Below are 115,343 nucleotides of genomic sequence, written 5' to 3' on the forward strand. Positions count from 1 at the left end.
TTTGAGACGCGCAACCCAGCCAGCCGGTCACTCCTGCCCGTCATCATCGATCGTCGTCCGACCCGTTTCAGCCTGCCGATGTAACGCGCGTGGCTTGCGCGAGTGTGCCGTTACCAGCGACCGCTCCGGGCCGCCCGCCACATCCACCATTGGCGCCGCCATTGCGGCGGAACGATCGACCTCTCGAACACATCCGCGCCGGCCTTTTCGGCCCGCGTGAAGACGGCCTCCGCCAGGGCGACGGTTGCGAAAGCGGGGCGGTTCCCCCGGGAAACAGTCTTGGAGACCGCGCGCGCCTTGCCGAGATGCTCGCGACCGAGCCCGGTCAGTGCCTGGACCGCGCGCGCGGTGGCGGCGCGATCCGCGCCGTTCAGGAAGGATGTCCGGTCGAGGCCGATGGCGCCGAGGAGATCCGCGGGAAAGTAGACCTGACCCCGCTGGCGGTGGATCGGCGCAAGCATCAGCAGACCGGCGATCGTCTGGGCCACGCCCGCATGCCCGGCCGCCTCGGCCGAACCGCGTGCGGTTTCCGGGTCGAGGATGAGGCAGGCAAGCTGGATGAGGGCTGAGGCGGTTTCGCCGGCATAGCCTTCGAGGGCACTCCGGCTCTCCATCGGGTCGTCGTAGAGATCGAAGACGCGCGCGTCGATCATGTCGAGCAGCACACCGATCGGCAGATGCGCCTCCCGCACCGTGTGCAGCAGCGCTTCGGCCAAGGGGTTTCCGTCGGCCTTTGCGCCGGAGGTATCCTCCAGCGCATCGCGCCACCATTGAAGGCGGATTTCGCCCGGGAGAGGATCGCGGACGACGTCGCGGACACGGGCGATCTCGGCATGAAAGGCGTAAAGCGCAGCCAGCGGTCCCTGGCTTTCCGGCGGCGCCAGCAGGCAGGCGAGATAGCGGTCGCGATCACTTTCGCGGAGCGCTGCGAGACTGGGCGAGACGACGGGCTTGCCGGGCGCGGTATCGGGCGGGTTGGTATCGGACATCGGGTCGATCACGTCACACGGCAATGAGCGCTGCGGCGACATTGCGCTCTTCGGCCAGCATGATGTTGTAGGTCCGCACCGCCGCACCGGTGCTCATCGGATCGGACGAGATCGAGCGGCTTCGAAAAGCCGTCTTCACATCCGCCGACAGGGGTCGGATGTTGATGCCGGTTCCCACGAGAATGACCTCGATATCACCGGCTTCCGCGATGACGCGGTCGAAATCGGCCGATGTCAGAGGCACGCCTTCCTCCTTTTCCCAGCCATAGATGCCGGAAGGAAGCAGGAGCAGCGAGCCGCGATGCGACATGCCGGCAAAGCGGAATCCGCCATTGCCATAGGCATCGATGGGCGCGCGGCCGGGGAAATGAGCATTGCGAACTTCGATCGGTCGGCGCATCACGCTGCTCCATGCATGTCGCGCGCCCGGGCGCGGGCGCGCTTCAGCCGGAACAGGATGAGCACCGGCCCAGCCACATAGATGGAGGAGAACGTGGCCACGGCCACCCCGAACATCAGGACGACCGCAAAAGGCCGTATGGTATCGCTGCCGAAAAGGCTGAGCGCCGCCAGAGCCAGGAGCGTCGTCGCACCGGTGAGAACCGTGCGCGACAGGGTTTGGTTGATGGCGGTGTCGATCAGGATCGGCAGAGGCATGCGCGGGAACCGGTTCAGATTTTCTCGAATCCGGTCATAGACGATGACCGTGTCGTTCAACGAGTAACCGACGATGGTCAAAAGCGCGGCCACGCTCGTTAGGTTGAACTCCATGCCGGTGACGACGAAGAGGCCCATCGTCAGGATGACATCGTGCAGCGTCGCCACGATCGCGCCGGCGGCGAACTGCCACTCGTAGCGCGCCCAGATGTAGAGGAGGATGCCGAGCAGCGAGATGGCGACGCCGATGGAGGCGGACCGCGTCAGCGTCTCGGACACCGTGGGACCGACCACTTCGACGCGCCGCAGATCATAGGCGCTGTCCAGTTCGTCGCGAATGAGAATGACGGCCGTCTGCTCGGCATTTTCCCCGCCGTCGCGCGACTGCACCCGAATAACGGCATCGCGCGACGAACCATAGGGTTCGACGGAGACGTCGCCGAGATTGAGCTGGTCGAGACGCGCACGGATATCCCCGATATTGGCGTTGCCCTCCCGCGCCTGGACCTCGATGACGGAGCCTCCGGAGAAGTCGATGCCGAGATTGATGCCGAACAGACCGAAGAGCACGACGGTGAGGATCGACAGGGCGGCGGTGATCGAGAAGACGAAACGGCGTGCCGCCATGAAGCGAAACGACAGGTGATCGAACATGGCGGTCTTGATGCCGCGCGGCAGGCGCTTGCGCGGGCGCCGCCGCTGCCAGGCCTCCAGCATCACGCGGGTCAGCGTGAAGGCGGTGAACAGCGTGGTGACGATGCCGATGGCCAGCGTGACGGCGAAGCCGCGAATGGCGCCACTGCCGAGATAAAGGAGGATGATCGCCGCGATCAGCGTGGTGATATTGGCATCCACGATGGCGCCGAAGGCGCGGGCGAAGCCGAGCTGAATGGCTTGGCGGAAGTCGCGGCCCGCGGCCGCCTCCTCACGAAAACGCTCGAAGATCAGCACGTTGGAATCGACAGCCACCCCGATCGTGAGCACGATGCCGGCGAGCCCTGGAAGCGTCAAAGGCAAGCCGGTGGCCGTGAGAACGGCGACGATCATCACGACGTTGAGAACGACCGCAATGCTGGCGACGACACCGAATCGCCCGTAAAAGCCGACCATGAAGGCGATGATGACGACTGTGCCGACGGCGCCGGCGACCAGCATGGACTCAATACTGTCGGAGCCGCGACCGGCGCCGACGGTGCGCTCCTCGGCAACGGTAATCGCGGCCGGCAGGGCGCCGGCACGCAACACGAGGGCCAGATCCTGCGCACCCTCCGGCGTCATGTCCGCCACGAGCCGCATTCGCCCATCCGTGATCGCCTGGCGAATGAGGGGTGTGGCGATAACCGAGCCGTCGAGCACGACAGCCATGGTGGTTCCGGCAGCCGCCTTGGTGGCCTCCGCGAAGCGACGTGCACCATCATCGGTAAATGCCAGATCGACAACCGGCGCGCCGTTCTGCCCGTCCGTCGTTGCCGTGGCGTCGGAAATATCGGCGGTCGTCACGACCGGCTGGCGCTTGACCAGCGTCGCGACCGGCGGATCTTCTGCGGAATAAAGAACTTCGGAGCCGGCGGGCGGCGCATTGCCGACGGCCTCTTCGACGGTCGTGGACATATCGACCAGACGGAACGAAAACTCGCCGCCCTGCGCAAGCACCGTCTTCAGCTGTTCGGAATCATAAAGTCCGGGGACCTGGACCACAATCCGGTCGGCACCCTGCCGTCCGAGACGCGGCGCGACGACGCCCAATTCCACGAGACGTCGTTCCAGAACGGCGATGCTGTCGGCGAGCGCGTCACTCAGACGTGCATCGATGCCTTCGGGCGTCATGGCCAAGCTGGACTGGCCGTCCGTGGTGCCGACGAAACGCAATTCGCTGACGGCCTTGCCACCGCGGCCGCGATCGACAGCGCCGACCAGCGGCGCCAACACCTGCGGCAAGGTCGAGGCCTTGGCCTGGTCCTGCAAGGAGAAGGTGATGTCCGTGCCGCTGCCCGAAAGATCGGAATAGGCAAGATTGGCGTTGCGCAGCTGGGCCGCAACGGCATCCGTCGCGGCCTGCAGCCGGGTGCGCGCCACATCGTCCCGTTCGACCTTGAGCACGATGCGCGAACCGCCGGACAAATCCAGCCCAAGGACGACCTGATGGGCTGGAACCCAGTCCGTCAGACGGTCGAGAAGCGAACGTGGCAGGACGTTCGGCAGGGCCACGACGAGGCTCGCGAGAACGACGAGCCAGACGAGAACAGTTCCCCAGCGTGAGGTTTGCGGCATGACGCTCCCGGCGCTTCGCAGTGGATCGATCGGATCGTCGTCTTAGCCGCAGGCGGCCCGTTATTCCTTGACGGGTTCGCCCTTGACGCGGACTTCGGTCACACCACTGCGTACCACACGAATCTTGATGCCGTCAGCAATTTCCACTTCGAGCTCACCGTCGTCGATGACCTTCGTAACCTTGCCGACGATGCCGCCGCCCGTGACGACCTGATCGCCGCGACGGATGTTCTTCAGCAATTCCTCGCGGCGCTTCAGCGCGCTGCGCTGCGGACGGATGATCAGGAAGTACATCACGACGAAGATCAGCAGGAACGGCAGGATGGACATGAGAATGTCCGCGCTGCCGGCGCCGGTTGCACCTGGCGTCTGCGCGAAAGCTTCCGTAATGAACATCGATCACTCCTCAAAAAACAACAATAGCGGCCGGAAGGGCGGAACGCCCTTTCGCGGAATGGCCGCACTATAAGAATGGCCGCTGCGATTGCAACGCGCCGAACCATGCCTCTCGCATAGTTTATCCCGACGCAGAAGGACTTTTCACCGAAGCGGTGACCTTTCCCCAGGCTAGGACGCGTGTTAGCGCAGCCTTGAGACCAAGCGAACGCGCCGTCCGCGATCGCAGGCAAGAGGAGACCGGCATGAGCGAAGCGACACTCGAACGGCTGATGGAGGAGGTTCGCAGGCTGTCTGCGGCGGTGGAACGCATCGCGGGGCCCGCACCCGCGGTCAACGACCTCGATGTGGCGGAGTGTTTCGTCTGGGCACCGTCGCGGGCGCATCTGCAGCCCGTCGCCCGCCCGAACCGGATCGAGCTGTCCCTGATCCAGAGCGTCGATCATGTGCGCGACATCCTGCTCGATAACACATTGCGGTTTGCGGAGGGATTTCCGGCAAACAACGTCCTTCTCTGGGGTGCCCGCGGCATGGGCAAATCCTCGCTGGTCAAATCCGTCCACGCCGCGGTGATCCAGCGCACGGGCGTGCCGCTGAAGCTCGTGGAGGTGCATCGCGAGGACATCGCCACCCTTCCCCACCTCATGGACATCCTGAAGGCGGCTGCGGTTCCCTTCATCGTCTTCTGCGACGATCTCTCGTTCGACCATGACGACACATCGTACAAATCGCTGAAGGCCGTGCTCGACGGGGGCATCGAAGGGCGACCTGGCAATGTGCTGCTCTATGCCACCTCCAACCGCCGCCACCTGCTGCCGCGCGACATGATGGAGAACGAGCGCTCGACAGCGATCAATCCCTCCGAAGCCGTCGAGGAGAAGGTGTCGCTGTCGGATCGCTTCGGCCTCTGGCTCGGCTTCTACAAGTGCAGCCAGGACGACTATCTCGCGATGATCGACGCCTATGCGGAGCATTTCGCGCTCCCGCTGGCCAGAGAGGCGCTGCACGCGCAGGCGCTTGAGTGGAGCACGACGCGCGGCGGCCGATCCGGGCGGGTGGCGTGGCAATTCATTCAGGATCTGGCGGGCCGGACGCGAACGCGAATCCTGGACACGGATAGCCGTTCCTGAGGACCGTGAAGCGCCCTGCCCGCAAATCCAAGCAAAATCCCCGGACGTGCCGGGGATTTGTCTGTCGTCTCGGAAGATCGGATGCTGGTGTCGTGACCGACGCCTATTCGAGGTAGGTTGCCGGGTTCACCGCAGTCGCATTCTTGCGGACTTCGAAGTGGACCTGCGGCTGCGTTGCCGTGCCGCTCATGCCGGAGGCTGCGAGCGTCTGGCCGCGCTGGATCTTCTGGCCGCGCTGGACCTTCAGCTCCGAGGCGTTGCCGTAAACCGTGACGGTGCCGTCGTCATGGCGGACCAGGACGGCGTTTCCGAGTTCCTTCAGGCTGCTGCCGGAATAGATGACCACGCCGTTTTCGGCTGCCTTGATCGGGGTGCCCTCGGGGACCGAGATGTTGATCCCGTCATTGCGGTTGCCTTCGACATTGGCGCCGTAACCGGCGACGACCGCGCCGCGCACCGGCCAGCGATACTTGCTAATGCCGGTTGCCTTCGGGGCATCTGAGCCATCGTCCTTGGCCGCGACCTCGTTGACCGACTGCTTGGCGACGGCCGGCGTGTACTCGGTCGGCTTGGAGGCATCGGCCTTTGCCTGCTCCACCTTGGCCGATTTCGGCTCGAGCTTCGGCGCGGAAGCTTTCGGGGCGACCGATGCCGTGGTGACCTCGTCCGTCCCGGGCTGGGCCGCGTTTCGGGCAACCGACGACGTCTTCGGCAGCTTCAGAGCCTGGCCTACGCGGATCGAGCCGTTCGTCAGGCCGTTCTCGGCGCGCAACTGATCGACCGAAACACCGTTGGCCTTGGCGATACGGTTGAGCGAATCGCCGGCCTTGACCGTGTAGGTGCCCGCCGTGTCGCCTTCGCCCGTCAGCGGCTGCTTGCCGGTGGTCGCACCATTGGCAAGCGAACCCTTTTCGCGGCTCTGCGTCTGCGTCGGCAGGATGGCAACGTCGCGGTTCTCGGGGAGAACCGGCTTGTTCTTCTGCTTGTCGACATCGAGGGCGGTGGCGGCCTGCGATGCGGAGGCCTTGGCCGCACTTCCGGCTGCGCCGTATGTGGGGATCAGGATGCGCTGACCCGGCTCAGCGTCGGAGCCGCGCTTCAGGCCGTTCGCCTTCAGGATTTCCTTTTCCGGCACGCCAAATCGGGTGGCCAGCGAGGCCGTCGTATCGCCCTGACGCATCAGGACAGCCGGGGCGTTGACGGTGGACCAGCCGCTGGTCGGCCGAACGGTCGCGGTCGTGACCGGATCGGGCGCGGCCAGCGCCGGCACACGACCCTGCGAGGCGGAAGCGGTCGAGGGGAAAGGCTGCGCGCTCGGCCGACGCGTCGGCTCTGCCGTGGGATCGGCGAGCGTCGTCCGCTGAACGTTCATCGGCGTGGAGGCCACCCGCGTCCGGGAGACGGGCGCGGCACCGGCCGGATCCGGGTACGCCTGATTGACGGCGGCCTGACGCGTGTTGGACATGGGCGGCATGTTGCCGCCGCCGTCGACATCCCCGCCCGGAACGCTTGCGCTCGGAATGGAATTGGTCGTCGTCAGGTCGGACGAGCGTGAAAACAGCCCTCCGAAGCGGGACGAGTCCGAACTGCAGCCACTCGCCGCGCTCGCCAGGAGAACGGCCACTCCCAGACGGACGACCGATTTATGAACAGATGACGATACACTTAAACGCATGACGCTTACCTACTTGGAACATAGCCCCGATGTAGGTTTATTAAAGCGTATTAGAGTTACCGGCGGGTTAAGACCCCGTCACGCTTTCCGGTTTTCCGTGTGCGTAATTCGGTTGTAACGGAGAAAATCCACAAGCAGATCAAAAGCTTTCGCGATAAAAGCGCTCGATCTCGGAATGCTCGGCGCGGCTCTCGGTCACGTCCTCGTAGGACACCGAGCCGGTATCCCAGCCGAACTTGTCGCCGGTGATCATGACGGCCGGCGCATCGCTTCCCTGCTCGGAGGAAACAGGCTTTTCGCCATCCAGAAGGACGTCGACCAGGGTCTGGAACCCACCTGCCGCATCGAGACCCGACTCGTCGTCGTATTCCACGGAGCGCAGGCCGGCGACGGCCGCATCGCGGGTTCCGAAATAGCGAAGGCTGTCCTGATCGTCCGGACGCAGATTGTCGTAATAGTCGATGAAGCCGCGGTAATAGGCCTTGTAGTCGCCGGTTTCGCCATACTTGCCGAAGGCCTGGTATTCGCGTGCGGCGAGATGCGGCGAGAGCTTGTTGTTCCATTCCTCGCGCGTCAGAGGCGGGTACTTCTCCTGCGCACGCTTGGTGCGCGACAGGAAGAGAAGCGTTTCGGCGGAGAGGGAGACGCGGGAAGAGGGATCGTAGCTGCCGCCGATGGAAACCACGGGCGTCGAGGCCTCGCGATTTTCGACATCGGGCCGGACCGGAGATCGCGGCGTCCGCTGGCCCGCGTCGTTCGTCGCGATGATCGTTTTGCCTGCAATCTGCATGGACATGCTCCTTGCGCCTTCACGCCCCGGGAGCTTGCACCTCTGCTAAGCTCTTTGAGGTCTTCCTTGGGGTAGATCCCAAGGCTTGCGCCAGGCTGGAGTCGGTTAACGCGCTGTTAACCCTCTTGATTTGCCTGCGTTCCCCGCGACTAACCGGTAAGGCAGTGCTTCAGTCTGCTTACCAACGAGCGGAGCGGATCCTGATTCTCACAGGAAGGCTGCCATCTTCGGCACGATCGGAAGGTAAGGCGCTTCGAAGAGATCCTCGCGGTCGAAGCGGCTTCCGGTCCGGGTCAGACGCACCATGCGGCACTCCGTCTCGCTCACCATGATGGGGACAAGAAGCACGCCGCCGGAGACGAGGTGATCGGAGAACACGCGCGGCAGGCTGTCGAAAGCCGTGGTGACGAGAATGCGGTCGAAGGTCCCCTCGCCGACCAGGCCCGCACTGCCATCCGCCTGCCGGACGATGACGTTGCGAAGTCCGAGCTTATCGAGGTTTGCCTGGGCGTTGGTCACCAGCGTCTTGTAACGCTCGTAGCTGAGCACACGCTCGGCGATCCGTCCCATCACGGCAGCGGTAAAGCCGCTGCCGGTGCCAATCTCGAGAATGCGCTGTCCCGGCTTGACGCCGAGGGCGTGGAGGGTGCGCACCGCAAAGTCGAAGCCTTCCATGAAGGACCCGCAGTCCAGCGGTACGATGCGGGGAGACAGAGCCTCCTTCTGGTACGGCGCCGGGGCGAACAGGGTGCGAGGCGTCTCCTCGACGGCGTTCAGCAAGCCCTTGTTGGTGATGCCTTCCGCACGCAGACGCAGGACAAGCGCTGCAAACCCTTCCTGCTCCAGAAATCGTGTCGCCATCCGCCTGCCTCCCCTCCCGTTCGCCACGCAGCCCGATTTCGCGGGCCGCGCCATGCGCGCTATCCGCGTGCGGCTTCGATCCGCGTCAGTCCGCCCATATAGGGCTGAAGAACGTCCGGGACGGTGACGGAGCCATCCTCGTTCAGATAATTCTCCATAACCGCGATCAGGGCGCGACCGACGGCTGTGCCGGAACCATTCAGCGTGTGAACGAACTTCAGCGCCTTGTCGTCCTTCGAGCGGTAGCGCGCGTTCATGCGCCGGCCCTGGAAGTCACCGCAGACGGAGCAGGAGGACACTTCGCGGAAGGTGTTCTGGCCCGGCAGCCAGACTTCGAGGTCGTAGGTCTTGCGAGCGCCGAAGCCCATATCGCCCGTGCAGAGCGTCAGGACGCGATAATGAAGCCCTAGGCGCTTCAGAACCTCCTCCGCACAAGCGGTCATGCGTTCGTGCTCGTCGATCGCCGTCTCGGCATTGGTGATGGAGACGAGCTCGCACTTCCAGAACTGGTGCTGCCGCAGCATGCCGCGGGTGTCGCGCCCTGCGGACCCGGCTTCGGAGCGGAAGGACGGTGTCAGCGCCGTGTAGCGCAGTGGCAGCTTTTCGGCCTCGACGATCTCTTCCCGCACGAGATTGGTCAGCGTCACCTCGGCCGTCGGGATCAGCCAGCGGCCATCGGTCGTCCGAAACAGGTCCTCGGCGAATTTGGGAAGCTGCCCCGTCCCGAACATGGCGTCGTCGCGCACCATCAACGGAGAGGATACCTCGGTATAGCCATGCTCGCTCGTGTGGAGATCGATCATGAACTGCCCGAGCGCGCGTTCCATGCGGGCAAGAGGACCGGTCAGCACCGTGAAGCGGGAGCCCGAAAGCTTGGCGGCGCGCTCGAAATCCATATAGCCGAGCGCTTCGCCGATTTCGAAGTGCTCCAGCGCCTTGTGGTTCCAGCCGGGACGCGTGCCGATCGTGCGGGTGACGATATTCGCATGCTCGTCGGCGCCGACCGGGACATCGTCGAGGGGGATGTTGGGAAGACGGGAGAGAACGTCGAGAAGCTCGGCATCGATCGCGCGCGTCTGATCCTCAAGCGCCGGCATCGCCGTCTTGAGTTCGGTCACGTCGGCTTTCAGGCGGTCGGCCAGCTCGGCGTTTTTCTGCGCCATCGCGGCCCCGATCTCCTTGGAGGCGGCGTTGCGACGGGATTGCATGTCCTGAAGTGCCTGGACGAGGCCGCGGCGCTTTTCGTCCAGTGCGATGAGGCTTGCGGCCTGGGCGGGGGCACTGCGCTTTGCCAGTGCCGCGTCGAGCGCTTCGGGATTGTCCCGCACCCATTTGATATCGAGCATCGATCAGTCTCCGGACGTGAGAGACCCGACACTCCGCAGGAAACACGGACGACGCCGCCAGGGCCTGCCGGGCCGCGTCAAGGCCGTCTCACTCCGTTTCAGAAGATCAATCGGTCTTGTCGTCGGCTTCCGCAAGCTCCCGCGACGCCGCATCCTTGGCGCGCTGGCGCTCGATGAGTCGGGCCGTATAGATGGAAATCTCGTAGAGAAGGATCGCCGGGATCGCAAGGCCGATCTGGGAGACCGGGTCCGGCGGGGTCAGGATGGCCGCTGCGATGAACGAGATGACGATCGCATATTTGCGCTTCGCAGCCAGCGTCGCGGCCGTCACGAAGCCGACGCGTGCGAGCAGCGTCGTGATGACGGGAAGCTGGAACACCAGGCCGAAGGCGAAGATCAGCGACATGATCAGGCTCAGATATTCCGAGACCTTCGGCAGAAGCTGGATCGAGACTTCGCCCTGCCCGCCCTCCTGCTGCATGTTGAGGAAGAACCACATCACCATGGGCGTGAAGAAGAAGTAGACGAGGGCCGCACCGAGAAGGAACAGCAACGGCGATGCGATCAGGAAGGGCAGAAACGCGGCACGCTCGTTCTTGTAGAGACCGGGCGCCACGAACTTATAGAGCTGCGTCGCGATCATCGGAAAGGCAATGACCAGAGCGCCGAACATGGCGACCTTGATCTGCGTGAAGAAGAATTCCTGAGGTGCGGTATAGATCAGACCGGCCGCACGATGATCGAGCCCTGCCCAGGACACAGCCCACTTATAGGGCTGGACGAGCACGTTGAAGATCTGCTTTGCGAAGAAGAAACAGACCAGAAACGCCACGAAAAATGCGCCGACGGCCCAGATCAGTCGGGCGCGCAACTCGATCAGATGATCGAGAAGCGGCTGGGGCTTGTCTTCGATATCGGCGCTCATGCCTCGTCTCCGCTCTTCGGCGTGATCGGTGTCTCCAGCGGTGCATCGGCTTTAACCGCCTTCTTGCGCCGGCTGATCTTCGCGCCGATCTCGGCGACCTCGGCGTCGCCGGCAAGGGCCGCTGCACGCTTGCGGGGCTTCGCCGGTGCCGTGTCCGGTTCGGCTGTGACCGGCTTCTTGCGGGACGAGACGACCGGCTGTCCCTCACCCGCCGCAGCCACAGACTTTGCAACCCGCTTTCGCGGTTTCGGGCCGACGCTCGTGCCGTCTGCAAGCGGTGCTGCAGCCGCCACAGGGGCAACGGCCGCAAACGGCGTGACCGTGGCGAGCGGTGCGGCAATTACGGGAACAACGGGCGCAGAGACGACAGGTGCGGGAGCGATCTGATGTGCAGCGTTCGTGTCCGGCGCGGGCCCCTCGGCCACGGCAACCGGCTGCTCGGCCGGCGTTGCGACAGAGGCCGCGATCTCCGGCGCGGGGGGAATATCCGACATGACGGCCGCAGGTCTTTCGTCGGGCCGCGTCGCTTTCTGCAGATCCGCCTTGATGTCGTTGCCCATCTGCCGGAGCGGATTCATCGCCTCGCGCAAGCTGTGTGCCGGGTTCAGTTTCTGCGCGTCGCTCAGCGTCTTGCGCACGTCGTCGAGATCCGCCTCGCGCAGCGCCTCATCGAACTGATGGCGGAAATCGGTGGCCATACCACGCATCTTCGACATCATCTTGCCGAAGGTCCGGAGCATCGGCGGCAGGTCTTTCGGGCCAACGACGATGATCAGGACGATGGCGATGACAACAAGCTCGGTCCAGCCGACGTCAAGCATTCTCAGGAACTCCGCACATCATGAGGGATCGCGCAGCAGATGCTGCGCGCCCGTACTGCCTGATCAGCGTACTTCGTCGGATTTATGTTCGACGGTGCGCGGATCGATCGGAGCGGCCTTGTCGTACGGACCCTTCTCGTAGCCCGGCTTGTCGTAACCGGGTTTGTCGGCGGCATCCGTCTCGTCGTCGGTCATGCCCTTCTTGAAGCTCTTGATGCCCTTGGCGACATCGCCCATCAATTCGGGGATCTTGCCGCGACCGAAAAGCAGCAGGACGACCACGAGCACGATGAGCCAGTGCCAGATGCTGAATGAACCCATTCTCTTAAAACTCCCTGCAAATCCGACAAACCCATCCTGGATGGCCCTGCCTGCCCTGTTCCGTTTTTTTCAAAGCGTTGGCCGGCGTTACCACCCTGCCCGCAGCCCTTGGTCTTTGTCGGCAGACGCGATTCTCAAGATGGAAACGCGGCCCTGCTTTTCGGACAAAGATCTAAAGGAAACGGCGATGGCGCGCAATGCTCACGCTGTTCAATCCAGCGCGAGCACCGGCCCTCTCCTCAGCCTGCATTTTTCAAGCCGGTTCTTCGCCACTTGGCGGGAGAAGGCCGAGCTCCTCGAGGTCGAGGGCGGTGATCGGGTCCTCGTCATCCGAGAGGTCGTCGTCGCCTGACGGCAGCGGGACATGAAAGTCGGGCGGGATGCGACCGGCGAGCAGGCCGGCGCCCTTCAGCTCCTCCAGTCCGGGCAGATCCCGGAGATCCTCGAGGCCGAAATGATCGAGGAAATCGCGGGTCGTCGCGAAGGTCACCGGGCGCCCGGGCGTGCGCCGGCGACCGCGAAAACGCACCCAGCCCGCTTCCATCAACACGTCGAGCGTGCCCTTGGAGGTCTGGACGCCGCGGATATCCTCGATCTCGGCGCGGGTGACCGGCTGATGGTAGGCGATGACGGAGAGGATTTCGAGCGCCGCCCGAGACAACTTGCGCACCTCCTGCGCGTCCGACGACAGAGCGAAGCTGAGATCCGCCGCCGTTCGGAACGCCCAGTGGTCTTCGACCTGCACGAGATTGACGCCGCGCGTCGCGTAGAATGCCTTCAGGCGCAGCATGATGCTGCCAACATCCGTCCCGAGCGGCAGGCGTTGCGCCAGATAGGTCTCCGACACGGGTTGTGCCGCGGCGAAGACCAGCGCTTCGGCTACTCTTTCGAGCTCGTCGGCGCGATGAACGTCGTCTCTGTCCCGGACGAGGACGTCGTCCTCCTGGATCTCAGCCATTTCGCGCTTCCAGTTCTGCGATCTCGCCCTCGGTCATCGGGTTTTCGCCCAGCCGGACATAGATCGGGGCGAAGGCTTCTTCCTGGCGAATTTCCAGCCGGCCCTCGCGAACCATTTCGAGCGAAGCGGCAAAGGCGCTGGCGATGGCACTGACGCGCTGGCCGGGATCGCCGACATAGCGCAGCAAGAAATGATCGAGCGCGGTCCATTCGGATAGGCCGCCCATCAGCCGCGCGAGAATAAGCCGCGCATCCGCCAGCGACCAGACCTGCCGCCGCTCGATCGTCACCTGCATCACCGCTTCGCGCTGGCGCAGGCTCGCATAGGCCTGCAGCAGGTCGTAGAGCGAGGCCTCATAGGCTGAACTGCGCTCTACCGGGATATGCTCGGGTGCGCCGCGCGCGAACACGTCGCGGCCGAGCCGATTGCGGTTGACGAGCCGGGTAGCGGCATCGCGCATCGCCTCCAGCCGCTTCAACCGAAACGCCAGAGCCGAGGCCATCTCCTCGCCCGACGGGCCGTCATCCTTGTGCGGTTGGGGAATGAGGAGGCGCGATTTCAGGAAAGCGAGCCAGGCCGCCATCACGAGGTAGTCGGCGGCCAGCTCCAGCCGGATCGAACGCGCGCTTTCGATGAAGGCGATATATTGTTCGGCAAGCGCCAGCACCGAGATCCGCGACAGATCCACCTTCTGGTTTCGCGCCAGATGCAGCAGAAGGTCGAGCGGACCTTCGAAGCCGGCGAGATCGACCACCAGTTCCGCCTCGTGTAGCGCCCGCTCGTCGGCCTGCCACTGGGCGTCCATGGGGACAGTGCCGCGCGCGCGGTCGCGGCCGTCGCCGGGGGTCATCTGGCGCGGACCCGGTATCGTATCTCCGACAAAGAGACGTCAGACACTCGGGAACATCTCCAGGAACTCCGCCCGCAGGGTTGCCTCGTCCGAATCATCCGGTTCGCGGAAGCTCGACGCCGCGATGTCGGCGCGCCGGAGCGACGCACCGGAAAGTTCCGGCACGACGCGCGACACAGCCTGCATCTCCTCCATGATCCCGTGGCAGTGAAGAACGAGATCGAGCCCGGCCTCGACAATGCCTCTCGCCCGCGTCTCCATGTCGCCCGCGAGCGCATTCATCGAGACGTCGTCGGACATCAGAAGGCCGTCGAAGCCGATATGCCCGCGGATGATCTCGTCCACGACCTTCCGCGACGTCGTCGCGGGGCGCTCGGGGTCGATGGCGGTGAAGACGATATGGGCCGACATGGCCATGACCTCCGACTTCAACGCGACGAAGGGCACGAAATCGCTGACGGCCAGTTCCTCGAAACTCCGATCGACCACGGGCAGCTTGTGATGCGAATCGACGAGCGCGCGACCATGGCCGGGCATGTGCTTCATGACGGGCAGCATTCCGCCGGCCTTCAGGCCTTCCGCCCCAGCGGCGCCGAGGGCGGCGACCGCCTGCGGGTCGCGCGAATAGGCACGATTGCCGATCGCCTCGCTCATACCATCCGCCGCCACGTCGAGAACCGGCAGGCAATCCACGTTGATGCCATAGCGCATGAGGTCGAAGGCGTGAAGCCGCGACATGAGCCACGCAGCCCGAAGCCCCCGCGCGGAATCGGCGTGAAACTGTGCGCCGATGGCGGCGGCATTCGGATAGGCCCCGGCCAGCGGGGGACGGATGCGCTGGACACGTCCACCCTCCTGGTCGATCAGAACGAGCGCGTTCGGATTGCCGATGCTGTCGCGCAGGCTCGCGACCAGATCCGAAATCTGCGTGGCATCGCCGATATTCCGTCCGAACAGGATGAAGCCCCAGGGGCGCTCGTCCGCGAAGAAGGCCTTTTCATCGGACGTCAGCGACAGACCCTTGCAGCCAGAGATGAATGCTTTCGATCCGCTCATCGCGTTCCCTCATGCTTTTTCATTCGACATCTATCATGTGGTTTAAGGACGGATCGCGTCGGAGAGCAAGGCTATTGCGCGCATGCCGGCGTCTCCCCGCCTTCAAACGACGAAGGGCGCGGCCGAAGCCGCGCCCTGTGAGACCGTTCGGTCTGAGTCTTAACGCGTGACCAGGCAGCTGCCGCCAGCGCTCTTCAGGCGGGAGCAGAGAGAATTCGCCTCGTCGCGGCTGCCGGCCGGGATGCGGACGCGGTAGTAGGTACCCTTGCCGGCGATTTCAGCCTTCTTGATGTCGACGCCACGGCCGGCGATGACGCTGCCGAACTTGCCGGACAGGCTCTTGTAGGACTTCTGCGCTTCGGCTTCCGACGGCAGGGAGGCAACCTGAACCACATAGCTGCCGGGTGCGATCGATGCGGTCTGGACCGGCGACGGTTCGGCGGGCACGCTTGCGGGCGTGGTGGCCGTGGTCGTCGCGAACGTATCGACAGGCTTGCGTGTCGTCGCCTTGGCGGTCTCGACCGGCTTCGTCTGCGGGCGCGCCTCGGGAAGCGGCTGGGCCTTCGCGGTTTCCGCCGAAGCGTTCGACACCGTCGCATCGGCAGCCGCAGCAAGCGCTGCGACCTCGTCCTGTGCAGGGGTCGCCAAAGCCGGCGTATTCGGCGTGCTGGCCTTCAACGTCTTGGCGGCAGGCGCGACCGCGGCAACGACCGGCGCTTCTTCCGGTGCCAGGTCTTCGCGGGCGACCAGCGTGCCGTCCGGGCGGACGATCATGGTGCGGACCTTGCGTGGTGCAACGGCGGGGGCTGCATCCTCGGCTGCGGCACTGGCCTGCGCGTCGCCATCGTCCGGCATCAGGCGGTCGGCACCTTCGTCGTCGGCCGGCAGGCCGTCGAGGCCGTTTGCACCTTCGAGCGGCAGGCTTTCCGGCGTCAGCGTCCGCTGGACGACATCCATCGGCTCCTCGGTCGAGGAAACCAGCGTGCCCTGCTGCGGTGCTTCTTCCTGCGCACCCGCGACCCGGTCGTAAACGGCCTTGTCCTGATTCGGCACGGTCTTGCCGCCCTTCTCGAGAGGAACCATCTTGGTCGGGGCCTTGTCGGCAAGAATGATCTGCGGCTCGCCGCCGGCAAAAGAGGATCCGACATTGCCCATCATGGTATAGGCACCGACACCGCCGGCGATCAGCACGATGGCCGCCGCGCCTGCGAGAAGGAACAGCTTGCCGCGCGGACGGGCATCGTTGTCGTTCCCATAGGCCGGCTCTGCGGAACGGTCGCCCTGCCCGATCACTTCCTGGCGCTGACTCATCGAACGGCGGAAGTCTTCTTCCATCGCCCGCTCGAAATCGGCAAATTCTTCGTGGGACGACCGGGCCGGCGCAGCGGCTCCGGCAATGCCGACCGCAGCAGCGGCGGCGACACCGCTATGTCCGCGTTCGGATTCCTGACGTCCCGCACTGAAGATCTGCGCCATTTCGGCGTCGATATCGAGATCGTAGTCACCGGAATCAAGCTGCAGATTCTGCTCCTCGATCACGGGAAGCTGGGGCACGTCGATTTCGCCGGTGGCCGCAACGCCGTAATCCGCCTCGGCAATCATCGAGGGATCGAAGGGCAGCTCGGCCTCCGTAAAGGCCTCGACCGGCTCCTCGATCGCCGCAACCTCGTCGGCTGCCATATCGAGTTCGATGTCGATGTCGGAAAGATCGATCTCGAAATCGTCGAAGTTGAAATCAGGCTCGGGCTCTGCGGCGGCTACCGGCACGGGCTGCACGGCGGCGGCGGCGGCGATCGGAGGCGCGACGAAGGCGGCGGCCACTGCAGCCGGAGCCTGCACGCTTGGCGCCCGGGGCGCTGCTGCACTTAGAGCCTGCGCACGCTGAACCGGCGCACTGGAAGCCGGCGCACTGGGAGCCCGCGCAACAGGAGCCTTCATGACGGGGGCAGCCACCACAGGTGCGGCAGCAACCGGCGCCGGCATGACCGGAGCGGCGGGGGCCGGAGGCAGAGGCGTTGCAAAGGTGCGGTTTGCCCCGGTGCTGAGCGCCACAGGCGTTGCGCGGCTGAAGTTCGGCGTGAAGGGAAAATTGTTCTTCCGTGCCGCTTCAGTGGCAACAGCCGGACGGACCGGCGGATTGGGAACAGCGAACGATTCGACAGTGTCCAGCAACGGATCGACGTGAGCGCGAACAGCGGGGACGGGCGCGACCGGCATCTGCGGCACATGGACCGGCTCGGCCGCAGACCCGAGAGACATTTCGAGTTCGTCGCCGAGATCGAGCGCCGGTTCGGGATGGCGAACGTCGGCAGGACGGGGCTCGGAACGAACCGGCTCCGAAAAAGCGTGGACGGCAGGCTCCGGCTGAGCATCGAATGTCGGCTCGACATGACGCGGCGCCTGCTGCAGGGGCTGCGGCGCGAACACCGGCTGAGCATGCGACTGTGCGGCAACAGGAACGGGTTCGACGATCGCCTGCAACGGGGCGACGGGCTCGGGTGCCGCGGGCGTGTCGTACGCCTCGAACTCGCGCATCAGCTCCTCTTCCAGATCGACGATCGGGTCGTAGCGAACCGATTCCCGATGACGTTCCAGCTCTTGGAGCTGCTGCAAGGCGGGGCGATTGTCGTAGCCGACAATGCGGGCCAGTTCGCTCAACGGATCTTCATCCGGGAACGCGTTCGGGTCCACATCTGCGCTTCGTGCCAACTGTTTGTCTGCCATTCGCTCCACTCACAAATACTGGGCCGGTCGTGCCAGTCCAATATGGGGAAATGGTGACATGCTATCGCATCTCGTTCGGGGCGTCCGTCCCTGTGATATCAAGGCCGGACCTCAAAACAGAGGCAACCGCATGCACCAGTCCTAGTCTGGCAAGGCTCAATTCTCTACTTTTATCGTTAATAAAGCGTAAGCCCGGAAAATCTTTGCCCTTGTTCCAATGCCCATGGAACGAACTGGCCAGATCGTACAGATAAAATGCGATGCGATGCGGTTCCTGCGCCAGTGCAGCCGATTCGACGATACGCGGAAATTCTGCCAGTTTCGCGATCAACTGCAACTCGCTCGGATCGGCGATATGGGTTCCCAAAGCCGCGGGGTAATCGATGGCATCGAGGTCGAGATCCGGAAAGGCTTCGGCCGCCTGCCGGAAGATCGAGCGGCAGCGCGCATGCGCGTACTGGACATAGAAGACCGGATTGTCCTTCGACTGCTCGGTGACCTTGGCGAAGTCGAAATCGAGCGGCTCGGAATTCTTCCGGTAGATCATCATGAAACGCACGGAATCGCGCCCGACCTCGTCCACGACATCGCGCAGCGTGACGAAGTCGCCGGAGCGCTTCGACATCTTCACCGGCTCGCCGTTGCGGTAGAGCTTGACGAGCTGGCAGAGGAGCACAGTGAGCTTGACGGAGCCGCCGGACACGGCGCGCGCCAGCGCTTCCAGCCGCTTGACGTAGCCGCCGTGATCGGCGCCCAGCACATAGATCATCTCATCGAAAGCGCGATCGAACTTGTCCTTGAAATAGGCGACGTCGGCGGCAAAGTAGGTGTAAGACCCATCCGACTTGATCAGCGGACGATCGATATCGTCTCCGACGTCGGTCGAGCGGAACAGCGTCTGCTCGCGATCCTCCCAGTCTTCCGGCACCTGTCCCTTCGGCGGCGGCAGGCTTCCCTTATAGACATGGCCCTTGAACGTCAGGTCGTTGATGGCAGCGCGAATACGCTGCGCTCCATCGGCATGGAGCGTGCGTTCCGAGAAGAAGACATCGTGATGCACGTTGAGCGCGGCCAGATCCTCCCGGATCATCGCCATCATCGCGGCAATGGTGCGCTCCTTGACGAGCGGCATCCAGCCGTCCTCGGGCATGCCGAGCAGGCTCGCGCCGAATTCCTGCGCCAGCGCCTCACCGACCGGGACAAGGTAATCACCGGGATAGAGACCGGCTGGAATCTCGCCGATCGTTTCGCCGAGGGCCTCGCGATAGCGCAGCATGGCGGACTTGGCGAGCACGTCGATCTGCGACCCCGCATCGTTGATGTAGTATTCCTTGGTCACGTTCCAGCCGGCAAAGCCGAGGAGGTTCGCCAGGGTATCGCCCACAACGGCGCCCCGGCAGTGGCCGACATGCATGGGACCGGTCGGATTGGCCGAGACATATTCCACATTAATCTTGCGCCCGGCGCCGACCGTGCTGCGGCCATAGTCGTTTCCGGCCGTGACGATGGCGGCGAGAAGACGCTGCCAGTAGCCGACCGACAGGCGCAGGTTGATGAAGCCGGGACCGGCGACCGAGACTTCGGCGATATCGGCATCCTGCCGGAGGGCGGCCGCGATCGTCTCGGCCAGGGCGCGCGGATTGGTGCCGAGCGGCTTGGCCAGCACCATGGCGGCATTGGTGGCGACATCGCCATGGCTCGGATCGCGCGGGGTCTCGACCGCCACGCGAGCGAAATCGACCTCTGAGCGATTTTCCTTCACCAGATCAATGGCTTCAAGGACGTTCTTCACTCTGGCTTCGAGATCGGTGTAAATGTTCATGATATCCATCGTCCGGGAGGGCGCGCCTCATCAGGCCGCGGTCCGCATCAAGGTGGCCCGGCTCTCGACGGACCGAAATCCTCAACCGGGCGGGTGGCTGGCGCTCTAGCGCAAATCCGGGGTGTGGTCAAACAAGCGGCGGTGCGTCGCGATCGCATAGGTATCGGTCATTCCGGCGATGTAATCCGCGACGTGGCGGGCCTTTGCAGGCTCGGCAAGGCCGGCGATCTGGTCAATCCAGTAGTGCGTCTGCATCTCGCGCGGCTCGGCCATGAACGCGTGATAGAGATCGACCACGATCCGGGCGGCGTTTTCGCGGACCCGCATGACGTCGGTGTGCCGGTAGATGCGGGTCATCAGCATGCGCTTGATCTGCCGGTCGGTCTCGGCCATTGCGGGCGAGAAGGTCGCAACGACGCGACCGGCGTTCCGGACATCCGTCGCGCTCTCGGGGCGCAGATCGCGGAGGTTCTCCTGCGCAACGCCGATGACGTCCTCGACCATGGCGGTGATCTGCCGCCGCATGATCTCATGGGTGAAGCGGGCTGCCTCCAGGCCGGGATACTTGGCGCGAACCTCCTGCATGAGACCGGCAAGGAACGGGATTTCCTCCAGCATATCGAAGGTCAGATAGCCCGAGCGCAGGCCATCGTCGATGTCGTGCGTGTTGTAGGCGATATCGTCGGCGATGGCGGCCACCTGCGCCTCGAGGCTTGCAAACGTGCCGAGCTCGAGATCGTACAGGGCGCAGTAGTCGAGGATCGGCTGGGGCACGACGGGATGGCGGGGATCGGCGGACGGGCCCGTGAGAGGTCCGTTGTGCTTGACCAGGCCCTCGAGGCTCTCCCATGTCAGGTTCAGGCCGTCGAACTCGGCATAGCGCCTCTCCAGCTTGGTGACGATGCGAAGCGACTGGGCGTTGTGATCGAACCCGCCATAAGCCGCGAGCACCTCCTGAAGCGCGTCTTCGCCCGTGTGGCCGAACGGCGTGTGGCCGAAGTCATGGACAAGCGCCACGCCCTCCGCCAGATCCTCATCGAGGCGCATGGCGCGCGCCAGCGCACGCGCGATCTGCGCGACCTCGATCGTGTGCGTCAGCCGGGTCCGGTAATGATCGCCATCGGCCGCGATGAAAACCTGGGTCTTGTGCTTCAGCCGGCGAAACGCCGTGGTGTGGACGATGCGGTCGCGGTCGCGCTGGAAATCCGAGCGGGTCGTGCTGGTGCCCTCCGGGTACAGCCTTCCCCTGCTCGTCCAGGGATCGGACGCGAAAATCGCCCGCTGGCCCGTGCCGAAACCCAGTGCATCCTTATCCAAAGCCATTTGCATGCAGCATCCCATTGACGCGGTTTTAAAGCCTTCATACCTATAGTGTCGGCCGCATGAAAGCATGGACTGCGATCCTACGCGACGATCCGTTCAGAATCATGACGTTGGCGGCCGCAACGCAGACCATGGATACGGATTTCTTCGTAACCGACGACAAACTCTCCGGATCTTGACCCCGGCAGGAGACAGTAAATGACCGACACCACCGTAACGCTCTCCGATTCCGCCGCAAAGCGCATCGCCACGATCCTCAGGGCGGATAGCGACAAGCACGCCATGCGCGTCTCCGTCGAAGGTGGCGGCTGCTCAGGCTTCTCCTACAAGTTCGATCTGGTCGATGACGGCTCGGCGGACGATCTCGTTCTGGAAAAAGGAGAGGCCAAGGTTCTGATCGACAGCCTGTCGCTCGTCTATATGGAAGGGTCCGAGATCGACTTCGTCGACAACCTCCTCGGCCAGTCCTTCCAGATCCGCAACCCGAATGCCGTCGCGAGCTGCGGCTGCGGGACAAGCTTCTCGATCTGACGCCTCCGGCGGATCCGACTGAAGGTGTCGGATCCGAAAAAGACCGCAAGTCTTTGTAATTATTTAATTACATATGCGGCTTCAGAGATAGGGCGAGCCCAGCCAGAAGAGCCGATCGAGCAGACGTGTGAAAAACGGTCGCGCGCGGAGCGCCGCAAGGGTCACCTCGCGCGACGCGCTGCGGACATCTTCGAAACGGCGATCGAGGTCGGCGGCGAAGGTCGGATCGAGCACTTCGAGGTCGATCTCGAAGTTCAGACGCAGCGATCGGGGATCGATGTTCGATGAGCCGATATAAGACCAGCGTCCATCGATCGTCAGCAGCTTGGAATGGTTGAAGGCGCCTTGCGCCCGCCACACACGGCAGCCGCCCTTCAGCACCTGATCGAACTGCGCCGTCATAGCGCGATCGACGAGCGTGAGGTTGTTGACGGCGGGTACGACGATATCGACGTGGACGCCCCTCAGCGCCGCCGTGACCAGCGCGCTCACCAGTTCCCGGTCCGGCAGGAAGTACGGCGACATGATCCGGATGCTCTTTCGGGCGACCGAGATCGCTCCCATGATCATCTTGTGATTGGCTTCGTTCGCCCGATCCGGACCTGTAGGTATGACCCGCATGATCATCGGCGATTTTCGCTCGCTGTCCGGCGGCGGCGTGACGCCCCAGACGTCGCCTTCCAGCACTTCGGCATTGGCGAATTGCCAATCCTCGCAGGCGACGTGCAGAAGATCGGCGACCACGGGTCCCCGAACCTCGAAATGCGTGTCGTGGGCTTCCTCGCCCGTCGCGAACTCCGAGGTGAAGCCCGCCCGGATGTTCATGCCCCCGGTAAAGGCCACGCCGCCATCGACCACGAGGATCTTGCGGTGCGTCCGCAGATTGGCATAGGGCAGCCGCAGGCCCATGACGATATTGCCGTTGAAGGTTCGTGTGGTGACGCCGCCCTTGCGCAGGTAGCCGACGATGCTGGGCACGGAATAGCGGGCGCCGACCGCGTCGATCAGCACGCGCACCGCGACACCCCGCTCTGCGGCAGCGATCAGCGCGTCGGCAAAGCGCAGGCCGACCGGGTCCCGGTCGAAGATATAGGTTTCCAGCAGGATCGAGCGGTGCGCGCCTGCGATCGCCTCCAGCATGCGCGCATAGGCGATGTCGCCGCCTTCCAGCATGACGATCTGGTTGCCGGCCGACATGTGGTGCCGGCTGACCTTGTCGCCGAGCACTTTCATGGAGCAGAAGCGTTGACCGAAACGTTCGGCAACGAGGGCATCGGTGACGTCGAACCGCCGCAGCGCGTCAGCCGTCCTGTCTTTCAGGAGCGACCGCTGCAGGCCGATGGAGCTGCGCCGGATGCGATTGATCCCCGCGACGGCATAGATGATGGCGCCGAGGACGGGCGACAGGACAATCACGCCGACCCAGCCCAGCGCCGCCCGCACCTCATCTTTCGTCATGGTGGCGTGGATGGCGGCGGGAACGCCGAGAAGCACCGAGAGAACGGCAAGAATATGCGGCCAGTAGGTGGCAAGCGTCTGGATCATGCTCCCCGACTTATCCCTTCTCATCGACAATGGCGTGACGTGCCGTGCTGACTTAGCGCAGACAGGCGCAAAGGTGTATCGCAGAGCGGCGATTCTTGCCCGCCGGCTCTCACCCTGCGACGCGCGCAAGCGCACGGCAACGCCGAATTTCCTCCGGCTGCGTTTGTCAATTCGGCCGGTGCGCTTTAAGACGACGGGGCAGCCACGGGAGACAGAGACCATGAAGATCGCGACCTGGAACATCAACGGCGTCAGGGCCCGTATCGACGCTCTCCTCGCCTGGCTGCAGGAGTCGCGGCCCGACATCGCCTGCCTGCAAGAGATCAAGACAGTGGACGAGGGCTTTCCCAAAGCCGAGATCGAAGCGCTCGGCTACCACGTCTTCACCCACGGTCAGAAAGGTTTCAACGGCGTCGCCCTGCTGACCCGGATCAAACCGGACGAAATCACCAATGGGCTTGCCGGCGATGACGAGGACGCCCAGTCGCGTTTCATCGAGGGCGTCTTCTCGATCGAGGGCGGCGTGATCCGGGTCTGCTCGCTCTATCTGCCGAACGGCAACCCGCCAGAAACCGAAAAATACACCTACAAGCTGGCCTGGATGGAGCGGCTCCAGTCCTTTGCCGCGGCGCGGCTGATGCTCGAGGAACCGCTGATCCTTGCCGGCGACTATAACGTGATTGCGGAGCCGCATGACTGCTGGGATCCGCGCGTCTGGGAGAACGACGCGCTCTTCCTGCCGCGCACGCGGGCGGCGTTCCGCCGGCTTGAGCAGCTTGGCCTGACCGATGCGGTGCGTGCCACGACCGACGCGGCCTCGCATTACTCCTTCTGGGATTACCAGGCCGGCGCCTGGCCCAAGAACCATGGCATTCGCATCGACCACCTGATGCTGTCACCCGAAGCGACCGATCGCCTGATATCGACCGATATCGAGAAGCACGTCCGCGCCTGGGAAAAGCCGTCCGACCATGTTCCGGTCATTGCGCATTTCGACTTCAAGCCGAAAGAGGTCGTGGCGGCGTAAAAGACAGCGCCAGCCATCGTCTGAGAGACTACGCGGCGGCCCGCGCGTCGCGAAAGCGAAGGCCAGTTTTAGTCGGCTTCGCCGGACCGGATCGTGTGGGACATGTTGATCGCCACGCGGCGGTCGGATTCGGTGGCCAGAGAGAACGCCTGTTCCTGCATCGGCTGCAGCCACTGCCGATCCTTCGACGAGCACTGGTCGAGCGCGGCCGTCATATAGGCAAGACCACGGACAGTCTGGCCTTCCTGGAAGATGACGTTTCCAAAGACGCCCATCGCACCGGCGTGGCCCTTCTTGCGGGCGCGGTTGAGCCACTTCTTCGCCTGCTGAACGTTGACGCTTCCGCCATCGCCCGAGAGCAGCATCTTTGCCAGCTGGAACTGGGCTTCTGCGACGCCGAAGGTCGAGGCGGCCTGGAAATAGAGCTGGCGCGCCTGGCTGAGATCGGCGGACACGGGGGTATCGGGAATTCCGCGGCGGTAATAGCCGGCGAGCGAGATCAAAGCGTTGACGAAATAGCCCGTGTCCTGCGACCCTGGCTCGACACCGTTTTCGGCGATCTCGCTATAGATCTTGAAAGCTTCGAGGTCGTTTTCGGTCACGCCGTCGCCATCGGCATACATATTCGCCAGAGCCCAGCGGGAGGCCGTATGGCCCTTCTCCGCGGCGTAGCGATAGGCTTCGACCGCTTCGTCCTTGCGGCCGTTCTTGTAAGCGGAGAAGCCGAACTTGAAGAGCGCGAACGGACCCGATTCCTTCGTCACGCCTGCATTTGGATCGAAGGCGCGAACCGCGCCGCATGACGCCCCAAGCGCAGCCGCCAAACTCAATACCACCAACGTCAACGACCTGCATTCGCGTAGCATATTCGTCAAAATCTTCCGTTCAACCCGGCTCGCTTCATGTTCGATCCGGCGCTTCCCCACTCGCTTCATGCCTTGACGGAATGCTGCGGCGACCCCTCGCCCGCATCCCCTCGTCGCAACCGGTGCCGGTTGCCGTCGTCCCACCGACAAAAGCCAGCCTAGCGCCGATTTTCGGCGACACTGCGGCCCGTCTTCAACCCTCGGCGGAACCGGGGTTCCCCCTACCGGTTTCCCCGCTGACATTCTCGAAGTTCGCCATGTAACATCATGAAACATCACTACTTCGTTTCCACCGCCAAAAATTGTTCCCGTTGCTGCACACTGAGGCTTCAGGGGGAACATTCTCCGGCTGAGGGGAGATCGATGCTCTTTGTTTGTGGCGGGAAATAGACTGAAACAAGGGCCCGCCGGGGCCGCCAAACCATTCACTCGGCGTGTTGCGGAATCATCACAAATCGCGTGTGTCCGGGCGCTTTTTCCCGTCGCCGAAGCATTGCGGAAACGTCGCGCGACATCCGCCGCCCTGAGATCGGCACTCGACCGAGAGCAACCCCCAAATGCAAAAAGCGCCCGGCTGTGAACCGGGCGCCTCTGGATAGGACATCGCGTACGAAAGATCAGAAGCGAACCTTCAGGGAGGTGGACACCGCGGTGACGACGTCGTTGCCGTAATCGTAGCTCACGTCGTCTCCGAACGGGACGCCGTTGACCGTTGTCGAGCGGGAAGAACCGCTCGTCAGGATGCCGACTGCACCGGCGAGGCGGAATTCGACATTTTCGACCGGCTTGTAGGCGACGCCCGTCCCAAGCGTCCAGGTGTCGCTCTGCGTGTTGATCACCGTGCTGGTGCCGCGATCCCATGTGAGGCTGAGAGCACCGCTCCACTGATCGTTGAACTTATGCCCAACGCCTGCGGTGACCGTCAGCCCGTCGCGATAGAGGAGATCGAGACTGGTGCAGGGTGTCAGCGGGCTCGCCGTTGCAGGGCAGAAGCCGACCGACTGCAGCACGCTCCAATCGGTCCACTTGATCGAGCCGAAGGCAAGCCAGTCGGGCGCGATGCCGGTCTGGATCTTGTACTCCAGCGACTGCGGTACGGATGCTTCCCCGGTTACCGCGTATTTGCCGAACGTGATCGGGACCGCTGGTCCAAGCGGACCGGGCACGGTCACCTCCGTCAAGTCGATCGTTCCCTCGATGTCGTCGAACTTCACTTCGCTGTTGTAGACGAGGCTCGTCAGGAAGGCATATTCGGGAATCTCATAGGCCAAACCGACGCGGCCACCCCAGCCATTGTCTTTCAGATCGAGGCGCCCGATGCCGTTGCCCGTGCCATAGAAGTTCGGAGCGACCAGACGCTCCTTATAGCCTTCGACTTCCTGATAGAAGCCGCCGGCGATGACGCGGATCTTGCCCGGCCCCATGGCCCACTTATAGGAACACGTCACCGCATAATTGTCGGTTTCGATCTTCGTTTTGGTATTGTCGTTGGCTCCAATCCAGTTGCGGCCGGGATTGAGATCGGCGCCGAAAGGCTGCGAGTAATCGGCCATGCAGTCGATGCCGCTATCGCCGAGCGCTGCCTTGATACCGACGCGCGGGACCCAGTAGCTTTCGGTGTCGCGCACCGAGGTCGAACCGCCGCCGAGGCCGTTCGAGCCGAGACCGTTGGCAGGATTGGTGTCACGGGCGTTCTTGAGATCGCGCTGCGGATTGACATAGGTCGTCGTGGCTTCCAGCGCATAGGCGGAGGGATCGAACAGAAGATCGATGTTGTAGCCACCGCGCTCCAGGCCACCCGCGTGAGCCGACGTGGCCGTCATCGCGGCGAGAACGGCCGTCGTGATCGCCAATCGTGTAAAACTGATATTCATGTAACCTCCCACTCAATCGGCGGCATACCCTCGGATGCCGCCTGGTTGAACATGAGGGTATTCGAATACACCACAAATGCAATTCCCAGAAATTGATGGTTACATCTCGTTACGTGCAAAAATTGACGTAAGAATTTCGTCTGCACGCCAAAAACGTGCGCATTTGGAAATTTTTTTCTAAGGTTGCCCTCTTAATCCAGACAGCTGGCATGAATTTGCTCTCGCGCCTCCACTGTCACCGACAAGTCACAACCTGCCCTTTTTCTGACATGTTTCATTGCTGCGCTGCGTCAAACGGGAGCTTTCGACCGTATCCAGACCAGAACGCCGTGATCATCGTCGCCGGCTCTCCACTCGCTGAGTCGCGACGACAAAATCGTCGCCGTTTGAAAGGCCCTTGAACGACAAAGGGCCGCGACAATGGCGCGGCCCTCCGGATGCTGACGGTCGTTCTCGTTTTGCCTAAGACGCAGGCTCAGCCCGCATCCGCGATGCGACCGAGGGCCACGTCGAGGGCCGTCTTCTGGCCGTCGAGTTCGACCAGGCGTTCCCGCTCCGCCTCCACGACCTCCGGCCGCGCATTCGTGACGAACTTCTCGTTCGACAGCTTTCCCAGGATGCGCTGGCGCTCGATCTCGACCTTGTCGATCGCCTTGGCAAGGCGCGCTCTCTCGGCAACGAGATCGATCAGGGCTCCGAGCGGCAGGCAGAAGGTCGCCTCTCCGACCACGATCTGCGCACTTCCCTTGGGGGCCGTCGTCGTCACCTCGATCGCATCGACGCGGGCAAGGCGGCGAATGGCGGCGGCATGACGCTCCAGCCGTTCGCGCGTGGACATGCCGGCATCGACCACCACCAGAGGCGCGATCGCCGACGGGGGCACGTTCATCTCGGAGCGGACCGAGCGAATGCCCGAGACGAGATCGATCAGCCAGTTGATCTCGGCCGCCGCATGCTCGTTGGCAAACCCGGCGGACGGCCAGGCTGCATGGCAGAGAAGGCCGTTGCGCGTGGTGCCTTCATCGGCCGTTGCCGCCCAGAGCTCTTCCGTCATGAAGGGCATGAAGGGATGCAGAAGCTTGTAGGCCTCTTCGAGAACGTAGGCGACGCAGGCCTGCGATTCGGCCTTTGCGGCCGCATCGTCGCCGGCAAAGACAGGCTTCAGCAGTTCCAGATACCAATCGCAGACGGCGTTCCAGACGAAACGATACAGCCCGCCTGCCGCTTCGTTGAAGCGGTAGGTCTCGATCGCCGTCGTGACCTCCCGGACCGTGCGCGACAGTTCCGTCAGGATCCACTGGTTGACGGGCAGGACGCAGGCTTCCGGCAGAAAGGACGGATCGGCCTTGACGCCGTTCATCTCGGCAAAGCGCGTCGCGTTCCAGAGCTTGGTGCCGAAATTGCGGTAACCGGCGATGCGCGCCGGATCGAGTTTCACGTCGCGTCCCTGTGCCGCCATGATGGCCAGCGTGAAGCGCAGGGCGTCGGCCCCGTATTCGTCGATCAAATCGAGCGGATCGATGACGTTGCCTTTCGACTTCGACATCTTCTGCCCGTTCTTGTCGCGAACGAGGGCGTGGACATAGACGGTGTGGAACGGCTCGACCGGATTACCGCTCTCGTCCTTCATGAAATGAAGGCCCATCATCATCATCCGGGCAACCCAGAAGAAGATGATGTCGAAGCCGGTAACCAGCACGTCCGTCTGGTAGTATTTCTTCAACTCCCTGGTCTGGTCGGGCCAGCCCAGCGTCGAAAACGGCCAGAGTGCCGACGAGAACCAAGTATCGAGAACATCCTCGTCGCGGGTCAAAATCTCGCCGACGGCAAAATTCTCGATCCGGTCCTGAACAAAGGCCTTCATCGGGCCCTCATGCGAGAGGTAGTGCTGGATGGCGGCGTGCAGCGCCTCCTCTTCCGACTTCTCGACGAAGACCTGACCATCGGGTCCGTACCAGGCCGGGATCTGGTGTCCCCACCAGAGCTGACGGGAGACGCACCACGGCTGGATGTTCTCCATCCACTCGTAATAGGTCTTCTCCCAGTTCTTCGGGACGAAATTGGTGCGGCCTTCGCGAACGGACGCGATGGCAGGCTTGGCGAGCGTTGCCGCATCGACATACCATTGCTCGGTCAGCCGCGGCTCGATCGGCACGCCGCCGCGGTCGCCATGGGGGACCATGTGCTTGTGCGGCTCGATCTTGTCCAGCAGGCCGCGCTCTTCAAACAGCGACACGATGATCTTACGGGCCGCGAAACGCTCGACGTTCTCGAGGATCTCGATCAGGGCATCCAGTTCGCCCGTGGCCGGCAATCCTTCGAGGAAGTCCTCGTTTTCCTTCAGCGTCACATGGCCGTCGGTCGTCAGGATGTTGATCTTGCGCAAGTCATGACGACGGGCGACCTCGAAGTCGTTGAAATCGTGGGCCGGCGTCATCTTGACGGCGCCGGTGCCGGCGGTCGGATCGGCGTAATCGTCGCCGACGATCGGGACACGGCGTCCGACGAGCGGCAGCACGACGTGCTTGCCGATGATGGCGCGATACCGCTCGTCTTCCGGATTGACCGCGATGCCGGTGTCGCCAAGCATGGTTTCAGGCCGGGTTGTCGCAACGATCAGGTAGTCGCGCGTCTCGAACGCGGTCGGCGCACCCTCGTCGTTGAAGGCGACGGGATGCTGATAGGTGACGCCCGGCTCCAGCGGGTAGCGCAGGTACCAGAGATTGCCGGCCACTTCGATCTGCTCGACCTCGAGATCAGAGATCGCGGTCAGGAGCTTCGGATCCCAGTTGACGAGGCGGTTGTCCTTATAGATCAGCCCCTGCTTGTAGAGCGTGACGAAGACCTCGAGGACCGCCTCGGAGAGCCCCTCGTCCATGGTGAACCGCTCGCGCGACCAGTCGCAGGAGGCGCCGAGGCGCTTCAGCTGATTGAAGATCAGCCCGCCCGATTCGCCCTTCCATTCCCAGATCCGGTCCACGAAGGCCTCGCGGCCCATGTCGCGCCGGCCGGGAAGCTGCCGTTCCATCAACTGCCGCTCGACAACCATCTGGGTCGCGATGCCGGCATGGTCCATGCCGGGCTGCCACAGCACGTCCTTGCCGCGCATCCGCTCGAAGCGGATCATGATGTCTTGCAGCGTGTTGTTGAGCGCATGGCCCATATGCAGCGAGCCGGTCACGTTCGGCGGGGGAATGACGACGCAGAACGGCTCGGCGCCGGGCTTGGCGCCCGCACCGGCGCGAAATGCGTCGGCATCGTCCCAAAGCTTGGCGATACGCGGTTCGACCGCAGAGGAATCATAGGTTTTGTCAAGCATTTCGGAGCCAAACATGCTGGTGGATGTGGGAGGCTTGTAAACCGGAACGGCGCAAGCGCGCAACATTCCGCCCCGTGAATATGGGTGGCGTGGTTCAAGGATGCAAACGAAGCCCACCGGTGCGTCCCGGCGGGTGGACTGGCGTTTTCAGCCAGCCGTCAGAACGAGAGAAAAACAGCGGCTCCGGCCTGTCGCCGCTGTCTGAAGGCGTTCCTAGCGGCGAGGACCGCGTGCCACACGCTCGATTTCCTCGCGGACGAGGCGCTCCACCAGCGTCGGAAGATTGTCGTCGAGCCACTCCTGCAGCATCGGCCGCAGCATGTCCTCGGCGATCTCATCAAAGGAACGCCGTGGGCTGCTGTCGATCGCCAGTGCCAGTTCACCGAACGAGCGCGAGACCTGTTCGCTCACTGCGTCCGAGAGGATCGCGGAGACATCCTTGCCACGCGCTTCGGACGGTACGTCCGTTACAGGTGGAGCGGCGGCGGGTGTTTCCGGCTGGGTGGTCACGTCAGCTCCGGGATGGGACGTGTCGGCTGAAGCCGGTTCGTCCAGAGGAATATGCGGCGCGGCGAGATGAGGCGCAACGACATCGCGGGCCATGGCGCGGATGGAGGCCTCGACCTCCGCCTGATGCGCACGATCGCGCTCGCTCGACGCTTCGACGGGTGAGGGTTCGCGATAGCTGGCGCTGGCCGCAGGCTCCGGACGCTGGGGCGTCGGGGCGTCGACCTGCGGCAGCGGTTGCGCGCGCTCATGCCGCGATGCGGGCTGAGGCGCAACGGGCTGAGGTGCCCTCGCCTGCACGTCACGGGCCGCGGCGACAGGGTCGCGCGGCATCGTTTGACGCTCGGACGCGGCACGAACACGGGCCGCGACATCGGCCAGCGAAAGCGGAGCCGAGGCGGGCGCGTGGGCCGCCTCCTCACCCGGATAGGCCGAGGCCGAGGCCGATGCCGGCCGATGCTCGGAGCCGCCTTCTGTCGTGTCGAAATCCGGGAATACCGTATCGTCGATCGTCAGTTGGATCTCTTCTGCCTGTTCCTCATCGAGATAGGCGCGGTCGCTCGAATAATAGGTGTCGGACATCGGGCCGTGGTCATTGGCGGGAAGCCCCGGACCGGTCGCCTCGTTGCTTTCGATGATCTTGCGGATCGAAGCCAGAATTTCGTCCATAGACGGTTCGCGCGCCAGGTTCGATTGTGCCATTGCAGATCCTCGTTTCATTCAACGCGCGCGCCGCGACACGCAGAGCCTGATGATCCTTAAGCGACTTGGCCGGTTGGCGGAATGCCGCGAATCATCCTCTCCGGATGATGCACAGATTTGTTTCTCCCGTCATCCTGTCCGACGCATCAAGGCGAGAACGCGGTTCAGCGGTTTTGGGGCGGGCTTACGCCGAACCACTTGTTCTTCACGGCTTCGTAGTGCGCTTCCGGCCTGTATTCGGCAACCTTGAGGTTCTGACCGCGAACCGTCAGCGCGCCCATGCTGGCGAGAAGCGAGTAGCTTGCGACCACGGCATTGCGCTGCGATGCGGCCAGGCTTTCGCGGGCGACGAGCACGGATTGCTGGGCGTCGAGGACATCGAGCGTCGTGCGCTGCCCGACCTTGCGCTCCTCGATCACGCCGGCCAAGGCCTGGTTGGCGGCGCGGATCTGCTCCTTGTTCGCCGCGATGGAGGCGCGGGCAGCGTCCAACTGGGCGTAGGCGCTGATGACGGTCTTCTGGACATCGAGGCGGACGCTGTCGACGACAATGCGCTGCTGTCCTGCCCGCTCCTTGGCCTGACGGATCTGACCATATTCGGCACCGCCCTGATACAATGGCACCTGAAGGCGGGCGACGATCGAGCCAGACGTGTTGTCGATGCCGCCATTGCTCGCGGCGTCGCCGGTGTTGCGGCTGACGGAGCCCTGGATCGTCACGCCGGGCAGCATGGTGCCCTCGGCCTGCTTGACCCGGTACCCCGCCGCATCCACGGCATATTCGGCCGCGATGATCTGCGGATTGTCCCTGAAGCCTGCGGCAACGGCCTGATCCATGTTGCGGGGCATGCCGTTTTTGGCGGGCGACGCCGCCTTGATGTTGCGCGGGGCGTCGCCGACGACCTGGACGTAGACCGCCTCGCTTTGTTTCAGCTGGGAGACGGCGGTGGCCAGCAGCGCCTTGGCGTTTGCAAGCTCCGCCTCGGCCTGGCTCACATCGGTCCGGGTGCCCTCTCCCACCGTCAGGCGGGAATTGGCGGCCTTCAGCTGCTGTTTGAGAAAGGCCAGGTTCTGGCGGCGAATGCCCACCACCTCTTGGTCGCGCACGATATTGGCGTAGGATTCCGCAGCCGACAGGAGAATCGAGATCTCGTTGGCCTTCAGGTTCTCGCGACTGGAAAGGACGGTCGATTCGGAGGCACGCACGTCATTCAAGGTCTGGAAGCCATCGAAGATCTGTTGCGTGATCGTCAGACCGGCGGATCCCTGGTGAAAGTTCTGCGGGCGCCGCTGGAATTCGCTGTCGAAGCGCGTCTGTGTCGCACTCGCCACGGCCGAAACCTGGGGCCGGTAACCGGACTTGGCGATCGTGACCGATTCGTCCACGGCGCGAAGACCGGCGCGTGCGGCGTTCAGGTCGGGATTGTTGACGTAGGCCTTCGCCATGGCGTCCGTGATGGTATCGGCAGCGGCAGGCGAGACCAAAGCCAGAGCGAGCACGACGGTGGTGCGCAGCATTTTCATGCGATGCCTCCAGTATGACAGGACCCAGCACTCCGGCACCCGCACTTCGATATGGCTTCCCGGCGCGACATCCTGCCGATCATCGGCATGACATCCGAACACTGCCGCACGATTGCTGCATCGCAGTGTGCGCAGGACCCGGCCCGGTATCCAAGACGGGTCTAATTGGTCAATGTGGCGCCGGGCTGACCATTTCCACGCTTTCCGGGAGCGGAGGCGCGTTCAGCCCGCCCACACGAAAAAGCCGGCCCGCATCTCAGCGGTCCGGCTCTGCAAAATCCTCAAATCAGACGATCATTCGTCGAACGACGAATGATCAGAAGACGAATTCCTTGGCAACGCGGAAGCCCGGCAGCGGCTTGACGGCCGTATTGAACGCCTTGCGTTCGGCCGCCTTGCCGCCCTCGCGCATGAACACCTTGGCGCGCGAGGCATTGCCGAAGCCGACCACCGCGATGAGGCGGCCACCGTCCCGGAGCTGCGACGTCAGCGCTTCCGGCACGACCTCAATCGCGCCGTTGACGAAAATCACGTCGTAAGGTGCTTTCGACGGATAACCGGCTTCGAGCGGTCCCGTGACAACCTCGACATTGGCGTAACCGAGGCTCGACAGATTGGCCTTTGCCTGCGCGGCAAGCTCCGCGTCGCTGTCCAGCGCTGTGACGTCCTTGCCGAGAAGGGAGAGGAGCGCGGATGTGTAGCCCGTCGTGCAGCCGATCTCGAGCACGGAGTCGGTCTTGACGATCTCGCCAAGCTGCAACAGCTTTGCCAGCGGCGACGGTTCCATCACATAACGTCCGCCGTCGGCTTGCGAAACGGGGATATCCGTATCGATATAGGCGAGCTGCTTGCGGTTTTCCGGAACGAAAGCCTCGCGGGGGACAGCGAGGAAGGCGGAAAGGACCGTATGAGAGGTGACATCCGTGGTGCGAACCTGGTTGTCGACCATCTTGATACGTGCTGCTTCGAAATCCATCGCGCGTGCCTCTTCGATCCGCATTGATGGCCACCCTTTAGATCACTCTCCGGGCGGCCTGCGTCCGCCGCAATGGCGGGCTGCCTCGCAAAGCTCATAAATCGCCACATCGCGTGTTTCAAGCGGCGAATGCAGGGATGGACAAATCGCCGGGCCTCCGAACGATCCGCGGAGGCCACCGACACATCATGGTGCGGGCGGAGCGCCCTCCAGGCCGACGAGCGCGATCTTGCTGTAACCGGCCTGCTGGATCCGGTTCATCAGGTTCATCAGTGCCCCGTAATCGACCGATTTGTCCGCCCGCAGCAGAATGCGCGTCTGCTTGTTGCCCTCGGTCATGCCGTCGAGATCGGCCGCGAAGCGTGCCTCGTCCGTCGTCTCGTTGCCGAGCGCCAGCGTCAGGTCCGACTTCAGGGTGATGAACACCGGCTTGTCGTCGCTTCGGGGCGTCGGCTTTGCCGCGGACTGCGGAAGATCCACCTTCATGTCCACGGTGGCCAGCGGCGCCGCGACCATGAAGATGATGAGCAGCACCAGCATGACGTCGATAAAGGGGGTGACGTTGATCTCGGCATTTTCCTCGAGATCGCCGCCGCCGCTGTCGCCAAGTCGCGTTGCCATGGCCTACCTCGCCCGCGCGGCGGGCATGTCGCCCTGCTTGATCGTGTCGGAGAACCGGGGCGCGGATCGGCGCGCCAGACGGAAATCGAGATCGCGGCTGACAAGGCGATCGACGGCCGCGGCCGTGTCCGCCAGGATGAGCCGATAGCCGGCGATCGACCTCGCGAAGTAGTTATAGATGACGACGGCAGGAATGGCGGCGACGAGACCGATCGCCGTCGCCAGCAGTGCCTCTGCGATGCCTGGGGCCACGATGGCAAGGTTGGTCGTCTGTGCCTGGCTGATGCCGATGAAGGAATTCATGATGCCCCAAACCGTGCCGAACAGGCCGACGAAGGGGGAGATGGAGCCCACCGTCGCAAGCACGCCCGTGCCGGCCGCGATCTTCTTGCCGGCGCCCGCCTCGATCCGCTGAAGGCGCGAGGCAACCCGTTCCTTGACGCCCTCGCCCGGTACCAGATCGAGAATCGGTTCGGACTTGCTCAGCTCCTGTCCCGCCGCCGTCAGCATGGCAACGGCCGGCCCGCTGCGGACATCACCGCTCTGCGATGCGTCCCGCAATCCGGTCGCGTCGGAGAAATGGGCAAGCGCCTGGCGAAGGCGCGCCTTGGCCGCCGACAGTTCGAAAACCTTGAAGAGAAGAATCGACCAGGTGGCCACCGAAGCGAGCGCCAGCGCAATCATCACCCCTTTCACCACATAGTCGGCGGCCAGGAACATGCCGACCGGCGACAGATCGTGCGGCAGAGCCGGATCTGCGCCCTCGACGGCCGTGGCATCCGGCAGCGCTGCCGACGGCTCGGCTGTCGGTGGCGCGGTGGGGCCCGTTTCAGGCGCCGAAGGGGGCGTCGCCTGCTCGCTCAATGGCGTCGATTTTGCCGCGGGCGGCGCGTCCACCGATGGCGCCGGCGGTGTGGCTGTCTGCGCGATGGCCGGCAGCGGCAGGGTGGCCGCCCCCAATAGCGCGACGGCAAGAAAGAACGAGGAAGTTTTGCGGTTCGACATGATCCGTCCATCTCAAGCGGTTCATCCCTTCCGCCAGGCGGAGGATGATTTCGGTCGCCGGCCGGAGCCGGTTTCGTCACCTCGGTGACGTCGTTGTGCTCTCATATGTCACCCAGGACGGGTAAGGCAAGATTTCTAGAGTATTTTCGTCATGATTCTTCGTCGGTGATCGGTTCGACAGACTTCTCGCTCGGAAGCGCGTCGTTGTCGTAGGCGTCGCGGCGCCAGTCATAGGCGCGATGACGCTGCCAGGGACGGCTCAACCCCTCCATCGCCGAGACGATCCGCCGCCCGCCCGGCATTGCGGAATCCGCGTAGATTTCGAGCGCGCCCGTCCGCCGGAGCATGCGCGCGGACGCGAGAAGGGCTCCGGAGCGGCAGGTGGAGAAGACGGGGTTTGCGGAGGTCACGACGATATCGGCGACATCGCAGGCGGAACCGATGAGCCGCCGATCATCGACCGTCACGATGACCCAGCCTTCCTGAGACGTCGTGGCGCACCATTGGTCGGGGACGCAGGAAAAGCGGCCAGGCGTTCCCTCGCCGATCAGACGCTGCAGGGACGCTCGTGCTGCGGCGGTCGGAAAGGCCGGCCGCCTGCGCGTTTCGGCTGTCGGCGCCGGCTCCTGCGCTGCCGGTTCGGGCAAAGCGAGATCGGCCCGTGCGATGGGCGCAACATGATTTTCGAGACGCAGCGCCCGCGTCCACTGGCCGTAGATGAAGGCGGGTGGCCGGCTTCGGTTGCTGGCACCTGCCGTGCCGTCGATGACCGCAGACAGGCGCCCGTCCTCGGCGATGACGAGGACCGGGCGTTCTGACGGCGCAAGAAAGGCGATGCAGAGACCTGCCGCGACAAGGCCGAGACCCGTCAAGGCCAGCCGTGTGCGCAACAGGCAGCAAACGACGCCACCGATCGCGATCAGCGCAAAGGCGGACTGCGGCAGCCGCCCGGTCGAAATCTGCCCGCCGAGCGACGAGACGAAACGCGCGACGGCCAGCATGACCTCAATCCCGTAGCCCATGACGATCAGCGGCAGGGTATCGAGGCCGAACGGCATCAACAGCATCGCCATCAGTCCCGCGGGCATGACGATGATGCCGATGACCGGCATGGCGAGCATGTTGCCGAGGAGACCATAGGCCGGCAGCTGGTTGAAGTGGGCCGCCGAGTAGATCATCGTGGAAACGCCCCCCATCAGGGAGCTCAAAAACAACCCCGCGAGGAAACTGCGAATGCCGGCAAACCTGTCGTTCCCGCTCCGGCGGCCAGCCGTCGCCTTGCGCTCGCGCCAGCGGGCATAGCCGGCGACGAGCGCGAGCGTCGCGGCGAAGGACATCTGGAAACCGGGGCCGGAGACGGCGGACGGGTCCACGGCCAGGATGACGAGCGCCGCCATGGCGACATTGCGCAGGCTGATCGACGGTCGATCGAAGAACACGGCCACAAGCATGATGACGATCATGATCCAGGACCGGACCGCGGATACGGCACCGCCGGAGATCAGGATGTAAAAACACACCATGACGAGAGCCCCGGCGGCGGCGATCTTCTTGATCGGCACCCGATGGGCGAGGCCAGGCACGAGGCTGAGCCCGGTCCGCAAGCCGACGAGCAGGGTCCCGGCGGCCAGGACCATGTTCATCCCCGAGATCGCCAGCACATGGCCGAGGCCGGAATTTCGCAGAGCCGTGATGCTGTCGCGGCCGATCGCCCGCTCCTCGGCGGTGACGAGGGCGGCAGCGATCGCGCCGGCATCGCCCGGGATCGTCGCCCGGATCCGGATGCCGATCGCTTCACGCCAAACGGCAAGCCCTGCCCATGCTGTGTCGATCGCGCTGCCCTGCCCGGCTGAATCGTCTCCGGCACCGGAAAGGATCTCCGGCTTGCCATAGGCATAGCCAACGGCACCGATCCCCTTGAAGAAGCTGTCGAAGCCGAAATCGTTGAGGCCGGCAAGCGCGGGGCCGGACGGCGGCGACAGGCGTGCGCGTCCCCTGATCGTCTCCCCGACATTCGCCGGCCTGCCTTTGCGGACCATCAGCGTCAGGGTGGCGGGGGGGCGCCGCAGCGTCGGCGCCTCCGTGCGTTGCAGCGCGACAATATAGCGGTAGGCGTTCCTGCCGGAGATCTCCCGACTGAGAATGCGGCCCGTCAAGGTCGTCGTCACCGGCGAATCCAGCAGGACGGTCGGCGATCCCTCGGTCTCGAAGGCGGCGAAGGTCGCGCCGAGCAGCAGGCTCGTTGCCACGATGATGCCGGCGCAGAGCAAACCCGGCCGCCACAGAAGTGCGATGCTGGCTATGCAAAAAACACATGACAGCACTGCGAGAATGAGCGCGCCGGGCGGATCGCGGGCTGAAAACCAGAGGATGGCGCCGAGCGCGATCAGTAGCGGCAGGAAGAGAAACGGGTGCCCGAACGCCGTCTCCTCCTCCCAGGAAAGGCGGAACCTGTCCGGCCACGTGCGCGGTTGCGGTCGGAGCTTGGCAAGCCATCGGCTGCGAGACGGCATTGCGGGGAACGGTATTTTCGCCCTGCCCCGCTTTTCCGGGGAGACGAAGGCCATGGGACGGACCGCCGGAGCGGGCTCCCAGGCAACATGCTCGGCGCTCCGCTGGCGGACATCGGTTGGAGTCTCCGGCACGTTGCGCATCACATGCCATGCCCCTCTACCCACCCGAGAAAAGTGTCGCAGAAAACGGGGCGGGTTTCAATTTTGAGTTTGTGCCTATTTCTTCATCATGTCGGGCGACGCGCACTGGAACCCGCAGCTTTCCTAAGCAGGCGCGATTGGAACTGCCGACAATCCATGCAACTATCGCGTCGCGAAATGATTATGCTGCATCGCAAAACGGATGTCCCCGAGCGCTTGGCAGGGGGTATCAAATGCGGTAGCACTGAGGCAACAACGATGAATTGCGGCACGATTTCGTGCCGTTTCGGTGCAAACGGAGGATCGCTCTATGGCAGGCAAAAGCGCAACGGTCACGGTGAACGATAAATCGGTCGAACTGCCCGTGCGGTCCGGTTCCATCGGCCCGGAAGTGGTCGATATCGGCACGCTCTACAAGCAAACCGGTCAGTTCACCTATGATCCGGGCTTCACGTCGACCGCATCCTGCGAGTCGAAGATTACCTATATCGACGGTGACGAGGGCATCCTACTGCACCGCGGTTTTCCGATCGAGCAGCTCGCGGAACAGGGCGACTTCCTCGAAGTCTGCTATCTTCTGCTCTACGGCGAACTGCCGACGAAGGCGCAGAAGATCGATTTCGATCACCGCGTCACGCACCACACCATGGTGCACGAACAGATGTCGCGCTTCTTCACCGGTTTCCGTCGCGATGCCCACCCGATGGCCGTCATGTGCGGCTGTGTCGGCGCGCTCTCGGCCTTCTACCACGACTCGACCGACATCACCGATCCGCACCAGCGCATGGTCGCAAGCCTGCGCATGATCGCGAAGATGCCGACGCTCGCCGCCATGGCTTACAAGTACCATATCGGCCAGCCCTTCGTTTACCCGAAGAACGACCTCGATTACGCGTCGAACTTCCTGCACATGTGCTTTGCCGTCCCCTGCGAGGAGTACAAGGTCAACCCGGTGCTCGCACGCGCCATGGACCGGATCTTCATCCTCCATGCCGATCATGAGCAGAACGCGTCGACGTCGACGGTTCGTCTCGCCGGCTCCTCGGGCGCAAACCCGTTTGCCTGTATCGCGGCCGGCATCGCCTGCCTCTGGGGCCCGGCACATGGCGGCGCCAACGAGGCGGCGCTGAACATGCTGGCGGAAATCGGCTCGGTCGATCGCATTCCGGAATATGTCGCCAAGGCCAAGGACAAGAACGATCCGTTCCGCCTGATGGGCTTCGGTCACCGCGTCTACAAGAACTACGACCCGCGCGCCAAGATCATGCAGAAGACGACGCATGAGGTTCTGGCCGAACTCGGCCACAAGGACGATCCGCTCCTGCAGGTCGCCATGGAACTCGAGCGCATCGCGCTGACGGACCCCTACTTCATCGAGAAGAAGCTGTACCCGAACATCGACTTCTACTCGGGCATCACGCTGAAGGCGCTCGGCTTCCCCACGACCATGTTCACCGTGCTGTTTGCTCTGGCACGCACCGTCGGCTGGATCGCCCAGTGGAACGAAATGATCGAGGATCCGGAGCAGCGCATCGGCCGTCCGCGCCAGCTTTATGTCGGCGAACCGAAGCGCGACTACGTTCCCGTTTCCAAGCGCTGAGCCATTGGGCTTCAGAACCTGAGAACACAAGCCGCGGGCCTCAAGCCCGCGGTTTTTTCGTTGCGGGTCGCCCGTCTTCCGTCGTCTTCACGAAGGGCATCACAGGTCGACTTTTCGATCGACAAGAAAAAAGCCAGCCTCCCGGGAGAGACTGGCTTCGATAGAGGCGATGGCATCCGTGGGCAGAAAGCGCGGGCTCAGCCCTCGATACGGCGAACCTGGCGTGTCGCGTCGAAGGCGCGGTTCATGTACATGTCCCGATCGTAGACATCGTCGAAATAGGCGACGCGGCCATCCTTGTCCGGCCACGCCGTGAAGTAGGCGACGTAGACGGGAATGCGGCTGGGAACCGAGACGCCCTTGTTGCGGCCACCGGCAATCTGCCGGGCGACGTCGTCGACCGTCGTTCCGAGCACCGCAGCGGCCATGCGGCGCGGGTCGGCGAGCCGGACGCAACCATGGCTGAGCGCCCGCATGTCCTTTTTGAAGAAGCTCTTCGACGGCGTGTCGTGCATGTAGATCGCATGCGCATTGGGGAACAGGATCTTCAGCTCGCCGAGCGCATTGTCGTCGGACGGCGGCTGGCGAACGGAGACGGACTTGGTCGAGCCGTACCAATCGACATCATAGGACGAGACGGGGCGGCCGCCGACTTCCACCTGATAGCCGAGGCGATCGAGATAGCCGGGATCGCTGCGCAGCTTCGGCAGCATCTCGTTGATGATGATCGACTGCGGCACACCCCAATAGGGATTGAACTCGACGGTCTGGATCTCGTCTTCGAAAAAATAAGTCTGGTTCGTCTTGGACCCCACGACGACGCGCATATTGAACTGCTCGACGCCGTCATCATGGTAGGAGGCGGTGAAAGCCGGCTGGTTGATGAAGACGTAGCGGTTGCCGAGATCGGCCGGAAGCCAGCGGGCCTGCTCCATGGCGATGCGCAGCTTGGCGATCTTGTCGGCATTGCTGTCGCCGCCGCTCAGGATCCGGATCGACGCACGGCCGACGACGCCGTCCGGCTTCAGGCCGTTCTCCTTCTGGAAACCTTCGACCAGCGCCACGAGATCCGGCGTGTATGCCTCGCTGCCCTGATAGGCGCCGAGTGCCACGGCATGCTCGGCCTTCAGGGTGTCGGAGCCTTTTGCCTTGATCGCGGCGATTACGGCGGGCAGGCCGGGATCGGAAATGCCGGGCTTCAGCAGCGTGCCTTCCGGGATCTCGATGCGTGGCTGACCGTCGGCGGACGCTTCCAGCCGCTTCAACTCATCGCGCAGCGCCGTGAACTCGGAATTGGCCGGCGTCTGCGTGGCGAGGAATGCCGCGACATCATGGCTGGCCGCGATGACGCGCATCTTGCCGGCCAGGTTCACGTCCTTGCGCTTGAAATCGTGATAGCCGGAGATCGCGTTCGGATCGATGCGGCCGCGCACCGTATCCTGCACATAGGTCAGCACGGCGGCACTGAGCCGGATCTCGAACGAGACGAGGGCTTTTTCGCGCGCCGCCATATCCGTGGCATCCGGCGTTTCCATCGGAAGGGCGACGGCGTAATCCAGCGGATCGAGCCCGATGCTGCCGGCATCCGCAAGCACGGCCATGGCGGCACGGGCGCGGTCGTTGACGCCATTGGCGTCGATCCAGATCAGAGCGTCGGTTCCCGCGTAATAGGCTTCGATCGTCTTGGCGACCTCAGGAGCCGCATAGGCGGTGACGGAGGGCATATAGGGGCGAGCATCGCTCAGGAGGGTGGTATCGCCTGTCGATACCAGTTCGGGACGAAGCGAGCCGGTAACGACCGGATCGACCAGGCGGTCGGTCTCGATCCGGCGCGGAGCCTCGGCCTTATACGTATAATATTTCGGGCCGACGACGCGCGGTGCCGGCGAAGAGGAGGCGCTGCGCCGTGCAGGCTGCTCCTGCGCGGGTGCCGGCGCTGTCTCCGGCATCGTCTGGAAGGTTTCTGGCGCACGGTTGCGACGGAACAGGTCCATCAGCGTCATGGCGTCGGCTTGACCGACGTTAAGCGTGGTCAGGGTGCACCCGGACATGAGGGTGACGATCGCTGCTGTCTTCTTCAATGTCATAGCCGAACTTTCCGTATCGCAGTGCCGCCTCATGGCGGGTGGCGCCCGATGCCGTTCATGTCACCAAGCATCCGACTTATAAGAAATGTTGGTGAATGAAAAGGAAACGCGCACGCTGTCATCGGGCAAGAAACGCGCGAAAAATGGAGGTCGGACGTGACCTGAAACTGCCCAAGAAACTGATAGTTCTTGCTTTTCGCCGCGCGCTTTTTGCAGCATCGGAATGAAAACTTTTCCGCACACTTGCCCGGCTTCCGAAGAGACATCAGGTCTGTGTTACAAAAGGCACAGAATGCAACCCCCGATGCCTCGGCCGCGACTCGCATACGCGCGCCTCATGGTGCGCGCATCATTCAAACGATTGTACGCCCGGCGCCCCTCCTCTGCCCCTTTACAATCGGGCGGCACCTGGGCCACAGAAGACCCCAGACTGGCCGGGCCTTGTCGAGGCCGGCTCCGAGGATCTTGCGGCGCTCCGCGGTGCTGCATCAGGCGAATCAGGGAAGAGACGATGACAGGCACCCGTACGGAAACAGATACATTCGGCCCGATCGAGGTCGCGAACGATCGCTATTGGGGCGCTCAGGCCCAGCGGTCCCTCGGCAATTTCAAGATCGGCTGGGAGAAGCAGCCGCTGTCCATCGTGCGCGCGCTGGGCATCGTCAAGCAGGCGGCGGCCAAGGCCAACATGGCGCTCGGACGCCTCGACCCCGCCGTCGGCGAGCCGATCGTCCGCGCCTCCCAGGAGGTGATCGATGGAAAGCTCAACGACCATTTCCCGCTCGTCGTGTGGCAGACGGGTTCCGGCACGCAATCGAACATGAACGCCAACGAGGTCATCTCGAACCGCGCGATCGAACTGCTCGGCGGCGTGATGGGCTCCAAGAAGCCCGTGCATCCGAACGACCACGTGAACATGAGCCAGTCTTCCAACGACACCTTCCCCACGGCCATGCACATCGCCTGTGCCGAACGCGTCGTTCACGACCTGCTGCCGGCACTGAAGCATCTGCATGCAGCGCTCGAAGTGAAAGTGAAGGCCTTCGATCACATCATCAAGATCGGCCGCACCCACACGCAGGACGCAACGCCGCTGACGCTCGGCCAGGAATTTTCCGGCTATGCCGCGCAGGTCGCGTCATCGATCAAGCGCATCGAGATGACCCTGCCGGGACTGCAGGAACTCGCCCAGGGCGGCACGGCCGTCGGGACGGGGCTCAATGCCCCGATCGGTTTTGCCGAAAAGGTCGCAGACGAGATCGCCGCAATCACCGGCATCGCCTTCACCTCGGCACCGAATAAATTCGAGGCGCTGGCAGCGCATGATTCCATGGTCTTCAGCCATGGCGCCATCAATTCCACGGCAGCCGCGCTCTTCAAGATCGCCAACGACATCCGGCTTCTCGGCTCCGGCCCGCGTTCGGGACTCGGCGAACTGTCGCTGCCGGAAAACGAACCCGGCTCGTCGATCATGCCCGGCAAGGTCAACCCGACACAGTGCGAAGCGCTGACCCAGGTCTGCGTGCAGGTCTTCGGCAATCACGCCTCGCTGACCTTCGCCGGCAGCCAGGGGCATTTCGAGCTGAACGTCTACAATCCGCTGATGGCCTACAACTTCCTTCAGTCGGTCCAGCTGCTCGCCGATGCCGCCGTGTCCTTCACCGACAATTGCGTCACCGGCATCGAGGCGCGCGAAGACAACATCAAGGCGGCGCTCGACCGGTCGCTGATGCTCGTCACGGCGCTTGCCCCGAAGATCGGCTATGACAATGCCGCAAAGATCGCCAAGACGGCGCACAAGAACGGCACGACCCTTCGCGAGGAGGCCGTCGGCGGCGGCTACGTTACGAACGAAGAGTTCGATGCCGTCGTTCGCCCGGAAACGATGATCAGCCCGGCCTGACCATCAAACGTCTCCACCGGCAAACCCTATCAGACTCGAACCCCGCTTCACCCGAAGCGGGGTTTTTCGCTTGGGGCGGATCTAACTGCCGCATTCGGCTTAAGAAGGCCTCTGCTAACCGTAGTTTCTGACATTCATTAAACTTTCCCACATCTTTTAAACCCTAGAGTAGGGTATTGCAGGACGGTTTCCTCTCCAATTTCGAGAACCGCGCCTGCAGACGCGCGTCATTGCAGGCCGTAGAGGGCGTCGTCGGCGATCCCCAGGTCATCAACAGGAGGGCACCGTGCAGCCTGCGACTTCACCCAAGGGACAAGCACCGGATATCGCAGCGCAGGTGACCTTTGCGATGCGCATCATGGGGATCGCTCCGATCCCGCGCAATTACGAACTCTATTACGAGGCCTATATCGGCTCCAATCCGCGACTGACGAAGGAACTCGCCGGTCTTGGCAGCAAAGCCACGCAGGAAGAACTGGACGAAATCGGCGCCCGGTATTTTGCCCATGTCCATCACGCGGCCGGCGTCGAGCGGGCCCATAATCAACTGGCCGCCCAGTTGAACGACCTTCTAGCGCTGATGCGCGAGGAGCAGTTCGCGCTCGAGAGCTACAACCGGGTTCTCGGGGAAGCGGCCATGAACATCAACACCAAGAGTGCTGCGGGTGCGGAGATCCTGCGCAACGCGGTGACTCTGCTGACCCAGGCGACCGAGGATACGATGAGCCAGGGCAAGGAACTGGTCGAAAACGTCTCGCTGAAATCGGTCGAAATGGATGTCATCCGGCAGGAACTCGACGAGTACAAGCGGATCGCCAACACCGATTCCCTGACGCGCCTCGCCAACCGGCGGGCGTTCGACGAGAAGCTTTCCGCAGTCTACAATTCCGATCAGATCCGCACTTATACGGGTCTGCTGATCTGCGACATCGACCACTTCAAGAAGGTCAACGATACGTTCGGCCATCCGGTCGGCGACAAGATCCTGGCAACCGTCGGCACGGTCATCCGGTCGAACCTGCGACGCGAGGCTTTCGTGGCGCGCACCGGCGGCGAGGAATTCGCGATCATTCTCAACGATCAGACCGTCGAGGAATGCATGCAGATCGCGGACCGCATTCGTGTGGCTCTGGCCAACACGCCGTTCAAGAACTCGAAGACAGGCGTCAATTACGGACCGATCACGCTGTCGATCGGCGTCTGCCAGGCCTCCCTCGCGGACGATCCGGTCGATCTCTACAACAAAGCAGACGTGGCGCTCTATTGTGCCAAGAACGCCGGGCGCAACCGGACGACCCTGTTCGAAGACGGGATGAAGAAGGATACCGGCCGTAACTGGCTTCTCTATCGCCGCTGAGCGCGCACCGCGCTCATCATCAGGCGATCGTGCCCTGCTGCTCGGCCAGAAGGCGCAGGCATTCCTCGAAGGCGTCGAGGTCCGTGTAGAGGGCGTCGGGCGCTGCGTTTCCCATCACAAGCGCGCCGCCCCGCGCGGCGATGCCGCCATCCAGCATCAGATTGTCGGCCATGTCGAAATTCTCGATGGAGATCCCGTCCGGCCCGCGATGCCGTCCGTCCGCCGTTTCGCGGATATCGCCACCGTAATAAGCCGAACAACGGTCGTAGTGGGACGTGGCGACGTTGGTATAGGCATAGACCAGCTTGCCCTGCGCGCACATGAAGCCGACTTCGAATGCCGTGCCGACATCGGCGGCGACGCCGCGAAACGGGGTGAGGTTGGCGATGACGGCATCGGCTGCCCGCATCATGCCCTCATTGACCTGGCTGATCGCCAGCCCCATGCCGAACTTCGTTTCAACCGGGGGAATGGCGAGATCGCCGGGGCTCAGCGGCTCGAACCCGGCCGCCCTCGCCCGTTCGGCTTTGATGTCGAGAATTTCCCGGGCGTTGGGCAGGAACACTTCGGGACCGGCGAGATAGACTTTGAGGGGCATGGATCGTCCAGTTCCGGATAATGGCGGGCGGGTTCAGCGCACCGCCTTGAGCGTCAGATATTCCCACACCGCGACGATGACGAGAATGACGAAGGAGATGATCAGCAGAACATGCGGCTCGACCACGAAAGCCAGTGGCGCGGCCAGGATGTAGAGCCCGACGCCGCCGAGATGCGAGACCGACAGGCGCGGTGCGACAGAACTCTTGATCCAGATATTGCCGGCGAGGAAGACGATGGGGCCGCCGATGATGGCGCTCGCCGTCTTCACGTCGATCGCCCCATAGGGATGGGCGAGCACGAATTCGTCGGCGACGGCGCAAAGGATGATGCCGGCGACGACCGGGATGTGGGCGTAGGTGAAAATGGTGCGCGCGACCTCGCCCGGCGACTCGTCGCTTTCGATCTGTGCGGCCGCCCGCTCCTGCCCGAAGCGGAAATAGATCCACCACATGGTGACGGTCGAGCCGAAGCTGCTGAGCGCGAGAACGAAGACGAGCGGCGTCACCTCCATTTCGGCGAGCGTGCGGCCGGTCACGAGAATCGTCTCGCCGAGACAGATGAGCACGAACAGGGCACAGCGCTCGGCCATGTGGGCGCCGAGCACGTCCCAGTCATCGAACTCGGACCGGCCGAGGCCGGGAACCCGAAATCCGACCGCGGGCGAGACGTATTCGATCGTCAGCGCAGCGATCCAGATGAAGAGCTGTGCTTCACCGCCGATCAGGGCGCCCGCGATCCAGAACACGCCGGAGAGGACCAGCCAGCAGGTGATCCGCAGGAAATCCCGCGCATTGTCCGGGCTATGGCCATGCAGCGCGTAGACCGTGAAGAGAGAGCGTCCCACCTGCATGGCGACGTAGGACAGGGCAAACAGAAGGGCCTTGTCGCCGAATGCGTCATTGATCGCGGTCGACAGCAGAAGCGCACCGAACATCAGCGCAAACAGCATGGCGCGAACCGGCATTCGATCCGGATCGAGCCAGTTGGTGACCCAGGTGGTGAAGATCCACACCCACCAGACCGCGAGGATCATCAACAGCGCTTCCAGCGCGCCCAGCAGCGTATAGTGCCCGGCCAGCGTATGCGACAGCTGAATGAGCGAGAAGACGAAGACGAGGTCGAAGAACAGCTCGGGAAAGGCGACCTTGTCGTCTTCGCCCTCGCGCCGATCGCGCATCCAGCCGGCTCGATCGCGCAACGACTGGAAGAGCGCGCTCATCGGGCGCCCTCGCCCTGCCCGCGAAGCTCGGGACCGCGGGTCAGGCCCTTGGCGCTCAGCTCCTGCTCGTAGGCGGCAAACAGGGCAGCGCCGTCGCTGGTCAACGTGCGCAGGTAGGTCCAGGTGAAGATGCCGGTGTCGTGACCGTCATCGAAGGCGATGCGCACCGCGTAATTGCCCGTCGGCGTCATCGCGGCGATGGCGACATTGCGCTTGCCGGGCACGGTGACCTTCTGTCCCGGCCCATGCCCCTGAACCTCGGCCGAAGGCGAGAGAACGCGCAGCATCTCGGCGGGCAGGACGCCGGCGATACCGTCGTTGAAGGTCACCGTCAGCGTCCGTTTATCCTTGGAGACCCGCAACTCCTTGGGCCAGCTGTCGCTCGTCATGTCCGTCTCTCCGCGCCCGTGTCGTCGTGCGCCTGATGCCGCTTGATTTTTCAGAGACCTAGCGCAGATTCCCCCTCAAGGAAACCGACACGCCCGACGATTGCATGGCGCGAACGGAGACCGTCCTCGACGCCGGCCTTGACGCATCCCGTCCCAGGCACGATGTTTGTAGGCAGGACGACGGAGACGCTTGTGAACACCATCATCATCGACAGACGCCCGATCGAGAAGCGCGGGGCGGTTGCTCTTGCCGGCGCAACTGGGCCGATGATCGACCCCTTCGGCCGGGCGGTCACCTATCTGCGTGTCTCCGTCACAGACCGTTGCGATTTCCGCTGCACCTATTGCATGGCGGAAAACATGAACTTCCTCCCGAAGAAGGACCTTCTGACGCTCGAAGAGCTGGAGCGCATCTGTTCCGCCTTCATCGAGAAAGGCGTGCGCAAGCTGCGCCTGACCGGTGGCGAGCCGCTGGTGCGCAAAAACATCATGCATCTCGTGCGCGCGCTCGGCAGAAAGATCGAAGAGGGAACGCTGGACGAGCTGACCCTGACCACGAACGGCTCTCAGCTGGCGCGGTATGCGCAGGAGCTTGCGGATGCCGGCGTCCGGCGCATCAACGTGTCGCTGGACACGCTCGACCCGGTCAAGTTCCGCGAGATCACGCGCTGGGGCGACCTTGCCAAAGTTCTGGAAGGAATCGACGCCGCTCAGGCCGCCGGCCTGCAAGTGAAGATCAATGCGGTCGCCCTGAAGGGTTTCAACGACCGTGAGATTCCCGACATGATCCGCTGGGCGCATGGCCGGGGCATGGACCTGACGCTGATCGAGACCATGCCGATGGGCGAGATCGAGGAAGACAGAACCGATCGCTACATGCCGCTGTCGGAGATGCGCGACCGGCTGGCGGAGATCTTTACCCTCACCGACAACGCCTATGCCACCGGCGGTCCGGCCCGCTACATGACCGTTGCGGAAACCGGCGGCAGGCTCGGCCTGATCACGCCGATGACCCATAATTTCTGCGAGAGTTGCAACCGGGTCCGGCTGACCTGCACGGGCACCCTCTACATGTGCCTCGGCCAGAACGACGCCGCCGACCTGCGCGCCGCCGTCCGGGCCTCCTCCGAAGATGCGCTTCTGTCGCAAGTCATCGACGAGGCGATCGGCCGCAAGCCGAAGGGCCATGATTTCATTATCGACCGGACGCAGAACCGCCCCGCCGTCGCACGGCACATGAGCGTGACCGGCGGCTGAGATGACCGCCCGCGCCCGTGACCTCGATGACGACAGGGTCTCCTGAACGATGGCCCTCACTCAGGCAGCCGATGTTTCCCGAGCGATCCTCGGGGTGGTGCTTGCAGGCGGCCTGTCGCGCCGGATGGGGCGGGACAAGGCAAGCCTTCCACTGGCCGGGACGTCGCTGGCGATCCGCACGCTGGACCGCCTGCGGCCGCAGGTGACCGCCCTCGCCTTCAACGGTGAGGCGCGCCTTCCTGGCGTTGCCGCCGATGTGGAAACCCTTCCGGAGATGCATCCCGGTCGCTTCGGTCCGCTGTCGGGCGTTCTCGCCGGGATGCGTCTCGCACAATCCACGGGCACCCCGCACGTCGTCACCGTGCCGGTCGATGCGCCTTTCTTCCCATCCACGCTTGTCGTCAGGCTGTTGGAAGCTTTGGAGGAGACCGACAGCCTCATCGCCGTGGCCGGCTCGAACGGGACCCTGCATCCCGTCTTCGCACTGTGGTCTGCGTCGCTTTCTGCCGATCTCGAACGTTTCATCGCGACCGATGCCAAGCGCCGGGTCCGCGGCTTCATCGAGCGACACCCGCATGTCGTCGTCGACTTCACCACGACGGGCGTAGCGGCCGCGGAGATCGATCCCTTCATCAACATGAACAGGCCCGGAGATGTGGAGATGATCGAACGGATGCTGACGCGAAAGGGAGCCGACGACCGATGAGCAACCCCAAGATCTTCGGCATCGCCGGCTGGAAGAATTCGGGAAAGACGGGTCTCGCCGTCCGGCTGGTGACGGAACTGACGGCGCGGGGATACAAGGTCTCGACCGTCAAGCACGCCCATCATGATTTCGATATCGACAAGATCGGCGCGGACAGCTGGCGGCATCGCGAAGCCGGGGCGCATGAGGTGACGATCGTGTCGGGCACCCGCTTTGCGATCATGCACGAGCTTCGGGGCGAAGCGGAGCCGTCTTTCGAGGCGATTCTTGCCCGCCTCGCCCCCTGCGATCTCGTTCTTATCGAGGGTTACAAGCGCGAGCCGATCCCGAAAATCGAGGCACGGCGGCTGGAGGCGAAGAACCGCGAGCCGCTGGCGCCCGGAGATCCGTATATCCGTGCCATCGCATCCGACCATGCCGTACCCGACGCGACGCTGCCGGTCTTCGATCTCGACGACACCGCCTCAATCGCCGACTTCGTCGAGGCGATCTGCGGGCTCACGCGGCGATGAGACGCCGCTTCAGTTGACGGTCGCGTTGCTGCCGTTTTCGGAAACGGCATCGAGCCGCACGAACGTGAAGCCTTTTGCCTTGAGGGCCAGAATGCCCGCCGCAACGCCTTCCCCGGCCGCATGGGTCGGCTGGTTGATATGCGAAATGATGACGTCGCCATCGTGCGCACTGGCGATGCGCCGCGTCGCCGCCCTCGCTCCCAACAAGGAACCGTCGTCGCCGTTCAGCGAATAGCCGGCAACGTCGAACCCCAGCGCCCTGATCTGGGCAATGGAAGACGCCGTATACTTCGCCGTGGCGCCGCGAAACCAGTGCGGGCGCGGCGCGCCGTCCGCGACCAGCGCATTCGCGCCACCCGACACTTCGGCCTCGACCGCCTCTGCCGAACCGGCCGATGCGATGCCATAGACCGGCACGGAGCGATCGATCGCCGGCACATGCATCGCGCCATGGTTTTCCAGCTCGAACAGGTCGGGATGGGCGCGGAAGATCGCAAATGTCTCTGCGTTCCGCTTCAGCCAGCGTGCCGTGATGAAGATCGTCGCGGGGATGTGGTTGTCGATCAGCACGGAAAGGATCCGCTGGTCCGCGAGCCCCATGCAGGCGTCGAAGGTCAAAGCCACGCGCGGCGTCTTGCCGCCGGCAGCGATATGGAGCTTGGGCTCCAGCAGGCCGTCACGCGCCGGGGCCTGCGTCGCAAAACCGAGGGCCGCCAACAGCGGCAGGAGAAGAAGAGCTTTCATCAGACGTCCAAACAGCAAGAACCCGGCGCAAGCGGCGCCGGGTTCTTTATCTTCAGGACCTCTAAGATGGCAAAATCGGGGCGGCGGCCGCCACCGACCGCCATCCTTTTCGCCAACCGTTATTTCTGCGCGACGGGACGCACGAGCGGCGTGACGCGGCGGATCGTGACGCGTCGGTTCTGTTGCTCGGCGTCCGTCGTGCGGACCTTGAGGAAGCGTTCGCCATAGCCCTGCGTGACCAGGTTTTCCGGCGGGATCTCGTAGATATCGGTCAGGAGTGCCGCAACCGATTCGGCCCGTTCGTCCGAGAGAACGAGATTGGACTGGTCGGAGCCGACAGCATCGGTGTGACCTTCGATCAGGAAGGTCTCGCCCGGATCCTTGTCGATGACCTCCAGCATGGCATCCGCCACTTTCCGCAGCGTCTTTGCCTGCGATGTCGGCACCTCTGCACTGCCCGTGGCGAAGGTGATCGTATCGAGATCGATACGACGGACCTTGTCGCGGATACGCGCGGAGTTGCGAACTTCGTCCAGCGAATAGGTGCGCTCGACCCGTTCGACCGGCGGCTCGGCCAGGAAGTCGTAATAGTCACGATCCGGCTCCGACGAGGTGTCGATGATGTAGTCGCGCACCGGAACCGTGAGGCGCATCGGCGGCAGATCCTCGCCGACGTCGTAGAGCGGCGGGCGCTTCTCTTCGTCGCTCTCCGGAGCGTAGACCATCAAATATTCCTCGCCATCGCGATTGATGCGCGTGCGCTGGATCACATCGCCATAGCGATTGTAGATCGTCACGACGCGCATCCCGTTCGGGCGCTCGATCACTTCACGGGTCCGGCCACGCGGCAGTTCCTCGTAATAGGTCTCGCGAGCGTCGCGACGCAGGCGCGGGCGGTCGTCGCTCCGCACAACGATCTCGTCGCCGAAATCGAGGACGGTTCGATTGTTGCGTGATTCCTCGACCCGCGGACGCTGGCCGGTGAGGGCGTCGATCAAGTCGCGGGCATCGAATTCCGGTGCCTGATCGATCCGGCGTCCCCGCTCGTTGATCGCCGCATTCAGCTCTTCGCGATCCGGGCGACGTTCGCGATATTCGGCCTGTGCATCGGCGTCGGTGCGCGGCGGCGGCTGGTTGTCGCGTTGCTCGCGAACCTGCTCGCGTTCGCGGCGACGCCGGTCGCGCGAATCGCCGTCGCGGTTGTCGGCGTCCTTGTCGCTGTCGAGCACGGCAGCACCGTTCTCGACCGGCAGAACGACCGTCTCGTCGCTCTTCGACGGATCGCGTGCCAGCTTCTCGCGCTCCTCGCGCGACCGCTTGTCGACCACGTCGCGCGCCGGGCGATCGCGCGTTGCGCCGTCATCGCCGGCGGGGTCACCGTTCGTTTCGGCATTGCCATCGCCGCGCGGACGCGCCGGATCCTCGGCCTGCTGACCCTCGGCCTCGCGCTGCTTGCGGCGCTCGGCACGAATGCGGGCACGCTCCTCGTCGGTCATGTCTCCGCCGGCGGGCTGCTCTGCCGTGTCGCCCGGCTTTGCCTGCTGATCACCGTCCTGCTGGCCGTTCAGGCGCTCCGCCTCGCGCTTGCGAATGCGCTCTTCGCGCTGCCGCTTGCGTTCGGCGTCGGAGACGTCCCCGTCCTGCCCTGCCTGTGCCGGCCGGGCCGCGTCGGAATCAGCGGGCTTGGCCGCGTCGTTCGCATCAGCGCCAGATTTCTTCTGCTGCTGATCGTTCTTTTTCTGTTGCTGCTCGTTCTTCTGTTGCTCTGCCTCGCGCTGCTGCTTGCGGCGCTCCTCGCGGCTTTGAGCCGGTGCCTCTTCGCCGGACGGCTTCGCCTGCGGCTGTTCGTCGCCGGTCTGGTTCTGCTGCTCGGCCTCACGCTCCTTCTTGCGGCGTTCTTCGCGGCTCGGGCGCGGCGAATCGTCGCCGGAAGGCTGCGCCTGCGGCTGCTCTTCGCCGTTCTGCTTCTGCTGCTCGGCGTCACGCTGCTTGCGGCGCTCTTCGCGGCTGGGGCGCGGTGCGTCGTCGCCGGAGGGCTGGGCCTGCGGCTGTTCGTCGCTCTGCTTCTGCTGCTCGGCGTCGCGCTGCTTGCGACGTTCCTCGCGGCTCGGGCGCGGGCTGTCTTCGTTGGAAGGCTCGGCTTGCCGCTGCGGCTCTTCGCCGCCCTGGGACTGGTCGGAATTGCGCTGCTTGCGGCGCTCCTCGCGGTTCTGGCCGCCTTCGCCGTTCTCGGACGGTTCGCCACGCGCCTTCGGTGCGGATTCATCCTGCCCTTCGGCGGGCTTGCGCTTGCGGAGAAGCTCATCCTCGTCGGCCTGGGCCATCTGGAAAGGCTTGATCTGCGCATCGGCCAAGGCCGGCTGCAGTCCGACAGTCATTGTGAGCAGCGGCATTGCCACCGTTGCAAAAAGCTTGGATCGAATGGTCATGGTGTCTCCTCCTACGAGAGATCCCGTTTTTGTTCTTGTCTCCGGCACCGATGAGCCGGACCGGTATATGCTCGAACGCCGTTCACCGGCCGGTCGCAACGCATGCTGCGATCCTGGGGTCGGAGCGGTAGCAACAAGCGCATGAATTGGCGATGAATATGGCGTTCACCCGGCGGACATAGGCTTTCCTCCTCCGACCGCCAGAGCCTGTTGACGCTTTTCTGCGCCTGCGCTTTTTCCTGTTGCATTTGCGAACGGGTGACGGAATATCGCAGTCTAAGCGACCGTTCACCGTCGCTTGCGAATGTCCCGGGACACCAAGAACAAGCCGGGACTGCGCCAACAGAGAGGATCGACATGCCTATCGCCAAACGTCTGACCATGGCTGCCGCTGCAGCCGTTTTCGCCCTGACCGCAAGCACGGCACTCGCCGCGGGCGAAAAGATCACCATCGGCACCGAAGGCGCCTACCCGCCCTTCAACGTGCTGGAATCCGACGGCTCGCTGTCGGGCTTCGACATCGATATCGCCAAGGCGCTCTGCGTCGAGATGAAGGCCGAATGCACCTTCGTCACCCAGGATTGGGACGGCGCCATTCCGGCCCTGATCGCCAAGAAGTACGACGCCTTCATCGCCTCGATGTCGATCACCGCCGAGCGCAAGCAGCAGGTGGATTTCACCGACAAATACTACAACACGCCGCCGGCCATCGCGGTGCCGAAGGATAGCCCGATCACCGAGGCGACCGAAGCCGGTCTCGACGGCAAGACGCTCGGCGCACAGGGCTCCACGACTCATTCCAACTACGCCGAAGCGCATATGAAGAAGGCCGAGCTCAAGCTTTACCCGACATCCGACGAGTATAAGCTCGACATCGCCAATGGCCGCATCGATGCCGTGATCGACGACGTCGTCGTGCTCTCGGAGTGGCTGAAGACCACGGATGGCGACTGCTGCAAGCTGCTCGGCACGCTGCCGATCGATCCGGTCATCAACGGCGCCGGCGCCGGTATCGCCCTGCGCAAGGGCGACAACGATCTGCGCGAAAAGTTCAATGCGGCGATCAAGGCCATCCGCGCCAACGGCAAGTACAAGGAAATCAACGACAAGTACTTCGCCTTCGACGTCTACGGCGGCTAATCGACGCCTCGTCAAAATCCTGCGGCGGGAGCTTGCCCTCCCGCCGTTTTTGTTTGACAACAATGGCGTAAGCAAGAGGTGCCCATCAAGAAGCGCCTCAAGGGGACGATCAGACAATGAGCGGAATCATGGCCGCGCTTTCCTCCGCCGTGTCATGGCTCGGCGCCATGCTCGATCCGTGGTGCGGACCGCTGGGTGTTTTCCGACTGCTTGCGGGCAACACGCTGCTTGCCTGCGGCGATGCGGGCTGGGGCGATGAAATCGGCTATGGCTTTCTCATCACCGCATCGCTCGCGATCGCCACCCTGCCCGTCGGCCTCGTGCTCGGCTTTTGCGTGGCACTCGGCAAGCAGTCGAGCGAGGGGTCGCTCCGCCTGGCCTCGGACATTTACACGACGATCTTTCGCGGCCTGCCGGAGCTGCTGACGCTGTTCATCGTCTATTACGGCCTGCAGATCGTGGTGCAGCAGGTGCTCTCCGGGGTCGGTTATACCGGTCCGGTGGAAATCAATGCCTTTTTCGCCGGCATGGTCGCTCTCGCCGTGGTCTTCTCGGCCTATTGTTCCGAAGTCCTGCAATCCGCCTTCAAGGCAATCCCCAAAGGCCAGTATGAGGCGGGCGACGCGCTTGGCTTCAGCCGCGGAAAGACCATGCGGCTGATCGTGCTGCCGCAGCTCTTTCGGATCGCGCTGCCCGGCCTCGGCAACCTCTGGATGGCGCTTCTGAAGGATACCGCGCTCGTCTCCGTCATCGGCCTGCCCGACATTCTGCGCCAGACGGGCGTGGCCGCCCGCGTGACCAAGCAGGCCTTCGAATTCTTCGGGCTTGCCTGCATCCTGTTCCTGCTGCTTGCCGCGGCATCCTCCGTCGTCTTTTCCGCCCTGGAGAGCTGGGCGCGCCGTTCGGAGATGGCCCGATGAGCACGCTGCCTCCGCTTCCGCCCGCAGGCGCGCCGCCGGCGCTCGACACCGACATTCCCACCGCCGCTGTCCGCTCCACCCAGGCCTTCGTTTCGACCGATCTGATCTCGCCGCAGCCGGCACCGCGCCAGGACGCCCGACCCTACACGCTGTCGCGCCTTTTCGGCCGCGCTCTTCTCGGCGTCTGGCTCGCCGTTTTCGTCGGTCTCGGCATGCTGATCGTCGGCGGCTTCGATCTGGAGAAATTCCAGCGCTACGGTCCTGGCTACCTTTCCGGCCTCGGCGTCACGCTTGGCCTCGTCTCATCTTCGATCCTCCTCGGCGCGCTCCTGTCGCTGCCGGTGGCGCTCGGCCGCATGTCGAAAAACAAGATCGCAAACTGGATCTCGTACGTCTACGTCTACTTCTTCCGCGGCACGCCCGTGATCATGCAGCTCTTCCTCATCTATTACGGCCTGGGGAGCTTCCGTCCGCAGCTGACGGAGATCGGGCTGTGGTGGTTCTTCCGCGAGGCCTGGTACTGCGCGCTCCTGACATTCGTGCTGAACACGGCCGCCTACCAGGCGGAAATCCTGCGCGGCGCGATCGAGAGCGTGCCCCGCGGCCAGCGCGAGGGCGCCGCCTCGCTCGGCCTGCCGCCACGCATCGCCTTCTTCAAGATCATCCTGCCGCAGGCGATGATCGTGGCGCTCAGACCCTATGGCAACGAGATCATCCTGATGATCAAGGCCTCCGCCATCGTCGCCATCGTCACCGTCTTCGACCTCATGGGCGAGACCCGCCGCGCCTTCTCGCGCACCTTCGACTACCAGACCTATCTCTGGGCCGCGATCTTCTACCTGATCATGGTGGAAGCCCTGCGAAATCTCTGGGCCTGGCTGGAGAAGCGGCTGACGCGGCACCTCAAGCGCTAGCTTGCCAAATGGCAGCACTCATTGCGCGATGCTGCCAAGCCTTTGCTATTTCACAATAATTTTCGTCATCCAGCCGTCATTAAGCCTTGCTTAACCATTCGGGCGCTTCATTCTAGAGACCGTCATTCAGCAAAGATGAGGTTTCGCATGGCATCTGACATGGAACTGCAGCTGAAAGGGTACGGCCTCACCACGGCCGAGATCCTCTACCGAATGCCCGATCGCCAGGCGATCCTGCAGAGCTACATCTGGCAGCATTACGATCTGGCGCCGCACTTCCCCGAAATGAAGCAATTCCTGAAATTCTGGCGGGAGACGCTGGATGGACCGCTGCATTCGGTGCGATATGTCCACCGCCAGCTGATCTCGGCCGGCGACTGGCGCGCTTTGCAGGGAGAATTCATCATCAACTGAACGGTCTCCGACAGACGCTGCGCGGGTGTCGCGGTGACGGATCGGGATTGCCTTCCGGCAGGACCCATCCTACAAAGCGGCCATGCAGAAGAAGATCGACGAAGAAGCTTTGGCCGAGGCCTATAACCGCGCACTCGCGCTCGAAAAATCCGGCGATGTCGAAGCGGCTGTCGCTGCCTATGGCGAAGTGCTGGCACTCGACCCCGAAGATCATGGGGGTGCAGCCGTGCGCATCGCCTCCATGGGCCACGGCGAAACGCCGGACAAGGCGCCCGACGCCTATGTCACGACCCTGTTCGACCAGCACGCCGATGTCTTCGAGGACGTGCTCGTCGAACAGCTGGGCTACTCCGTGCCCATGATGGTGCGCCAGCGGCTGCAGAGCCTTGGGCTCGGCCCTTTCAAGAGCCTCCTCGACCTTGGTTGCGGCACGGGCCTGACCGGCGGCGCATTGCGTGACATGGCGGAGACCGTGACAGGCGTCGATCTTTCGGAAAACATGGTCGAAATCGCCGATGAAAAGGATGTCTACGACGCGCTCTACGTCGCCGAAGCCGTGGACTATCTTGAGGACAACGAAGACGGGCCGTTCGATCTGGTCACGGCAACGGATGTCCTGCCCTATCTCGGCGGGCTCGAAGCCCTGTTCTTTGCGGCGGCCGAGACCATCGAGCCGGGTGGGCTGTTCATCTTTTCCAGCGAGACATTGCCGGACGCGGTCTTTGCCGGACGCCGCTTCATGGTCGGCCCGCATCAGCGTTTCGCCCATGCGCGCGATTATGTGCTGGAACGTCTGGATGCGACCGGGTTCGATCTGGTCGATCTCACGGAGATCGTCGTGCGCCTGGAAGACGGCGCGCCGATTGCCGGTCATCTCGTCGTTGCGCGGCTGCGCACTGCGGCGTGAGTCGTCGCTCCCTTCATCGATCGCCTGAGGAGAATCCCGTGGCAAAAGTCGCCTTCATCGGTCTCGGCGTCATGGGGTATCCCATGGCGCGCCATCTCGCCGTCAAGGGCGGCCACGACCTGACCGTCTACAACCGGACGGCTGCGAAGGCCGAAACCTGGGTTTCGGAAAACGGTGGCCGTGCCGCGGCAACCCCGGCCGAGGCCGCGCGGGACGCGGATTTCGTCTTCTGCTGCGTCGGCAACGACGACGACCTGCGGTCGGTCACGACCGGCAAGGACGGCGCCTTCGAGACGCTGCGCGCAGGCGCGATCTTCATCGACAACACCACGGCGTCGGCCGAAGTGGCGCGGGAGCTGGACGCGGCCGCCCGGGCGCGCGGCGCGCATTTCCTCGACGCGCCGGTGTCCGGCGGGCAAGCGGGTGCGGAGAATGGCATGCTCACCGTCATGTGCGGCGGGGAGCCCGAGGTGTTCGAACGGGCCAAGCCGGTGATCGACGCCTATGCCCGCATGGTCGGACTGATGGGTCCGGCCGGCAGCGGACAGCTGACGAAGATGGTCAACCAGATCTGCATTGCCGGTCTCGTTCAGGGACTGGCGGAAGCCGTGCATTTCGGCAAGAACGCCGGTCTCGACATGGGAGCCGTCGTGGACGTCATTTCCAAGGGCGCCGCCGGATCCTGGCAGATGGAAAACCGCCACAAGACGATGATCGCGGGCCAATATGACTTCGGCTTTGCCGTCGACTGGATGCGCAAGGACCTGGATATCGTTCTGACGGAAGCCCGACGAAACGGCGCCAAGCTTCCCGTGACCGCGCTGGTCGACCAGTTCTACGGCGAGGTCCAGTCGATGGGCGGACGTCGCTGGGATACGTCCTCGCTGCTCGCCCGGCTGGAGAAGAAGTAGGCGCCCCCGCGCCTGCTTCCCGTCCCCTTCGCGGACCTCAGTCCTCCTGCGACTTTGCCTGCTCAAGGATCATGTAGTCGAGCGGCATCTGCGTCGTGTACTTGATCTGCTCCATGGCGAAAGCCGAGGATACGTCGCGGATCTCGATCTTGGCGATCAGGCGCTTGTAGAACGCATCATAGGCTGCGATATCCGGCACGACGACGCGCAACAGATAATCCACGTCGCCGCTCATGCGGTATAGCTCGACCACTTCGGGAAACTCGCCGACCACCTCGGAGAACCGCCGCAGCCACTCGATCGAGTGGGCATTGGTGCGGATCGACACGAAAACCGTGACCTTGGTGTTGATCTTCGCGGGATCGAGCAGGGCGACGCGGCCACGGATGACGCCCTCTTCTTCCATCTTCTGGATACGCCGCCAGCACGGCGTGGTCGACAGGCCAACCTTCTTGGCGAGGTCGGCGACGGCGAGTGTCGAATCTTCTTGCAGAAGTCGCAGGATCTTACGATCGAGACGATCCATTTCTATAGCCCCCTTCGAATAATATTCCTTCTATAGCGGCAAAAGAGGGGGAAGCCAGAGCGAATAATCACGATATCCGCAATTCGATTTCTGCCCGCAGCACCGGCAGGAGGTCCGCCTCGAACCACGGATTCTTTTTCAGCCAGGGCGTGTTGCGCCAGCTCGGATGCGGAAGCGGCAGCAGCTTTGGCCCGTCCTTGCGCTCGAAGGTCCGCCGCCAGTCTGCGACCGTTGCGGTCATGGAAGCCTGGCGCGATGTGCCGAGGTGGTAGGCCTGGGCGTAGGCGCCGATGACGAGAATGAGCGAGGCGTTCGGGACCGCGGCCAGCGCCGTCTCGCGCCAGGTCGGTGCGCATTCGCGGCGCGGTGGAATATCGCCGCCGTGCTTGTCATATCCGGGAAAACAGAACCCCATGGGGACGATGGCAAACCTGTCCGGATCATAAAAGGTCGCCCGGTCCACGCCCAGCCAGTCACGCAACCGGTTGCCGGACGGATCGTCGAAAGGCACGCCGCTGACATGGGCGCGCATGCCGGGCGCCTGGCTCGCGATCAGGATCCGCGCCTTTTCGGACAGGACCAGGATGGGCCGCGGCTCATGCGGAAGTGGCGCGCCAAAGTTTGGCGCGTCTCGACAGAGTCGACATTTCGAGATCGTCGCGGAAAGGCGATCGATGGCGTCTTGGGTCGGTGTCAACGGGATATCCATGCGGTCTCGATGCGGCGCAGGAGCGCCTTGATCCAATCCGTGTCGATATGGGGTGTCTCGGCCATTCCGCCATGGCGGGCGCGCCACTCTCGTGGCCGATCGAAGGTTCCGGCCCATAGGCCTGCCTGGCGTGTGCGCGCATCGGCTTCCTCCGCGGTATAATCGCCGAAGGCGACAGCAAAACCGTCCGCAACCATGCGGGCGTTGATGTTCTCCCGTCCCGTGACACACACCGAGAGTCGTCGGCCGTAGCGGTCATCCGCGCGTCCCTTACAATCGACCGGCGACCGGCCGATCAGCCGGGCCAGATGCCGCCGGGCCTCCTGTCCACAGTCCCATGTCTCGCCGTCGCGCTCGCAGGTCTGGGCCCGCTCCGGCGCGTCGATACCGAGAAGCCGGATACGGTTGCCGCCGATGGCCAGCGTGTCGCCATCGACCACGCGCGGCGCACCGGAAAGGGTCGTGCCCCCCTGCCCACCGATCCTGTCGGCCGCGAGCCAGACGAGCCCCAGGAATAGGGCCGTCAACAGGCCATCCCGAACGAGAGACCGGGTCTTCATGCTGAAAAACATCGGGGTAACCGGCCGTTAATGACGTGCCGAGCGAGGACAGGAAGCAAGATCTTAACAATTCCTACCTAGAATCGCCGGGTATCCGTCAGACTTTCCGGACAAGATGAATCAGGGCGTCAGCACATCGACCGACAAGATCATTGTCGACAAATCGCGCAGCCATCGCAACAAGGCTGTGTCGAAAGCCGTGCGCGCAAACCGCGAACGCCTGCAAGCCGGCACATCGAATGCCTCCGGCTTCGACAAGGAAATGCTGGCGCTCTACGTCGCCTCGGTCGTTCAGGGCGCCGCAGCCATGCCGATCCTTCTGATCATGATCGCCGTCAGCGGCCTCTACCTGACGGAAAACCTGCAGATCATCGCCTGGTTGATCATGGCGCTCCTGGTGCATGCTCTCGGCCTGATTGCCGCGAAGCGGGCATTGCGCAAGGATCTGACGCCGGAGACCATCGTCTACTGGCGCCGACGGTTCCTCGCGGTTCAAATCCTGATGGGCGTCGTCTGGGTGCTGTTTCTGCTGCAGGAGTGCCCGACCTGCGTGCCGCGGGATTTCGACCTCTACAAGGGCATCGCTCTTCTCGTCGCCCTCGCCTCGACCGCCATTGCCACGGTGCTGCTGCGCTATGCGCTGATCGTGACGTTCATCCCGTGCGTCGCGCTGCTGGCCGCCAAGGCGGTGCTGGCCGGCAGCGGCGATCTCGTCGCTTTGGCAGTCGTGCTCGGGACGTCGCTTGCCTTTCTCGTCTACATGACGGCCCGCATGCGTCGGGCCAATATCCAGATCCTGTCCGTTCAGGCGGAAAAGGACGATCTGATCGCGGAGCTCGAAGTCGCCAAGTCGATGTCCGACGAGGCGCGGCGCCGGGCGGAAGAGGCAAACCTTGCAAAGTCGCGCTTCCTCGCATCGATGTCGCACGAGCTGCGCACGCCGCTGAACGCCATTCTCGGCTTTTCCGAGGTCATGTTCACCGAAGTCATGGGGCCGCTGAACAACCCGACCTACAAGGAATACACCGGCGACATCCATCGCTCCGGCAAGCATCTCCTCGACCTGATCAACGAGATTCTCGACCTCTCGCGCATCGAGGCGGGCCGATACGATCTCAACGAGGAAGCCATCCTGCTCGCGGAAATCACGGAAGACTGCATCGGCATGGTGCAGCTGCGCGCTCGGACCAAGAGCATCACCATCACCGAACAGTTCGAGCAGGGCATGCCCGCCGTCTGGGTGGACGAGAAGGCGATGCGTCAGGTGACGCTCAACCTCTTGTCGAACGCCGTCAAATTCACGCCGCAGGGCGGGCAGATCTCGGTCAAGGTGGGCTGGACGGCCGGCGGCGGGCAGTATCTGTCCATCAAGGACAATGGTCCCGGCATTCCGGAAGACGAAATCCCCGTCGTCCTCTCAGCCTTCGGTCAGGGCTCGATCGCCATCAAGAGCGCGGAACAGGGCACGGGTCTCGGTCTGCCGATCGTGCAGGCGATCCTGGCCAAGCATGACGGCGAATTCATCCTCCGTTCGAAGCTGCGCGAGGGAACGGAGGTCATCGCCATCCTCCCGGCACGCCGGGTTCTGGAAACGGTGCCCGCCGTGCAGGAAACCGCCGCCGTCGCGCGGCGCCGCAAAAGCTTCGCCTGAGCGGGAACGTGAGCACCGTCAACCGGGCAGGACGTGCCCCTGCCCCACGACCTCGATCGCGACCGTCTCGCCGGGTGCTGCGACATCGAAGCCCGAGACGCGCAGGTCGAGAACGGCCCGCGACGGCCCTTCCCCCACCTCGACCGTCAGACGGCAGAGACCGCCGCCGAATTCGCTGTCGAGCACGCGCGCGCGGGCGCCCTTGACGAGATCGGCTTCCCCGAGGCCGAGCCAGCGGATGCGCAACTGCTCGGGCCGGAGCATGACCTGCAAGCGCGGCCCCGAGCTGCCGCGAAGGTGTGATTCGTCGGTCGCACTTACGGGAATGGCCCCGAGCACCGTGTCCGCCTGCCCCGATGTCACCACCGCATCCAGCAGGACGGCATCGCCGAGGAACAGGGCCGTCTGGCGATCCACGGGGCTTCGATAGAGAGACTGCGGGCTGCCTGCCTGAACCAGCCGCCCTTCGCGGAAGACGGCAACGTGGTCGGCAAAGGACAGGGCCTCGCCCTGATCGTGCGTCACGAGAATGGACGTGGTTCCGGATGCGGCGAGAATCCGCGCGACCGTGCGGCGCATCGTGTCGCGCAGGCCGGTATCGAGCGCGGAGAAGGGCTCGTCGAGCAGCATCAGGCGCGGTTCGAGCGCGAGCGCGCGTGCCAGCGCCACGCGCTGCTGTTGTCCACCCGAGAGCTGATGCGGACGCCGCTGGAGCATGTCCGCGTCGAGTTCCACCATGGACATCAGGGCCGCAATCCGCCTGTCGCGCCCCTCCTGCCGTTTCGGCAGGCCGAAGCCGATGTTCTCGCCGACGGTCAGATGCGGAAACAAGGCACCATCCTGAGAGACGATGCCGATGCCGCGCTTGTGGGCGGGCACGTGAACGCCCTCACCCGCGAGATGGGTGCCATCCAGCGTGATGCGGCCGGTGTCCGGACGCTCAAAACCGGCGATCAGCTTGAGGAGCGTCGTCTTGCCGGACCCGGACGGGCCGACGATCGCGGTTCTTGCACCCGCGGGAACGGTGAGCGAGACGTCGATCAGCGCACGGGCGTCCCGGCCGTAGGTTTTGCTGACGGATTCGATGGACAGAAGGCTCATGCGGCGCTCCCGCTTGCGCGGCTCGATTGGCGGTGAAGGACCAGTGTCAGCGGCAGCGACAGAACCACCATCATCAGCGCGTAAGGCGCGGCCGCGACATAATCGATTTCGCTCGTCAGCGACCAGAATTTGGTCGCAAGCGTTTCGACACCTGTCGGCGACAGCATGAGGGTGGCGGTGAGCTCGTTGGTGATCCCCAGTGCCACCAGCGCCGTGCTGGCGGCAGCACCCGGTGCGGCCAGCCGCATCGTCGTCACGCGCACCGCCTGGAGAGGCGGCCGGCCAAGCGCCATCGCCGCCCGCTCCAGCTCGACCGGTGCCTGGGCGATGCTGGCCCGCAAGGCCACGAGGGCGCGGGGGAGAAACAGGAGGCCGTAGGCCAGGAGGAGCGTTGCGAATGTCTGGTAGAGCGGCAGAACCAGCCGGACGGTGATGGTGACCAGCGCCAGCGCCACGACCACGCCCGGCAGCGAGCCCACATAATAGTGGCAGGCCTCAAGAAGGCGCTGGAGGCGGCCCGGTGCCCGTACAGAGAGCCAGGCCATGGGTGCGGCGGCCACCGTCGTCAGCATGCCGCCCATGACGGCAAGGAGGATGGTCTGGAACACGGCATTGCCGACCGTCTGCAGCGGCCAGATCTCCAGACCGCCGATCGCCAGCCACCGTGTGAGCGTCGTGAAGGGCACGCCGATGGCGAGCGCCGCGGTCACGAGGTTCAGCGCCAGCGCCGGCCAGACCCAGCGGCCGAGCGCGTGACGCGTCACCGTGCGCGGTGCCCCGGAGCCGACACGGGCATAGCGCTCGCCGCCGCGCGCCAGCGCTTCCGTGCCGAGAAGGGCAAGGCAGCAGAGCACGAGCACGCCCGAGAGCATGTTGGCGGCCGGACCGTTGAAGGCGGACTGGAACTGATCGACGATGGCGGTGGAAAACGTGTCGAAGCGGATCATGACGAACAATCCGTATTCCGCCAGCAGATGCAGGCCGACGAGCAGGCTGCCACCGCAGATCGCGACCCGCAACTGCGGAAGCACCGCGCGGAAAAACACGCGCCAGGGGCTGAGACCGAGAGAGGCTGCGGCATCCTCGATGGCGGGATCGAGGCGGCGGAGCTGTGCGGCGACCGGGAGATAGAGAAAGGGAAAATAGGCGAGCACCGAGACGAGCACGCCGCCGCCTAACCCCTTGAGCCCGGGAACGAGGCTGATCCAGGCATAGGAATGGACGAAGGCGGGAACCGCAAGCGGCGCGACGGCAAGCCAGGCCCAGAGCCGTGAGAATGGCAGGTCGGTCCGCTCCGTCAACCAAGCAAGGGAGACGGCCAGCACGATGGTGAGCGGCACCGTGGCCGCTTCGAGAAGCGCGGTATTGATGAGGAGATCGCCGACCCGCCCGCGAAACACGAGGGCCACCACCTGATCCCATCCCGTCTGCATCGTCACCACGGCCACGAAGCCGAGGGGGATGAGACTGACCAGAGCCACGAGCAAAGCGGGCAGCGTGACCAGGGGATAGGCAAGACGCGAACGCTCGCGCTGCGCGCGCTTCAGACCGCCCGGCGTTCTGCCCTCGGCGACGGCATAAGACTTGGCATCATAAGACTTGGCATCGGCATGCGGCACGGGTGGCGCCTTTACTCGGAACGGAAGATGCGCGCCTCCCCAAGGAAGCGCGCACGGGTCGCGATGACCTATTGCGGCGATTGTGGATGAAATCAATCCAGAATCGTCATGCAGACGTCATGTTGCGCCGGGATGGCGCCGTTGCGCCGCTTAGAGGATGCCGGCTTCCGTCATCAGGTCGGTGACCGACTTGCTGTTCAGCTGCTGCGGATCGACCTTGGGATAGTCCAGCGTGGAGAGGGCCGGCAGGGCCGCGTTGGACTCTTCGCCCTTGGCAACGGCGTATTCGAAGGACGTACCATCCCGCAGGACGGCCTGTCCGCCCTTGCCCGTCAGCCACTTCAGGAAGGCCTGAGCCTCCGTCTTGTGCTGGCTGGAGGCGAGGATACCGCCGCCGGAAATGCTGACGAAGGCGCCCGGATCCTGGTTCTTGAAGAAGTGCAGCGCGACGTTCTTGCTGTTCTCGCCGGTCTTCGCCTGATCGCCGAAGTAATAGTAGTGGTAGATCACCGCGCCTTCGACTTCGCCGGCGTTCACAGCCTTCATGGCCGTCGAATTGCCCTTGTAGGCGGTGAAGTTCGTCTTCATCGCGGCAAGCCATTCCTTGGTCGCGGCTTCGCCCTTCAGTGCCAGGAGCGCGCTGACGATCGCCTGAAAGTCGGCGCCAGCGGGAGACGCCGCCCAGCGGCCTTTCCAGGCGGGATCTGCGAGATCGAGCAGCGACTTCGGCAGCTTGTCCTCGGTCAGCTTGGTCTTGTCGTAGGCAAAGACCGTCGAGCGGGCGGCAACGCCGACCCAGTGGCCGTTCGACGGCTGAAAGGTTTCCGGAACCTGCGCCAGCGTCTCCTTTGCGACCGGTTCGAACAGGCCGGCCTGATCGACCAGCGACATGGCCGGAGAGTTTTCCGTGAGGAAGACGTCGGCCGGGGATGCGGCACCTTCCTGGACGATCTGGTTGGCGAACTCCATGTCGCTGCCCTTGCGCAGCGTCACCTTGATGCCGGTCTCCTTCGTGAAGGCCTCGGCCCAGGCGACGCCCAGGCTTTCATGCTGAGCATTGTAGACGACGATACCGGCGGATTCGGACTGGGCATGCGCGGGGTTCATCGCAGCCAGAAGGGCAGCCGCGGCAACGAAGCCTGCGGCACGGACGGAAATTTTCATGACGGCCTCCTCAGAGTGTCCGGGCGACGCGCCCGGCAGAGGCGGTATAGATAAGATGAACCTAAAGGTCAACTTTAAGAAAATCTGGTGCTCGCCCTCCGTTGCTCCAGAAGAAGCCGCACTTTTCCGGGTTTTCAGCCCCCTCGCGCTCCGGACGCAATCAGCCCTTCAAGATCACCTTTGTGTTATCGCAGATGCGTTACAAGCCGGTCAGCGGCATGTCGCTCACGACTCGCGAGAGAAAAACGACGTAGAATGCATAGCCGGCATTGGCGAGGATCAGGCAGAGACAGGCGAGCGAGCCGAGATCCTTGGCATTGCGCCCCATCTCGGAGATCTCGGGCGATACGCGATCGACGATCTCCTCGATCGCTGTGTTCAATGCCTCAAACGCGATCATCAGCAGGAAGAGAAGCATCATCGCGACGTATTGAAACAATGTCGCGCCGCTCACCGCAAAGGCGATCATGGCCACGGCAAAGCCGATGAGCTCCTGCCGGAACGCGGCTTCTCCGAGCAGGCGCCTCGCTCCGCCGAGGGAATAGGTGGCGGCGGCGAAGAAATGCTGAAGACCTGTCAGCTTTCGCGGCAGCTTATCGCCCGGCGTCTTTTGTGAGGGCTTTCGCTCCTGCATCTGCAGCGCATTCCTGTTCATCTCAGCTTCTGGCCACGCAGGGCGCAAAAGCGTCCAGTTCGCGATTATAGACATCCGTCTGGATGTTCATCATGCCCAGAACCGTGTGAAACAGGTTGTCGTGCGACATGGCCGCATCCGAATAGGCGAGAAGGCACTTGGTATCAAGCCCCATGGTCCGGCTGTAGGACGGCGAGAACCAGGAGATGAAGGGCACGTGGGTCTGCTCCGTCGGCGCGATCGCGTAGGGCGCACCGTGCAGGTAGATGCCGTTTTCACCGAGCGATTCGCCATGGTCCGACATGTAGATCATCGCTCCGGCCACCGTATCCTCATGCTTGGCCAACAGCTTTGCGACGCTCGCGAGGATGTGGTCCGTGTAGAGGATCGTGTTGTCATAGGCGTTGACGATTTCGTCCGGTGAGCAGTTCATCAGCTCGTCCGTGCGGCAATCGGGCGTGAAGCGCCGGAACTCCTCCGGGTAGCGTGCGAAGTAACCGGGGCCGTGGCTGCCCAACTGGTGGAGCACGATGACCGTGTCCTGGTTGACCGCCGCCAGCTTGCTATCGAGGCCATCGAGGAAGATCGCGTCGAGGCACTCGCCGTCCTTACAGAGCGGGCTGTTCTGTCGATCGGCCTTGGTGGCGTAGTCGGTCAGCTTGGCGATGCCCTTGCTGCCGGTATTGTTGTCCCACCAGGAGACGCTGATGCCGGCGTGGGTCAGCACATCGACCAGGTTCTGACGCGTATGGGCCTTGGTCTCGGTATATTCGGTGCGCCGGTAGCCGGAGAACATGCAGGGCAAGGAGACGGCCGTCGCCGTGCCGCAACTGCTCGTATTGCGGAAGTTCACGACGCCGAGCGCTTTCAGCTCCGGGTTGGTTTCCCGCCCGTAGCCATCGAGCGAGAAATTGGCGGCGCGGGCGGTTTCCCCGGCAACGACCACGACGACCACAGGCTTCTTCTCGGCCGTCAGACGGTCTCCTGCGCGTGCATCGATGCCGAAAGGTGCCACGACGAGATCGACGTCCATGTAGACGGACCGCGCGTAGCGGACGGCAGCCGACAGCGGGGCCGCCGGATTGAAGACGGTAAGGACTTCCTTCCGCTCACGGGCGACGTAGGCGATGGCGGCGTAATTGTAGCTGATGAGCGTCAGTGCCACACCGAGTGCCGGGACGATCAGCGCGAGGTTGCGCACTGCCTTCTGCAAAAACGGACGATGCCGGACCCGCACGAGGCCGATCATGACGGCAGGGAGCACGGCGAAGACCAGGATGTGAAAGAGGAAATGCGGCGTCAGCAGATGGCCGGCCTCCGCGCCGGTCGTCACGAAGGCGCTCTCCACCATCGCCTTGTCCACGACGATGCCGTAGGTATCGGTGAAGTAGGAGGCGGTGCCGGCGACAAGCACGCAGAGGATGAGAACAGGCTTGATGAGGTAGCGGACCGACAACGTGACCAGCACGCAGATGGTCAGCAGCGAAATGGCGGCGGAGAAGGCGACGAGGCTCGCCTTGTTGGACGAGAACGCAGCCGCCGTGCGGCTCCAGAAGGTGATGTTGGTGACGATGAGAAGATAGGCCGAGACGATAAGGGTAAGCGGAATGCTACCGATTTCGGGCCGCAACCGTTTTGCGATGTTCAAGGGGATACTCCCGTCAGGATGCTGGCGGGAACCCGTCAGGCTATGCTGTCGGTGTGGTACGGCCGACATCCTGTCGGGAAACTGTCAGGGCTGACCAACCTCATCTTGAGGGTCCAGCAGAGAAGCGCGGCCGCTGCGCTGCGCCTCTCTCTCGCTACGTCTTCGGCTTGGTGCCAGTTCGGCTTAATGCCAATCTTCGGCGGCCGGCTTCGGACCCTGACCAAGGCGACGGTCGAGTTCTCCGGCTTCGGTTTCCGTCAGGCGCAGATCCAGACGGATCGAGCCGTCCTCGAGATCCTCGCGCTGATCGACAATCGCGTGTTCGTAAAGCCACGGCAGAAGCTGCAGCCGATCGACGGGGAGCGTGACCGTCGTCTCCATCATGACGCCGGAGAGGCGGCGATTGATTTCCTGCATGAGGGCATCCACCCCCTCGCCCGTCACGGCGGAGACGGTGACGGTGTTGGGCGTATGCGCCGCCTTCTCGAGCATCGCCGCATGCGGCTCCTCTTCCAGCCGGTCGATCTTGTTCCAGACCTCCAGCAGGCGTTCGGACCGCGCTTTCTCATCAATGCCGAGATCTTCGAGAATGCGCTCGACATCATCCGACTGGGCCGCATGGTCCGGGTCCGAGACATCGCGGACATGCAGGATGAGGTCGGCTTCCAGCACCTCTTCGAGCGTCGCCCGGAAGGCCGCCACGAGGTGCGTCGGCAGGTCCGAGATGAACCCGACCGTGTCGGACAGGATGACGGTCCGGCCCTGCGGCAGCTTCATCCGGCGCAAGGTCGGATCGAGGGTCGCAAAGAGCATGTCCTCGGCCAGCACGCCCGCGCCTGTAATTCGGTTGAAGAGGGTCGATTTGCCGGCATTGGTGTAGCCGACGAGGGCGACGATCGGATGCGGCACCTTGCGACGCTTGGAACGGTGAAGCTGGCGCGTCCGGCGCACCTGCTCCAGTTCCTTTTCCAGCTTGATGATCTTGTCCTGAAGCTGGCGACGGTCGGCCTCGATCTGGGTTTCGCCCGGACCGCCCATGAAGCCCGCGCCGCCGCGCTGACGCTCAAGGTGGGTCCAGCTGCGGACCAGACGGCCCTTCTGATAGTTCAGATGGGCCAGATCGACCTGCAGCGTACCTTCCTTGGTGGAGGCGCGACGGCCAAAAATCTCGAGGATGAGGCCCGTCCGGTCGATGACCTTCGCGTTCCATTCCTTTTCGAGGTTTCGCTGCTGCACCGGCGTCAGCGGATGGTCCACGATCACGAGACCGGCATCCTGGGCGTCGAGAAGTTGCCCGATTTCCTCGATCTTGCCGCTGCCAAGCAGCGTTCCAGGCTTTGGCTGGGCGATCGGCACGACCAGACCCTGGACGACGGACAGGTCGATGGCGCGGGCAAGCCCGATCGTCTCCTCCAGACGTGCCTCGTCCGTGCGAACCGAATGCGGCTGCTCGGCCTGCTGACGGCCTGTTTTCTTGACGACCGGGACGATGACCAGCGCCCGCATGTCGTCGCGGTGCTTTTCGGTCTCGGGAATGATGCTGTCTGGGGTATCGTTGTGTTTTGTGATGGCTTCAGTCCGGTGTTCAGGATGCGGATTCTTCGCTCTCGAACATCTGCATGGGCTGGCCCGGCATGATGGTCGAGATGGCGTGCTTGTAAACGAGCTGGGAATGCCCGTCGCGCCGCAGCAGCACGCAGAAGTTATCGAACGAGGTCACGACGCCGGTCAGTTTGACGCCGTTGATGAGGAAGATGGTAAGAGAGATCTTCTGTTTGCGGACCGTGTTGAGAAAAAGGTCCTGCAGGTTCTGAGAACGTTCCGCCATAGCGCCGCTTCTTTCTTTATTGCCGGTTCGAAAACAACCGGTTGATAGGTCTGCAAATCGAGAGTTGCCCCGTGCGCCTGCCCCTCAGACGCTGCGGAATCTGGTACCGCATCAAGGTCTCTTTCGCAATGTCGAAAAAGCCTCTGCGATGTTTCCGTGACACGGTAGGTCCCGGCTTTCGCAGGGTCTCAGACCCCCAGAGACTTCAGCTTGCGATGCAGGGCGGAGCGCTCCATGCCCACGAACTCCGCGGTGCGCGAGATGTTTCCGCCGAAACGATTGATCTGGGCAATGAGATAATCCCGCTCGAACATCTCGCGCGCTTCGCGCAGCGGCAAGGTCATGATGTGCTGGTCGCCCTGCGCGGAAATCTTGGGCAGGCTGTCGCCCACTTCGGTCGGCAGCATATCGGCCGAGATGACCGTGTCCGGGCCATCGGAGCGCGCGAGGATCATCAGGCGTTCGATATTGTTGCGCAACTGGCGGATATTTCCCGGCCAGCCATGGGCCTGCAGCACTGCCAGCGCGTCGTCGCCGATCTTGCGCGAGCGGATGCCGGCCTGTTCGCTGATCTGGCGCATGAACATATCGACCAGGAACGGGATGTCCTCCCGGCGATCCGCAAGGGCGGGAACCCGAACCGGAATGACGGCCAGCCGGTGATAAAGATCCTCGCGGAAGGCGCCTTCGGCAATCAGGCTTTCGAGATTATAGGCGGTCGAAGAGATGATGCGCACATCGACCTTGACGCGCTTCGAGCCACCGACGCGCTCGAACTGCTGATCCACGAGAACGCGCAGGATCTTGTTCTGCGTTTCCCGCGGCATCTCGCCGATCTCGTCGAGATAGAGCATGCCGCCATGGGCTTCCTCCAATGCGCCGGTCTTGCGCGGCTGGCCCGGCGTGCCCTCGGTGCCGAACAAGGCGATTTCCATGCGGTCGGGCGTGATCGCGGCCGCGTTCAGCGCCACGAAGGGGCCCGCAGCGCGCGCCGACTTCTTGTGGATCATCCGCGCCACCAGCTCCTTGCCCGAGCCGGATGGGCCGTGGATCATAATGCGGCTGTTGGTGGGCGCAACCTTCTCGATGGTCTGGCGCAACTGCGAAACGGCAACGGAGGTGCCGATCAACTCGACGGGATCGCCGGAACGCTTTTTGAGCTCGGTGACCTCGCGCTTGAGCTTCGAGTTTTCGAGTGCCCGTTCCGCAATCAGGATCAGCCGGTCCGCCTTGAACGGCTTTTCGATAAAATCATAGGCGCCGCGCCGGATCGCAGACACGGCCGTCTCGATGTTGCCGTGGCCCGAGATCATCACGACCGGGAGATCGGGATGGCGGCTCTTGATCTCGTCCAGCAGGGAAAGACCGTCGAGGCGGCTGCCCTGCATCCAGATATCGAGGAAGACAAGCCGCGGCACGCGGTCGGAGATCGCCGCCAGCGCGCTGTCGCTGTCGAACGCCATGCGCGTCTCGTAGCCTTCGTCGGACAGGATGCCGGAGACGATCTCGCGAATGTCCTGCTCGTCGTCTACAACCAGAATATCAGCGGCCATCGGTCAGTTCCCTACTTTGTCTGTCGTCGTCTTTATGCTCCGCATCTGCGGAGCCAGATTGCCTCAAGCGAGCCTCGGCAGAGGCCTCGGTGCCGTCGCCAGGCGCGCCGGATGTTCCCGGACGGTTGCGCTCGGCCTCCGGATTGATCGCGGGCGGCAGGATGATGCGAATCATCGCGCCGTGGCCCTGGTCGAAATCGGGCGGCGCATCGTGCAGTTCGAGATGTCCGCCATGGTCCTCGATAATCTTCTTCACGATCGCGAGGCCAAGACCCGTGCCCTTCTCGCGCATGGTCATATAGGGCTCCAGAATTCGGTGCCGATTCTCCGTCGGCAGGCCTTTGCCGTTGTCGACGATATCGACGACATAGGTGCCGCTCTTTTCGAGAAGACGCGAGCGGATCATGATCTTCAGCTCGTCGCGTCCCGCATCGGCCGGCAACGACTCGATCGATTCGACCGCGTTCTTGATGATGTTGCCAAAGGCCTGGCCCAGCATGCGGCCGTCGAACGAGCCATCCAGCGCCTCGTCGCCAAAATCGCGGATGAAGTGAATGTCGCTGCTGCCCATTTCCCGCAGGAAGACCGCGTCCTTGAGGATCGCCCGCAGGTCGGAGCGCTCCTTCGTCGGCTTCGGCATGCGGGCGAAGGAGGAGAACTCGTCGACCATCCGGCCGATATCCTCGACCTGGCGGACGATCGTGTCCGTGCACTGATCGAACACCGCGCGGTCGTCCGGATTGATCTGCTTGCCATACCGGCGCTTCAGACGCTCGGCGGAGAGCTGGATGGGGGTCAGCGGGTTCTTGATTTCGTGCGCGATGCGACGGGCGACATCCGCCCAGGCCGTCGAGCGCTGGGCGATGACGAGGTCGGTGATGTCGTCGAGGGTGATGACATAGGATTCGGCCGTATCGATCGTTTCCTCGCGCGTCACCTGAACGTTCAGCGTCCGTTCCTTGCCGTTGCGCATGATGTTGATCTGCTTGCGGAAGTCGTTTCTCGGCCGTGAAATCGCCTCCGTCAGGACCTCGTCGATCTCGGGCGCCACGTCGGCCAGACGCTCGCCGACGATGTCGAAGGTCGATCGGGACAAGAAGACTTCGGTCGAGGGGTTGGCGATGGTGATGCGGCGGTCGTCCTCGACGCCGATGACCGCGGCGGTCACGCCTGACAACACGGCCTCGATGAACCGGCGGCGATGGTCCATCTCGTCCTTGGCCTCAAGCAACTGGTGCTGCTGCGTGCGGATTTCCACGATCATCTTGTTGAACGTCCGTGACAGGCTGCCGACGTCGCCATCCACCGTATGGACGGCCACGACGACGTTGAGATTGCCGGACGCGACGCTGTCGGCGGCGCCGATCAGCAGCCGGATGGGACGCACGATCCGGTCCGCGACCGCAATCGCCGCCCAGATCGCCGCCAGCAGCACGATGAGTGCGAAGCCGAGGTAAAGCACCCCGAAGGCGACCTGAAGCGAGGTCCGGCCGGCGGCCAGGTTGCGGTATTCCGCAACGTTCTCCTCCATCAGCCGCATGGAGTTCATCACTTTGGGATCGACGGTGCGAACGGTGTAGAGATAGGCGCCGGCGATGTTGTCGAGCGGAATGATCGCGCCGACGAGATTGGTGATGCCGGGCGGGATGAGCGTCGGCTGGCCCGAGACGGTGCTGGCCAGCGCGTCGACCGGAATGGCCGGGAGCGGTCGGTCGGTCGGAATGTTGGCCTGCAGGATCGCCTTGCCGTCGGCGCGCACGAGAAAGGCACCCAGCATGCCGCGTGCCCGCGCCTGCCGGGTCATGAGATCGACGAACCCCGTGCGATCGAGACTATAAAGCTGGCGGTTGCGCTCGAGATCCGTCGCCATGGACGCGGTCTGGCCCTGAAGGTAGCTCGCATTCTCCAGCACATAGGCCTGTGCGACATCGATGGAGGAGCGGACGATGGCCTGGGTGCGCAGCGAAAACCAGCGATCGAGCCCGACATCGAGCGTGATCGAGGCGAAGATGGCGACGAGAATGGCCGGCGTGATCGCGACGATGGAGAACAGCGCGACGATGCGCACATGCAGCCTGGCGGCGGCACGGCCCTTGTTGCGGGCGCGCAGCAGCCGCAGGATTTCGCGGCCGATCAGGTAGAACAGGCCGATGACGAACAGCGCATTGATCGCGGCCGAGGCGATGACGATATTGGTTTCCGGCTTGATCGGCGTCAAGCCGAGCAGTACCAGCAGCGAGATGATCGCGCAGGCGAGCGCGCCCGAGGCCAGCACGAGGCCCGGCAGCGCGAAAGCGGCGCGGCGATCCGTGCCATTGCCCGTCTCGTCGTTCGCCAATGGCAGTATCAGCCCTTCGGCCATGCGTATTCCACCCACTGACGGTCACCGGCAACAGCCGGTCCCGCTCGTCCCCCGGTCTGGGATAGACCAAGGCCCTGCCCCAACGACAATGCCGCCGACTCATCGCTTTCGCCTGGGTCGACATCATGTGTCACCCAAGCAACACAATGTGGCGTAAATGCAACGGTCGCTAGTGGGTGTCAAGCATTCCGCGAGCTGCGATAGACGGAGACGCCGAGTTCGCGGATCTTTTTGCGCAGTGTGTTCCGGTTCAGGCCGAGAAGATCGGCGGCTTTGATCTGGTTGCCGCGGGTCGCCGTCAGGGCTGCGAGAATCAGCGGATACTCCATTTCAGCCAGCACCCGATCGTAGAGACCGGAGGGCGGCAGGCCGTCGCCGAAACCAGCGAAGTACTGGCGCATGTTTTCCTCGACCGCCTGCGAGATCGACATCGAGCCGGAGCGCGCGCTCGCCTTCTCGATCGGGCTGTCGGGAATATCTGAGCGAAGCTCGCTCTCGATGATCTCCCGACTGATGACCTCCTGCGGATAGAGCGCCGTCAGCCGGCGGACGACGTTTTCCAGCTCGCGGACATTGCCCGGCCAGGGATGCGACTTCATCAGTTCGAGCGCTTCCTGCTCGAAGCGCTTGACGTCGAGGCCTTCCTTCTCGGCCATCTGAACGAAATGGCGCACGAGATCCGGAATATCCTCCGCCCGGTCGCGCAGCGGCGGCAGGCGCAGCGGAACGACGTTCAGGCGGTAGTAGAGGTCCTCGCGGAAGAGGCCCTGGTTGATCGACTGTTTCAGATCCTTGTTGGTTGCCGCGACGATGCGGACGTCGGAGCGGATCGGCGTCCGTCCGCCGACCGTCGTATACTCGCCCTGCTGCAGGACGCGAAGCAGCCTCGTCTGGGCATCCATCGGCATGTCGCCGATTTCGTCGAGAAACAGCGTGCCGCCTTCGGCCTGTTCGAAACGGCCGGTCGAGCGGTTCTGCGCGCCGGTGAAGGCGCCCTTTTCATGCCCGAACAGTTCCGATTCGATGAGGTCGCGCGGAATGGCGGCCATGTTGATGGCGACGAAGGGGCCGTTGCGGCGCTTGCCGTAATCATGCAGCGCCCGCGCCACCAGTTCCTTGCCGGTACCGGATTCGCCGGTGATCATCAAAGTCAGGTCCGTCTGCATGAGACGGGCGAGCACGCGGTAGATTTCCTGCATGGCGGCGGAGCGTCCGACCAGCGGCATGCCGTCCTGCGTGTCGTCGTCCATTTTCGCCGGCTTGCGCTTGGGTTCCGCCAGTGCCCGGCCGATGATCGCGATCAGTTCGGTCAGGTCGAAGGGCTTGGGCAGGTAGTCGTAGGCGCCCTTTTCCGACGCCTTGATGGCGGTCATGAACGTGTTCTGCGCGCTCATGACGAGCACTGGCAGCTCGGGTCGCGCCTTCTTGATGCGTGGCAGCAGGTCGAAGGCATTTTCGTCCGGCATGACGACGTCCGTCAGCACGAGATCGCCATCTCCTGCCGAGATCCAGCGCCAGAGGGTCGCGGCGTTCGAGGTGATGCGGACGTCGTAGCCGGCGCGGCTCAGCGCCTGGTTGAGCACGGTGCGGATGGCTGCGTCGTCGTCGGCAACGAGAATCGTGGCGCCAGTCATCGGGTCTTCCCTTTTACAGCAATGGGTTCGGGGTCCTCGGCGGTCGGTCCCTTCGACGCAGGCATGAGGACGCGGAATATAGTGCGGCTGGTCTGGCTGTCGCATTCGACGATGCCGCCGTGACCGCCGATGATCTTCGCCACCAGCGCGAGGCCAAGGCCGGAGCCGTTGGTCTTGGTGGTGATGAATGGATCGAACAGATGCGGCACGAGGTCGGACGGCACGCCCGGGCCGTTGTCATGCACGCAGAATTCGAGCGGCAGCGATATCTTCTCCCGCGTGCCCGCGACCGAGAGACGGATGCCGGGGCGGTAGGCCGTCGTCAGCATGATCTCGCCATCCGGCTTGTCGCCGATCGCTTCGGCGGCATTCTTCACGAGATTGAGGAACACCTGCACGAGCTGGTCGCGATTGGCATAGACCGGCGGCAGCGAGGGATCGTAGTTTTCGGTGATGCGGATGCGACGGGCAAAGCCCGCCCTCGCCACCGCCTTCACGTGATCGAGAATGGAGTGGATGTTCACCGGATGGCGGTCCACGGGCCGTTCGTCGGAGAACACCTCCATACGATCGACCAGCGACACGATGCGGTCGGTTTCGTCGCAGATCAGCCGCGTCAGCGCCCGGTCCTCGTCGTTGACGGAGCTTTCCAGCAACTGCGCCGCGCCGCGAATGCCGGAGAGCGGGTTCTTGATCTCGTGCGCCAGCATGGAGGCAAGACCGGTGACCGACCGGGCTGCGGCACGATGCGTCAGCTGCCGATCGATCTTGTCGGCCATCGAGCGTTCCTGAAAGACGATGACGACACTGCCCGGCTCGGACAGGACCGGCGCGACGTAGAGATCGACCAGTTTGTCGGCACCGAGGCGTGGCGACGACAGATCCACCCGGTACTCGTTGACCGCCGCCCTGCGCTCGCGCACCTGCTCGATCAGGGTCAGGAGCGGACTGCCGAAGGGAATGAAGGTGCTGATGTCGTGACGCGCGAGATGGTTGGCACTCGCGCCGAAGAAGGCTTCCGCCTCCCAGTTGGCGAAGGTCACGAGCCCTGCCTCGTTGACGAGGACCACCGGATTCTGGATCGCGTTCAGCACCGCCATCGGCAACGCGGCCTTGGTGTCGTCGCTCATCTTGCCGCTCATGCCGCCATTGTCCTTTCAACCGCCGTCTCGCCATCCCGAAGAAGCTCGAGAAGACCGGAGAGCGCCGCCTTGTGATCCGTCGCCGTCAGCACCAATGCCTTGCGATGCCCGGGCGCATTGGCGGCAAACCGATCGATGTACCAGCCGAGATGTTTTCGCGCATGGCGAAGCCCCGTCTCGAGTCCATAGAAGGCGAGCATCATCGCATAATGCTCGGCGATCACATCGAGACGCGCCTGTCCTTCCGGCTCCGCACAGGCACCGGCGAGAACGCCCGCGTGCCATGGCCGTCCCTGGCACGCGCGCCCGGTCATCACCGCATCGGCGCCCGAGCGCCTGAGAATTTCGGTCGCATCGTCCAGCGTCGTCACGTCGCCATTGGCAACGAGCGGCAGCGAGATCATGTCGCGCACCGCGCGGATCGCGTCCCAGTCCGCGTGCCCCTTGTAAAACTGCATGCGCGTGCGGCCATGAATCGTCACCATCCGAATCCCGGCTGCCTCGGCGCGACGGGCGATATCGGGTGCGTTCAGCGTCGTCTCGTCCCAGCCGAGCCGCATCTTCAACGTGACCGGGACATCGACGGCGCGAACCGTCGCCTCGATCAGGGTCAGCGCGTGATCCGGATCCCGCATCAAGGCCGAACCGGAATAGCCTCCGGTGACCTTCTTTGCCGGACAGCCCATATTGATGTCGATCACGTCGGCGCCGTTTCCGGCAGCGATCTTTGCCGCCTCCGCCATCCAGTGCGCTTCACGCCCGGCCAGCTGGACCATATGCGGCGTGATGCCTGCATTTTTGAGCCGCGCCCAACTCTCCCCTGCATTGCAAGCAAGCTCGCGACTTGCTACCATTTCGGTCACGACAAGGCCGGCGCCGTAGCGCCACGCCAGCTGACGGAACGGCAGATCAGTCACGCCGGACATGGGCGCAAGCACCACGCGGTTTCGAAACGACATCCCTTCGATCGCGAAGGGCGATGACAATGTCGGCTGCTGCAATTGATTATCTTTCAGGCACATGATTTTTCTGCACTATTTTTAGACATAGATATCGTCGTTGCCAAGCGCTTTCGCGCGACATCCGCAAATTTCCTCATTCGCCGTCCAGTTCGTCTGGCAAAGCCCGTCCGCGCGGGCTAAACGCGCTGTCATCGGCAGCGCGCCGATCCACGGCAGCGCGCACACCAGTTCCGGGTCCGGCAGGGAGGCGTCTTACAGCAGATGCAGAGAGAACGCGAACTTTCATGCGGCGTCGTCATCGTTGCCGCCGGCCGCGGCGAACGGGCCGGCGCCTCGACCGAGGGCCCGAAGCAGTATCGCCGGATCGGCGGACGGCCCGTCATCGCCTGGACCCTCGATGCCTTTGCGACATGGGGTAAGGCCGGCCCGATCGTCATCGTGATCCATTCGGACGACGAAGCGCTGCTCGAAACCGCACTCGCTACCTGCAGGCCGCGCCCTGTCGTCACCATCGTCCCTGGCGGCGCAACGCGTCAGGCATCCGTGCTTGCCGGTCTCAAGGCCCTGTCCGAGCACGGCGTCGACTATGCGATGATCCAGGATGCGGTTCGGCCTTTCATCACGCCCGACCTTCTCGACCGATGCCTTGAGAAGCTTTCCGCCGGCTTTGACGCCGTGCTCCCGACGATCCCCGTAACGGACACGCTGAAACGCGCCTCTGCCATCGGCGACGTGCAGGAAACCGTGTCACGCGACAGGCTTTTTGCAGCGCAGACACCGCAGTGCTTTGTCCTGTCCAAGATCCTGGATGCCCATGAGGCCGCCGCGAGTTCCGGGCGGTCGGACTTTACCGACGACGCCTCGATCGCCGAATGGGCGGGAATCCCGGTTGCGCTTGTCGAGGGCTCGGCGGACAATGTGAAGCTCACCACCCGACAGGATCTACTGATGGCGGACGAGAAACTGAGCGGACGCAGGATCGATGTGCGGACCGGCAACGGCTACGATGTACACCAGCTCGTTCCCGGCGATGGCGTTACGCTCTGCGGCATCTTCATGCCCCACGACCAGTCGCTTCTCGGGCATTCCGATGCCGATGTCGCGCTCCACGCGCTGACGGATGCGCTGCTCGCGACCTGCGGCGCCGGCGATATCGGCGATCACTTTCCGCCCTCCGACGACAGGTGGAAGGGCGCCGCGTCGCGGATCTTCCTGGAACACGCGGCCGAGATCGTCCGGCGGCATGGCGGCGTCGTCATGAACGCGGATATCTCCCTGATCGCAGAGGCGCCGAAAATCGGTCCGCATCGGGACGCCATGCGGCAGGCCCTGTCGCAGATGCTGGGCATTTCGCTCGACCGCTGCTCGGTCAAGGCAACGACGAACGAGAAGATCGGATTTGTCGGCCGCCGCGAAGGCATCGCGGCGATCGCCACGGCGACGGTCAGCTTCCCCGACGGTTTTCGATGACCATCTGGCCCGACGATATCCGGCAATCCGCCGAACTGGTCCTCGAGCGCTTCGCTGAAAAAGGCTGGAGGATCGCCACGGCCGAGTCCTGCACAGGCGGTATGATCGCAGGCGCCCTGACCGAGATACCCGGCTCCTCCCGCGCGGTCGATCGCGGCTTCGTCACCTATTCGAACGCGGCGAAGATGGACATGCTGGGCGTCGACGCTGCCACGCTCCAGCACTTCGGCGCGGTCTCGCGCGAGACGGCGCTGGAGATGGCGCGCGGCGCGCTGGGAAACTCGAAAGCGAACGTTGCGGTCGCCGTGACGGGTGTCGCGGGACCGGGTGGCGGATCGGAGGAAAAGCCGGTCGGTCTGGTGCATATCGCTGCCGCCACGCGCAAGGGAACGATCCTGCATCGCGAGATGCGTTACGGCGATATCGGCCGGGATCAGGTGCGGCTATCCACGATCCGGACCGCGCTCGCTCTGCTTCGGGATTGCGTCGATCAGGCGTTCGCGCCGGTATAGACCAAGTCGGCCCGTTTCTCGAACGCTTCCGCAAAGAGCCGGAATGCGCGATCGAACATCGATCCCATCAGCGCGCCGAGAATGCGGTTCTTGAACTCGTAGTCGATGAAGAAATGAACGGAGCAGCCGCCGTCGGGCGTCGCCTCGAATGTCCAGCGGTTGTCGAGATAGCGGAACGGTCCGTCGATATATTTGACTTCGATGCGATGCTCCGCCCGGTTCAGAAGCACCTGCGTCGTAAAGGTCTCGCGGATCGCCTTGTAGCCGACCGTCATGTCGGCGAGCAGCAACTCCTTGCCGTCGCGCTCCTTGCGGGTTCTGACTGTGAGGGCCTCGCACAGCGGCAGGAATTGCGGATAGGACTCGACGTCGGCAACAAGGTCGAACATCTGATCGGGGGAGTGCTTCACCAAGCGTCTGGTTTCGAACTTCGGCATAAGACGCAGTTAGTTGGCGGCGGACACAAGATCAAGGAGGCTGGCAACCTCACCGCGCGTTTTCAGCGTGAAAATCGGCACGTTCGGCCCATGCCGCGCCATCTCCCGCTCAATGAGCGGCGCCACCTGGCGCTCGAAGTTCCAGATATAGGCCAGGAATTCGCGGTCGGGAAACCGTTCCGGGCATCCCGGCGCCATATCACGGCGAACACGGCCATAGCTCGTGGCAACCCGGCGAAACATACTGAGCAGGCAGAGCCATCGCGGCAGGCGCAGCCAGAGGACGACATCGGTCCGCGGCATGCGCAGATGGAAGCTCGATGACCCCGTTCCATCCATGATCCAGCGCTCCATGTCGACCGCCTCGGCGATGAGCGCCCGCTCCTCGGCCTTGTCGCGCTTCTGCCAGCCGGGAAGCCAGAAGAATTCCTTGTCCATCGACAGGTGCGGCAGAGCCAGTCTCTCACCGAGCGCACTTGCAAGCGTCGTCTTGCCGCCGCCGGAGCACCCGATAACGCAGATGCGGTTTGCGCGGGATATCACCGCGGCAGCGTCCGCGACGGTCTGGAGGTCATGCAGCATCTTCGCCTCCAAGTGGTTTGACGAGTTTTAGGAAACGGCCGCTTTCCGCACTATGACGACGCCGAAGGATAGCCGTCCCCTGAGGCTTCCGTCTAACCAGCCGGCCGCCCAAACTCCAGTTGCCGGGTTTGATGCGGCCACGGACACAAGGGCCCGCCCGAGCCACCCTAACCGCGCCAGCGCCGACCGGATTACGTTTCGTGTCAGACCCAGACCTTACTCGGCGGCGAGCAAAACCTTCTTTTCCCGTGCCGCCCGCAGGCGCGCAAAGTCGTCGCCGGCGTGGTGCGACGAGCGGGTGAGAGGGCTCGACGCCACCATCAGGAAGCCCTTGGTGTAGGCGACGGTCTCGTAGGACTTGAACTCTTCCGGCGTGACGAAGGCCTCGACCTTGTGGTGCTTGCGGGTCGGCTGCAGGTACTGGCCGATGGTCAGGAAGTCGACATCGGCGGTTCGCAGGTCGTCCATCAGCTGGAGGACTTCGTTCCGCTCCTCGCCGAGACCGACCATGATGCCGGACTTGGTGAACATGGTGGGATCGAGTTCCTTCACGCGCTGCAACAGGCGGATGGAGTGGAAGTAGCGGGCACCCGGACGGACGGTCAGATAATTGCCCGGCACGGTTTCCATATTGTGATTGAACACGTCGGGTTTCGCCGCAACGACACGCTCCAGCGCGCCGGGCTTCTTCAGGAAGTCCGGCGTCAGGATTTCGATGGTGGTTTCCGGCGAAGCGGCACGAATGGCCCAAATGACCTTTTCGAAGTGTTCGGCGCCGCCATCGGCAAGATCGTCGCGATCGACCGAGGTGATCACCACATGCGACAGGCCCATCTGCTTGACGGCCTTGGCGACATTCTCCGGCTCGGCCATGTCGAGCGCGTTCGGCTTGCCCGTGGCCACATTGCAGAAGGCGCAGGCGCGGGTGCAGATCTCGCCCATGATCATGAAGGTCGCGTGCTTCTTTTCCCAGCACTCGCCGATGTTCGGGCAACCCGCCTCTTCGCAGACCGTCACCAGCTTGTGCGAGCGCACGAGATCCCGCGTCTCGTGATAGCCCTTCGATGTCGGCGCTTTCACACGGATCCATTCCGGCTTGCGCAGCATCTCGGTGTCCGGCTTGTGGGCCTTTTCCGGGTGGCGCACGCGCGGCGCGTCGGTCGTGTTCTGTGTCCGGTCGAGAATGGTGACCATAGGTCCGATCTTTCTTCCCGCTTCCGCCGGCCCCTCTGCGGAACAAGCCATCAGCTTCTGGTGCTCGCCTTGCAGCCGCGCGCTTATCGCCCGCCCCGCAAGGACCTCAGAGCCGGCGAGACCGCCCGCTCCTCATCGTGTCGGCCCACGTTCGGCAGACCGACCATGCGCTGCCCCTCAGATGCGACCGTGCGCATCCGAGGTCAAGTCACGATCAGGCGTTCAGAGCCCGGCCGTAAGCGTCCAGCACGCTTTCCTTCATCGTCTCCGAAATCGTCGGATGCGGGAAGATGGTGTGCATCAGGTCTTCCTCGGTCGTCTCGAGGTTCATCGCGACGACGAAGCCCTGGATCAGCTCGGTCACCTCGGCGCCGACGAGATGCGCGCCGATCAGTTCTCCGGTCTTCTTGTCGAAGATGGTCTTCACCATGCCCTGGTCTTCGCCGAGCGCGATCGCCTTGCCGTTGGCGACGAAGGGGAAGCGGCCGACGCGGATCTCGCGGCCTTCCGCCTTGGCCTTGGCTTCGGTCAGTCCGACGGAAGCGACCTGCGGGTTGCAATAGGTGCAGCCCGGGATCTTCAGCTTGTCCATCGGATGAACATTCGGCAGGCCTGCAAGCTTCTCGATGCAGATGACGGCTTCATGCTCGGCCTTGTGCGCCAGCATCGGCGGGCCGGCGACGTCGCCGATCGCATAGAGGCCGGGCACATTGGTCTTGCCGTAGCCGTCGATGACGATGCAGCCGCGATCGGTCTTCACGCCCAACGCTTCGAGACCGAGATTCTCGATGTTGCCGACGACGCCGACGGCCGAGATCATGCGGTCGGCCGTGATCTTCTCGATCGTGCCGTCCTTCTTCTCGACATGCGCGGTGATGCTGTCTGCGCCCTTCTCGACCTTGGAGACCTTGGCTTCCAGAAGGATCTTCATGCCCTGCTTGTCGAACTGCTTCTTGGCGAAGGTCGAGATTTCGGCATCTTCGACCGGCATGACCTGGCCCAGAACTTCCACGACCGTCACATCGACGCCCATGGTCCGGTAGAACGAGGCGAACTCGATACCGATCGCGCCGGAGCCCATGACCAGCAGCGACTTCGGCATCTTCTCGGGCTTCATCGCCTCGAAATAGGTCCAGATCAGCTTGCCATCGGGCTCGATGCCAGGCAGCGCACGGGGACGCGCGCCGGTGGCGATGATGATGTGCTTGGCGGTGTAGGTGCCCTCGCCCAGCGTGTTCTTCGGGATCGGGCCCTGCGGCTGGACGATCGGCTTGGTGATCGGGCCGACGACGACTTCGCCGGGCTTCGTCAGCTTCGCTTCGCCCCAGATGATGTCGACCTTGTTCTTCTTGAACAGGAAGCCGACGCCGCCGTTCATGCGCTCGGCGATGCCGCGCGACCGGGCGACGATCGCCTGCAGGTCCGGGGAGATCGTGCCTTCGAGCTTCAGCCCGTAATTCTTCGCATGCTGGGCGCTGTGGAGCACGTCGGCGGAGCGCAGGAGCGCCTTGGTCGGAATACAGCCCCAGTTGGAGCAGATGCCGGCCAGATGCTCACGCTCGACGACGGCCACCTTCATGCCCAGCTGTGCTGCACGGATCGCCGCAATGTAGCCGCCGGGGCCGGAGCCGATGATGATCACGTCGTAATTCTGAGCCATGCCTTGCGTTTCCTGTGTTCGAGGCGCGCTCCGGGCGCTGCCGTTCGTGTTAGAGGCCGAGCATCACACGGACGATCGGCTCGAGTCCGCGTCCGATGGCTCTTGTATTCTCCGCATCGAGATGGATGCCGTCGATCGGCGTCGTCTTTGCCACAGATCCCGCGTCGAAAAATCCGCAGCCCGTTTCGTCGGCGAGATCCGCGTAGAGCGAGGCCAGCATCGCCGACTGCTCGCGCGCGCCGGCAAACATCGCGGCAAATGCAGCATTCGCCGTTTCGCAGGCTGCCGGCGGCGCGACGATCAGAACGTCCGGCGCGTCGGCCTCGAAGGACCAGGCATGATGCCGGATAAGCTCAACCAGCCGCTCGATGCCCTGAACGGCGCCGAACGCCGTCCCGTGCACCACGGGCTTCATGTCATTGGTGCCGAGCAGCAGGATCACGAGATCGATCGGATCATGGCTGTGCAGCACGGTCGGCAGGATGCGGGCGCCGTTGCGGTCCGCATCCGCCAGATGATCGTCGTAGGCGGTCGTGCGACCATTCAGTCCTTCGGCGATGACATGGACGCCCTCGCCCAGCGCATTGCCGAGCACCGTCGGCCAGCGATCCGCCAGCGCATGCCGCCCAGGGGCGGCCGCATCGTAACCCCAGGTAAGGCTATCGCCATAGCAGAGGACTGTTCTGGTGTTACTCATCGTCCGTCATTCCTGCGCCGCCAGATGGCCTATTGAACCGGAGAGCAGACATGCCCGCCGCCGGTCGCTATCGGCCGTTCGTCAGTTTCTCGACCTTGCGTTCCAGTTCGAAAATCCGTTCCTCGAAATCCCCGGTCACGAATTTCGACATCATCGTATCCGCGGTCAAAGCCTGCCGAATGGTTTTCTGGCCGCTTTCCAGCTTGTCCAGACGCTGCCGCACCTCGGTGAATTCTTCCCGCATTTCCGTGAATTGCTTCTGAATTTCTCCGCGGATCTCGCGCAGCAAAGGCAGGATCATGCTTTCCGGTTCATCCGCCATCGAGGATCTCCTTCACACCCATCCATTGTACCAGCATGCTCTGATATGGCGAGGCCATCGCCAAATGTCACGCGCATGCACGACAAAACAGATGAGAGGTCCTCCCTCAGAAAGGGAGGACCAGACGCGTGGGTTACACCAACATGCCCATCGGGTTTTCGATGTAGCGCTTGAAGGCGCCCAGCAGTTCGGCGCCGAGCGCACCGTCTACCGCGCGATGGTCGGTGGACAGGGTCACCGTCATGACGTTGGCGATCTTCATCTCGCCCTTCTTCACGACGACGCGCTCCTCGCCTGCACCGATCGCGAGGATCGTGGCATGCGGCGGGTTGACGACGGCGGCGAAGTTCTTGACGCCCATCATGCCCATGTTGGAAACCGCCGTCGTGCCGCCCTGATATTCGTCCGGCTTCAGCTTGCGGCCCTTGGCACGGGCACCGAGGTCCTTCATCTCGTTGGAGATGGCCGACAGGCTCTTCAACTCGGCGGAACGAACGATCGGGGTGATGAGACCGCCCGGGATCGACACGGCCACGCCGACATCGGCGTGCTTGTGCTTGACCATATTGGTCTCGGTCCAGGACACGTTCGCATCCGGGACATCCCGAAGCGCGAGCGCCAGTGCCTTGATGACCATGTCGTTGACCGACAGCTTGTAGACCGGCTTGCCGTCCTTCTCGGGAGCGGCGGCATTCAGCTGCGCGCGCAGCGCCAGGAGCGCATCCAGCTCGCAATCCACGCTGACGTAGAAATGCGGGATGGTCTGCTTGGACTCCTGGAGACGCTTGGCGATCGTCTTGCGCATGCCGTCATGCGGAACGAGATCGTAGGAGCCGTCGGCAAAGTTCTTGAGAACCTGCTCGTCGGACATGCCCTTCGGTGCAGAGGCTGCGGGAGCCGCCGCCGTCGTCGGTGCGGCCGATGGGGCCGTTGCAGCCTTGCCGGTCCCGCCGGCAACGGCTTTTTCGACGTCGCTCTTGATCACGCGACCCTTCGGGCCCGTGCCGGTCACGGCAGAGAGGTCGAGACCGGCTTCTTTGGCGAGACGGCGGGCGAGAGGCGAGGAGAAGACCCGCTTGTCGCCATCGGTCTTGGCAGCAGCGGGCGCCTGGCCCTGGGGCGCGGCCGGAGCCTTTGCCGCAGCAGGCGCTTCTGACGTCGACGCTCCGGATTCGGCCTTGGCAGGCTGAGCCTCGGCCTTCGGTGCGGACGCACCGCCGCCGGAGGCAGCCGCGCCGACATCCTCGCCGTCGGCGGCGAGGATCGCGATCAGGGCATTGACCTTGACGCCCTCGGTTCCGGCGGGAACGACGAGCTTGGCGACGACGCCTTCATCGACGGCTTCGACTTCCATTGTCGCCTTGTCGGTCTCGATCTCGGCGATGACATCGCCGGACTTGACGGTGTCGCCTTCCTTGACGAGCCATTTGGCAAGGTTGCCTTCCTCCATGGTCGGAGAAAGCGCGGGCATGGTGATGTTGATCGGCATGATCCCGCTTCCCTTACTTGTAGCAGACGGTCTTCACCGCCTCGACGACTTCACCGACGTTCGGCAGAGCCAGCTTTTCGAGGTTTGCCGCATAGGGCATCGGAACGTCCTTGCCGGCAATCGTGAGGATCGGCGCATCGAGATAATCGAAGGCCTGCTGCATGACGCGCGTCGCGATCTCGGTGCCGACGGAGGACTGCGGATAGCCTTCCTCGACGGTGACCAGACGGCCGGTCTTCTTGACCGATTCGATGATCGTCGGCAGATCCATCGGGCGGATCGTGCGCAGGTCGATCAGTTCGACATCGATGCCGTCCTTCTCGAGCTCGGCAATCGCCTTCAGCGAATAGGTCATGCCGATGCCGAAGGAGACGATGGTCACGTCCTTGCCGGTCTTGTGGATGCGGGCCTTGCCGATCGGAAGAACGAAATCGTCCAGCTTCGGAACGTCGAAGGACTGACCGTAGAGGATCTCGTTCTCAAGGAAGATGATCGGGTTCGGATCGCGGATCGCAGCCTTCAGCAGACCCTTGGCGTCCGCGGCGGAGTACGGCGCGATGACCTTGAGGCCCGGGATATGGCTGTACCAGGCTGCATAATCCTGGCTGTGCTGCGCGCCGACGCGGGCGGCAGCGCCGTTCGGGCCACGGAAGACGATCGGCGCACCCATCTGGCCGCCGGACATGTAGAGCGTCTTGGCAGCCGAGTTGATGATGTGGTCGATCGCCTGCATGGCGAAGTTGAACGTCATGAACTCGACGATCGGCTTCAGGCCCGCCATGGCGGCACCGACGCCGACCCCGGCAAAGCCGTGCTCGGTGATTGGCGTATCCACGACGCGACGTGCGCCGAATTCCTGCAGCAATCCTTGCGTGATCTTGTAGGCGCCCTGATATTCGGCAACCTCTTCGCCCATGACGAAGACATCGCCGTCGCGGCGCATTTCCTCGGCCATGGCGTCGCGCAGCGCTTCACGCACCGTCGTGGACACCATTTCCGTGCCGGCCGGGATATCCGGATCGGACGCGACATCGACCTTCGGTGCCGCGGGCACCTTGCTGTCGGCCTTCGCTGTCGGCTCGTCGCCCGATTCGCGGGCCTTGCCGCCGGCGTCGTTCGAGGTCGCGGCCGGCGTGTCGGCATCGGCCTTCGGGGCGGCGGGCTTCGCACTGGCCGCAGCATCGGCGCTCTCGCCGTCCTGCAGCAGGATGGCGATGGCCGTGTTGACCTTGACGTTCTCGGTGCCGGCTTCGATCAGGATCTTGCCGATCGTGCCTTCATCGACGGCTTCCACTTCCATGGTGGCCTTGTCGGTCTCGATTTCGGCGATCACATCGCCGGAGGCGACGGTGTCGCCTTCCTTCTTCAACCATTTGGAGAGCGTACCTTCTTCCATGGTCGGGGAAAGGGCGGGCATCAGAATTTCAATAGGCATGGATCAATCCCTCGTCCCGGATCACAGAAGAATATCGGTGTAGAGCTCGGATACATCCGGCTCCGGATCGTTCTGCGCGAAATCGGCGCTGTCGGCCACGATGTCGCGGACGTCCTTGTCGATCGCCTTCAGCTCGTCCTCGGTGGCCCAGCCCTTCTCCAGCAGGCGAGCCTTGACCTGCTCGATCGGGTCGTGCTCGGACCGCATCTTCTGAACTTCGTCCTTGGAGCGATACTTCGCCGGGTCGGACATGGAGTGGCCGCGATAGCGGTAGGTCTGCATTTCGAGAATGACCGGACCCTTGCCCTCGCGGCAATGGGCAACCGCTTCGTCGCCGGCTGCCTTGACCGCACGGACGTCCATGCCATCGACCTGATAGCCGGGGATGCCGATCGCGGCGCCGCGCTGCGAGAAGTCGACGCCGGCAGACGCGCGGGCAACGGACGTACCCATGGCGTAGCGGTTGTTCTCGATGATGTAGATGCAGGGCAGCTTCCAGAGCGCCGCCATGTTGAAGCTCTCATAGACCTGGCCCTGGTTGGCCGCGCCGTCGCCGAAATAGGCGAGAGAGACATTGTCGTTGCCGCGATAGCTGTTGGCGAAGGCGAGACCGGTGCCGAGCGACACCTGCGCACCGACGATGCCATGGCCGCCGTAGAAATTCTTTTCCTTGGAGAACATGTGCATGGAGCCGCCCTTGCCGCGGGAGTAGCCGCCCTGGCGCCCCGTGAGCTCGGCCATGACGCCGCGTGCGCTCATGCCGGTTGCGAGCATGTGGCCGTGGTCGCGGTAACCGGTGATGACCTGGTCGCCTTCCTTCAACGCCAGCTGCATGCCGACGACGACAGCTTCCTGGCCGATGTAGAGGTGACAGAAGCCGCCGATGAAGCCCATGCCGTAGAGCTGGCCGGCCTTTTCTTCGAAACGGCGGATCAGGAGCATCTCCCGATACGCCTTGAGATCCTCCTCCCGATCGAATTCTACGATCGTGCCGTTGGCGAAATCCTTGACGGCAGATTTGCCGCGGCTGGATACGGGCGCGTTTTGACGCGATGCCATGCGATCCTCCCTATGGTTGGCGTTTTGCGGCTACCATAAGCAAAGTGCGTGACAACAGCAATGCTATATTTGCATGGCTTATATTCAGCGCAAGAGACTGAAAAATCTGTGAAAATCGTGATTAACTTAATTCGGGTTAAATCGCACTCTCAGTGGAAGATCACGATCTCGTCGGCGCGGGACATATTGAGCCCGAACCGGGCCTTTTCGTCCAGCATGTCGCGCTCCATGGAGCCGTCGCTGAGCAGGGCGACTTCCTTTTCCAGCAACTGGCGCTTCTCGGTCAGCTCCTTCAACGTCGCCTGCCGCTCGACGCGCTGGCGGTCGAAGATTTCCGTCGCCCGGAGCCCGAAATCGCCGTGGATCGAATGATAGGAGAAATAGGACAGGAAGGCGACCGTGATGAGCGGCATGGCAAACCGCCCGAGTTTCCGCTTCCGATGATGCTTGGTCCACATACGCTGACGCCCTGCTACTCTACTGGTCTTCAAGCTAGCAGCCATGTGTTAATCGAGCGTTGACCATACCGAACATTGGGCCGAGGCGACCTGAAAACGAAAAAGCCCGGGCCTCCTTGCGGAAGCCCGGGCTCGAGACGACGACGTCGGGAAATCAGCCGCGCAGGATGGAGCGACCCATGTACTGCGCCTGCGGGCCGAGCTGCTCTTCGATGCGGATCAGCTGGTTGTACTTCGCCGTCCGGTCGGATCGGGCGAGCGAGCCGGTCTTGATCTGGCCGCAGTTGGTGGCGACGGCGAGATCGGCGATCGTGCTGTCTTCGGTCTCGCCCGAACGGTGCGACATGACGGCGGAGTAGCGGGCCTTGTGCGCGGTTTCCACCGCGTCGAGGGTTTCCGACAGCGAGCCGATCTGGTTGACCTTGACGAGGATCGAGTTGGCAACGCCCATCTTGATACCGTCGCGCAGGCGCTTGGAGTTGGTGACGAAAAGATCGTCGCCGACGAGCTGGACCTTGGAGCCGATCTTGTCGGTCAGATACTTCCAGCCGTTCCAGTCGTCTTCGCCCATGCCGTCCTCGATCGAGAAGATCGGGTACTTGGCGGCGAGTTCCGCGAGGTAATCCGCCATGGCTTCCGGCTCCAGCACGCGGCCTTCGCCTTCCAGGTGGTACTTGCCGTCCTTGAAGAACTCGGTCGAGGCGCAGTCGAGCGCGATGAACATGTCCTCGCCCGGCTTGTAGCCGGCTTTTTCGATCGAGCTCATGATGAAGTCGAGCGCGGCCGGAGCCGATGCGAGACCTGGCGCGAAGCCGCCTTCATCGCCGACATTGGTGTTGTGGCCATCGGCCGACAGCTGCTTCTTCAGCGTGTGGAACACTTCCGAGCCCATGCGAACGGCGTCGCGGATGGAGTCGGCGCCAACGGGAACGATCATGAACTCCTGGAAGTCGATCGGGTTGTCGGCATGGGCACCGCCATTGATGATGTTCATCATGGGGACCGGCAGGTAATGGGCGTTCGGGCCGCCGATGTAGCGATAGAGCGGCAGGCCGGCCGATTCGGCAGCGGCCTTGGCGACGGCCAGGGAGACACCGAGAATGGCGTTGGCGCCGAGGCGCGACTTGTTCTCGGTGCCATCGAGCTCGATCATGACCTGGTCGATCTGGATCTGGTTCTCGGCATCGAGGCCGCCGATGGCTTCGTAGATTTCGCCGTTGACGAACTCGACGGCGCGTTCGACGCCCTTTCCGAGATAGCGCGAGCCACCGTCGCGCAGTTCGACCGCCTCATGGGCACCCGTCGATGCGCCGGAGGGAACCGCGGCACGGCCGAAGCTGCCGTCTTCGAGATGCACGTCGACTTCGACCGTCGGATTGCCACGGCTGTCCAGAATTTCGCGGCCGATGATGTCGATGATGGTTGTCATGGTCTCTTCCCTGTCTTTGGGTGGGGGGCGGATGGCCTGTCTTAATCGACGGCCATGAAATTACAATGGCAGCGCCTCAGCGCTTGGCGATGGAATCGAAGGCAAGCAGCGTTTCGAGCAGACGCGGCATGTCGTCGAGGCTGACCGTGTTCGGACCGTCCGACGGGGCGTTGTCCGGATCCTCATGGGTCTCGATGAAGACGCCGGCGACACCGACCGCGACGGCGGCGCGCGCCAGCGTCTCGACAAATTCGCGCTGACCGCCGGAGGACGTGCCCTGCCCGCCCGGCTGCTGGACCGAATGGGTGGCATCGAACACAACGGGCGCGCCGAGGCCCGCCATGATCGGCAGCGAGCGCATGTCGGAGACCAGCGTGTTGTAGCCGAAGGAGGCGCCGCGCTCGCAGAGGAGAACATTCGGGTTGCCGCTGTCGGTGAACTTGGCGAGCACGTTCTTCATGTCCCACGGCGCCAGGAACTGGCCCTTCTTGACGTTGATGGTCCGGCCGGTCTTGGCGGCGGCGACCAGCAGGTCCGTCTGTCGGCAGAGGAAAGCCGGGATCTGCAGAATGTCGACGGTCGGAGCGACCAGCGCGCAGTGCTCCTCGGTATGGATATCGGTCAGAACCGGGAAACCGTATTCCGTCTTGAGGTCGGCGAAGACCTCCATCGCCTTTTCAAGACCGATGCCGCGCTTGCCGGACAGCGACGTGCGGTTGGCCTTGTCGAAGGACGACTTGTAGACGAGGCCGAGGCCGAGCTTGTCGCAGAGTTCGACCATGCGGCCGGCGATCATGAAGGCGTGGTCGCGGCTCTCCATCTGGCAGGGGCCGGCAATCAGAGACAGTTTCGACCCTTGCGAGAAGGTCACGGCGCGGGCGCCTTCGCCGACGACGACGGATGCATTGGTTTTCATGGTCATTCTCCAAAGACGAAGATAGCGCCCTGTCCGGGCGCCGGAGGCACGAGCAGGCTGTCGCCACGCTTGACGTGGTCGATGTGGTTTGCGGCGAAAATGGCTTGCGTCGCGGCGATATCGGCAACGGTAAAGACGAGCGCGCGGGCGCGCAGTCCCCGCTCCGCAGACGCTTTCTCGACACCGAGGAAAGCCCGCATTCCCGCGTCGTTCAGAACGGAGATCTGGGCGTTTTCGGCTTGGATGTCCATGCCGAAGGAATGCGCCTCCGTTTCGCGCTCGTCCACCACCTGCTGCAGAAAATACTGGAAGTCGGTCGGATTGGGCTCGGACAGGATGACCTTCCTGATGCCCGTCACGCCATTCTCATGGGTTTCAAGAGCAGAGCGGTCGGCAGGCAGCGGCTGGACACGCTGGCAGGTGAAGCAGAACAGGTCCGGGGCACGCAGATCGCTGGCGAACGCCAGCCGGAACTGCCCGATCGCCTCCCCGCCATCCGGCCGCGTCATCGGCCGCGAGAACTCAAGGATATCACCGCCGGAAAGACCATTGGTCTGAAACCGCGCATGGTCGGCAACAGCATCATCGGTGGAGAAGACAAGCGCGGAGAAGCCATCCTGTCCCCGGCGAAAGCGATAGGCCTGGTCGCGCGCAACGAAAGCGTTCCCTTGCAGGGCAGCCGCTTCGCAATCTTCGCGCTGGGCGACGGCCAGCGGTTCGAGATAGGTCTTGTCGGCGAGGAAGACGCAGGCATTCTCGGTGCCGAAGGGGTGCGGCGCATCCCCGGCAACGGTGAAGCCGAGGCTTGAGAGGCGCGTGCGGGCCGTCGTCAGATCGACGACCGGCAGAACGAGATGATCGAGATGGCGGCGGACATGGCCTGCGATCGCCGGTCGGTCGTCTCTCATCGTCCGCTTCTCCTCGTCACGCCGGCACGGAGCAGGCGTTCCCGGGTGCTTGGCATCTTCGGGCCGACAATTCAAGGCTGGAGTTGGTTTGGACGATCGAACCCTGCGGGCCTGGTTCAGTCGCAGTTCCTGAGTTGACCGGCATAGGACGATGCGAGAGCGGCCGAGCGACGGGCCGTCGCCTGCAGGCCCGCATTGCCGCGCCAGGAGCCGCGGGCGTAGCCGGCATCGCCGGAGTAGTAGGCGAGATAGAGGTTATAGGCGTCGTTGAGCGCGATGCCGTTCTTGCGGTGGTTGCGGGCGTGGTACCAGCCCACGAAATGGATCGCGTCGGCGAAATTCGTTCGCTTGGCCATCCAGCGTCCCGTCGAGGCGCGGTATTCGTTCCACGTTCCGTCGAGCGCCTGCGAATAGCCGTACGCGCTGGACACCCGCTTCCACGGAATGAAGCCGAGGAGCTTCGTGCGCGGGGGTTTGGCATAGGGCTGAAAGTTGGATTCCGTGTAGATCGTCGCCATCAGAATGGGGACAGGCACGCCATACTGGTTCTCGGCGTGCCGTGCGGCGCGTTGCCAATTGTTGAACCACCCGTCGCGCTGCTCGAAGATCGCGCAGGCATTCCGGGTGTTCTTCGGCGCCGTTGCACAGCCGGCAAGCGCCATCAGGGCGACGATCATCAATACACGCATCGCTCTCGATCCACGTTCGAAAGAAATGAATGGCAGGTAAATGTTAAAAGAAGGTTTTGATCGATCGATCGGGCGATCGAGAGGTCAGACCGTGCGCCGATAGAACCGCGTGTCGAGCGCCATTCGCGGGAAGGCGGCCGACAGGTCGCCGGCATCGATCAGCTCGAAGCCGTTCTTTTCGTAGAAGCGATGCGCGGCGAGAAACCGATCGGTCGTTCCGAGCAGAACGGCGGAGAAGCCCTTTGCCGTCGCATGCGACAACAGCGTATCGAGGAGCTGCTGCGCGATGCCATGCGTCGCGCCGCGATGGCTGGCGGCGACGAACATCTTGCGCAGAGCGCCCTGCCCGTCGCCGAGATCTTTCAGCGCGATCGTGCCGACGATCCGGCCGCCATCGTCCGCCACCCAGAATTCGCCGGGCCCCTGTCGATAGAAGCCGTCGATATCGCCGAGGTCGGGCTGGTCGGCCGCCGTGATTGAAAAGCCGAACTCGCCCGACTGGATGGGCACGATCAGTTCGATGATGCCCGCTTCGTCTCCGGCCCCTGCGGGCCGGATGGTGATGACGGCGTCGGCGACCTCCCCGCTCGGCACGGCGCGGCTCAGACGAGCCGTGTCTGCTCGACCGCGGCTTCGATGAAGCTGGCGAAGAGCGGATGGGGGTCGAGCGGCCGGGACTTCAGCTCCGGGTGATACTGGACGCCGATGAACCACGGATGATCCGGATACTCGATCGTTTCCGGAAGGACGCCGTCTGGCGACATGCCCGAGAAGACGAGGCCGCAGTTTTCGAGGCGATCCTTGTAGTCGATATTGACCTCGTAGCGGTGACGATGGCGCTCGGAGATATCGCCGGAGCCGTAGATGTCGGCGATCTTCGTGCCCTTCTTCAGCGAGGCCTTGTAGGCGCCGAGGCGCATGGTGCCGCCGAGGTCGCCGGAAGCCGTGCGCTTCTGAAGTTCGTTGCCCTTGATCCACTCGGTCATCAGACCGACGACCGGCTCGGCCGTCGGGCCGAATTCGGTCGAGGATGCCTTTTCGATGCCGGCCAGGTTTCGCGCCGCTTCGACCACAGCCATCTGCATGCCGAAGCAGATGCCGAAATAGGGCACCTTGCGTTCACGCGCGAAACGGGCGGCCAGGATCTTGCCTTCGGACCCGCGCTCACCGAAGCCGCCGGGCACGAGAATGCCGTTGACCTTCTCGAGGTAGGGCGCCGGGTCTTCCTTTTCGAAGACCTCCGACTCGATCCATTCGAGCTTGACCTTCACCCGATTGGCGATCCCGCCGTGATACAGGGCTTCGATCAGCGATTTATAGGCGTCCTTGAGGCCGGTATATTTGCCGACGATGGCGATCGTGACCTCGCCTTCCGGCGTGCGGATCCGGTCGTAGACGTTTTCCCAGCTGTCGAGACGCGGCTTCGGCGCAGGTTCGATGCCGAAGGCAGCAAGCACTTCCGAATCGAGGCCTTCCTTGTGATAGGCGATCGGCACGTCGTAGATGCTGGCCACATCAAGCGCCTGGATGACGGCGGACGGGCGAACGTTGCAAAACAGCGAGAGCTTGCGGCGCTCGGCTTCCGGGATTTCGCGGTCGGCGCGCACCAGCAGGATGTCGGGGTGGATGCCGAGAGCCTGCAGTTCCTTGACGGAATGCTGCGTCGGCTTGGTCTTCAGCTCGCCCGCAGCCGAGATATAGGGCATCAGCGTCAGGTGGACGTAGATGGCGGCACCGCGCGGCAGGTCGTTCTTCAGCTGGCGGATCGCTTCCATGAACGGCATGGCCTCGATGTCGCCGACCGTGCCGCCGATCTCGCAGATGACGAAGTCGTATTCCTCGTTGCCCTCGGTGACGAAATTCTTGATCTCGTTCGTAACGTGCGGAATGACCTGAACCGTCGCGCCGAGGTAATCGCCGCGGCGTTCCTTGTCGATGATGTTCTTGTAGATGCGACCTGTGGTGATGTTGTCGGTCTTGGTGGCCGAGCGGCCGGTGAAGCGCTCGTAGTGACCGAGATCGAGGTCGGTTTCAGCGCCGTCGTCGGTGACGAACACCTCGCCGTGCTGCGTCGGGCTCATGGTGCCTGGATCGACGTTCAGGTAGGGGTCGAGTTTGCGAAGCCGCACCCGATAACCACGGGCCTGCAGCAACGCGCCGAGAGCGGCTGCGGCAATCCCTTTTCCAAGGGACGAAACCACGCCGCCGGTGATGAATACATATCGCGCCATGGGCTTGACCGGATACCTTTTCGAGACTGATTCCGCCATCGAAAAATGCCGCACTCCCCAGATTTCGAGGGGGCGGCGTCGATGACGCACAAAAGAAAACCGGCGGAAAACAGGTTCCGCCGGTCGGATTGAGATGCGCTCTGCTTACTGCGCGGTCGGTGCGCCGGTGCCTGTCGATGCAGGCGGCGTGGCCGGTGCGGCAGCAGGTGCGTCCGTCGTCGGCGCCGGCGCGGCCGGGGTCGTCGTGGCGGCTGGTGCCATCGTATTCGCCGGAGCCATCGTGTTAGAAGGCGCCATCGTGTTGGAAGGCGCCATCGTGTTCGAGGGAGCGGGCGCTGCGGGCGTCGTTGCGGCCGGAGCCGTTGTTGCCGGAGCGGAGGTGGCCGGCGCGGCACTCGCCGGCGCATCGCCACCGGTCGGAACGCCGTTGCTCTGTGCAGCCGGTGCCGGTGCCGGGGTCGCCGGTGCGGGGGTCGCAGGCGTGGTCGTCGTGCCGCCGAGCGAATCGAGAACGCCGTTCCCATTGTTGGTCGTGCCGGGGATGCGATCGAGGACGTCCGTCGCATTCGGCTGGTAGCGGGCGTAGATGCTCATGGCGAGCGCGAGGACGAAGAAGAGCGTTGCGAGGATCGCCGTCGTGCGCGTCAGCGCGTTCGCCGTGCCGCGTGCGGACATGAAGCCGGAGCCGCCGCCGACGCCGAGACCGCCGCCTTCCGAGCGCTGGATCAGCACGACGCCGATCAGCGCCAGTACGACCATGAGATAGATGACAAGCAATACTTCCTGCATTTCGTCCAGTCCTGGCTTGAAGCGCGCCGGACCCCGGCCGTGTCGCCGTTCGTCACCCGCACTTGACGTCTCTTTTGCCGCAAATCTTCACGAAAAGCCGGGCACGGAAAGGCCGCGTGTTCCCGGCCGCGTCCTCGCAGCGAATTTCGGTTTCGCGGGCTCAATATACCAAGCAGCCCGCTATTCCAAGCCCGATGATTCAGCCGAGCAGCTGCTCGTATGCGCCGTAGATGGCGAGGAAGTCCTGCGCCTTCAAGCTTGCGCCGCCGATCAGGGCGCCATCGACGTTGGCGATGCCCATCAACTCGACCGCATTGGCCGGCTTGACCGAGCCGCCATAGAGAATCCGTAAGGCCGCACCCTCGTCGCCGAAGCGGGCCGTGAGTTCCTTGCGCATGAAGGCATGCGCCTCCTCGATGTCGGTCACAGTCGGCGTCAGGCCGGTGCCGATCGCCCAGACCGGTTCGTAGGCGATCACGGTGTTCTGCGCCGTGATGCCGTCCGGCAGCGAGCCGTCGAGCTGCCGCTTCAAAATGTTGAGCGTTTGTCCGGCCTTGCGCTCGTCACCCGTCTCGCCGATGCAGACGATGGCTGTGAGACCGGCGGCCAGGGCCGCTTCCGTCTTTGCCCGCACGATCGCGTCGGTCTCGGCGTGGTCGGTCCGGCGCTCGGAGTGTCCGACGATGACATGGGTGCCGAAACAGTCGGCGACCATTTCCGCGGAGATATCGCCCGTATGGGCGCCGGAAACGGCGACGTGGCAATCCTGCGCACCGATGGCGAGCGGGCTGTCGTCGCAAAGCGCCGTTGCCACGTAGAGAAGCGTTGCCGGCGGGCAGATGAGCACCTCGACCTTCTCCGACAGCGGGCCCTTGACCCCTTCTGCCATTGCCTTGATCTGGTCGAGAGAGGCGCGGAGCCCGTTCATCTTCCAGTTCCCCGCAACAAGCGGACGCACATCAGGTGTCATTCGGCTTTCTCCCGTTTTCCGACGATGGATCGGCCGTAGCAAATCCCTCCGGTCGTGGAAAGCGTTCATCACGCGCGGCTTGAAAAAGCCTCTGCCCGACGCGGCGCCGGGCAGAAAACGGGAGTCGGGTCGAGCGTCCCGCCTCAGCCCATCTGGCTGCCGACGAAATCCTTGACGATGCGGATGATGCCGCGGCCGAGGAGGTCGTCGAGCGCGTCGACGAACTGGTCGACATGCTTGCGTTCGCAGATCAGCGGCGGCTCGAGCCGGATGACGTTGCGATTATACTCAGTAAAGGCGACGAGCGTGTCGTAATCCCGCAAGAGCAGCGCGCCGATGAAGCCGGAGAGCGAGCCCTTGAGCTTGTCGTCGAGCATGCCGATGACCGGGCGCAGGACCAGCGGCATCGTCTGGCTGAAATCCTGGAACTCGAGCCCAACCATGAGGCCCTGCCCGCGAACCTCCTTGATGATCTTCGGGTATTTTTCGCGCAGGGCGTCGAGACGGGCGAGCAGGTAGGCCCCCTGCTCCGCCGCGTTGTCGATCAGCGCCTCGTCGTACATGATGTTCAAGGCTTCGATCGCGGTGACGCAGGCCTCGCCCATGCCGCCGAAGGTGGCCATCGCGTGGATCATCGCCGTCTTCGGCGTTCCATAGGCCTTCATGTAGATCTCGCGCCGGGCGATCATGGCGCCAACGGCCGCCTTGCCGCCGCCGAGCGACTTGGCAAGCGCCGTGATATCCGGCACGACATTCTCGTGCTCGAAGGCGAAGAAGCGTCCGGAACGGCCGTAGCCGCACTGGACCTCATCCGCGACCCAGACGACGCCATAGCGATCGCAGAGCGCACGTAGCTCCTTCCAGAAGCCATCGGGCGCCCGGATGATGCCGCCGCCGCCCTGAATGGTTTCGAGCACGATCGCTCCGATCTGGGGATCGCTTCGGAAAGCGCTCTCGATCGCCTCGATATTGCCGAAAGGCACCCGGACGGTATTGCCGGAGACCGAGAAGTCGGCCCGGTAGAGTGCGCCGTCGGTGATGTTCAGCACGCCCTTCGTCTTGCCGTGGAAGGAATTTTCGGCATAGACGACCTTCGGCCGCTTCGGGCCGGCCGCGCGCTCGGCGAGCTTGACGGCGGCTTCCATCACCTCGGAGCCGGACGAGCCGAGGAACACCATGTCGAGATCGCCGGGCGAAATGGTCGCGAGGTTCTTCGCAAAAGCCGCCGCATATTGCGACATGAAGGCGATGGCGATCTCGTGGCGGTTTTCGTCCTGGAAGCGCTTGCGCGCCTCCAGCAGGCGCGGATGGTTGTGACCGAAGGCGAGCGATCCGAAACCGCCGAAGAAATCGAGGATCTTCCGCCCGTTCTGGTCGGTATAGTACATGCCCTCGGCGCTCTCGATCTTCACCTTGTGAAAACCGAGCAGCTTCATGAAGTGGAGCTGGCCCGGATTGACGTGATCCTTGAACAGGGTGGTCATTTCCGGAACGGTCAGGGCCTTGGCGTCCTCGACCGTCAGAAGATCGGGCTTTCCGACCCGCGTGCGGACGGGCTGCGGGCCTTCGATGGCGGGCGCGTCGATCAGGACGCGGGCGGGCGTATCGAGCATGTTGAACGGTCCCTCTTATTCGGCCGGCAGGGCGGCAGGCGTGCCGACGGTGCCCGTGGATTTCTTGGCGCGATATTCGTCATAGGCGGCAATCAGCATGGCGCCGTCGTTGAACTGGGCCTTCCAGCCGAGTTCCTGTTTCAGCTTGCCGGTTTCGCGAACGCACATCTCGTCGGCGATCAGATACTGCTCCGGATCCATGATCGGCAGGTTGATCGCATCGAAGGCGGCCAGCGTCGCCTTGACGGCAAAGCCCGGCGTCGGGATCAGGATCGATTTCGAACCGGCATGCTGGATGAGGCCACCCAGGAGCTGGCGCACGGACGGGGGATTGTCGGAGCCGAGATTATAGGCTTCGTTCGGCACGCCGCCCTTCCAGGCGAGACGCGCGGCCTCGGCGCAGTCGAACACGGAGATGAACTGGTAGGGCGCCTTGCCCGAGCCGATCATCGGCACCGGCAGGTTGGCGTCGATCAGCTTGAACAGCTTTTCGAGGATGCCGAGACGGCCCGGGCCGATGATGAGGCGCGGGCGGAAGATCGAGATCCGCATGCCTTTTTCGCGGTAGACCTGGCAGAGTTGCTCGGTCGCCCATTTCGACTTGCCATATTCGCCGAGCGGCTTCACCGGATGATCTTCCGCCTGCGGCGATCGAACGGTATGGCCGTAGATCATGTCCGTCGTGAACTGGACGAGGCGATTGGCGCCGGAGGCCTCCATCGCCTTCATGATGTTCTCGGCGCCGTAATAGTTGACCGGCCAGAAGAACTTCCAGCGCTTGGACCGCACCTGCAGCGGCGACAGCATCTTGGCCGCCATGTTGTAGACCATGTCGTCGGGGCCGATATCGACCTTCGTGACCTGTTCCAGATCCGTGACGTCGCAGGAGACGAAACGGACGCGGCCCTGGGCGTAGTGCGGCAGGTCCGACTTGACGATGTCGGCGATCAGGACCTGCTCGCCTTCGTTGACGAGGCGCTCGGCAAGATGGCGACCGACAAAGCCGTCGCCTCCGAAAATGATGTGTTTCATGTCGGGCTCCCAATGTGGATGGATTTTGCAGCGGGGGTATCCGTCGCCGCGATGGTCTCGGGCGTCGAGCGGCCGGACTGGGCGATGAGGACCGTTCCCACGCAGATGAAACCGATGCCAGCGATGCGCCAGGCGTTCAGATCCTCGCGGAAAATGAAATAGGCAAAGACCGCCACGGCAACATAGGCAAGGCTGAGGAAGGGATAGGCGAAGGAAAGCTCGACCTTCGACAGCACGTAGAGATGCGACACCATGGAGATGGCGAAGGTGGCGAGACCGGCAAAGACCCAGGGGTTGAACAGGATCTGGAAGAACCGGGCAATCGCTGTGTCGGGCGTAAACGTCAGTGGGCCAAGGCTGAGCATGCCCTGCTTCAGCATCAACTGCGCCGCCGCATTGGTCAGCACGGTAAAAAGAATGAACGCCAGATATTTCATATCGTCATCCCTTTCGGGCTCCCGGTCCAGTCCCGCATCTCGGTCCAGTCCATCTTACGCAAGAGAATCCACCATTCCGTGAAACTTGCTGATTTCTTTTCATAAAATTGTCTTTATCCGCCCCGTCAAAGCGCCATGGCGGTGCGCCGCCAGAAATCGGACATCATGGCGGGATCGCGCATCGCCTCGAGCTTTCTCCACCCCGGAAAAGAGGCGGCAAAGGTCTGCGGGCTCATGCGGGCATCCTTGTACGGATTGACCGCGCCCCCGGCGGACAGGACGATCCGATCGAGCGCATCGAGGAGCTTCCGCGTGCCCTCGCCCTGATTGGCGAAATCGAGCGTGAGCGTGAAGCCGGGGCGCGCAAAGGACAGCAGGCCGCGCGAAGGCTGATCGCCGAAACGTTTGAGAACGGTCAGAAAGGAGCCGTGCCCCGCCGCCCGCGCGGTCTCCATCAGCTTTGCCGTCACCGCGGGCGCAACATCGGCCGGATAGACGCTCTGGTGCTGGTAGAGACCCTTGGGGCCGTAGAGACGGTTCCAGTTCCGGATGGCGTCGAGCGGGTAGAAATAGCCGGACCATTTGACCGTCTCGACGGTTTCCCCCGGCTTCGCCTTGCGCAGATAGGCCGCATTGAACGCCTTCAGCGTCAAGCGGTTGAGAAGACTGACGGGCGGGGTCGCTGGAATCCCGAGCGTGCGTCCGCCCGGCAGATCGGGAAAATCGCAGGAGGCATCGGCATGATCGCCGGCAAGGAGGATGCCCCGGCCGGCCTTGCGCCCGGTCGCGAGCTGGTCGATCCAGGCGACGGAATATTCATGCTCGGCATCGACACGGTCGATCATCCCGAAATAGGCATCGAGGCTGTCGAAGCGGATCGTGTGCTGCTGGATATGGGCGGACGGGACCTTCATCATCTGCAGGTCGATATCGAGGATGAGGCCCGTCAGGCCCAAGCCGCCGATGGTGGCGCGGAACATGTCCGGGTTTTCGGTCTCGGAACAGGTGAGAACGCCACCATCCGACCGCAGCAGCGTCAGCCGGCGGATGTGGCTTCCGAAGGTGCCGCGCGCATGGTGATTCTTGCCGTGCACATCGTTGGCGACAGCACCGCCGAGGGTGACATGGGCGGTGCCGGGGGTCACCGGCAGGAAGAAACGGTGCGGCACGGCGCGGGCGAGAACCGCCGAGAGAGAGACCCCGGCCTCGGCCGACAGAAGACCGGTGCCCGGATCGAAGCCGTGGATGCGGCCGCGTCTGCGGTTGTCGATCAGCAGACCTGCATCATTGTGGCAGCTGTCGCCATAGGAACGGCCGTTGCCGAACGGGAGGTATCCCTCAAGCGCTGCCGTGTGGATACCGTCCTCGAAGGTATCCGGGCTGATGGCGCGGCGCGGCCGCGTGTCGAGACGACCCCAGCAGTCGAACGTCGGAGCCTCGCGTGTTTTCGTCGTGTCCCTCATCAGATGCCGACCGCCCCGATCATCACGAGCACCCCGCCCGCAGCCATGGTGGCGATGCTGCGCCAGTCGCGCATGATGAAGACGACGGGATCCTCGTGCAGACTGCCGCGCCGGGCGAGCATCCAGATGCGCAGCAGCATGTAGAGGACCATCGGGCAGAGCGGCCAGAGCGCGGCCGGCATGCTGTACATCTGCTGCATCTCGACGCTGTGGATGTAGAGCGCCAGAACCAGCGCGGATGCGAAGGCGGAGGATATGCCCGCCTGCCCGACCATCTCGAAATCGACCTGCATATAGCCGCGTCCCGGAACCTGGGCGCGGGCCTCGCCGCCATGCTCGTCCAGCTCCACATAGCGTTTCACCAAAGCGAGGCTGAGGAAGAAGAAGATCGAAAAGGCAAGAAGCCAGAAGGACAGCACCGTTTCGGTCGCCGTCGCGCCGGCGATGATCCGGATGGTGTAGAGACCCGCCAGCGTGAAGACATCGACGAGAAGTTTTCGCTTGAGAAAGAATGTGTAAGCCGTGGTTATCGCGAGATATATTCCGAGCGTGACGACGAACTCGCCGGGCATTCGCAGCGTCAGTGCGGCTGCTGCCAGAAGGAGGCTCGCCGCCAGCGCCAGACCGGTCGGCAGGGACATGCGGCCGCTTGCAAGCGGGCGGAAACGCTTTTTCGGATGGCGGCGGTCGTTCGTCAGGTCGGAGATATCGTTGATGACATAGACGGCCGATGCGAGAAAGCTGAAGGCGAAGAAGGCGATGACCGTGTTGATCAAGGCCGCCCGATCGAGGATGTCGTGATCGAGCGCCATCGGCACGGCGATCAGGATATTCTTTGCCCATTGATGGACGCGTATGGATTTCAGCGTGTCTTTGAGCCCGCTCGTACCGGTCTCCAGATGCTCTGCATCGTGGCGGCGGCGCCAGGCTTCGGCTGCGCGGTCCGGCGCGACGACGATGGCTTTGCGCGCGGCGTCGAACACCGGGACGTCATCGCGGCTGTTGCCCATGTAGTCGAACCCCGCATCGCCGTAGCGCGCGACCAGTTCCCGGCACTTGCGATGGCGCGTCAGGTTGTGGGTGCGGGAGGAATGCAGGACTTCGGTGAAGACGCCGGTATGGGCCGCGACATCGAGCGCCACCCGCTCCGCGGCCCCGGTGACGAGCACGACGTCGCGACCGGTCTCCCGCTCCTGCCGCAGCCGCGCGATCACCTCCGGGCGATAGGGCCAATCGGCACCGGTGCGCCCGGATCGTACGGCGACCTCATGTTTCAGATGCGCCTTGCCGCGCAGTGCCCAACGAAGGAGCGCGAACACCATCAGCGGATTGCGGAACAGCAAAACGGCGACGCCTTCCCACAGCGTGTCCGCCGCGACGAGCGTCCCGTCCAGATCGACGCAAAGCGGAACAAGCCGTGTGTCGGTTCGCGCATCCATCATCGCACTCCCGTGTTCTCAGTGCCGGGAAGATGTCATGCGGTGCTTTCAGAAAAACGAACGGCAGGCCGCACGAAGGCGAGACTTCAATCGGTGGTTAATGAAGAGAAAATCGCTCAGGTTGTATCTATCGCGAGAGGATCCAGTTGATGGCGTCCCGCCAGTCGGTCATCCGGACCGGCGTGCCGTGCGTTCCCGTTTGAAACAGGACGAAGCGGGTGGGGTAGCCGCCTTTCTTCAAGCGCGTGTAGAGCGCCGCCTGGTCGTCCGCCCTGTACGTCTTGTCAGCGCTGCCATGGCTGAAGAACATCGGCAGCTTGCGGGCGAAGGCCGCACTTTTGGTGAAATCCGGATCGGTTGCGCCGCCCATGACCATCATGCCGGAAAGCTGCTTGACGGCGGTCGCGTTGCGGGAGACGCCCCAGCAGAGGAAGCTGCCCATGGACGCGCAGGACAGGATGACCGGCCGGCCGGGGGAGCGGCGCGCGACACCATCGATTAGGCCGGCAATATCGGCCGCACCATCCGTGTCGAAGGACCGGGCGCTCGGCGCATAGTAGACGCCGCCGTTCTCCACCGCGAGGTTCTTCAGCCGGTTGAAATTGCCCCCGAAGGAATAGTCGTTCGCGCCGAGCCGCCGATCCCCGCCGCGACCGTGAATGAAAATCACCGTGAAGGCTGCCTTCTCCGGCGTCCCGACCCTGAACACGTCGAGCCCGCGCCCGCCGATATCGATCGTCTCGTTTTCCTGGAAACGCTTGACGCCGAGCGCGACATAGGGGCGCTTGACCCGGCGCTCGGGGACCTCGTCACGGCCATTGATGTCCCGCATCTCGTCATAGTCGACCGTCAGCCAGTCGCCACCGTCGCGGGACTCGAGCACGCGCCCATAGGCGAAAAGTTCGTCCTTGAACGGTCGCAATGTATCGGCGCGGGCGCAGCCATGGGCGAGGACAAAGGCGGCCACCAGACCAACCGCCTTTAAAACGGCAAGGCGTTTAAAAGAAAGTGTGGATCGGGCCATGTTTTGTTCCCTTTTTGATCTCTTCGGCGCTCTTGGCTCTTTCGCCGCACCCCCGGCCTCTGTATGAAGAGGTGGGCCGGGATCGACAGCCGGCGCCCCGCCCTACAGGATCAGCCGACACATCGAAAGACGTTTGACGCACCAGATGACGGACAGCAACGACCTTTTCGCGAACGCAGCGCCCGCTCCTCGGAAGCCTTCGGAAACGAAGCCGCCCGAGCCGAAGACGCAGGATCTGAAGACGCCGGCCGCCAAAGGCGGCGACGATAAAGCCGGTATCGCGCCCAAGGCGGACGAACCTAGGGCGACGCGGGCTCCGGGAACGCCGGCTTCGCAGCTGAAGACGGATACGGGCGACTACAATGCGTCGGCCATCGAGGTGCTCGAGGGGCTCGAGCCGGTTCGTCGCCGGCCCGGCATGTATATCGGCGGCACGGACGAAAAGGCGCTGCATCATCTGTTCGCGGAAGTCATCGACAATTCGATGGACGAAGCCGTGGCCGGACATGCCAATTTCATCGACGTCCATCTCGATGCCGAGGGATGTCTCGCCGTGACCGACAATGGTCGCGGAATCCCAGTGGAGAACCACCCGAAATTTCCGGGCAAGTCGACCCTCGAAGTGATCATGACCGTGCTCCATGCCGGCGGCAAGTTCGACAGCAAGGTCTACGAGACCTCCGGCGGTCTCCACGGCGTCGGCGTTTCCGTCGTCAATGCACTCTCCGACGTGCTGGAGGTCGAGGTTGCGCGGAACAGGCGCCTCTATCGCCAGCGCTTTTCGCGGGGCATCCCCCAGGGTGGTCTCGATGAATTGGGCGACGTGCAGAACCGACGCGGGACGCGCGTCCGCTTTCATCCGGATCCCGAGATTTTCGGGCCGCACGCCAAGTTCGAGCCGGCGCGCCTCTTCCGCATGGCACGCTCGAAGGCCTATCTCTTCGGCGGCGTCGAAATTCGCTGGTCCTGCGATCCGTCGCTGGTCGAGGGCACGGAGACGCCTGACAAGGCGGTCTTCCACTTTCCCGGCGGCCTGAAGGATTATCTCAAGGCGACCATGGGCTCCGAGTTCACGGTGACGCGCGAGATCTTCGCCGGCAAGACCGAGAAGACGGGTGGCCATGGCGCGCTGGAATGGGCCGTCACCTGGTATGGCGGCGACTCGGTCGTGCACTCCTATTGCAATACGATTCCCACACCCGAGGGCGGCACGCACGAAGCGGGCCTGCGCATCGCCCTGACCAAGGGTCTCAAGGCCTATGCCGACCTGACGCAGAACAAGCGCGCGGCGATCGTCACCACCGACGACGTGATGATTTCGGCGGCCGGCATGCTCTCCGTCTTCATCCGCGAGCCGGAATTCGTCGGCCAGACGAAGGACAAGCTCGCCACCGTCGAGGCGCAGCGCATCGTCGAGAACGCGATCCGCGATCCCTTCGATCATTTCCTCGCCGGCAATCCACAGGAAGCGGCCAAGCTGCTCGAATGGGTGATCGAGCGCGCCGATGAGCGCGTCCGGCGCCGCAAGGAAAAGGAAGTCACACGCAAGAGCGCGGTGCGCAAGCTGCGCCTGCCGGGCAAGCTTGCAGACTGCTCGCAAAACTCCGCCCTGGGCGCCGAACTCTTCATCGTCGAGGGCGATTCGGCCGGCGGCTCGGCCAAGCAGGCGCGCAACCGTTCCAACCAGGCGATCCTGCCGCTGCGCGGCAAGATCCTGAACGTCGCCAGTGCCGGCCGCGAGAAGCTGGGGGCGAACCAGCAGATCTCGGATCTCGTCCAGGCGCTCGGCTGCGGGACGCGGTCGAAATATCGGCAGGAAGACCTTCGCTACGACAGGGTCATCGTCATGACCGATGCCGATGTCGATGGCGCGCATATCGCCTCGCTGCTGATCACCTTCTTCTATCAGGAGATGCCGGAGCTCATTCGTGGCGGTCATCTCTATCTTGCTGTGCCGCCGCTCTACCGGATGACGCAGGGCGCGAAGACACTTTACGCCCGCGACGATCTGCACCGGGTCGAATTGATGGAGAAAGAATTCACCGGACGCGGCAAGGTCGAGATCGGACGCTTCAAGGGCCTCGGCGAAATGATGCCAGCCCAGTTGAAGGAAACGACGATGGACCCGTCGAAGCGGACGCTTCTCAAGGTCTCGATCGACGAGATCGATTTCGAGGGAACGCGCGACGCCGTCGACAATCTCATGGGCACCAAGCCAGAAGCCCGCTTCCGGTTCATCCAGGAGCGCGCCGTCTTCGCCGAGAACCTCGACATCTGACGATGTCTGGCCGTGGGCTTCGCCGCAGCCGGGGATTGATCGAGACAGCGGAAAGGTGCGTCAGACGACGCTCTTCTCCATGAAGAGGCTGAGCGGATCGGGCATGTAGCTCCCGAACGGCTCGATATCGCGATAGCCGGCCTTGCGATACAGGCTGATGGCTTCCGGTTGGTAAATTCCGGTTTCCAGCCGGACGGTCGTCAGGCCGGTGTCCCGGGCCGTCTGCTCGATCGCGTCCAGGAGCGCCCGCCCTGCCCGCATGCCGCGCGCCTTGGGATCGACGAACATCCGCTTGATCTCGCCGCTCCCGTCACCGGCCGCCACCAGCGCGCAACATCCGACGACGACGCCGTCGTGCCGCGCGACGAGAAAAGAGACCTCGGGTTTTTCCAACGTTTCCAGATCGACCAGATGATTGCTTTCCGCCGGATAAAGCGACTGTGCGTAGGCATCCGACTGGTGGAGGAGCTCGATGACCTCCGGCTGGCGAGGGGCTTCTTGTCGAATATTGACGGTCACTTGGCGGGATATCCTGAGAAAAAGAATCGGCGGATCAAAGGGCACGCATCGAAGGAGATGTGTGTTCCTACACCGATTCCCGCGAGGATTCAGCCGTGCCGCGGCAAAGGGGCGACGGAGGCAGCGAACGAGCGCGACGAGCCGCGTTTTGGAGAAGCACGCCACAATTTCGAGCCAAGGTCTGTTTACCGTCTTCTTGAATACAGGAGATGAGACAGATCATGGTCAGTGCAGCCCTCGTCGTAATGACGATCCTCGGATGCGACGATAGCGTCAGTCAGTGCCACTATGTCGATACCGTGAAAGGGTCCTGGGAGACGGTCGCTGCCTGTGACGACCAGTCCCAGAAGAAACTGCCGGCCTACACGAATGCCAGCTATCCCGTGATCGTCGCCATGTGCGAGAAGACGGTGGACGCGCCGATCGCCGCCGCGGCCGAAAGCGACATCGTCGCTCCGCCGGCAACGCCGCCGGTCACGCCCGCCCCTTCGACGTTACCGGCCGTGACCACGGCCGAAACACCGCCGGCACCACCCGCGGCCAATGGCGAGGCCGCCGCACGCAAGCCTTTGCCCGAGCGGGCCTATGCGATGATCCGCGGTGTGCTGCCGGATGGCCAGAAGATCCGCCATGCCATCTCCGTTCCCGTTCATTACATCGGCGATGGCTATTCCTGGGTTGCGACGCGCATCGCGCGGTGAGGCGTGTATCAATCGGCCCGACTGCGAACGCCTGTCGGCTTCAGGCCGCCTGTCGCGCAGCGACGTTCGCATAGTCGCGAGCGAAGCGCCGCTGTTCGGCAATCGCGAGTTTCTCGACGCATTCCGAAAGACCGGAACTGTCTGCCGTGTGGCGAAGGCGCTGGACGAGGACGGAGGCAATGGAGGCTGCCGGAATATGGCTGCCCTGCCGACGCTCCCGGCGCCAGATCAGGATGGCCTCGGCGAAGAGCGTGCTGACGTCGCGGCCGAGCCCCCCCTTTTCGAACAAAGCCTGGAGCGCTTGCGTCCGACCGTCCGATAGGATGGAGCGGACCCGCTTTCCGCCGACACGGGTCAGGTCTTCGATGGCGGTTGCGAAAAAATCGATGCGTCCGTGGCAAAGCGCGTTGACGAGCAAGGCCGGTGTCAGGCGCCCCGTGACCCGGAGTTCCTCCACAAGACCCCTGATGTCGGCATCTTCAACCATGCCCGCCATGTCGATGGCGGCCGTCTCGCAAGCCTGTCGCGCGACCCGCTGAAGGCGTTCTGCACCGATGACGGCCTGGAGAAAGGCCGTGCCGTTGAGCGCGGCGCCAACCTGCTCGACCAGCACCTGGCGGGCATCGGCGGGCAGGTCTTCGCGTTCCAAAAGCAGGTTGCGGATGCTGCACACATCGCCCAGACGATCGGCGAGGCGCTTCAAGGTTCGGCGGGACAGGTCGGCTGCCGTGTTTTCAAGGAGGATCATGACCTCAGGCACGCCGCCGACCTCGCCGATGGCAGCGGCCACCCCACGCGACACCAGCCTGCGGGAGGCGATGAAGGCGCGCAGTTCCGCTGTTCCCCGCGCCGCAAGGTCGATCAGGTCGTCATCCGAAAGGACGGGCGAGCGGGTGGCGACGGCAAAGGCGATTTCCGGCTGGTCTTGGGCCAGCGACAGGATGATCGAGCGGGGCGCTTCCGGCGCCGCGGCGAGAGCTTCGGCCAGGGCCAGTCGAACCTTTGGCGACGGATCATCCAGCAGAAAGGTCATGGCCATGTCGGCCGCGTGCCGGTCGATCCTGTCGCCGTCCTTGGCGCAATACGCGCGTGCGAGTGCGCTTGCGGCGCGGGCGCGGTCCGTCGCCTTGGCGGTTTCGACCCAGCGAAGAAATGCTTGTATGATCACCGACGCCCCACTACGCAAAACGGTCAGATGCTGATGCCATGATGGTAAGCGGGAAACGTTTAAGATTGGTTCACCATGTCGATTAACGCTCATGAAACCGGGCCGATCGTGTTTCTCGATGCGACAGAGGCGATGCCGGGCCCCTGCTTTGCCCTCGTCCATCGCTGGCAAGCCGAGGTTTGCGCTGCGCGACCGCAGCGTCTGCTCCTGTCGCTCGATCTCGATCACCTCGAAACGGACGGCTGCGCGGCGCTGTTCGATCGCGTGCAACCGTCCGGGATTTTGCTGACGGGATGCCGCGGACGCGCCGATCTTCAGGCGGCCGACGTCGCCCTCGGGGTCATCGAAGCGGAAACGGGGCGCGCCGCCGGCAGCCTGTCGATCGTCGCCGTCTTCGGCGCGGCATCCGCATCCTTTCTCGGCGCGGATCGTCTTGCGGGCGGGTCGCCCCGCCTGATTGCCATCGTCCTGGACGAAGACGCGCTGGCCGCCGCGATCGGCCTGTCGCCGGAGACGGCACGGTCGCTGTCGCCGGCGATCCTGCTGGCGCGCGGCACAATGACGCTTCAGGCCGCCGATGTCGGCGTGCCCTGCTTCTGGTCCCTGCCCTCCGGTGAAACGGATGGCTATGCGCTGAAACGCCTGCGGGATGCCGCCGTTCAGCAGGGTTTTCGGGATGTGGTGGTCGGGACCCCTGCCCATTGGGTGGCGTTCGGACAAGCCGAGCGCCGGAACTGACGAGACGGGGCAAAGGCGCTCAGCGCTGGGGCCGAATCAGTTCGAAGACATCTCCAGCATCGGCATAGTCCATGTAGCCGAGGCGGCCGACCGGTCGCACCTTGGCCATGTCGAAGCGCCCGTCGCGCAGGGCGTCCGCGCGGATGTGGATGCCGACCACCTCGCCGATGACGACATGGTTTTCGGCAGGCTCTCCGGACAAGGTCGTCGGCCGGAACATCTCCGTCATCCGGCATTCGAGCGCGGCATAGGCTTCGCCCACGAAGGGCGCCTCGACAAGGGTGCCATCCACCGGCGTCAGTCCGGCCGCATCGAATTCGCTCTCTCCGTGCGGCAGCGGTGCCGAGGAGCGGTTCATCGGATCGACCAGATCGCGGCTGACGAAGCTTGCCGTGAAGACGCCGGTCTCCTCGATATTGCGGACGCTGTCCTTCCATCCCGATGACGAGAACATGACCATCTTCGGCACATCGCTAATGGCGTTGAAGAAGGAATACGGCGCGAGGTTGAGGCTGCCGTCCTTCGATCGCGTGCCGATCCAGCCGATCGGACGCGGCGAGACGATGGCCTTGAAAGGATCGTGCGGCAGGCCGTGGGCATTGGTGTCGGTGGTGTAGAACATCGGCCAGGCCTCACGCGTCGTTGCCGACCCAGGTGACGATGTCGGACAGGGCCGGACGCGGGCGCTCCGTCGGCGGCACCTGCGGCGAACCGATATGAATGAAGCCCGCGACCTTTTCACCGTCACGAATGCCGAGAACCGGATAGGCCCGCTGGTCGAACGCAAACCATTCGCTCAGCCAGTTCGAGCAATAGCCGAGCGCATTGGCGGCCATCAGCAGGTTGAGGCATACGGCACCGGCCGACATGATCTGCTCCCATTCCGGCACTTTGAAATGCGGCGCCGCCGTGCTGACGACGGCAATGACCACGGGGGCGCGGGTCAATCGCGTGTTCTCGACCTTGATCATTTCCTCGGACAGGTCGGGCTTTGCCTCCAGCGCCAGACGGGCAAGCTGCGCGCTGATGCGGCCGCGCTCTTCGCCGCGATAGACGATGAAGCGCCACGGCGCGAGCTTGCCATGGTCTGGCACGCGTGATGCGAGCGTCAGCATTTCCTCCATTTCGGCCTGGCCGGGACCGGGCTCGCACATCTGGAAGGCGGGAATGGAGCGGCGTGTCGCCAGATAATCCTTGAGGCCGGGAGCTGTCGTCATGTCGGTCACTTTCACGGATGCGGCCGGGCGAGCAGATGCCGTCACAGGCCGGAATGTCGTCTGCGGCCGGCATCCTCCGCCGGTCGTCAATCTCAAATACGGAAGCGGCCTGCCCGGAGCCCAGCAACGGAAGTGCTGTATCCCTGCGTAAACCTGTACCGGTCCTGCACATTATGCAGTAGGTTGCAGCGAGTGAGGTCCGTGCCGCCAGCCACGAAATCGCCATACCGGCGTCTCAAGTGGAGCCACGTCGTCAGGAAGTCAACCGTCTCATGCGTTACCCGGCTCTTCTTCTCTCGCTCCGCCTGGATCCCCGTCCGGGCATGGCGCTCGCTGTCTTCTTCGCTTTGGGCGTCGCGGGTGGCGCCCATGCCCAGACCGTGCAAACGGAGGCGGTGCAGGCCGAAGGAGCGCAGACGCAGCCCTTGCAGACCGATCCTTTCAAGAGCTTCCCCTCGATTTCGGCACCGCCGAAGATGCCCAAGCTGAACAGTTTCAGCCCGGTCATTCCGAGCGAAGCCGCAAAGGGGCCGACCACGCGCGACGTGCGGCTGGAGGCGCTTCTCAAGGACAAGGGCGGCGCGGTGGAGCAAGGCCTGACATGGCGCGTCTTCAGCCCGATCCCCGGCTCCGACGGCAAACTTCCGCTTGTCGCGACGTCGCAGGGTGGCTCGGCGGCCTTCCAGCTCGTCCCCGGCGAATATTTCGTCAACGTTGCCTTCGGCCGCGCCGGGGCGACACGCAAGATCCGCGTTGCGGAAACCGGCGCCTTCGAACGGCAGGTTCTGGTGCTCGATGCCGGCGGCGTCACCCTGAACGCGGTTTCCGGTGCCGATGTTCGGATACCTCAGGGCGAACTGTCCTTCTCGATCTTTTCCTTCGACGTGAAGGAAGACGGCGAGCGGGCGCTGGTGGTCGCGGACGTGAAGCCGAATACCGTCGTTCGACTGAACACCGGCACCTACCACGTCGTCTCGAACTACGGCTCCGTCAACGCCGTCATCCGCGCGGATATCCAGGTGGAAGCGGGCAAGCTGACGGAAGCCACGATCCAGCACCGTGCCGCCAAGCTCACCTTGAAGCTGGTCGCCGAGCCGGGCGGCGAAGCGATCGCCGATACGGCCTGGTCGATCCTGACCTCCTCCGGCGATGTGGTCAGCGAAAGCGTCGGCGCCTTCCCCACGCTGGTTCTTGCCGAAGGCGACTACAGCGCGGTCGCCCGCAACAACGAGAAGATCTACCAGCGCGATTTCACCGTCACCGCCGGCGTCAATGCCGATGTCGAGGTGCTTCTGTCGAATACGGCGGCCCAGCCGGGCGCGCAGTCCGCATCCGTCGCACCGGCGAACGCCCAGGACTGAGCCGAGGATCGAGCGGGCCAAGTCCGAAGCCCGCAGACGAAAGAAGCCGGACTTTTCAGCCCGGCTTCCGTTTCAATCCTCGTGCGATCTTCGTCAGACGGCTGCGGCGGCACGGGCCTTGCGGGCTTCGGCCTTGCGGCGAAGGTCGGGCGGCGTTGCCTCTTCCACCAGACTTGCAATCGCTTCATCGAGCGTCATCGGGGTTTGCGCCTGCGAACCGAGGCGACGGATGTTGACCGTCCGCTCTTCCGCCTCGCGCTTGCCGCAGACGATGATGACCGGAACCTTGGTGACCGAGTGTTCGCGGACCTTGTAGTTGATCTTCTCGTTGCGGAAGTCGGTTTCCACCGTCAGGCCGGCCTCCCGCAGGAGTTCCGCCACGTCCTCGCCGTAAGCATCCGCTTCGGACGTGATGGTGGCGACCACGATCTGCAGCGGCGAGACCCAGAGCGGCATATGGCCGGCGAAGTTCTCGATGAGAATGCCGAGGAAGCGTTCCATCGAGCCGCAGATCGCGCGGTGGATCATCACCGGCTTGGTCTTTTCCGAATTGCTGTCGATATAGAAGGCACCGAAGCGCTCCGGCAGGTTGAAGTCGACCTGCGTCGTGCCGCACTGCCATTCGCGACCGATGGCATCCTTCAGCGTATATTCGAATTTCGGGCCGTAGAAAGCGCCCTCGCCCGGCAGAATGCCGGTCTTGATACGGCCTTCCGACTGCGCCTCGATCGTCTTCAGGACGTCCATCATGACGCTCTCGGCACGATCCCAGAGTTCGTCGGAACCGACGCGCTTTTCCGGGCGCGTGGAAAGCTTGACGACGACTTCGTCGAAACCGAAATCCTCGTAGACCGACAGGATGAGGTCGTTGATGCGCAGGCACTCTGCCGCCATCTGCTCGTCCGTGCAGAAGACATGCGCATCGTCCTGCGTGAAGCCGCGCACGCGCATCAGCCCATGCAGGGCGCCCGAAGGTTCGTAGCGATGCACATTGCCGAATTCCGCAAGGCGGATCGGCAGTTCGCGGTAGGACTTCAAGCCGTGCTTGAAGATCTGCACGTGACCCGGGCAGTTCATCGGCTTCAGCGCGAAGACGCGATCGTCATCCGTATCGTCGCCGGCAACCGTCACCTTGAACATGTTGTCGCGGTACCAGCCCCAGTGACCGGAGGTCTCCCAGAGCGACTTGTCCAGCACCTGCGGCGCATTGACCTCCTGATAGGTACCGGCGAGGCGACGGCGCATATAGGCGACCAGCGTCTGGAAGATACGCCAGCCCTTGCCATGCCAGAAGACGACGCCCGGTCCCTCCTCCTGGAAATGGAACAGGTCCATCTCGCGGCCGAGCTTGCGGTGGTCGCGTTTCTCGGCCTCGGCAAGGACGTTCAGATAGTGGTCGAGGTCTTCCTGCGTATGCCAGGCCGTGCCGTAGATGCGGGTCAGCATGGGATTGTTGCTGTCGCCACGCCAATAGGCGCCAGCCACCTTCATCAGCTTGAAGGCGGTGCCGATCTGGCCCGTGGAGGCCATATGCGGACCGCGGCAGAGGTCGAACCAGTCGCCCTGGTAATAGATCTTCAGGTCCTGGCCTTCGGCGATCGCATCGACCAGTTCGACCTTGTAGGCCTCGCCCTTGTCGGCAAAGACCTGACGCGCCTTGTCGCGCGGCCAGACTTCCTTGGTGAAGGGCTTGTTGCGCTGGATGATCTCCTTCATCCGCTTTTCGATCTTCGGCAGATCGTCGGGCGTGAAAGGCTCGGCCTTGGCGAAATCGTAGTAGAAGCCGTTCTCGATGACCGGGCCGATGGTCACCTGCGTGCCGGGCCAGAGTTCCTGCACCGCCTCCGCCATGACATGGGCGGCGTCGTGGCGGATGAGTTCCAGCGCGCGCGGGTCTTCGCGGGTGACGATCTCAAGCCGCCCGTTCTCGACCGGGTCGGACAGGTCGCGCAGCGTCCCGTCCAGCGCGATGGCGACGGCCTTCTTGGCAAGCGACTTGGAAATCGATTCGGCAACCTCGCGGCCGGTCGTGCCGGGGGCGAATTCGCGGATGGAGCCATCGGGAAACGTGAGGGCAACGGACATTGTCTATCTCCTATCCAGTCCCGCCAACGAATGCGGGTGGGGAATGCGATGAATGGGGCCGCGTGGGGCTTTAGAGGCCACGAGGTTTCCCTGCGGACGCGCGCGGTATAATGGCATTCGCCGCATGTGGAAAGAGGTCAAGGGCGCCTGCCCTCCTCGGTCCGGCCTCAGGACGCTCGCCGCCAGGGTGCCAGCCAGCGCAGCCTGCCTTCGAGTTTCGGCGGTACCGGGTCCAGCCCGCCCTTTCCGCCGGGGCCGCAGCGGGCGATCCGGTAGAGCGTCATCCAGCTTCCCGGCCACAGACCATGACGGGCGATCGCCTCATAGCCATATTCGGAACAGGTCGGCACATGGCGACAGCCCGCACCGATGAAGCTCGACAAGGTCAGCTGGTAAAGGCGGACCAGCCCCATGCCCGCCAGGCGGCCCGGCGTTTTGCGGAACGGACCCTGCCAGTTGCGCCCCCTGTAGGGGCCGGGTCGGCCGGCGCCGTGCTCGCACTCCGCTTTACCGTCGCACATGGTCAGACATGCGCCTTTTCCGCCTGCTGCGCGTCGGAGCGCGCGGCCTCGACCTGCCCGATCGCATCCACCACGGCATCGAAGGTCAGCATGGTCGAGGCATGGCGGGCCTTGTAATCCTTGACCGGGCGGAGAATGCGCATGTCGGAGAACCGCCCGTCGGGGCCTTCGCCATCGGCCTTGAGCATGGCGAGCATCGCCTCTCGCGCCGCCCTCACCTCGTCCACGCTCGCACCCACGATGTTGCGCGCGAGGATGGACGACGAGGCCTGACCCAGCGCACATGCCTTGACGTCATGGGCGAAATCCGTGATGTGCCCGTCGGCCATGCGGATGGTGACCTTCACCTTGGAGCCGCACAGCTTGGAGTGGGCCGACGCCTCCGCGTCCGCCGGCTCGAGGCGCCCGCTGCGCGGAATGTTTCCGGCGAATTCGAGAATGCGGCTGTTGTAGATATCATCCATGATACGGCCATCCCGCTGTCGTGCCCGTTCGACGTCCGAAAATGGGCAATCGATATGATTTCGCGTGGATATAGTCACGAGGCGGATGATTTTCTCCACCTTGGCGGAAAAAAGAACCGGGGCGTCGCGTCGGCCTCTTTTACACCCGTTGCCATATATTATATGGTGCCTACGGAAAAGGCGACAGGGCAGAGGTGCTGCTGTCGCTTGTTGTTTTGGGAACCGTGCCGAATGGGGGAGAGCCTTGACCTCTCTTTCCGTAAAGCCCCGGAGCCCGCCAACGGCAACCGAAGCCTGGCGACATGCGCGGGCGACCGGTGAGTGGCGAGTTGTCCGTAACGATCAACGTCAAGCTACGCGCCACGCAGCAGAGGCCATCATGGATGCCATCGTGAAGAATTTCCCGTCGCAAACGGACGTCGACGGTCGGCCGTCGCAGAAGGAAGCCGAGGACGCCGTGCGTGTGCTCCTGCGTTGGGCAGGCGACGATCCGCAGCGCGAGGGCCTGCTCGACACGCCGACACGCGTCGTGAAAGCCTATAAGGAGCTCTTCTCCGGCTATGATCTTGCCGCCGAGGACGTTTTGGGCCGCACCTTCGAGGAGGTGGCGGGCTTCGACGATATCGTGCTGGTCAAGGATATCGTCTTTCATTCGCATTGCGAGCACCACATGCTGCCTGTCATCGGCCGGGCGCACGTCGCCTATCTCCCGGAAGGCCGCGTTCTCGGCCTCTCGAAGATTGCACGGGTGGTCGATATCTTCGGGCGGCGGCTGCAGACGCAGGAGAGCATGACGGCGCAGATCGCCGGTGCGATCAACGAGACGCTGCGTCCGCGCGGCGTGGCCGTGATGATCGAGGCCGAGCATA

General features: G+C 63.6%; 102 protein-coding genes (1 of these 102 cut by a window edge). 23 read left to right on the forward strand and 79 right to left on the reverse strand.

The features are described 5' to 3' along the window. Positions 1-110: 110 nt before the first annotated feature. Genes ASG39_RS18550 through yajC form a run of 4 tightly spaced genes read right to left on the reverse strand, consistent with a single transcriptional unit; the run spans position 111 to position 4,313 of the window. Positions 111-989 (reverse strand): phytoene/squalene synthase family protein, encoded by an 879-nt coding sequence (locus ASG39_RS18550; protein WP_062596716.1) that lies wholly within the window; start codon positions 987-989, stop codon positions 111-113. Between the two features lie 13 nt (positions 990-1,002). Next, positions 1,003-1,389, reverse strand: a complete 387-nt coding sequence (locus tag ASG39_RS18555; RefSeq protein WP_062596462.1) for an Mth938-like domain-containing protein — start codon at positions 1,387-1,389, stop codon at positions 1,003-1,005. Next, complete coding sequence (gene secD, locus ASG39_RS18560) at positions 1,389-3,917, reverse strand: protein translocase subunit SecD (protein WP_062596463.1); 2,529 nt, start codon at positions 3,915-3,917, stop codon at positions 1,389-1,391. The genes ASG39_RS18555 and secD overlap by 1 nt, the downstream gene beginning before the upstream one ends. A gap of 60 nt (positions 3,918-3,977) precedes the next feature. Then, positions 3,978-4,313 (reverse strand): preprotein translocase subunit YajC, encoded by a 336-nt coding sequence (yajC, locus tag ASG39_RS18565; protein WP_062596464.1) that lies wholly within the window; start codon positions 4,311-4,313, stop codon positions 3,978-3,980. Between the two features lie 245 nt (positions 4,314-4,558). On the opposite strand from yajC, the gene ASG39_RS18570 reads away from it, so the two are divergent. Beyond that, positions 4,559-5,443 (forward strand): ATP-binding protein, encoded by an 885-nt coding sequence (locus ASG39_RS18570; protein ID WP_062596465.1) that lies wholly within the window; start codon positions 4,559-4,561, stop codon positions 5,441-5,443. Between the two features lie 103 nt (positions 5,444-5,546). Here ASG39_RS18570 and ASG39_RS18575 read toward each other — a convergent pair whose 3' ends face one another. From ASG39_RS18575 to ASG39_RS18635, 13 genes are all read right to left on the reverse strand, one after another. Next, positions 5,547-7,118 carry a peptidoglycan DD-metalloendopeptidase family protein gene (locus ASG39_RS18575; RefSeq protein WP_062596466.1) on the reverse strand — a complete coding sequence of 524 codons (1,572 nt, stop codon included), beginning with the start codon at positions 7,116-7,118 and terminating at the stop codon, positions 5,547-5,549. A gap of 139 nt (positions 7,119-7,257) precedes the next feature. Next, positions 7,258-7,908, reverse strand: a complete 651-nt coding sequence (locus ASG39_RS18580; RefSeq protein ID WP_244481270.1) for a biotin biosynthesis protein BioC — start codon at positions 7,906-7,908, stop codon at positions 7,258-7,260. Positions 7,909-8,115: 207 nt separating this feature from the next. Then, complete coding sequence (locus tag ASG39_RS18585) at positions 8,116-8,769, reverse strand: protein-L-isoaspartate(D-aspartate) O-methyltransferase (protein WP_062596467.1); 654 nt, start codon at positions 8,767-8,769, stop codon at positions 8,116-8,118. Between the two features lie 59 nt (positions 8,770-8,828). Further along, a complete protein-coding gene (gene serS / locus ASG39_RS18590) occupies positions 8,829-10,115 on the reverse strand; it encodes a serine--tRNA ligase (RefSeq protein WP_062596468.1) in 1,287 nt (428 codons plus the stop codon). Between the two features lie 106 nt (positions 10,116-10,221). Continuing rightward, the gene (gene tatC, locus ASG39_RS18595) at positions 10,222-11,040 is read right to left on the reverse strand and encodes a twin-arginine translocase subunit TatC (RefSeq protein WP_062596469.1); all 819 of its coding nucleotides are present in this window, start codon (positions 11,038-11,040) and stop codon (positions 10,222-10,224) included. Continuing rightward, positions 11,037-11,861 carry a Sec-independent protein translocase protein TatB gene (gene tatB / locus ASG39_RS23485; RefSeq protein ID WP_082477358.1) on the reverse strand — a complete coding sequence of 275 codons (825 nt, stop codon included), beginning with the start codon at positions 11,859-11,861 and terminating at the stop codon, positions 11,037-11,039. The genes tatC and tatB overlap by 4 nt, the downstream gene beginning before the upstream one ends. Positions 11,862-11,924: 63 nt before the next feature. Continuing rightward, entirely contained in the window at positions 11,925-12,182 is a 258-nt protein-coding gene (locus tag ASG39_RS18605; protein ID WP_062596470.1) for a twin-arginine translocase TatA/TatE family subunit, read from the reverse strand. 253 nt (positions 12,183-12,435) lie between these two features. Beyond that, entirely contained in the window at positions 12,436-13,140 is a 705-nt protein-coding gene (scpB, locus tag ASG39_RS18610) for an SMC-Scp complex subunit ScpB (protein ID WP_062596471.1), read from the reverse strand. Then, entirely contained in the window at positions 13,133-13,945 is an 813-nt protein-coding gene (locus ASG39_RS18615; protein WP_156468210.1) for a ScpA family protein, read from the reverse strand. Before ASG39_RS18615 ends, scpB begins: the two co-directional genes overlap by 8 nt. Positions 13,946-14,029: 84 nt before the next feature. Next, positions 14,030-15,046 carry a beta-N-acetylhexosaminidase gene (gene nagZ, locus ASG39_RS18620; RefSeq protein WP_062596473.1) on the reverse strand — a complete coding sequence of 339 codons (1,017 nt, stop codon included), beginning with the start codon at positions 15,044-15,046 and terminating at the stop codon, positions 14,030-14,032. Between the two features lie 159 nt (positions 15,047-15,205). After that, complete coding sequence (locus tag ASG39_RS18625) at positions 15,206-17,704, reverse strand: SPOR domain-containing protein (protein WP_062596474.1); 2,499 nt, start codon at positions 17,702-17,704, stop codon at positions 15,206-15,208. Between the two features lie 127 nt (positions 17,705-17,831). Beyond that, the gene (argS, locus tag ASG39_RS18630; protein ID WP_062596717.1) at positions 17,832-19,592 is read right to left on the reverse strand and encodes an arginine--tRNA ligase; all 1,761 of its coding nucleotides are present in this window, start codon (positions 19,590-19,592) and stop codon (positions 17,832-17,834) included. A gap of 105 nt (positions 19,593-19,697) precedes the next feature. After that, on the reverse strand, positions 19,698-20,915 hold the full coding sequence (locus tag ASG39_RS18635) for a deoxyguanosinetriphosphate triphosphohydrolase (RefSeq protein ID WP_062596718.1): 1,218 nt from the start codon (positions 20,913-20,915) through the stop codon (positions 19,698-19,700). Positions 20,916-21,113: 198 nt separating this feature from the next. Between ASG39_RS18635 and erpA the strand changes: the two genes are divergently transcribed. Beyond that, on the forward strand, positions 21,114-21,446 hold the full coding sequence (gene erpA, locus ASG39_RS18640; protein WP_062596475.1) for an iron-sulfur cluster insertion protein ErpA: 333 nt from the start codon (positions 21,114-21,116) through the stop codon (positions 21,444-21,446). Between the two features lie 81 nt (positions 21,447-21,527). On the opposite strand, the gene ASG39_RS18645 is transcribed toward erpA, so the two are convergent. After that, entirely contained in the window at positions 21,528-22,991 is a 1,464-nt protein-coding gene (locus ASG39_RS18645) for a phospholipase D-like domain-containing protein (protein WP_062596476.1), read from the reverse strand. Between the two features lie 220 nt (positions 22,992-23,211). On the opposite strand from ASG39_RS18645, the gene xth reads away from it, so the two are divergent. Further along, positions 23,212-24,018, forward strand: coding sequence for an exodeoxyribonuclease III (xth, locus tag ASG39_RS18650; RefSeq protein ID WP_062596477.1), 807 nt, complete (start codon positions 23,212-23,214; stop codon positions 24,016-24,018). 68 nt (positions 24,019-24,086) lie between these two features. Here the strand turns inward: xth and exoR are convergent, their stop codons facing one another. The 9 genes from exoR to ASG39_RS18695 all read right to left on the reverse strand — a co-directional run bounded on the left by exoR (position 24,087) and on the right by ASG39_RS18695 (position 37,978). Then, positions 24,087-24,884, reverse strand: coding sequence for an exopolysaccharide production regulator ExoR (gene exoR, locus ASG39_RS18655; RefSeq protein ID WP_062596478.1), 798 nt, complete (start codon positions 24,882-24,884; stop codon positions 24,087-24,089). 617 nt (positions 24,885-25,501) lie between these two features. Further along, on the reverse strand, positions 25,502-26,758 hold the full coding sequence (locus ASG39_RS18660; protein ID WP_062596479.1) for an OmpP1/FadL family transporter: 1,257 nt from the start codon (positions 26,756-26,758) through the stop codon (positions 25,502-25,504). A 475-nt stretch (positions 26,759-27,233) separates the two neighbouring features. Then, a complete protein-coding gene (locus ASG39_RS18665; RefSeq protein ID WP_062596719.1) occupies positions 27,234-30,077 on the reverse strand; it encodes a valine--tRNA ligase in 2,844 nt (947 codons plus the stop codon). Between the two features lie 213 nt (positions 30,078-30,290). Further along, entirely contained in the window at positions 30,291-31,286 is a 996-nt protein-coding gene (locus tag ASG39_RS18670) for a PopZ family protein (protein WP_062596480.1), read from the reverse strand. A gap of 164 nt (positions 31,287-31,450) precedes the next feature. Beyond that, entirely contained in the window at positions 31,451-32,809 is a 1,359-nt protein-coding gene (locus ASG39_RS18675) for a TolC family outer membrane protein (RefSeq protein WP_062596481.1), read from the reverse strand. 316 nt (positions 32,810-33,125) lie between these two features. Further along, positions 33,126-33,785: a protein-L-isoaspartate O-methyltransferase gene (locus tag ASG39_RS18680; RefSeq protein ID WP_062596720.1), complete on the reverse strand. Its 660-nt coding sequence runs from the start codon at positions 33,783-33,785 to the stop codon at positions 33,126-33,128. 186 nt (positions 33,786-33,971) lie between these two features. After that, positions 33,972-34,406: a TonB system transport protein ExbD gene (gene exbD, locus ASG39_RS18685; RefSeq protein ID WP_062596482.1), complete on the reverse strand. Its 435-nt coding sequence runs from the start codon at positions 34,404-34,406 to the stop codon at positions 33,972-33,974. 3 nt (positions 34,407-34,409) lie between these two features. Continuing rightward, the gene (gene exbB, locus ASG39_RS18690; protein WP_062596483.1) at positions 34,410-35,411 is read right to left on the reverse strand and encodes a tonB-system energizer ExbB; all 1,002 of its coding nucleotides are present in this window, start codon (positions 35,409-35,411) and stop codon (positions 34,410-34,412) included. 149 nt (positions 35,412-35,560) lie between these two features. Further along, a complete protein-coding gene (locus tag ASG39_RS18695; RefSeq protein WP_244481271.1) occupies positions 35,561-37,978 on the reverse strand; it encodes a ComEC/Rec2 family competence protein in 2,418 nt (805 codons plus the stop codon). Between the two features lie 397 nt (positions 37,979-38,375). Between ASG39_RS18695 and gltA the strand changes: the two genes are divergently transcribed. Beyond that, positions 38,376-39,665, forward strand: a complete 1,290-nt coding sequence (gene gltA, locus ASG39_RS18700) for a citrate synthase (RefSeq protein WP_062596484.1) — start codon at positions 38,376-38,378, stop codon at positions 39,663-39,665. 197 nt (positions 39,666-39,862) lie between these two features. Here the strand turns inward: gltA and ASG39_RS18705 are convergent, their stop codons facing one another. After that, positions 39,863-41,752, reverse strand: a complete 1,890-nt coding sequence (locus ASG39_RS18705; RefSeq protein ID WP_062596485.1) for a murein L,D-transpeptidase — start codon at positions 41,750-41,752, stop codon at positions 39,863-39,865. A 511-nt stretch (positions 41,753-42,263) separates the two neighbouring features. Between ASG39_RS18705 and fumC the strand changes: the two genes are divergently transcribed. Together fumC and ASG39_RS18715 are read left to right on the forward strand one after the other, a co-directional pair. Next, positions 42,264-43,655, forward strand: coding sequence for a class II fumarate hydratase (gene fumC / locus ASG39_RS18710; RefSeq protein WP_062596486.1), 1,392 nt, complete (start codon positions 42,264-42,266; stop codon positions 43,653-43,655). A 286-nt stretch (positions 43,656-43,941) separates the two neighbouring features. Further along, positions 43,942-45,012, forward strand: a complete 1,071-nt coding sequence (locus ASG39_RS18715; RefSeq protein WP_062596487.1) for a GGDEF domain-containing protein — start codon at positions 43,942-43,944, stop codon at positions 45,010-45,012. A 19-nt stretch (positions 45,013-45,031) separates the two neighbouring features. On the opposite strand, the gene ASG39_RS18720 is transcribed toward ASG39_RS18715, so the two are convergent. The 3 genes from ASG39_RS18720 to ASG39_RS18730 are packed head-to-tail and all read right to left on the reverse strand — an operon-like array spanning position 45,032 to position 47,220. Next, the gene (locus tag ASG39_RS18720) at positions 45,032-45,610 is read right to left on the reverse strand and encodes a nucleoside 2-deoxyribosyltransferase (protein ID WP_062596488.1); all 579 of its coding nucleotides are present in this window, start codon (positions 45,608-45,610) and stop codon (positions 45,032-45,034) included. A 33-nt stretch (positions 45,611-45,643) separates the two neighbouring features. Next, positions 45,644-46,789: a low temperature requirement protein A gene (locus tag ASG39_RS18725; protein WP_062596722.1), complete on the reverse strand. Its 1,146-nt coding sequence runs from the start codon at positions 46,787-46,789 to the stop codon at positions 45,644-45,646. Between the two features lie 38 nt (positions 46,790-46,827). Further along, complete coding sequence (locus tag ASG39_RS18730) at positions 46,828-47,220, reverse strand: DUF971 domain-containing protein (protein WP_062596489.1); 393 nt, start codon at positions 47,218-47,220, stop codon at positions 46,828-46,830. A 267-nt stretch (positions 47,221-47,487) separates the two neighbouring features. Here ASG39_RS18730 and moaA point away from each other — a divergent pair, with 267 nt between their 5' ends. Genes moaA through mobB form a run of 3 tightly spaced genes read left to right on the forward strand, consistent with a single transcriptional unit; the run spans position 47,488 to position 49,695 of the window. Next, positions 47,488-48,477, forward strand: a complete 990-nt coding sequence (moaA, locus tag ASG39_RS18735) for a GTP 3',8-cyclase MoaA (protein WP_244481278.1) — start codon at positions 47,488-47,490, stop codon at positions 48,475-48,477. Positions 48,478-48,526: 49 nt separating this feature from the next. Next, on the forward strand, positions 48,527-49,183 hold the full coding sequence (gene mobA / locus ASG39_RS18740) for a molybdenum cofactor guanylyltransferase MobA (protein WP_062596490.1): 657 nt from the start codon (positions 48,527-48,529) through the stop codon (positions 49,181-49,183). After that, positions 49,180-49,695 (forward strand): molybdopterin-guanine dinucleotide biosynthesis protein B, encoded by a 516-nt coding sequence (gene mobB, locus ASG39_RS18745; protein WP_062596491.1) that lies wholly within the window; start codon positions 49,180-49,182, stop codon positions 49,693-49,695. Before mobA ends, mobB begins: the two co-directional genes overlap by 4 nt. A 9-nt stretch (positions 49,696-49,704) precedes the next feature. On the opposite strand, the gene ASG39_RS18750 is transcribed toward mobB, so the two are convergent. Together ASG39_RS18750 and ASG39_RS18755 are read right to left on the reverse strand one after the other, a co-directional pair. Beyond that, the gene (locus tag ASG39_RS18750) at positions 49,705-50,439 is read right to left on the reverse strand and encodes a polysaccharide deacetylase family protein (RefSeq protein ID WP_062596492.1); all 735 of its coding nucleotides are present in this window, start codon (positions 50,437-50,439) and stop codon (positions 49,705-49,707) included. Positions 50,440-50,558: 119 nt separating this feature from the next. Next, on the reverse strand, positions 50,559-52,868 hold the full coding sequence (locus ASG39_RS18755) for an OmpA family protein (RefSeq protein WP_062596493.1): 2,310 nt from the start codon (positions 52,866-52,868) through the stop codon (positions 50,559-50,561). A gap of 357 nt (positions 52,869-53,225) precedes the next feature. Here ASG39_RS18755 and ASG39_RS18760 point away from each other — a divergent pair, with 357 nt between their 5' ends. The 6 genes from ASG39_RS18760 (at position 53,226) to ASG39_RS18785 (ending at position 58,074) form a co-directional block, all read left to right on the forward strand. Then, a complete protein-coding gene (locus tag ASG39_RS18760) occupies positions 53,226-54,008 on the forward strand; it encodes an ABC transporter substrate-binding protein (protein ID WP_062596494.1) in 783 nt (260 codons plus the stop codon). A 116-nt stretch (positions 54,009-54,124) separates the two neighbouring features. Next, entirely contained in the window at positions 54,125-54,928 is an 804-nt protein-coding gene (locus ASG39_RS18765; protein WP_062596495.1) for an ABC transporter permease, read from the forward strand. Continuing rightward, the gene (locus ASG39_RS18770; protein ID WP_082477361.1) at positions 54,925-55,842 is read left to right on the forward strand and encodes an ABC transporter permease; all 918 of its coding nucleotides are present in this window, start codon (positions 54,925-54,927) and stop codon (positions 55,840-55,842) included. The genes ASG39_RS18765 and ASG39_RS18770 overlap by 4 nt, the downstream gene beginning before the upstream one ends. 147 nt (positions 55,843-55,989) lie before the next feature. Beyond that, complete coding sequence (locus ASG39_RS18775) at positions 55,990-56,256, forward strand: aspartate-semialdehyde dehydrogenase (protein ID WP_062596496.1); 267 nt, start codon at positions 55,990-55,992, stop codon at positions 56,254-56,256. An 82-nt stretch (positions 56,257-56,338) separates the two neighbouring features. Further along, positions 56,339-57,163 (forward strand): methyltransferase domain-containing protein, encoded by an 825-nt coding sequence (locus ASG39_RS18780; protein ID WP_062596497.1) that lies wholly within the window; start codon positions 56,339-56,341, stop codon positions 57,161-57,163. A gap of 38 nt (positions 57,164-57,201) precedes the next feature. After that, on the forward strand, positions 57,202-58,074 hold the full coding sequence (locus tag ASG39_RS18785; protein ID WP_062596498.1) for an NAD(P)-dependent oxidoreductase: 873 nt from the start codon (positions 57,202-57,204) through the stop codon (positions 58,072-58,074). Between the two features lie 37 nt (positions 58,075-58,111). On the opposite strand, the gene ASG39_RS18790 is transcribed toward ASG39_RS18785, so the two are convergent. From ASG39_RS18790 to ASG39_RS18800, 3 genes are all read right to left on the reverse strand, one after another. Next, positions 58,112-58,600: an Lrp/AsnC family transcriptional regulator gene (locus ASG39_RS18790; protein WP_062596499.1), complete on the reverse strand. Its 489-nt coding sequence runs from the start codon at positions 58,598-58,600 to the stop codon at positions 58,112-58,114. Between the two features lie 67 nt (positions 58,601-58,667). Continuing rightward, positions 58,668-59,309, reverse strand: coding sequence for a uracil-DNA glycosylase family protein (locus ASG39_RS18795; RefSeq protein ID WP_062596500.1), 642 nt, complete (start codon positions 59,307-59,309; stop codon positions 58,668-58,670). Next, positions 59,294-59,836: a thermonuclease family protein gene (locus tag ASG39_RS18800; RefSeq protein WP_162242455.1), complete on the reverse strand. Its 543-nt coding sequence runs from the start codon at positions 59,834-59,836 to the stop codon at positions 59,294-59,296. Before ASG39_RS18800 ends, ASG39_RS18795 begins: the two co-directional genes overlap by 16 nt. Positions 59,837-59,984: 148 nt before the next feature. On the opposite strand from ASG39_RS18800, the gene ASG39_RS18805 reads away from it, so the two are divergent. Continuing rightward, on the forward strand, positions 59,985-61,520 hold the full coding sequence (locus tag ASG39_RS18805) for a HAMP domain-containing sensor histidine kinase (RefSeq protein ID WP_062596502.1): 1,536 nt from the start codon (positions 59,985-59,987) through the stop codon (positions 61,518-61,520). A gap of 18 nt (positions 61,521-61,538) precedes the next feature. On the opposite strand, the gene ASG39_RS18810 is transcribed toward ASG39_RS18805, so the two are convergent. From ASG39_RS18810 to dusB, 12 genes are all read right to left on the reverse strand, one after another. Next, positions 61,539-62,621, reverse strand: coding sequence for an ABC transporter ATP-binding protein (locus tag ASG39_RS18810; RefSeq protein ID WP_062596503.1), 1,083 nt, complete (start codon positions 62,619-62,621; stop codon positions 61,539-61,541). Then, positions 62,618-64,168: an iron ABC transporter permease gene (locus tag ASG39_RS18815; RefSeq protein ID WP_062596725.1), complete on the reverse strand. Its 1,551-nt coding sequence runs from the start codon at positions 64,166-64,168 to the stop codon at positions 62,618-62,620. Before ASG39_RS18815 ends, ASG39_RS18810 begins: the two co-directional genes overlap by 4 nt. A gap of 222 nt (positions 64,169-64,390) precedes the next feature. After that, entirely contained in the window at positions 64,391-65,404 is a 1,014-nt protein-coding gene (locus ASG39_RS18820; RefSeq protein WP_062596504.1) for an iron ABC transporter substrate-binding protein, read from the reverse strand. A 199-nt stretch (positions 65,405-65,603) separates the two neighbouring features. Beyond that, on the reverse strand, positions 65,604-66,038 hold the full coding sequence (locus ASG39_RS18825; protein WP_062596726.1) for a diacylglycerol kinase: 435 nt from the start codon (positions 66,036-66,038) through the stop codon (positions 65,604-65,606). 22 nt (positions 66,039-66,060) lie between these two features. Further along, on the reverse strand, positions 66,061-67,686 hold the full coding sequence (locus tag ASG39_RS18830; RefSeq protein WP_062596505.1) for a phosphoethanolamine--lipid A transferase: 1,626 nt from the start codon (positions 67,684-67,686) through the stop codon (positions 66,061-66,063). Positions 67,687-67,869: 183 nt separating this feature from the next. Then, entirely contained in the window at positions 67,870-69,192 is a 1,323-nt protein-coding gene (gene hflX / locus ASG39_RS18835) for a GTPase HflX (RefSeq protein ID WP_062596506.1), read from the reverse strand. Positions 69,193-69,271: 79 nt separating this feature from the next. Further along, positions 69,272-69,514 (reverse strand): RNA chaperone Hfq, encoded by a 243-nt coding sequence (gene hfq, locus ASG39_RS18840; RefSeq protein ID WP_018325164.1) that lies wholly within the window; start codon positions 69,512-69,514, stop codon positions 69,272-69,274. Positions 69,515-69,702: 188 nt separating this feature from the next. After that, positions 69,703-71,067, reverse strand: coding sequence for a sigma-54 dependent transcriptional regulator (locus ASG39_RS18845; protein WP_062596507.1), 1,365 nt, complete (start codon positions 71,065-71,067; stop codon positions 69,703-69,705). Further along, positions 71,057-73,429, reverse strand: coding sequence for a PAS domain-containing sensor histidine kinase (locus tag ASG39_RS18850; RefSeq protein ID WP_082477364.1), 2,373 nt, complete (start codon positions 73,427-73,429; stop codon positions 71,057-71,059). Before ASG39_RS18850 ends, ASG39_RS18845 begins: the two co-directional genes overlap by 11 nt. 179 nt (positions 73,430-73,608) lie before the next feature. Continuing rightward, positions 73,609-75,063, reverse strand: a complete 1,455-nt coding sequence (gene ntrC, locus ASG39_RS18855) for a nitrogen regulation protein NR(I) (protein ID WP_062468130.1) — start codon at positions 75,061-75,063, stop codon at positions 73,609-73,611. Continuing rightward, complete coding sequence (locus tag ASG39_RS18860; RefSeq protein ID WP_062596508.1) at positions 75,060-76,205, reverse strand: nitrogen regulation protein NR(II); 1,146 nt, start codon at positions 76,203-76,205, stop codon at positions 75,060-75,062. Before ASG39_RS18860 ends, ntrC begins: the two co-directional genes overlap by 4 nt. Continuing rightward, on the reverse strand, positions 76,202-77,227 hold the full coding sequence (gene dusB / locus ASG39_RS18865) for a tRNA dihydrouridine synthase DusB (RefSeq protein ID WP_062596509.1): 1,026 nt from the start codon (positions 77,225-77,227) through the stop codon (positions 76,202-76,204). Before dusB ends, ASG39_RS18860 begins: the two co-directional genes overlap by 4 nt. 201 nt (positions 77,228-77,428) lie before the next feature. On the opposite strand from dusB, the gene ASG39_RS18870 reads away from it, so the two are divergent. Next, positions 77,429-78,637: a bifunctional 2-C-methyl-D-erythritol 4-phosphate cytidylyltransferase/2-C-methyl-D-erythritol 2,4-cyclodiphosphate synthase gene (locus ASG39_RS18870; protein ID WP_062596510.1), complete on the forward strand. Its 1,209-nt coding sequence runs from the start codon at positions 77,429-77,431 to the stop codon at positions 78,635-78,637. Beyond that, complete coding sequence (locus ASG39_RS18875) at positions 78,634-79,149, forward strand: CinA family protein (protein ID WP_062596511.1); 516 nt, start codon at positions 78,634-78,636, stop codon at positions 79,147-79,149. Before ASG39_RS18870 ends, ASG39_RS18875 begins: the two co-directional genes overlap by 4 nt. Here the strand turns inward: ASG39_RS18875 and ASG39_RS18880 are convergent. From ASG39_RS18880 to ASG39_RS18995, 24 genes are all read right to left on the reverse strand, one after another. Beyond that, positions 79,128-79,586: a type II toxin-antitoxin system RatA family toxin gene (locus ASG39_RS18880; RefSeq protein WP_062596512.1), complete on the reverse strand. Its 459-nt coding sequence runs from the start codon at positions 79,584-79,586 to the stop codon at positions 79,128-79,130. The genes ASG39_RS18875 and ASG39_RS18880 overlap by 22 nt on opposite strands. 9 nt (positions 79,587-79,595) lie before the next feature. After that, on the reverse strand, positions 79,596-80,168 hold the full coding sequence (locus ASG39_RS18885) for an AAA family ATPase (protein ID WP_062596727.1): 573 nt from the start codon (positions 80,166-80,168) through the stop codon (positions 79,596-79,598). 216 nt (positions 80,169-80,384) lie between these two features. Further along, on the reverse strand, positions 80,385-81,362 hold the full coding sequence (gene lipA / locus ASG39_RS18890) for a lipoyl synthase (RefSeq protein ID WP_062596513.1): 978 nt from the start codon (positions 81,360-81,362) through the stop codon (positions 80,385-80,387). A gap of 214 nt (positions 81,363-81,576) precedes the next feature. Next, a complete protein-coding gene (gene lpdA, locus ASG39_RS18895; RefSeq protein WP_062596514.1) occupies positions 81,577-83,022 on the reverse strand; it encodes a dihydrolipoyl dehydrogenase in 1,446 nt (481 codons plus the stop codon). A 49-nt stretch (positions 83,023-83,071) separates the two neighbouring features. Beyond that, entirely contained in the window at positions 83,072-83,719 is a 648-nt protein-coding gene (locus ASG39_RS18900) for an SGNH/GDSL hydrolase family protein (RefSeq protein ID WP_062596515.1), read from the reverse strand. 67 nt (positions 83,720-83,786) lie between these two features. Continuing rightward, positions 83,787-84,041 (reverse strand): hypothetical protein, encoded by a 255-nt coding sequence (locus tag ASG39_RS18905; RefSeq protein ID WP_062596516.1) that lies wholly within the window; start codon positions 84,039-84,041, stop codon positions 83,787-83,789. Between the two features lie 133 nt (positions 84,042-84,174). Continuing rightward, on the reverse strand, positions 84,175-85,530 hold the full coding sequence (locus ASG39_RS18910) for a pyruvate dehydrogenase complex dihydrolipoamide acetyltransferase (RefSeq protein WP_062596517.1): 1,356 nt from the start codon (positions 85,528-85,530) through the stop codon (positions 84,175-84,177). A gap of 13 nt (positions 85,531-85,543) precedes the next feature. Next, entirely contained in the window at positions 85,544-86,965 is a 1,422-nt protein-coding gene (locus ASG39_RS18915; protein WP_062596518.1) for a pyruvate dehydrogenase complex E1 component subunit beta, read from the reverse strand. 21 nt (positions 86,966-86,986) lie between these two features. Then, positions 86,987-88,024: a pyruvate dehydrogenase (acetyl-transferring) E1 component subunit alpha gene (gene pdhA / locus ASG39_RS18920; RefSeq protein WP_062596519.1), complete on the reverse strand. Its 1,038-nt coding sequence runs from the start codon at positions 88,022-88,024 to the stop codon at positions 86,987-86,989. Positions 88,025-88,173: 149 nt separating this feature from the next. Continuing rightward, positions 88,174-88,482: a septum formation initiator family protein gene (locus ASG39_RS18925; protein ID WP_062596520.1), complete on the reverse strand. Its 309-nt coding sequence runs from the start codon at positions 88,480-88,482 to the stop codon at positions 88,174-88,176. A gap of 154 nt (positions 88,483-88,636) precedes the next feature. Beyond that, the gene (eno, locus tag ASG39_RS18930) at positions 88,637-89,911 is read right to left on the reverse strand and encodes a phosphopyruvate hydratase (protein WP_062596521.1); all 1,275 of its coding nucleotides are present in this window, start codon (positions 89,909-89,911) and stop codon (positions 88,637-88,639) included. A gap of 76 nt (positions 89,912-89,987) precedes the next feature. Beyond that, the gene (gene kdsA / locus ASG39_RS18935) at positions 89,988-90,827 is read right to left on the reverse strand and encodes a 3-deoxy-8-phosphooctulonate synthase (RefSeq protein WP_062596522.1); all 840 of its coding nucleotides are present in this window, start codon (positions 90,825-90,827) and stop codon (positions 89,988-89,990) included. A 2-nt stretch (positions 90,828-90,829) separates the two neighbouring features. Continuing rightward, positions 90,830-91,735 (reverse strand): VOC family protein, encoded by a 906-nt coding sequence (locus tag ASG39_RS18940; RefSeq protein ID WP_062596523.1) that lies wholly within the window; start codon positions 91,733-91,735, stop codon positions 90,830-90,832. A gap of 116 nt (positions 91,736-91,851) precedes the next feature. After that, positions 91,852-92,424 carry a transglycosylase SLT domain-containing protein gene (locus ASG39_RS18945; protein WP_062596524.1) on the reverse strand — a complete coding sequence of 191 codons (573 nt, stop codon included), beginning with the start codon at positions 92,422-92,424 and terminating at the stop codon, positions 91,852-91,854. Positions 92,425-92,508: 84 nt separating this feature from the next. Then, positions 92,509-92,988, reverse strand: a complete 480-nt coding sequence (locus tag ASG39_RS18950) for a GNAT family N-acetyltransferase (protein ID WP_062596728.1) — start codon at positions 92,986-92,988, stop codon at positions 92,509-92,511. Positions 92,989-93,026: 38 nt separating this feature from the next. After that, complete coding sequence (locus ASG39_RS18955) at positions 93,027-94,694, reverse strand: CTP synthase (RefSeq protein ID WP_082477365.1); 1,668 nt, start codon at positions 94,692-94,694, stop codon at positions 93,027-93,029. Positions 94,695-94,799: 105 nt separating this feature from the next. Continuing rightward, positions 94,800-95,444, reverse strand: a complete 645-nt coding sequence (gene secG, locus ASG39_RS18960) for a preprotein translocase subunit SecG (protein WP_062596526.1) — start codon at positions 95,442-95,444, stop codon at positions 94,800-94,802. A gap of 199 nt (positions 95,445-95,643) precedes the next feature. After that, the gene (gene tpiA / locus ASG39_RS18965; protein ID WP_062596527.1) at positions 95,644-96,414 is read right to left on the reverse strand and encodes a triose-phosphate isomerase; all 771 of its coding nucleotides are present in this window, start codon (positions 96,412-96,414) and stop codon (positions 95,644-95,646) included. Between the two features lie 143 nt (positions 96,415-96,557). After that, complete coding sequence (locus ASG39_RS18970; RefSeq protein ID WP_062596528.1) at positions 96,558-98,027, reverse strand: aspartate aminotransferase family protein; 1,470 nt, start codon at positions 98,025-98,027, stop codon at positions 96,558-96,560. Positions 98,028-98,042: 15 nt separating this feature from the next. Then, on the reverse strand, positions 98,043-99,059 hold the full coding sequence (locus ASG39_RS18975) for an NAD(P)-dependent oxidoreductase (protein WP_062596529.1): 1,017 nt from the start codon (positions 99,057-99,059) through the stop codon (positions 98,043-98,045). Further along, complete coding sequence (locus ASG39_RS18980; RefSeq protein ID WP_062596530.1) at positions 99,056-99,496, reverse strand: EamA family transporter; 441 nt, start codon at positions 99,494-99,496, stop codon at positions 99,056-99,058. The genes ASG39_RS18975 and ASG39_RS18980 overlap by 4 nt, the downstream gene beginning before the upstream one ends. Before the next feature lie 125 nt (positions 99,497-99,621). Then, positions 99,622-100,959, reverse strand: coding sequence for an FAD-binding oxidoreductase (locus ASG39_RS18985; RefSeq protein WP_062596531.1), 1,338 nt, complete (start codon positions 100,957-100,959; stop codon positions 99,622-99,624). Beyond that, positions 100,959-102,401 carry a UbiA family prenyltransferase gene (locus ASG39_RS18990; protein WP_347360167.1) on the reverse strand — a complete coding sequence of 481 codons (1,443 nt, stop codon included), beginning with the start codon at positions 102,399-102,401 and terminating at the stop codon, positions 100,959-100,961. Before ASG39_RS18990 ends, ASG39_RS18985 begins: the two co-directional genes overlap by 1 nt. A gap of 124 nt (positions 102,402-102,525) precedes the next feature. Then, entirely contained in the window at positions 102,526-103,422 is an 897-nt protein-coding gene (locus tag ASG39_RS18995) for a phospholipase (RefSeq protein WP_062596532.1), read from the reverse strand. A gap of 145 nt (positions 103,423-103,567) precedes the next feature. Here ASG39_RS18995 and parE point away from each other — a divergent pair, with 145 nt between their 5' ends. Further along, positions 103,568-105,700 (forward strand): DNA topoisomerase IV subunit B, encoded by a 2,133-nt coding sequence (gene parE, locus ASG39_RS19000; protein WP_062596730.1) that lies wholly within the window; start codon positions 103,568-103,570, stop codon positions 105,698-105,700. 60 nt (positions 105,701-105,760) lie between these two features. Here the strand turns inward: parE and ASG39_RS19005 are convergent, their stop codons facing one another. Then, entirely contained in the window at positions 105,761-106,219 is a 459-nt protein-coding gene (locus ASG39_RS19005) for a GNAT family N-acetyltransferase (protein WP_062596533.1), read from the reverse strand. Between the two features lie 221 nt (positions 106,220-106,440). Here ASG39_RS19005 and ASG39_RS19010 point away from each other — a divergent pair, with 221 nt between their 5' ends. Further along, a complete protein-coding gene (locus tag ASG39_RS19010; RefSeq protein WP_062596534.1) occupies positions 106,441-106,920 on the forward strand; it encodes a hypothetical protein in 480 nt (159 codons plus the stop codon). Positions 106,921-106,960: 40 nt separating this feature from the next. Here the strand turns inward: ASG39_RS19010 and ASG39_RS19015 are convergent, their stop codons facing one another. Continuing rightward, complete coding sequence (locus ASG39_RS19015; protein ID WP_062596535.1) at positions 106,961-108,088, reverse strand: DUF2336 domain-containing protein; 1,128 nt, start codon at positions 108,086-108,088, stop codon at positions 106,961-106,963. 75 nt (positions 108,089-108,163) lie between these two features. Between ASG39_RS19015 and ASG39_RS19020 the strand changes: the two genes are divergently transcribed. Further along, entirely contained in the window at positions 108,164-108,826 is a 663-nt protein-coding gene (locus tag ASG39_RS19020) for a hypothetical protein (protein WP_062596536.1), read from the forward strand. A gap of 19 nt (positions 108,827-108,845) precedes the next feature. Here ASG39_RS19020 and ASG39_RS19025 read toward each other — a convergent pair whose 3' ends face one another. Both ASG39_RS19025 and ASG39_RS19030 read right to left on the reverse strand, forming a co-directional pair. Beyond that, positions 108,846-109,448, reverse strand: a complete 603-nt coding sequence (locus tag ASG39_RS19025) for a flavin reductase family protein (RefSeq protein ID WP_062596537.1) — start codon at positions 109,446-109,448, stop codon at positions 108,846-108,848. Between the two features lie 10 nt (positions 109,449-109,458). Further along, on the reverse strand, positions 109,459-110,043 hold the full coding sequence (locus tag ASG39_RS19030) for a nitroreductase (RefSeq protein WP_062596538.1): 585 nt from the start codon (positions 110,041-110,043) through the stop codon (positions 109,459-109,461). Positions 110,044-110,315: 272 nt separating this feature from the next. On the opposite strand from ASG39_RS19030, the gene ASG39_RS19035 reads away from it, so the two are divergent. Continuing rightward, on the forward strand, positions 110,316-111,404 hold the full coding sequence (locus tag ASG39_RS19035) for a hypothetical protein (RefSeq protein WP_244481272.1): 1,089 nt from the start codon (positions 110,316-110,318) through the stop codon (positions 111,402-111,404). Positions 111,405-111,497: 93 nt separating this feature from the next. Here ASG39_RS19035 and thrS read toward each other — a convergent pair whose 3' ends face one another. The 3 genes from thrS to ASG39_RS19050 form a co-directional block, all read right to left on the reverse strand. Further along, positions 111,498-113,489 carry a threonine--tRNA ligase gene (gene thrS / locus ASG39_RS19040; protein WP_062596539.1) on the reverse strand — a complete coding sequence of 664 codons (1,992 nt, stop codon included), beginning with the start codon at positions 113,487-113,489 and terminating at the stop codon, positions 111,498-111,500. A 167-nt stretch (positions 113,490-113,656) separates the two neighbouring features. Then, positions 113,657-114,010 (reverse strand): membrane protein insertion efficiency factor YidD, encoded by a 354-nt coding sequence (yidD, locus tag ASG39_RS19045; RefSeq protein WP_062596540.1) that lies wholly within the window; start codon positions 114,008-114,010, stop codon positions 113,657-113,659. Positions 114,011-114,012: 2 nt separating this feature from the next. Beyond that, positions 114,013-114,477, reverse strand: coding sequence for an iron-sulfur cluster assembly scaffold protein (locus tag ASG39_RS19050; RefSeq protein WP_132533911.1), 465 nt, complete (start codon positions 114,475-114,477; stop codon positions 114,013-114,015). A gap of 376 nt (positions 114,478-114,853) precedes the next feature. Between ASG39_RS19050 and folE the strand changes: the two genes are divergently transcribed. Further along, positions 114,854-115,343, forward strand: partial view of a GTP cyclohydrolase I FolE gene (folE, locus tag ASG39_RS19055; RefSeq protein ID WP_062596542.1) — the 5' portion only. 128 nt of this gene lie beyond the right edge of the window; 490 of the gene's 618 nt are visible here — the first part of the coding sequence; its start codon is at positions 114,854-114,856; its stop codon lies beyond the right edge, outside the window.

This window comes from Rhizobium sp. Leaf371 (genome assembly GCF_001424045.1).
Taxonomy (GTDB): domain Bacteria; phylum Pseudomonadota; class Alphaproteobacteria; order Rhizobiales; family Rhizobiaceae; genus Ferranicluibacter.

Bases quoted from the DNA above. Each gene is read 5' to 3' on its own strand.
- ASG39_RS18550 (WP_062596716.1), bottom strand. From the start codon at position 989: ATGTCCGATACCAACCCGCCCGATACCGCGCCCGGCAAGCCCGTCGTC.
- ASG39_RS18555 (WP_062596462.1), bottom strand. From the start codon at position 1,389: ATGCGCCGACCGATCGAAGTTCGCAATGCTCATTTCCCCGGCCGCGCG.
- secD (WP_062596463.1), bottom strand. From the start codon at position 3,917: ATGCCGCAAACCTCACGCTGGGGAACTGTTCTCGTCTGGCTCGTCGTT.
- yajC (WP_062596464.1), bottom strand. From the start codon at position 4,313: ATGTTCATTACGGAAGCTTTCGCGCAGACGCCAGGTGCAACCGGCGCC.
- ASG39_RS18570 (WP_062596465.1), top strand. From the start codon at position 4,559: ATGAGCGAAGCGACACTCGAACGGCTGATGGAGGAGGTTCGCAGGCTG.
- ASG39_RS18575 (WP_062596466.1), bottom strand. From the start codon at position 7,118: ATGCGTTTAAGTGTATCGTCATCTGTTCATAAATCGGTCGTCCGTCTG.
- ASG39_RS18580 (WP_244481270.1), bottom strand. From the start codon at position 7,908: ATGCAGATTGCAGGCAAAACGATCATCGCGACGAACGACGCGGGCCAG.
- ASG39_RS18585 (WP_062596467.1), bottom strand. From the start codon at position 8,769: ATGGCGACACGATTTCTGGAGCAGGAAGGGTTTGCAGCGCTTGTCCTG.
- serS (WP_062596468.1), bottom strand. From the start codon at position 10,115: ATGCTCGATATCAAATGGGTGCGGGACAATCCCGAAGCGCTCGACGCG.
- tatC (WP_062596469.1), bottom strand. From the start codon at position 11,040: ATGAGCGCCGATATCGAAGACAAGCCCCAGCCGCTTCTCGATCATCTG.
- tatB (WP_082477358.1), bottom strand. From the start codon at position 11,861: ATGCTTGACGTCGGCTGGACCGAGCTTGTTGTCATCGCCATCGTCCTG.
- ASG39_RS18605 (WP_062596470.1), bottom strand. From the start codon at position 12,182: ATGGGTTCATTCAGCATCTGGCACTGGCTCATCGTGCTCGTGGTCGTC.
- scpB (WP_062596471.1), bottom strand. From the start codon at position 13,140: ATGGCTGAGATCCAGGAGGACGACGTCCTCGTCCGGGACAGAGACGAC.
- ASG39_RS18615 (WP_156468210.1), bottom strand. From the start codon at position 13,945: ATGGACGCCCAGTGGCAGGCCGACGAGCGGGCGCTACACGAGGCGGAA.
- nagZ (WP_062596473.1), bottom strand. From the start codon at position 15,046: ATGAGCGGATCGAAAGCATTCATCTCTGGCTGCAAGGGTCTGTCGCTG.
- argS (WP_062596717.1), bottom strand. From the start codon at position 19,592: ATGAACATTTACACCGATCTCGAAGCCAGAGTGAAGAACGTCCTTGAA.
- ASG39_RS18635 (WP_062596718.1), bottom strand. From the start codon at position 20,915: ATGGCTTTGGATAAGGATGCACTGGGTTTCGGCACGGGCCAGCGGGCG.
- erpA (WP_062596475.1), top strand. From the start codon at position 21,114: ATGACCGACACCACCGTAACGCTCTCCGATTCCGCCGCAAAGCGCATC.
- ASG39_RS18645 (WP_062596476.1), bottom strand. From the start codon at position 22,991: ATGATCCAGACGCTTGCCACCTACTGGCCGCATATTCTTGCCGTTCTC.
- xth (WP_062596477.1), top strand. From the start codon at position 23,212: ATGAAGATCGCGACCTGGAACATCAACGGCGTCAGGGCCCGTATCGAC.
- exoR (WP_062596478.1), bottom strand. From the start codon at position 24,884: ATGCTACGCGAATGCAGGTCGTTGACGTTGGTGGTATTGAGTTTGGCG.
- ASG39_RS18660 (WP_062596479.1), bottom strand. From the start codon at position 26,758: ATGAATATCAGTTTTACACGATTGGCGATCACGACGGCCGTTCTCGCC.
- ASG39_RS18665 (WP_062596719.1), bottom strand. From the start codon at position 30,077: ATGCTTGACAAAACCTATGATTCCTCTGCGGTCGAACCGCGTATCGCC.
- ASG39_RS18670 (WP_062596480.1), bottom strand. From the start codon at position 31,286: ATGGCACAATCGAACCTGGCGCGCGAACCGTCTATGGACGAAATTCTG.
- ASG39_RS18675 (WP_062596481.1), bottom strand. From the start codon at position 32,809: ATGAAAATGCTGCGCACCACCGTCGTGCTCGCTCTGGCTTTGGTCTCG.
- ASG39_RS18680 (WP_062596720.1), bottom strand. From the start codon at position 33,785: ATGGATTTCGAAGCAGCACGTATCAAGATGGTCGACAACCAGGTTCGC.
- exbD (WP_062596482.1), bottom strand. From the start codon at position 34,406: ATGGCAACGCGACTTGGCGACAGCGGCGGCGGCGATCTCGAGGAAAAT.
- exbB (WP_062596483.1), bottom strand. From the start codon at position 35,411: ATGTCGAACCGCAAAACTTCCTCGTTCTTTCTTGCCGTCGCGCTATTG.
- ASG39_RS18695 (WP_244481271.1), bottom strand. From the start codon at position 37,978: ATGGCCTTCGTCTCCCCGGAAAAGCGGGGCAGGGCGAAAATACCGTTC.
- gltA (WP_062596484.1), top strand. From the start codon at position 38,376: ATGGCAGGCAAAAGCGCAACGGTCACGGTGAACGATAAATCGGTCGAA.
- ASG39_RS18705 (WP_062596485.1), bottom strand. From the start codon at position 41,752: ATGACATTGAAGAAGACAGCAGCGATCGTCACCCTCATGTCCGGGTGC.
- fumC (WP_062596486.1), top strand. From the start codon at position 42,264: ATGACAGGCACCCGTACGGAAACAGATACATTCGGCCCGATCGAGGTC.
- ASG39_RS18720 (WP_062596488.1), bottom strand. From the start codon at position 45,610: ATGCCCCTCAAAGTCTATCTCGCCGGTCCCGAAGTGTTCCTGCCCAAC.
- ASG39_RS18725 (WP_062596722.1), bottom strand. From the start codon at position 46,789: ATGCGCGATCGGCGCGAGGGCGAAGACGACAAGGTCGCCTTTCCCGAG.
- ASG39_RS18730 (WP_062596489.1), bottom strand. From the start codon at position 47,220: ATGACGAGCGACAGCTGGCCCAAGGAGTTGCGGGTCTCCAAGGATAAA.
- moaA (WP_244481278.1), top strand. From the start codon at position 47,488: ATGATCGACCCCTTCGGCCGGGCGGTCACCTATCTGCGTGTCTCCGTC.
- mobA (WP_062596490.1), top strand. From the start codon at position 48,527: ATGGCCCTCACTCAGGCAGCCGATGTTTCCCGAGCGATCCTCGGGGTG.
- mobB (WP_062596491.1), top strand. From the start codon at position 49,180: ATGAGCAACCCCAAGATCTTCGGCATCGCCGGCTGGAAGAATTCGGGA.
- ASG39_RS18750 (WP_062596492.1), bottom strand. From the start codon at position 50,439: ATGAAAGCTCTTCTTCTCCTGCCGCTGTTGGCGGCCCTCGGTTTTGCG.
- ASG39_RS18755 (WP_062596493.1), bottom strand. From the start codon at position 52,868: ATGACCATTCGATCCAAGCTTTTTGCAACGGTGGCAATGCCGCTGCTC.
- ASG39_RS18760 (WP_062596494.1), top strand. From the start codon at position 53,226: ATGCCTATCGCCAAACGTCTGACCATGGCTGCCGCTGCAGCCGTTTTC.
- ASG39_RS18765 (WP_062596495.1), top strand. From the start codon at position 54,125: ATGAGCGGAATCATGGCCGCGCTTTCCTCCGCCGTGTCATGGCTCGGC.
- ASG39_RS18770 (WP_082477361.1), top strand. From the start codon at position 54,925: ATGAGCACGCTGCCTCCGCTTCCGCCCGCAGGCGCGCCGCCGGCGCTC.
- ASG39_RS18775 (WP_062596496.1), top strand. From the start codon at position 55,990: ATGGCATCTGACATGGAACTGCAGCTGAAAGGGTACGGCCTCACCACG.
- ASG39_RS18780 (WP_062596497.1), top strand. From the start codon at position 56,339: ATGCAGAAGAAGATCGACGAAGAAGCTTTGGCCGAGGCCTATAACCGC.
- ASG39_RS18790 (WP_062596499.1), bottom strand. From the start codon at position 58,600: ATGGATCGTCTCGATCGTAAGATCCTGCGACTTCTGCAAGAAGATTCG.
- ASG39_RS18795 (WP_062596500.1), bottom strand. From the start codon at position 59,309: ATGGATATCCCGTTGACACCGACCCAAGACGCCATCGATCGCCTTTCC.
- ASG39_RS18805 (WP_062596502.1), top strand. From the start codon at position 59,985: ATGAATCAGGGCGTCAGCACATCGACCGACAAGATCATTGTCGACAAA.
- ASG39_RS18810 (WP_062596503.1), bottom strand. From the start codon at position 62,621: ATGAGCCTTCTGTCCATCGAATCCGTCAGCAAAACCTACGGCCGGGAC.
- ASG39_RS18820 (WP_062596504.1), bottom strand. From the start codon at position 65,404: ATGAAAATTTCCGTCCGTGCCGCAGGCTTCGTTGCCGCGGCTGCCCTT.
- ASG39_RS18825 (WP_062596726.1), bottom strand. From the start codon at position 66,038: ATGCAGGAGCGAAAGCCCTCACAAAAGACGCCGGGCGATAAGCTGCCG.
- hflX (WP_062596506.1), bottom strand. From the start codon at position 69,192: ATGCGGGCGCTGGTCATCGTCCCGGTCGTCAAGAAAACAGGCCGTCAG.
- hfq (WP_018325164.1), bottom strand. From the start codon at position 69,514: ATGGCGGAACGTTCTCAGAACCTGCAGGACCTTTTTCTCAACACGGTC.
- ASG39_RS18845 (WP_062596507.1), bottom strand. From the start codon at position 71,067: ATGGCCGCTGATATTCTGGTTGTAGACGACGAGCAGGACATTCGCGAG.
- ASG39_RS18850 (WP_082477364.1), bottom strand. From the start codon at position 73,429: ATGGCCGAAGGGCTGATACTGCCATTGGCGAACGACGAGACGGGCAAT.
- ntrC (WP_062468130.1), bottom strand. From the start codon at position 75,063: ATGACTGGCGCCACGATTCTCGTTGCCGACGACGACGCAGCCATCCGC.
- ASG39_RS18860 (WP_062596508.1), bottom strand. From the start codon at position 76,205: ATGAGCGGCAAGATGAGCGACGACACCAAGGCCGCGTTGCCGATGGCG.
- dusB (WP_062596509.1), bottom strand. From the start codon at position 77,227: ATGTGCCTGAAAGATAATCAATTGCAGCAGCCGACATTGTCATCGCCC.
- ASG39_RS18870 (WP_062596510.1), top strand. From the start codon at position 77,429: ATGCAGAGAGAACGCGAACTTTCATGCGGCGTCGTCATCGTTGCCGCC.
- ASG39_RS18875 (WP_062596511.1), top strand. From the start codon at position 78,634: ATGACCATCTGGCCCGACGATATCCGGCAATCCGCCGAACTGGTCCTC.
- ASG39_RS18880 (WP_062596512.1), bottom strand. From the start codon at position 79,586: ATGCCGAAGTTCGAAACCAGACGCTTGGTGAAGCACTCCCCCGATCAG.
- ASG39_RS18885 (WP_062596727.1), bottom strand. From the start codon at position 80,168: ATGCTGCATGACCTCCAGACCGTCGCGGACGCTGCCGCGGTGATATCC.
- lipA (WP_062596513.1), bottom strand. From the start codon at position 81,362: ATGGTCACCATTCTCGACCGGACACAGAACACGACCGACGCGCCGCGC.
- lpdA (WP_062596514.1), bottom strand. From the start codon at position 83,022: ATGGCTCAGAATTACGACGTGATCATCATCGGCTCCGGCCCCGGCGGC.
- ASG39_RS18900 (WP_062596515.1), bottom strand. From the start codon at position 83,719: ATGAGTAACACCAGAACAGTCCTCTGCTATGGCGATAGCCTTACCTGG.
- ASG39_RS18905 (WP_062596516.1), bottom strand. From the start codon at position 84,041: ATGGCGGATGAACCGGAAAGCATGATCCTGCCTTTGCTGCGCGAGATC.
- ASG39_RS18910 (WP_062596517.1), bottom strand. From the start codon at position 85,530: ATGCCGATCAACATCACCATGCCCGCGCTTTCTCCGACCATGGAGGAA.
- ASG39_RS18915 (WP_062596518.1), bottom strand. From the start codon at position 86,965: ATGCCTATTGAAATTCTGATGCCCGCCCTTTCCCCGACCATGGAAGAA.
- pdhA (WP_062596519.1), bottom strand. From the start codon at position 88,024: ATGGCATCGCGTCAAAACGCGCCCGTATCCAGCCGCGGCAAATCTGCC.
- ASG39_RS18925 (WP_062596520.1), bottom strand. From the start codon at position 88,482: ATGTGGACCAAGCATCATCGGAAGCGGAAACTCGGGCGGTTTGCCATG.
- eno (WP_062596521.1), bottom strand. From the start codon at position 89,911: ATGACAACCATCATCGACATCATCGGCCGCGAAATTCTGGACAGCCGT.
- kdsA (WP_062596522.1), bottom strand. From the start codon at position 90,827: ATGAAAACCAATGCATCCGTCGTCGTCGGCGAAGGCGCCCGCGCCGTG.
- ASG39_RS18940 (WP_062596523.1), bottom strand. From the start codon at position 91,735: ATGAGAGACGACCGACCGGCGATCGCAGGCCATGTCCGCCGCCATCTC.
- ASG39_RS18945 (WP_062596524.1), bottom strand. From the start codon at position 92,424: ATGCGTGTATTGATGATCGTCGCCCTGATGGCGCTTGCCGGCTGTGCA.
- ASG39_RS18955 (WP_082477365.1), bottom strand. From the start codon at position 94,694: ATGGCGGAATCAGTCTCGAAAAGGTATCCGGTCAAGCCCATGGCGCGA.
- secG (WP_062596526.1), bottom strand. From the start codon at position 95,444: ATGCAGGAAGTATTGCTTGTCATCTATCTCATGGTCGTACTGGCGCTG.
- tpiA (WP_062596527.1), bottom strand. From the start codon at position 96,414: ATGACACCTGATGTGCGTCCGCTTGTTGCGGGGAACTGGAAGATGAAC.
- ASG39_RS18970 (WP_062596528.1), bottom strand. From the start codon at position 98,027: ATGCTCGATACGCCCGCCCGCGTCCTGATCGACGCGCCCGCCATCGAA.
- ASG39_RS18975 (WP_062596529.1), bottom strand. From the start codon at position 99,059: ATGAAACACATCATTTTCGGAGGCGACGGCTTTGTCGGTCGCCATCTT.
- ASG39_RS18980 (WP_062596530.1), bottom strand. From the start codon at position 99,496: ATGAAATATCTGGCGTTCATTCTTTTTACCGTGCTGACCAATGCGGCG.
- ASG39_RS18985 (WP_062596531.1), bottom strand. From the start codon at position 100,959: ATGAGGGACACGACGAAAACACGCGAGGCTCCGACGTTCGACTGCTGG.
- ASG39_RS18990 (WP_347360167.1), bottom strand. From the start codon at position 102,401: ATGATGGATGCGCGAACCGACACACGGCTTGTTCCGCTTTGCGTCGAT.
- ASG39_RS18995 (WP_062596532.1), bottom strand. From the start codon at position 103,422: ATGGCCCGATCCACACTTTCTTTTAAACGCCTTGCCGTTTTAAAGGCG.
- parE (WP_062596730.1), top strand. From the start codon at position 103,568: ATGACGGACAGCAACGACCTTTTCGCGAACGCAGCGCCCGCTCCTCGG.
- ASG39_RS19010 (WP_062596534.1), top strand. From the start codon at position 106,441: ATGGTCAGTGCAGCCCTCGTCGTAATGACGATCCTCGGATGCGACGAT.
- ASG39_RS19020 (WP_062596536.1), top strand. From the start codon at position 108,164: ATGTCGATTAACGCTCATGAAACCGGGCCGATCGTGTTTCTCGATGCG.
- ASG39_RS19025 (WP_062596537.1), bottom strand. From the start codon at position 109,448: ATGTTCTACACCACCGACACCAATGCCCACGGCCTGCCGCACGATCCT.
- ASG39_RS19030 (WP_062596538.1), bottom strand. From the start codon at position 110,043: ATGACGACAGCTCCCGGCCTCAAGGATTATCTGGCGACACGCCGCTCC.
- ASG39_RS19035 (WP_244481272.1), top strand. From the start codon at position 110,316: ATGCGTTACCCGGCTCTTCTTCTCTCGCTCCGCCTGGATCCCCGTCCG.
- thrS (WP_062596539.1), bottom strand. From the start codon at position 113,489: ATGTCCGTTGCCCTCACGTTTCCCGATGGCTCCATCCGCGAATTCGCC.
- yidD (WP_062596540.1), bottom strand. From the start codon at position 114,010: ATGTGCGACGGTAAAGCGGAGTGCGAGCACGGCGCCGGCCGACCCGGC.